The sequence below is a fragment of the Chelatococcus sp. HY11 genome (genome assembly GCF_018398335.1).
Classification (GTDB): Bacteria; Pseudomonadota; Alphaproteobacteria; order Rhizobiales; family Beijerinckiaceae; genus Chelatococcus.
Map to the genome: position 1 here is coordinate 1,594,873 of NZ_JAHBRX010000001.1, position 115,343 is coordinate 1,710,215.

Annotated in this window: 100 protein-coding genes and 1 tRNA gene (2 of these 101 only partly in view); 42 read left to right on the top strand and 59 right to left on the bottom strand. The window is 62.8% G+C overall.

All coding sequences use genetic code 11. The features are described from left to right. Positions 1 to 504: the 3' portion of a sulfite exporter TauE/SafE family protein gene (locus tag KIO74_RS07475; protein ID WP_213331415.1), read on the top strand. The gene continues 348 nt to the left of window position 1, outside the view; only the last 504 of its 852 coding nucleotides appear in the window; its start codon lies off the left edge, out of view; the stop codon is at positions 502 to 504. A gap of 59 nt (positions 505 to 563) precedes the next feature. Here the strand turns inward: KIO74_RS07475 and KIO74_RS07480 are convergent, their stop codons facing one another. The 4 genes from KIO74_RS07480 to KIO74_RS07495 form a co-directional block, all read right to left on the bottom strand. Beyond that, positions 564 to 1,610 (bottom strand): sensor histidine kinase, encoded by a 1,047-nt coding sequence (locus KIO74_RS07480; RefSeq protein ID WP_213331416.1) that lies wholly within the window; start codon positions 1,608 to 1,610, stop codon positions 564 to 566. A gap of 3 nt (positions 1,611 to 1,613) precedes the next feature. Next, entirely contained in the window at positions 1,614 to 2,060 is a 447-nt protein-coding gene (locus KIO74_RS07485; protein WP_213331417.1) for a response regulator, read from the bottom strand. Further along, positions 2,057 to 3,532 carry a sensor histidine kinase gene (locus tag KIO74_RS07490; protein ID WP_249730891.1) on the bottom strand — a complete coding sequence of 492 codons (1,476 nt, stop codon included), beginning with the start codon at positions 3,530 to 3,532 and terminating at the stop codon, positions 2,057 to 2,059. The genes KIO74_RS07485 and KIO74_RS07490 overlap by 4 nt, the downstream gene beginning before the upstream one ends. A gap of 297 nt (positions 3,533 to 3,829) precedes the next feature. Beyond that, a complete protein-coding gene (locus KIO74_RS07495; RefSeq protein ID WP_213331419.1) occupies positions 3,830 to 6,097 on the bottom strand; it encodes an FdhF/YdeP family oxidoreductase in 2,268 nt (755 codons plus the stop codon). A 378-nt stretch (positions 6,098 to 6,475) separates the two neighbouring features. Here KIO74_RS07495 and KIO74_RS07500 point away from each other — a divergent pair, with 378 nt between their 5' ends. Continuing rightward, entirely contained in the window at positions 6,476 to 7,495 is a 1,020-nt protein-coding gene (locus tag KIO74_RS07500; RefSeq protein ID WP_213331420.1) for an LLM class flavin-dependent oxidoreductase, read from the top strand. Between the two features lie 56 nt (positions 7,496 to 7,551). Here KIO74_RS07500 and KIO74_RS07505 read toward each other — a convergent pair whose 3' ends face one another. Next, positions 7,552 to 9,561 (bottom strand): transcriptional regulator, encoded by a 2,010-nt coding sequence (locus tag KIO74_RS07505; RefSeq protein ID WP_213331421.1) that lies wholly within the window; start codon positions 9,559 to 9,561, stop codon positions 7,552 to 7,554. Between the two features lie 123 nt (positions 9,562 to 9,684). Here KIO74_RS07505 and KIO74_RS07510 point away from each other — a divergent pair, with 123 nt between their 5' ends. Beyond that, positions 9,685 to 10,773, top strand: a complete 1,089-nt coding sequence (locus KIO74_RS07510) for a PLP-dependent cysteine synthase family protein (RefSeq protein ID WP_213331422.1) — start codon at positions 9,685 to 9,687, stop codon at positions 10,771 to 10,773. Positions 10,774 to 10,786: 13 nt separating this feature from the next. Beyond that, a complete protein-coding gene (locus KIO74_RS07515; RefSeq protein WP_213331423.1) occupies positions 10,787 to 12,274 on the top strand; it encodes a pyridoxal phosphate-dependent decarboxylase family protein in 1,488 nt (495 codons plus the stop codon). Positions 12,275 to 12,836: 562 nt separating this feature from the next. Here the strand turns inward: KIO74_RS07515 and KIO74_RS07520 are convergent. The 4 genes from KIO74_RS07520 to KIO74_RS07535 form a co-directional block, all read right to left on the bottom strand. After that, positions 12,837 to 13,487 carry a LysE family translocator gene (locus KIO74_RS07520; RefSeq protein WP_213331424.1) on the bottom strand — a complete coding sequence of 217 codons (651 nt, stop codon included), beginning with the start codon at positions 13,485 to 13,487 and terminating at the stop codon, positions 12,837 to 12,839. Between the two features lie 158 nt (positions 13,488 to 13,645). Then, a complete protein-coding gene (locus KIO74_RS07525) occupies positions 13,646 to 14,560 on the bottom strand; it encodes an FUSC family protein (RefSeq protein WP_213331425.1) in 915 nt (304 codons plus the stop codon). Between the two features lie 960 nt (positions 14,561 to 15,520). After that, positions 15,521 to 16,015 carry a hypothetical protein gene (locus KIO74_RS07530; protein WP_213331426.1) on the bottom strand — a complete coding sequence of 165 codons (495 nt, stop codon included), beginning with the start codon at positions 16,013 to 16,015 and terminating at the stop codon, positions 15,521 to 15,523. 408 nt (positions 16,016 to 16,423) lie between these two features. Then, the gene (locus KIO74_RS07535) at positions 16,424 to 18,217 is read right to left on the bottom strand and encodes a DUF1254 domain-containing protein (protein ID WP_213331427.1); all 1,794 of its coding nucleotides are present in this window, start codon (positions 18,215 to 18,217) and stop codon (positions 16,424 to 16,426) included. Positions 18,218 to 18,568: 351 nt separating this feature from the next. Between KIO74_RS07535 and KIO74_RS07540 the strand changes: the two genes are divergently transcribed. The 7 genes from KIO74_RS07540 to KIO74_RS07570 all read left to right on the top strand — a co-directional run bounded on the left by KIO74_RS07540 (position 18,569) and on the right by KIO74_RS07570 (position 27,316). Next, complete coding sequence (locus KIO74_RS07540) at positions 18,569 to 19,609, top strand: AraC family transcriptional regulator (protein ID WP_249730892.1); 1,041 nt, start codon at positions 18,569 to 18,571, stop codon at positions 19,607 to 19,609. A gap of 967 nt (positions 19,610 to 20,576) precedes the next feature. Further along, positions 20,577 to 22,940, top strand: coding sequence for a DUF3604 domain-containing protein (locus tag KIO74_RS07545; RefSeq protein ID WP_213331428.1), 2,364 nt, complete (start codon positions 20,577 to 20,579; stop codon positions 22,938 to 22,940). Next, on the top strand, positions 22,937 to 24,076 hold the full coding sequence (locus KIO74_RS07550) for a hypothetical protein (RefSeq protein ID WP_213331429.1): 1,140 nt from the start codon (positions 22,937 to 22,939) through the stop codon (positions 24,074 to 24,076). Before KIO74_RS07545 ends, KIO74_RS07550 begins: the two co-directional genes overlap by 4 nt. Positions 24,077 to 24,088: 12 nt before the next feature. Next, the gene (locus KIO74_RS07555) at positions 24,089 to 25,087 is read left to right on the top strand and encodes a peptidylprolyl isomerase (protein ID WP_249730893.1); all 999 of its coding nucleotides are present in this window, start codon (positions 24,089 to 24,091) and stop codon (positions 25,085 to 25,087) included. A 2-nt stretch (positions 25,088 to 25,089) separates the two neighbouring features. Then, positions 25,090 to 26,103: a HupE/UreJ family protein gene (locus tag KIO74_RS07560; RefSeq protein ID WP_249730894.1), complete on the top strand. Its 1,014-nt coding sequence runs from the start codon at positions 25,090 to 25,092 to the stop codon at positions 26,101 to 26,103. Between the two features lie 14 nt (positions 26,104 to 26,117). Beyond that, a complete protein-coding gene (locus KIO74_RS07565) occupies positions 26,118 to 26,717 on the top strand; it encodes a HupE/UreJ family protein (protein ID WP_249730895.1) in 600 nt (199 codons plus the stop codon). After that, a complete protein-coding gene (locus tag KIO74_RS07570; RefSeq protein ID WP_213331431.1) occupies positions 26,714 to 27,316 on the top strand; it encodes a HupE/UreJ family protein in 603 nt (200 codons plus the stop codon). The genes KIO74_RS07565 and KIO74_RS07570 overlap by 4 nt, the downstream gene beginning before the upstream one ends. 908 nt (positions 27,317 to 28,224) lie before the next feature. Here KIO74_RS07570 and KIO74_RS07575 read toward each other — a convergent pair. Continuing rightward, complete coding sequence (locus KIO74_RS07575; RefSeq protein WP_213331432.1) at positions 28,225 to 30,012, bottom strand: GMC family oxidoreductase; 1,788 nt, start codon at positions 30,010 to 30,012, stop codon at positions 28,225 to 28,227. A 330-nt stretch (positions 30,013 to 30,342) separates the two neighbouring features. On the opposite strand from KIO74_RS07575, the gene KIO74_RS07580 reads away from it, so the two are divergent. The 8 genes from KIO74_RS07580 (at position 30,343) to dapA (ending at position 39,449) form a co-directional block, all read left to right on the top strand. After that, a complete protein-coding gene (locus tag KIO74_RS07580) occupies positions 30,343 to 31,392 on the top strand; it encodes an ABC transporter substrate-binding protein (protein WP_213331433.1) in 1,050 nt (349 codons plus the stop codon). Between the two features lie 64 nt (positions 31,393 to 31,456). Further along, positions 31,457 to 32,308: an ABC transporter permease gene (locus KIO74_RS07585; protein WP_213331434.1), complete on the top strand. Its 852-nt coding sequence runs from the start codon at positions 31,457 to 31,459 to the stop codon at positions 32,306 to 32,308. 1 nt (position 32,309) lies between these two features. Beyond that, on the top strand, positions 32,310 to 33,104 hold the full coding sequence (locus tag KIO74_RS07590) for an ABC transporter permease (RefSeq protein WP_213331435.1): 795 nt from the start codon (positions 32,310 to 32,312) through the stop codon (positions 33,102 to 33,104). Further along, entirely contained in the window at positions 33,097 to 34,200 is a 1,104-nt protein-coding gene (locus KIO74_RS07595) for an ABC transporter ATP-binding protein (protein WP_213331436.1), read from the top strand. Before KIO74_RS07590 ends, KIO74_RS07595 begins: the two co-directional genes overlap by 8 nt. A gap of 68 nt (positions 34,201 to 34,268) precedes the next feature. Beyond that, positions 34,269 to 34,928, top strand: coding sequence for an RraA family protein (locus KIO74_RS07600; protein ID WP_213331437.1), 660 nt, complete (start codon positions 34,269 to 34,271; stop codon positions 34,926 to 34,928). 9 nt (positions 34,929 to 34,937) lie between these two features. Then, entirely contained in the window at positions 34,938 to 36,158 is a 1,221-nt protein-coding gene (locus tag KIO74_RS07605; protein ID WP_213331438.1) for an alpha-hydroxy acid oxidase, read from the top strand. 54 nt (positions 36,159 to 36,212) lie between these two features. After that, complete coding sequence (locus KIO74_RS07610; protein WP_213331439.1) at positions 36,213 to 38,516, top strand: DUF3604 domain-containing protein; 2,304 nt, start codon at positions 36,213 to 36,215, stop codon at positions 38,514 to 38,516. Positions 38,517 to 38,558: 42 nt separating this feature from the next. Beyond that, positions 38,559 to 39,449 (top strand): 4-hydroxy-tetrahydrodipicolinate synthase, encoded by an 891-nt coding sequence (dapA, locus tag KIO74_RS07615; protein WP_213331440.1) that lies wholly within the window; start codon positions 38,559 to 38,561, stop codon positions 39,447 to 39,449. A gap of 31 nt (positions 39,450 to 39,480) precedes the next feature. Here dapA and KIO74_RS07620 read toward each other — a convergent pair whose 3' ends face one another. Then, positions 39,481 to 40,584, bottom strand: coding sequence for a M14 family metallopeptidase (locus KIO74_RS07620; protein ID WP_213331441.1), 1,104 nt, complete (start codon positions 40,582 to 40,584; stop codon positions 39,481 to 39,483). Positions 40,585 to 40,768: 184 nt separating this feature from the next. Here KIO74_RS07620 and KIO74_RS07625 point away from each other — a divergent pair, with 184 nt between their 5' ends. The 6 genes from KIO74_RS07625 (at position 40,769) to KIO74_RS07650 (ending at position 45,824) form a co-directional block, all read left to right on the top strand. Continuing rightward, the gene (locus KIO74_RS07625; RefSeq protein ID WP_213331442.1) at positions 40,769 to 41,263 is read left to right on the top strand and encodes an Lrp/AsnC family transcriptional regulator; all 495 of its coding nucleotides are present in this window, start codon (positions 40,769 to 40,771) and stop codon (positions 41,261 to 41,263) included. 192 nt (positions 41,264 to 41,455) lie between these two features. Next, positions 41,456 to 42,715: an NAD(P)/FAD-dependent oxidoreductase gene (locus KIO74_RS07630; RefSeq protein ID WP_213331443.1), complete on the top strand. Its 1,260-nt coding sequence runs from the start codon at positions 41,456 to 41,458 to the stop codon at positions 42,713 to 42,715. 237 nt (positions 42,716 to 42,952) lie between these two features. Continuing rightward, the gene (locus KIO74_RS07635) at positions 42,953 to 43,936 is read left to right on the top strand and encodes an ornithine cyclodeaminase family protein (protein WP_213331444.1); all 984 of its coding nucleotides are present in this window, start codon (positions 42,953 to 42,955) and stop codon (positions 43,934 to 43,936) included. A gap of 33 nt (positions 43,937 to 43,969) precedes the next feature. Further along, positions 43,970 to 44,314, top strand: coding sequence for a RidA family protein (locus tag KIO74_RS07640; RefSeq protein WP_213331445.1), 345 nt, complete (start codon positions 43,970 to 43,972; stop codon positions 44,312 to 44,314). A gap of 209 nt (positions 44,315 to 44,523) precedes the next feature. Next, complete coding sequence (locus tag KIO74_RS07645) at positions 44,524 to 45,405, top strand: 2-hydroxy-3-oxopropionate reductase (protein WP_213334544.1); 882 nt, start codon at positions 44,524 to 44,526, stop codon at positions 45,403 to 45,405. Positions 45,406 to 45,536: 131 nt separating this feature from the next. After that, a complete protein-coding gene (locus KIO74_RS07650; RefSeq protein ID WP_213331446.1) occupies positions 45,537 to 45,824 on the top strand; it encodes a putative quinol monooxygenase in 288 nt (95 codons plus the stop codon). A 698-nt stretch (positions 45,825 to 46,522) separates the two neighbouring features. Here KIO74_RS07650 and KIO74_RS07655 read toward each other — a convergent pair. The 11 genes from KIO74_RS07655 to KIO74_RS07695 all read right to left on the bottom strand — a co-directional run bounded on the left by KIO74_RS07655 (position 46,523) and on the right by KIO74_RS07695 (position 56,071). Continuing rightward, entirely contained in the window at positions 46,523 to 47,557 is a 1,035-nt protein-coding gene (locus KIO74_RS07655; protein ID WP_213331447.1) for an ArsR/SmtB family transcription factor, read from the bottom strand. A gap of 19 nt (positions 47,558 to 47,576) precedes the next feature. Then, positions 47,577 to 49,112, bottom strand: coding sequence for an arabinosylfuranosidase ArfA (gene arfA / locus KIO74_RS07660; RefSeq protein WP_213331448.1), 1,536 nt, complete (start codon positions 49,110 to 49,112; stop codon positions 47,577 to 47,579). Continuing rightward, complete coding sequence (locus KIO74_RS07665) at positions 49,109 to 49,954, bottom strand: ABC transporter ATP-binding protein (RefSeq protein ID WP_213331449.1); 846 nt, start codon at positions 49,952 to 49,954, stop codon at positions 49,109 to 49,111. Before KIO74_RS07665 ends, arfA begins: the two co-directional genes overlap by 4 nt. Continuing rightward, positions 49,951 to 50,961 (bottom strand): ABC transporter ATP-binding protein, encoded by a 1,011-nt coding sequence (locus KIO74_RS07670; RefSeq protein ID WP_213331450.1) that lies wholly within the window; start codon positions 50,959 to 50,961, stop codon positions 49,951 to 49,953. The genes KIO74_RS07665 and KIO74_RS07670 overlap by 4 nt, the downstream gene beginning before the upstream one ends. Beyond that, positions 50,958 to 51,821 (bottom strand): ABC transporter permease, encoded by an 864-nt coding sequence (locus KIO74_RS07675; protein WP_213331451.1) that lies wholly within the window; start codon positions 51,819 to 51,821, stop codon positions 50,958 to 50,960. The genes KIO74_RS07670 and KIO74_RS07675 overlap by 4 nt, the downstream gene beginning before the upstream one ends. Then, positions 51,821 to 52,825 (bottom strand): ABC transporter permease, encoded by a 1,005-nt coding sequence (locus KIO74_RS07680; RefSeq protein WP_213331452.1) that lies wholly within the window; start codon positions 52,823 to 52,825, stop codon positions 51,821 to 51,823. Before KIO74_RS07680 ends, KIO74_RS07675 begins: the two co-directional genes overlap by 1 nt. A gap of 100 nt (positions 52,826 to 52,925) precedes the next feature. Next, positions 52,926 to 54,776 carry an ABC transporter substrate-binding protein gene (locus KIO74_RS07685; RefSeq protein ID WP_213334547.1) on the bottom strand — a complete coding sequence of 617 codons (1,851 nt, stop codon included), beginning with the start codon at positions 54,774 to 54,776 and terminating at the stop codon, positions 52,926 to 52,928. A 229-nt stretch (positions 54,777 to 55,005) separates the two neighbouring features. Further along, positions 55,006 to 55,182, bottom strand: coding sequence for a hypothetical protein (locus KIO74_RS31635; protein WP_249730896.1), 177 nt, complete (start codon positions 55,180 to 55,182; stop codon positions 55,006 to 55,008). Between the two features lie 153 nt (positions 55,183 to 55,335). Continuing rightward, positions 55,336 to 55,584, bottom strand: a complete 249-nt coding sequence (locus KIO74_RS31640; RefSeq protein WP_349629158.1) for a tyrosine-type recombinase/integrase — start codon at positions 55,582 to 55,584, stop codon at positions 55,336 to 55,338. Beyond that, positions 55,581 to 55,889: a phage integrase central domain-containing protein gene (locus KIO74_RS31645; RefSeq protein WP_249730897.1), complete on the bottom strand. Its 309-nt coding sequence runs from the start codon at positions 55,887 to 55,889 to the stop codon at positions 55,581 to 55,583. The genes KIO74_RS31640 and KIO74_RS31645 overlap by 4 nt, the downstream gene beginning before the upstream one ends. Positions 55,890 to 55,977: 88 nt before the next feature. After that, a tRNA-Ser gene (locus KIO74_RS07695) sits at positions 55,978 to 56,071 on the bottom strand. Between the two features lie 474 nt (positions 56,072 to 56,545). On the opposite strand from KIO74_RS07695, the gene KIO74_RS07700 reads away from it, so the two are divergent. Further along, the gene (locus KIO74_RS07700; RefSeq protein WP_213331453.1) at positions 56,546 to 57,643 is read left to right on the top strand and encodes a class I SAM-dependent methyltransferase; all 1,098 of its coding nucleotides are present in this window, start codon (positions 56,546 to 56,548) and stop codon (positions 57,641 to 57,643) included. Between the two features lie 130 nt (positions 57,644 to 57,773). On the opposite strand, the gene KIO74_RS07705 is transcribed toward KIO74_RS07700, so the two are convergent. Together KIO74_RS07705 and KIO74_RS07710 are read right to left on the bottom strand one after the other, a co-directional pair. Continuing rightward, positions 57,774 to 58,559 (bottom strand): SDR family oxidoreductase, encoded by a 786-nt coding sequence (locus tag KIO74_RS07705; protein ID WP_213331454.1) that lies wholly within the window; start codon positions 58,557 to 58,559, stop codon positions 57,774 to 57,776. Positions 58,560 to 58,575: 16 nt separating this feature from the next. After that, on the bottom strand, positions 58,576 to 59,508 hold the full coding sequence (locus KIO74_RS07710; RefSeq protein ID WP_213331455.1) for a dihydrodipicolinate synthase family protein: 933 nt from the start codon (positions 59,506 to 59,508) through the stop codon (positions 58,576 to 58,578). 139 nt (positions 59,509 to 59,647) lie between these two features. On the opposite strand from KIO74_RS07710, the gene KIO74_RS07715 reads away from it, so the two are divergent. After that, entirely contained in the window at positions 59,648 to 60,523 is an 876-nt protein-coding gene (locus tag KIO74_RS07715) for a LysR substrate-binding domain-containing protein (protein WP_213331456.1), read from the top strand. A 113-nt stretch (positions 60,524 to 60,636) separates the two neighbouring features. Here KIO74_RS07715 and KIO74_RS07720 read toward each other — a convergent pair whose 3' ends face one another. The 8 genes from KIO74_RS07720 to KIO74_RS07755 all read right to left on the bottom strand — a co-directional run bounded on the left by KIO74_RS07720 (position 60,637) and on the right by KIO74_RS07755 (position 69,262). Next, on the bottom strand, positions 60,637 to 61,824 hold the full coding sequence (locus tag KIO74_RS07720; protein WP_213331457.1) for an ABC transporter ATP-binding protein: 1,188 nt from the start codon (positions 61,822 to 61,824) through the stop codon (positions 60,637 to 60,639). 49 nt (positions 61,825 to 61,873) lie between these two features. Then, a complete protein-coding gene (locus KIO74_RS07725) occupies positions 61,874 to 62,695 on the bottom strand; it encodes a carbohydrate ABC transporter permease (protein WP_213331458.1) in 822 nt (273 codons plus the stop codon). A gap of 8 nt (positions 62,696 to 62,703) precedes the next feature. Further along, on the bottom strand, positions 62,704 to 63,636 hold the full coding sequence (locus KIO74_RS07730) for a carbohydrate ABC transporter permease (RefSeq protein ID WP_213331459.1): 933 nt from the start codon (positions 63,634 to 63,636) through the stop codon (positions 62,704 to 62,706). Positions 63,637 to 63,769: 133 nt separating this feature from the next. After that, positions 63,770 to 65,014, bottom strand: coding sequence for an ABC transporter substrate-binding protein (locus KIO74_RS07735; protein WP_249730898.1), 1,245 nt, complete (start codon positions 65,012 to 65,014; stop codon positions 63,770 to 63,772). A 97-nt stretch (positions 65,015 to 65,111) separates the two neighbouring features. Beyond that, complete coding sequence (locus KIO74_RS07740; RefSeq protein ID WP_213331461.1) at positions 65,112 to 65,882, bottom strand: enoyl-CoA hydratase/isomerase family protein; 771 nt, start codon at positions 65,880 to 65,882, stop codon at positions 65,112 to 65,114. Between the two features lie 18 nt (positions 65,883 to 65,900). Continuing rightward, positions 65,901 to 67,049: an extracellular solute-binding protein gene (locus tag KIO74_RS07745; protein WP_249730899.1), complete on the bottom strand. Its 1,149-nt coding sequence runs from the start codon at positions 67,047 to 67,049 to the stop codon at positions 65,901 to 65,903. Continuing rightward, positions 67,049 to 68,257 (bottom strand): CaiB/BaiF CoA transferase family protein, encoded by a 1,209-nt coding sequence (locus KIO74_RS07750; protein ID WP_213331463.1) that lies wholly within the window; start codon positions 68,255 to 68,257, stop codon positions 67,049 to 67,051. The genes KIO74_RS07745 and KIO74_RS07750 overlap by 1 nt, the downstream gene beginning before the upstream one ends. A 255-nt stretch (positions 68,258 to 68,512) precedes the next feature. Further along, positions 68,513 to 69,262: an SDR family oxidoreductase gene (locus KIO74_RS07755; RefSeq protein ID WP_213331464.1), complete on the bottom strand. Its 750-nt coding sequence runs from the start codon at positions 69,260 to 69,262 to the stop codon at positions 68,513 to 68,515. Between the two features lie 358 nt (positions 69,263 to 69,620). Here KIO74_RS07755 and KIO74_RS07760 point away from each other — a divergent pair, with 358 nt between their 5' ends. After that, positions 69,621 to 70,610, top strand: coding sequence for a LacI family DNA-binding transcriptional regulator (locus tag KIO74_RS07760; protein ID WP_249730900.1), 990 nt, complete (start codon positions 69,621 to 69,623; stop codon positions 70,608 to 70,610). Between the two features lie 37 nt (positions 70,611 to 70,647). On the opposite strand, the gene KIO74_RS07765 is transcribed toward KIO74_RS07760, so the two are convergent. From KIO74_RS07765 to KIO74_RS07805, 9 genes are all read right to left on the bottom strand, one after another. Beyond that, entirely contained in the window at positions 70,648 to 73,098 is a 2,451-nt protein-coding gene (locus KIO74_RS07765; protein WP_213331466.1) for a DUF4214 domain-containing protein, read from the bottom strand. Positions 73,099 to 73,410: 312 nt separating this feature from the next. After that, positions 73,411 to 74,067 carry a hypothetical protein gene (locus KIO74_RS07770; protein ID WP_502762105.1) on the bottom strand — a complete coding sequence of 219 codons (657 nt, stop codon included), beginning with the start codon at positions 74,065 to 74,067 and terminating at the stop codon, positions 73,411 to 73,413. Between the two features lie 227 nt (positions 74,068 to 74,294). Beyond that, complete coding sequence (locus KIO74_RS07775) at positions 74,295 to 75,176, bottom strand: ABC transporter permease (protein ID WP_213331468.1); 882 nt, start codon at positions 75,174 to 75,176, stop codon at positions 74,295 to 74,297. Positions 75,177 to 75,191: 15 nt separating this feature from the next. Then, positions 75,192 to 76,127 carry an ABC transporter permease gene (locus tag KIO74_RS07780; protein WP_349629159.1) on the bottom strand — a complete coding sequence of 312 codons (936 nt, stop codon included), beginning with the start codon at positions 76,125 to 76,127 and terminating at the stop codon, positions 75,192 to 75,194. After that, positions 76,124 to 76,846 carry a glycerophosphodiester phosphodiesterase gene (locus KIO74_RS07785; protein WP_213331469.1) on the bottom strand — a complete coding sequence of 241 codons (723 nt, stop codon included), beginning with the start codon at positions 76,844 to 76,846 and terminating at the stop codon, positions 76,124 to 76,126. The genes KIO74_RS07780 and KIO74_RS07785 overlap by 4 nt, the downstream gene beginning before the upstream one ends. Further along, complete coding sequence (locus tag KIO74_RS07790; RefSeq protein WP_213331470.1) at positions 76,843 to 77,847, bottom strand: ABC transporter ATP-binding protein; 1,005 nt, start codon at positions 77,845 to 77,847, stop codon at positions 76,843 to 76,845. Before KIO74_RS07790 ends, KIO74_RS07785 begins: the two co-directional genes overlap by 4 nt. Next, on the bottom strand, positions 77,844 to 78,695 hold the full coding sequence (locus tag KIO74_RS07795; protein ID WP_249730901.1) for an ATP-binding cassette domain-containing protein: 852 nt from the start codon (positions 78,693 to 78,695) through the stop codon (positions 77,844 to 77,846). The genes KIO74_RS07790 and KIO74_RS07795 overlap by 4 nt, the downstream gene beginning before the upstream one ends. 5 nt (positions 78,696 to 78,700) lie before the next feature. Continuing rightward, positions 78,701 to 80,305, bottom strand: a complete 1,605-nt coding sequence (locus tag KIO74_RS07800) for an ABC transporter substrate-binding protein (RefSeq protein ID WP_213331471.1) — start codon at positions 80,303 to 80,305, stop codon at positions 78,701 to 78,703. A gap of 75 nt (positions 80,306 to 80,380) precedes the next feature. Beyond that, the gene (locus KIO74_RS07805) at positions 80,381 to 81,220 is read right to left on the bottom strand and encodes a MurR/RpiR family transcriptional regulator (RefSeq protein WP_213331472.1); all 840 of its coding nucleotides are present in this window, start codon (positions 81,218 to 81,220) and stop codon (positions 80,381 to 80,383) included. Between the two features lie 153 nt (positions 81,221 to 81,373). Here KIO74_RS07805 and KIO74_RS07810 point away from each other — a divergent pair, with 153 nt between their 5' ends. Then, positions 81,374 to 82,108, top strand: a complete 735-nt coding sequence (locus tag KIO74_RS07810; RefSeq protein ID WP_213331473.1) for a glycerophosphodiester phosphodiesterase family protein — start codon at positions 81,374 to 81,376, stop codon at positions 82,106 to 82,108. Between the two features lie 9 nt (positions 82,109 to 82,117). On the opposite strand, the gene KIO74_RS07815 is transcribed toward KIO74_RS07810, so the two are convergent. Beyond that, the gene (locus KIO74_RS07815) at positions 82,118 to 83,032 is read right to left on the bottom strand and encodes a cation diffusion facilitator family transporter (RefSeq protein WP_213331474.1); all 915 of its coding nucleotides are present in this window, start codon (positions 83,030 to 83,032) and stop codon (positions 82,118 to 82,120) included. A 153-nt stretch (positions 83,033 to 83,185) separates the two neighbouring features. Between KIO74_RS07815 and KIO74_RS07820 the strand changes: the two genes are divergently transcribed. Then, positions 83,186 to 83,413, top strand: a complete 228-nt coding sequence (locus tag KIO74_RS07820) for a sulfurtransferase TusA family protein (RefSeq protein ID WP_213331475.1) — start codon at positions 83,186 to 83,188, stop codon at positions 83,411 to 83,413. A gap of 56 nt (positions 83,414 to 83,469) precedes the next feature. Here KIO74_RS07820 and mobA read toward each other — a convergent pair whose 3' ends face one another. From mobA to KIO74_RS07840, 4 genes are all read right to left on the bottom strand, one after another. After that, positions 83,470 to 84,099, bottom strand: a complete 630-nt coding sequence (gene mobA, locus KIO74_RS07825; protein WP_213331476.1) for a molybdenum cofactor guanylyltransferase MobA — start codon at positions 84,097 to 84,099, stop codon at positions 83,470 to 83,472. After that, the gene (locus KIO74_RS07830; RefSeq protein ID WP_213331477.1) at positions 84,100 to 84,699 is read right to left on the bottom strand and encodes a DUF2478 domain-containing protein; all 600 of its coding nucleotides are present in this window, start codon (positions 84,697 to 84,699) and stop codon (positions 84,100 to 84,102) included. A 72-nt stretch (positions 84,700 to 84,771) separates the two neighbouring features. Beyond that, positions 84,772 to 85,101, bottom strand: coding sequence for a heme-degrading protein HmuQ (gene hmuQ, locus KIO74_RS07835; protein ID WP_213331478.1), 330 nt, complete (start codon positions 85,099 to 85,101; stop codon positions 84,772 to 84,774). A gap of 122 nt (positions 85,102 to 85,223) precedes the next feature. Continuing rightward, positions 85,224 to 87,344 (bottom strand): TonB-dependent hemoglobin/transferrin/lactoferrin family receptor, encoded by a 2,121-nt coding sequence (locus KIO74_RS07840; protein ID WP_213331479.1) that lies wholly within the window; start codon positions 87,342 to 87,344, stop codon positions 85,224 to 85,226. 301 nt (positions 87,345 to 87,645) lie between these two features. On the opposite strand from KIO74_RS07840, the gene hemP reads away from it, so the two are divergent. The 4 genes from hemP (at position 87,646) to KIO74_RS07860 (ending at position 90,900) form a co-directional block, all read left to right on the top strand. Continuing rightward, positions 87,646 to 87,756, top strand: a complete 111-nt coding sequence (gene hemP / locus KIO74_RS32430) for a hemin uptake protein HemP (protein ID WP_245449853.1) — start codon at positions 87,646 to 87,648, stop codon at positions 87,754 to 87,756. Continuing rightward, positions 87,753 to 88,697 carry a heme/hemin ABC transporter substrate-binding protein gene (locus KIO74_RS07850; RefSeq protein ID WP_213331481.1) on the top strand — a complete coding sequence of 315 codons (945 nt, stop codon included), beginning with the start codon at positions 87,753 to 87,755 and terminating at the stop codon, positions 88,695 to 88,697. The genes hemP and KIO74_RS07850 overlap by 4 nt, the downstream gene beginning before the upstream one ends. A 278-nt stretch (positions 88,698 to 88,975) precedes the next feature. Further along, positions 88,976 to 90,091 (top strand): FecCD family ABC transporter permease, encoded by a 1,116-nt coding sequence (locus tag KIO74_RS07855; RefSeq protein WP_213331482.1) that lies wholly within the window; start codon positions 88,976 to 88,978, stop codon positions 90,089 to 90,091. After that, positions 90,088 to 90,900 carry a heme ABC transporter ATP-binding protein gene (locus KIO74_RS07860; protein ID WP_213331483.1) on the top strand — a complete coding sequence of 271 codons (813 nt, stop codon included), beginning with the start codon at positions 90,088 to 90,090 and terminating at the stop codon, positions 90,898 to 90,900. The genes KIO74_RS07855 and KIO74_RS07860 overlap by 4 nt, the downstream gene beginning before the upstream one ends. A 682-nt stretch (positions 90,901 to 91,582) precedes the next feature. On the opposite strand, the gene KIO74_RS07865 is transcribed toward KIO74_RS07860, so the two are convergent. The 7 genes from KIO74_RS07865 to KIO74_RS07895 form a co-directional block, all read right to left on the bottom strand. Further along, the gene (locus KIO74_RS07865) at positions 91,583 to 91,828 is read right to left on the bottom strand and encodes a hypothetical protein (RefSeq protein WP_213331484.1); all 246 of its coding nucleotides are present in this window, start codon (positions 91,826 to 91,828) and stop codon (positions 91,583 to 91,585) included. Between the two features lie 510 nt (positions 91,829 to 92,338). After that, positions 92,339 to 93,070 carry an amino acid ABC transporter ATP-binding protein gene (locus KIO74_RS07870; protein WP_213331485.1) on the bottom strand — a complete coding sequence of 244 codons (732 nt, stop codon included), beginning with the start codon at positions 93,068 to 93,070 and terminating at the stop codon, positions 92,339 to 92,341. Then, positions 93,051 to 93,707 carry an amino acid ABC transporter permease gene (locus tag KIO74_RS07875; RefSeq protein WP_213331486.1) on the bottom strand — a complete coding sequence of 219 codons (657 nt, stop codon included), beginning with the start codon at positions 93,705 to 93,707 and terminating at the stop codon, positions 93,051 to 93,053. Before KIO74_RS07875 ends, KIO74_RS07870 begins: the two co-directional genes overlap by 20 nt. After that, entirely contained in the window at positions 93,704 to 94,405 is a 702-nt protein-coding gene (locus KIO74_RS07880; RefSeq protein WP_213331487.1) for an amino acid ABC transporter permease, read from the bottom strand. Before KIO74_RS07880 ends, KIO74_RS07875 begins: the two co-directional genes overlap by 4 nt. A 136-nt stretch (positions 94,406 to 94,541) precedes the next feature. Then, on the bottom strand, positions 94,542 to 95,348 hold the full coding sequence (locus KIO74_RS07885) for a transporter substrate-binding domain-containing protein (RefSeq protein ID WP_213331488.1): 807 nt from the start codon (positions 95,346 to 95,348) through the stop codon (positions 94,542 to 94,544). An 89-nt stretch (positions 95,349 to 95,437) separates the two neighbouring features. Next, complete coding sequence (locus KIO74_RS07890) at positions 95,438 to 96,418, bottom strand: 2-hydroxyacid dehydrogenase (protein ID WP_249730902.1); 981 nt, start codon at positions 96,416 to 96,418, stop codon at positions 95,438 to 95,440. A 60-nt stretch (positions 96,419 to 96,478) separates the two neighbouring features. After that, on the bottom strand, positions 96,479 to 97,258 hold the full coding sequence (locus KIO74_RS07895; RefSeq protein ID WP_213331489.1) for a GntR family transcriptional regulator: 780 nt from the start codon (positions 97,256 to 97,258) through the stop codon (positions 96,479 to 96,481). A gap of 602 nt (positions 97,259 to 97,860) precedes the next feature. Between KIO74_RS07895 and KIO74_RS07900 the strand changes: the two genes are divergently transcribed. The 5 genes from KIO74_RS07900 (at position 97,861) to KIO74_RS07920 (ending at position 103,557) form a co-directional block, all read left to right on the top strand. After that, the gene (locus KIO74_RS07900; RefSeq protein ID WP_213331490.1) at positions 97,861 to 99,066 is read left to right on the top strand and encodes a mandelate racemase/muconate lactonizing enzyme family protein; all 1,206 of its coding nucleotides are present in this window, start codon (positions 97,861 to 97,863) and stop codon (positions 99,064 to 99,066) included. A gap of 11 nt (positions 99,067 to 99,077) precedes the next feature. After that, a complete protein-coding gene (locus tag KIO74_RS07905) occupies positions 99,078 to 99,845 on the top strand; it encodes an SDR family oxidoreductase (protein ID WP_213331491.1) in 768 nt (255 codons plus the stop codon). Positions 99,846 to 100,101: 256 nt separating this feature from the next. Then, complete coding sequence (locus KIO74_RS07910; RefSeq protein WP_213331492.1) at positions 100,102 to 100,581, top strand: ureidoglycolate lyase; 480 nt, start codon at positions 100,102 to 100,104, stop codon at positions 100,579 to 100,581. A gap of 90 nt (positions 100,582 to 100,671) precedes the next feature. Continuing rightward, positions 100,672 to 102,243, top strand: coding sequence for a glycerol-3-phosphate dehydrogenase (gene glpD / locus KIO74_RS07915; RefSeq protein WP_213331493.1), 1,572 nt, complete (start codon positions 100,672 to 100,674; stop codon positions 102,241 to 102,243). 213 nt (positions 102,244 to 102,456) lie between these two features. Further along, a complete protein-coding gene (locus tag KIO74_RS07920) occupies positions 102,457 to 103,557 on the top strand; it encodes a choloylglycine hydrolase family protein (protein ID WP_213331494.1) in 1,101 nt (366 codons plus the stop codon). Between the two features lie 78 nt (positions 103,558 to 103,635). Here the strand turns inward: KIO74_RS07920 and ahpD are convergent, their stop codons facing one another. Then, entirely contained in the window at positions 103,636 to 104,163 is a 528-nt protein-coding gene (ahpD, locus tag KIO74_RS07925; protein WP_213331495.1) for an alkylhydroperoxidase, AhpD family, read from the bottom strand. 99 nt (positions 104,164 to 104,262) lie between these two features. Continuing rightward, on the bottom strand, positions 104,263 to 104,817 hold the full coding sequence (locus tag KIO74_RS07930) for a peroxiredoxin (RefSeq protein WP_213331496.1): 555 nt from the start codon (positions 104,815 to 104,817) through the stop codon (positions 104,263 to 104,265). A 215-nt stretch (positions 104,818 to 105,032) separates the two neighbouring features. On the opposite strand from KIO74_RS07930, the gene KIO74_RS07935 reads away from it, so the two are divergent. Together KIO74_RS07935 and KIO74_RS07940 are read left to right on the top strand one after the other, a co-directional pair. Then, entirely contained in the window at positions 105,033 to 105,956 is a 924-nt protein-coding gene (locus KIO74_RS07935; protein WP_213331497.1) for a hydrogen peroxide-inducible genes activator, read from the top strand. A 126-nt stretch (positions 105,957 to 106,082) separates the two neighbouring features. Then, entirely contained in the window at positions 106,083 to 106,853 is a 771-nt protein-coding gene (locus tag KIO74_RS07940; protein WP_213331498.1) for an HpcH/HpaI aldolase family protein, read from the top strand. 218 nt (positions 106,854 to 107,071) lie between these two features. On the opposite strand, the gene KIO74_RS07945 is transcribed toward KIO74_RS07940, so the two are convergent. Together KIO74_RS07945 and KIO74_RS07950 are read right to left on the bottom strand one after the other, a co-directional pair. Then, complete coding sequence (locus KIO74_RS07945) at positions 107,072 to 108,778, bottom strand: IlvD/Edd family dehydratase (protein WP_213331499.1); 1,707 nt, start codon at positions 108,776 to 108,778, stop codon at positions 107,072 to 107,074. Between the two features lie 158 nt (positions 108,779 to 108,936). After that, positions 108,937 to 109,710 carry a LamB/YcsF family protein gene (locus KIO74_RS07950; protein WP_213331500.1) on the bottom strand — a complete coding sequence of 258 codons (774 nt, stop codon included), beginning with the start codon at positions 109,708 to 109,710 and terminating at the stop codon, positions 108,937 to 108,939. 197 nt (positions 109,711 to 109,907) lie between these two features. Between KIO74_RS07950 and KIO74_RS31650 the strand changes: the two genes are divergently transcribed. Beyond that, the gene (locus KIO74_RS31650; RefSeq protein ID WP_249730903.1) at positions 109,908 to 112,784 is read left to right on the top strand and encodes a DNA translocase FtsK; all 2,877 of its coding nucleotides are present in this window, start codon (positions 109,908 to 109,910) and stop codon (positions 112,782 to 112,784) included. A gap of 108 nt (positions 112,785 to 112,892) precedes the next feature. Here the strand turns inward: KIO74_RS31650 and scpC are convergent, their stop codons facing one another. Beyond that, a complete protein-coding gene (gene scpC / locus KIO74_RS07960; RefSeq protein WP_213331501.1) occupies positions 112,893 to 114,410 on the bottom strand; it encodes a succinyl-CoA:acetate CoA-transferase ScpC in 1,518 nt (505 codons plus the stop codon). Between the two features lie 279 nt (positions 114,411 to 114,689). Next, positions 114,690 to 115,343 carry the end of an amylo-alpha-1,6-glucosidase gene (locus tag KIO74_RS07965; protein ID WP_213331502.1) on the bottom strand. The gene runs 1,599 nt beyond the window's last position, so only the last 654 of its 2,253 coding nucleotides appear in the window; the start codon falls outside the window, past its right edge — the gene reads right to left on this strand; the stop codon is at positions 114,690 to 114,692.

The window sequence follows — 115,343 nt, forward strand, 5'->3', positions numbered from 1 at the left end:
AAGTCTGTTTTCGTCGTGGTGGCCGGCGTCTCGGCGATCCGACTGCTGTTCGGCAAGGATAGCTGGAACCTCGGCCTCGACATGCCGCGCAAGGCCATCATGACGCTCTATGGCTGGCTCATCGGCGTGCTCTCCAGTCTGATGGGCATCGGCGGAGGGCAGCTGTCCAACCTCTTCATGACGTTCTACGGCCGGCCGATCCACCAGGCCGTGGCGACGTCCTCGGGCCTGGGGGTTCTCATCTCGATACCGGGCACGCTCGGCTATATCTACGCAGGATGGCCGCGCGCGGCGGAGTTCCCCCTGGTTGCCGCGCTCCAGCCGCCCCTGGCCCTCGGCTATGTTTCGCTGGTCGGCCTCATCCTGTTCATTCCGACGAGCGTACTCACCGCGCCGCTCGGCGTCAGGCTCGCCCACGCCATGCCCAAACGCAAGCTGGAGATCGCATTCGGCGTTTTCCTGCTCCTGGTCAGCGGCCGCTTTCTCCTCAGCCTTCTTCCTTAATAGCTTCACCGGCAAATAGCTTCGCGCGCGCGGGTTCGCGCTTGAAGGGACGGCGTTGTTCAAGCAGGACGAAGCAGGGGGAAGCTTACACCCACCGCTGTGCCCTTCGCCCGGGGCAACCAGAACAATTCGCCGCCGAGGCTGCGTGCCATCGACTGAACGATACGGCTGCCGAGGCCGGTGCCCTTCGGCGCGCCTTCACCGTGCCAGCCTATTCCTTCGTCCTCGACGGTAATCCTCGCCGTATCGTCCTCACAGGACAGCCGAACCAGAATATCGCCTTCACCACCCTCGGGGTAAGCGTATTTGAAGGCGTTGGTCACAAGCTCTGTCACCAGGACGCCTATTGATACGGCGCGGTCGGTAGGCACTTCGCCCGGAGAGGTCTCCACCCTGAGCTGGGAACGGTGACCGGCTTGACGCATCGAACTGGCGAGGTCGCTCACCAAGCCCTGCAGATATTCGTCAATCGCGACCGAGCGGACATTGGCCGAAGTGTATAACCGGCGATGGACACCTGCGACCGCGAGAATTCGCGCATCGGTTTCGGCAAGCGCCGCCCGGCATACTGGATCCTCGATCGCCTTCAACTGGTATCGCACCATTGACGAGACAATCGCCAGACTGTTCGCCACGCGATGGTTGACCTCGGCGAGAAGCGCCTCGGCGCGATCGCGCGCTTCGCGAACCTCCTGCTCGGCAATCTCCTTCGCACGCTTAAGACGCGCGTTCTGGATGGCCTGATCGATCGCGCTCGTCAGGAGTTCGAGGAACTCCGCCGCGATCGTCTTCGGCACATAGTCCACGGCGCCCGCCTTGAGGGCCTGAACCGCGACGGTCGTCTCGGCGGAGGCGGTCACGTACACGACCGGGGGAGCCCCCTGTCGCCCACGAAGCACCTCCAGCACGTCAAGGCCAGTTCCGGTGGGCAGGAAATGATCGAGAGCGACGACGTGAAAATCGCCTTGGTCTATGAGATCAAGACCACTGTCGGCATCGGTCGCGAGTTCCACCTCAAAGCCGCGGCGGGCCAACGCCTTCTGCACCAGCCGGCCCATGCCGGGATCGTCGTCGATATAGAGAACGCGGCGGATGCTCAACGGCATGTGCTAGGTCGTTTCCGGGATTTGCATGACTGAGAAGAACAGTCCGAGCTGGCGAATCGCGTTTGCAAAGCCTTCGTAGTTTACTGGTTTAGTAATGTACACATTCGCGCCGAGATCATAGCAGCGCTGAATTTCCCGGGCGTCGTCGGTCGTTGTCAGAACCACGACCGGGGTCCGCTTGGTATGGGGGTTCGACTTCACCTTCTCCAGGATCTCGATCCCAGTCATGTCAGGCAAATTGAGATCCAGCAGGATGAGAAGGGAGCGCGCCATTCCATCCGTGCCGGAACCATCCGGTGACAAGAGATAAGCCAACGCCTCCGTCCCGTTGGTGAACGGCACGATCTCGTTGCTCACTCCCGCGCGGCGAATGTTCTTCTCGATGAGACGCGCATGACCCTCGTCATCTTCGATCATGACGATCGTTACGGATTTGGCGTTTCCAGTCATGCCTTGCCACTCCCCAGTACGGCCCGCAGATCAGCTGGCAGGCTCAGAGTGAATAAACTGCCCTTTCCGAATTCCGAGTTAAGGGTGATATCCCCTCCAAGGTTTCTTGCCATCGCGCGAACATGAGCGAGACCGATGCCTTCACCCGGTTGATCCTGCTGGCCCGAGCGCCGGAACAACTCGAAGACGCGCGCGAGATCCTGGGCTTGAATGCCGCGGCCGTTGTCCTCCACCGAGATACTCACCGTGTTCGCGCGCTCCATCCGAACCCGGATCGATACCTTCAACGGAACATCTGTCCTGCGGTATTTCACTGCGTTGTCAAGTAAATTTCCGATTATCTGCTCGAGCGAGAGCCTGTCGCTTATGATCGCGCCGGCTTGGATGTCGGTGACAACCTCCCCATCGGCGTCGGCGACTTGGTGAGCAATGACGGCCGTGGCCGCATTTAACAAGCCGCCAAGATCAATCCGCTCGGGTTTGAGCGTGCGCCTTCCCTCTCGAGAGAGCTTGAGAATGGCGTTGATAAGACCGTCCATTTTTCGCGTGGACGACCTGATAAAGCCCAGAGCTTCGGGCAAGTCGCTTTGTGCGGCGACGGCGGCTTCCTGGTACGCGGTGTCGGATGTGTCACCGTGATAATTGCCGACGAAATGCTGGACCGCGGCGACGCCCTGCTCCAACTCGGCCGTGAAGCCCATGATATTGACCAGAGGCGCCCGGAGGTCATGGGTCACGATATAGGCGAACCGTTGGATCTCCTCGTTGGCCCTTCCGAGTTCAGCGGTTCGCTCCCGCACACGCTCCTCAAGGCTGGCATTCAACCCTTGAATTTCGAGGCGGATTTCGGCCAGTTGCCGGAGATAAACGAGGATGGTTCCGATACCGGCGAGTGTGGCGGCGATGACGATAAAGCCACCAATGACCGAGACCCACCAGAGCGCCGTAGCGCTTCTTGCTTGAACGGCCGCGATCTCGCTCAGTTCCTCTTCCGCCCTGCCAATCAGTTCCTGGAATGTCGTCCGCGCCCGGTCCATCAGATCCTTACCGCGATCGGTCCGGACCATTTCGAGGGCCTGCTCTCTCTCGCCACGCCGGCCTAACGCGATGGTTTCACTCAGCTCTGACATCTTGTCCTGCAGAGTGGAGATCAATCCGGGCGCCTCAACGCCGGCCTGCTGGAGGGGGTCATTGGCGGCCGCGTTGAGGAATCGCTGCTTTGACGCATCGAGATTGGCGATCGCGGCCTCGAAGGGGGTGAGATATCTCTCGTCCCCCGTCAGGAGATAGCCTCGCTGGCCGATCTCGGCATCCTGCACGAGGGAACGCAGCTCAATCGCGGCATTACGCAAGCGCCGCAGGTCCGTCGCGTCCCTGGCGAAGGTCTGCGTCCGCTGGACGAGCCAGATATTGGCCGTGACGACACTGGCGAGAGCGATGAAGCCGAGCACGAGCAGTGCCACGGTCGCCATGAAGAACGAATTTCGTGAGAGAGGCATGCAGGAGCGACCAGGACACCGAGACGAATGGGGACGACCGCCTGCCGCAGCCATGGCATTTCAGGCGACGTTCCCGACTACCATGCGAATAGATATGGCGGCCGACACACCAGAGGGAGCAAGACGGCTCTATGGAGCCTATCATCTTCCCTTCTCTCTCGACAGCCCCGATCCACAGCTCTCCCTGGGCTCTTTCGCGGCGGTTTTCCGTCTTTTTGGGCTCGCTGGCAGGACATTGTAATGGCACCGCGCCTTCCCCGCCACCGTCGGCTAACTCGCGACCACACGAACCGGGATCGACTTCGCGGCGGGCGTGCCGCTGATCTTGTCATGGTATTCCAGTGGCAACAGCGGATTGAGCTCGGGATAGTAGCCGGCGACCGCACCGCGCGGCATGGGATAGTCGAGTACCGTCAAGCCATCGACCCGCCGCCGGACACCGTCATCGGTGATGGTTTCCAGGACGACTGTCGAGCGCGCTTCCAATCCCCTCTCAACGCGATCCTCGACGTTCATGAACAGCACCATGCGGTCGTTGTAAACGCCGCGATAGCGGTCATTATAGCTGTAGATCGTCGTGTTGAACTGATCATGCGAGCGCACGGTGGCCAACCTCAGCATCGCGGGATCGGCGACCGGCGCGGCGGCATGAAGCCCCGGGAATATGAGGAAATTCGCCTTGCCATTCGGTGTCGGCCAGACGAGACGCCGTGGCGGTATGTCGAGGTGGAAGCCCCCTGGTTCTTTGATCCGCTCCGAGAAGTCATGGTAGATGCCGGGATAGACTTCAGCGATCTTGTCTCGGATCAAACCGTAGTCATCAATATAGCGCTCCCACGCGACCTTGCTGTCCGGCAGCGTTGCCATCGCCATTCGGCAGACGATCTCCACCTCCGGCATTAGATGGGGGCTCGCCGGCGTCAGCACACCGCGCGAAGCCGTGACGTTCGACATCGAGTCCTCGATTGTCACGAACTGCTCACCGGCGGCCGTGGTAATGGTCTCCGATCTGGCGATCACCGGCAGCATGAGGGCGTCGCGGCCGTGAACCAGGTGGCCACGGTTTAATTTCGTGGTGACGGCGACCGTCAGGCGGAGCTTCCGCATCGCCTCATAGGAACGCTCGGTGTCGGGAACGGCCCGGATGAAATTGCCGCCCATGCCGATGAAGACCTTGGCCGTCCCGTCCTGCATCGCAGCGAGCGACTCGACGGTGTGATGGCCATGCTCCCGGGGCGGCTCGAAGCCGAAGACATCCCTGACCCGGTCGAGATAGGCGGCCGTCGGCTTTTCGTCGATGCCGACAGTCCGGTCTCCCTGGACGTTCGAGTGCCCGCGGATCGGAGAGATTCCGGCACCGGGCCTGCCGAAATTACCCCTGAGCAGGAGCAAATTCGCGAGCTGCTGGAGGAGCCGCGATCCATCCTGATGCTGGGTCAGGCCCATGCCATAGCAGATCATTGTCGCCTTGGAACGGACATAGACCTCGGTGACGCGACGGATCTGCTCCTCGCTGATCCCCGAGATCTCCACGATATCCTGCCAGCTCTGGGCCAGCACCTCTTCGCGAACCGCTTCAAAGCCCGTCGTGTGCTCGGCGATGAAATCATGATCGATGACTGTCTCGCCGTCCGCCTCGCGCTCGAACATCACCTTCATCATGCCCTTGAACAGGGCTAGGTCGCCACCGATGCGGATATGGACGAATTCGCTCGCTATCCGCGTCGATCCGAACGTCGCCATCTGGATCACGTCCTGAGGCTCGGTAAAACGGATCAACGCCCGCTCAGGCATTGGATTGACGACAACGATCGGCACGCCTCGTTTCCGCGCCTCGACCAGGCTAGTCATCATGCGCGGCGAGTTGGTGCCGGTGTTCTGGCCGATGACGAAAATCGCCTCGGCGTGCTCGAAGTCCTCCATGATGACCGTGCCCTTGCCGACGCCGATCGAGAACGGCAGGCCACGGCTGGTCGGCTCATGGCACATGTTTGAGCAGTCGGGGAAATTATTCGTGCCGAACTCGCGCACGAAGATCGAATACAGGAATGCGGCCTCGTTGGGGGTGCGGCCAGACGTGTAGAACTCCGCGTGATCGGGGCTTTCAAGAGCGCGCAGATGACGGCCGATGAGATCGAATGCTTCGTCCCAGGAGCAAGGGATATAGCGATCCGTACTCGCGTCGTAGCGCATCGGCTCGGTGAGACGACCCTGCATTTCGAGCCAGTAATCCGACTGTTCCATCAGCTCGGTGACGGTGTACTTTTCAAAGAAATCGGGTGTTATCCTTGATCTCGTCGCTTCGAAGGCGAGAGCTTTGGCACCGTTTTCGCAGAATTCGAGTGTTTTTTTGTGCTTGGGATCAGGGAAGGCGCAACTCGGACATTTGAAACCACCGGGCTGGTTCATCGCGAGCAACGCGCGCGATCCCTTTGCCACCACGCTCTGCTCCATCAGCACCTTGGCGGTCGCGGCCGCGGCTCCCCAACCGCCGGCAGGATGGTCATAAGTCTTGAACCTGGGTTTCTTATCCGCCATGGTCAAACACTCCGTCCGACACCAAAATTACCTAGCAAAACGAGGCATTATATTGTCTCGCGGACATCATCTCCCAGCCCCTTTCGTTCAGATTTCGACGTGATTTGCGGGGGAGCGGGCGATCTGGATATCCCGCGCGCGGCGATCCCCACGCCAAGGCGATTATGAAGACGACAAGAAGGCCGCTCGGCCGTGCATTTTGGAAAGAGTGTCTCGTCAATTTCCGGCCGATACCATCCTCCGGATGTCCAGCGGCCCCGACATCCAGGCTCGGACAGCATCTCTCCCGCCACCGGCTGGCAACCACGCGGATGAATGCCTAGATAACCGGAACCACGTTGACTTAAGCGAAGCTTTCTCATTGGGCGCGGCTATCTCATGAAGAAGATCGGATTTCTGTCGTTCGGGCATTGGTCGCCCTCCCCCCAATCTGGAACGCGGTCGGCTTCCGATGCGCTCCTGCAGTCCATTGACCTGGCGGTCGCCGCCGAGGAACTGGGCGCTGACGGGGCCTACTTTCGCGTTCATCACTTTGCCCGCCAACTTGGCTCCCCGTTCCCACTGCTGGCGGCGGTCGGCGCGAAGACCAGCCGCATCGAGATCGGCACGGCTGTCATCGACATGCGCTATGAGAACCCGCTGTATATGGCCGAGGATGCAGGCGCGGCCGATCTCATCGCGAAAGGGCGCCTTCAACTCGGCATCAGCCGCGGCTCGCCTGAGCAAGTTATCGATGGATGGCGCTATTTCGGCTATCAACCCGCTGAAGGCGAAAGTGACACCGACATGGCGCGGCGCCATGCCGAAGTCTTTCTCGATGTACTACGGGGCAAAGGCTTTGCCCAGCCCAACCCCCGGCCGATGTTTCCCAATCCCCCCGGACTTTTGCGCCTTGAGCCGCATGCGGAAGGTCTGCGGGACCGGATCTGGTGGGGGGCGGCCACCAACGCCACGGCGGAATGGGCGGCCAAGCTTGGCCTGAACCTCCAAAGCTCGACGCTCAAGTTCGACGAGAGCGGACAGCCCTTCCATGTTCAGCAAGCCGAGCAGATCCGGATTTATCGCGAAGCGTGGAAAGCCACGGGGCATGCACGCGAGCCGCGCGTTTCGGTGAGCCGCAGCATCTTCGCGCTCGTGAACGATCAAGATCGGGCCTATTTCGGCGGCAACGAAAACGAGGATCATTTCGGCTATATCGAGCCGGAGAAGCTCGCGGTCTTCGGCCGTAGCTACGCCGCCGAACCGGACGTCCTCATCGAACAGCTGAAGGAGGACACGGCAATCGCGGAGGCTGACACGCTGCTCCTGACGGTGCCGAACCAGCTCGGCGTCGACTACAACGCCCATGTCATCAATGCGATCCTCAAGCACGTCGCTCCGGCGATGGGGTGGCGCTGAAGGCGGGCAAACCGACGCAACATAGGCCGGCGGGAACACATCGCGCGCAATCGCGGTCAAGGAGCGAGACCGATCGCCCGGGCCGCTGTCCGATAGAGGGATTGGGTGTCACTGTCGAAGCGAAACGTATCGAGGAACTGCGCAACGCCGTAGCCGGGGCTCTGCTGCCTGACCCGTGCGGCGTGCGTGCGCGCTTCGTCGATGCGTCCGGTCAGCGAAAGGCAGTGAGCGGCTATGGCCAGAATGTGGACATGAGCGTTGGGGCGCGACGCGGCCTTCATACCCCAATCCGCCGCTTCCTCGAACCTGCCGAGCCGCACCAGCGCCATGGCGCGCGTGCCCAACATGCCGAAGAGCAACGGATCGCAGGGGCTGAGCAAACGCGAATGGTCAGACGAAGCGATCGCGGCGTCGGGATCACCCGCCTGGGAATGGACAAAGGCGACCGAATAATGCCCGAGCGCAAAGTTCGGGCTGAGGTGAACGGACTCCTCCAACGCGCGCGTCGCCTCGGCGGTCTCGCCAGTCAACCAGAGCGCACGTCCCATCGCCCAATGGGCGGCAGGGTTCCGGTTATCAGCCTGCAGGCTTCGGCCTGCGGTTTCCAGTGCCTGTCTTGTCTGCTCGCCGCGATCCTCCCAGCGCTGGAACGCGCTTTGCCAGTGCGTGAACGACAGACCGGCCCAGGCGCGGGAGAATGTGGGATCGAGCCGTGTTGATTGAAGGAAGAAATCGGCGGCACGGCCATTCTCCTCGCGCGTGAAATTGTACATGTGCCAAAGACCGCGATGGTAGCATTCCCAGGCATCGAGGGCCTCTGGCGGCTTCAAGATCGCCCTATTGCGCTCCGCGTTTTCGATCTCAGCCGCGATCGACGAAACGATGCCGCCGCACACCTGGTCCAGAACAGTGATATGTGCCGAGGTAGCCGTCTCGAACCGGTCGGCCCACAAGATCCGAGCGGTCGCCGCCTCCGCGACCTCCACCGCCACGATGGTGATATCGCCATGGCGTTCCAGGTAGCCGGTGGCGACGTAGTCCACGGCGAGCCGCTCCCCGATTTCGCGTGGGCCAAGCGTTTCCGCGGCGATGGCGAAGACCGAGCCCCGCGCGATGACGAACAGGCTGCGCAACCGCGCCAGCCTGCTGATGATATCGTGGGTGATGGCATTTCCGAGTTCGCTGCGACTCCCGAGACCTCCAGCGACGTCGATAAAGGGCATGACGGCGATGGAAGCGCGCCGTGTCGTGGGCGGGGTGACAGCCAGCGTAAGCCGCTCGACTGAGCCCGCGGCGACTTGCACGGAGGGCGCCCCACCACGCATCGCGGCCCATTGGGCCCGAACAGGGGCGAAATCCATGCCCTCCCCGGCAAAGCGGCGAGCCGCGGCCTCGATGTGCCGGTCCCCTTCCTCGATCATCCGCCTTTGCAAGAGTTCAGCCAGAAACCGTTGGTGCGCCTCAGCATCGAGTGGCGCGTCCTCCAACCACTCCCTGGCCGCCGCGAGACCTTTCGCCGTGCCCGGCACGGACCTGCGGGCAATCTCGGCCGTGACCGCTGCCTTGAACGAGCGAAACTCACCGCGCCTGGCCATCAGCCAATAGCGCAGGTCGAGACTGGCCTCTGCATCCAGTCCATCGAGCAGGTCACCCGCGAAAGCTGCGGGCAGCGACATGAGTACGTCGTCGGTCAGCGGCCTGGTCCCGCCGCCGACAACCGCGAGAATCCTGAGGGCGTCAACGTCGCAACCCTCAAGGTCGAGAGCCACGCGCCCCTCGTCGGTCTTCACACGCGGCCTGCCCGGCTCGTCAAGAAGCGGTCGCAGTTTGCTCAGGCACCATCGGAGTTCGCCGCGCGGGTCGTTAGGCACCTGCCACAGGAGTTCGCAGAGACGCTCGCGCGACACGGGATGCGGCGCAAGAACGAGGTAAGCGACCAGCAAACGCAGCTTGCGTGATGGCGGCAATTGAACGGCCACACCGGCGCGCAGCAGCTTGAACGGCCCGAGCAGCCGCAATTCGATCCCGGTCAGTTGCGATGCTGCAGCGGAACCATGCGATTCCATGCTCGCTCCAACGCTGGCTCCCACGCCACGTCGTCTACCGCCACTCTAGCATCTGCCGCGCAATCGCAAAGCCTTATCCGAGGCAGAGCGCGACGGCGCGCGTGACCTCGACGGAGGAACGAGATGACCAATAAGACAGCGTCCAGAATCACCAACGGCCGTGGGCGGCTATTTGAAAGCATCGTGGAGACAATCGGCGACACGCCAGCAATCCGCGTCAACAATCTCGGCGTCGAGGGCCGGACAATCTACGTCAAGGCAGAATTCTTCAATCCCGCCGCCTCGGTGAAGGACCGGCTTGCGGTCGCCATCATTGAGGAGGGTGAGCGGAGTGGAGCGCTTCGGCCGGGGCAGACCGTTGTGGAGGCCACCAGTGGAAACACCGGAATTGGACTGGCCATGGTCTGCGCGCAGAAGGGTTATCCGTTGGTCGTCACAATGGCCGACAGCTTCTCCATCGAACGCCGCCGACTGATGCGCATGTTCGGCGCGAAGGTCGTGCTGACCCCGCGCGCGCAGAAGGGGTTCGGCATGTATCTGAAAGCGGTCGAGCTCGCCGAAAAGAACGGCTGGTTTCTGGCCCATCAGTTTGAGACGGCAGCAAATGCAAACATTCACGAGATGACGACGGGGCGTGAGATTATCAACGACTTCGCCGGGTCGCGCCTGGACTGCTTCGTCACCGGATATGGCACCGGCGGGACCGTCGTCGGTGTGTCACGCGTGCTACGCCGCGAACGCCCCGAGACGAAAATCGTGCTCAGCGAACCAGCCAATGCCCAGTTGATCGGTAGCGGTTACGTCCAGCAACGCGGTCCGAATGAAGAGCCGGCGGCAAGCCACCCGGCGTTCGAGCCGCATCCGATCCAGGGCTGGACACCCGACTTCATCCCTTATGTCCTGCAAGAGGCCATCGACCGGCAATACTACGACGAGGTCTTGCCGATCGCGGGCGCGGAAGCTGTCGCGGCTGCCCAGGCGCTGGCCCGGAAGGAGGGAATATTCACCGGAATTTCAGGCGGCGCGAGCTTCGCCGTCGCGCGGCAAGTCGCTGAGAAGGCACCGGCCGGCTCGGTCATTCTGTGCATGCTACCCGACACGGGCGAACGCTATCTGTCGACACCCATGTTCGAGAGCATTCCGGCCGACATGAACGAGGAAGAATTGGCGATCGCTCGCTCGACGCCAGGCTTCCAACTGGCCACGGCCTGAGCGGGAGGAGGCAATGACACGGCATGCCGCGCGAACGATCGCGCTGCCGGTCGCGAGGCCGACCGAAACGCTAGACCCACCGGACTGGTCGCGGATCAAGGAACTCGCGCACCAGATCGTCGAAGACGCGGTCGAGCATGTTAGCGGCGTACGCGACCGGCCGGTGTGGCGGGCGATGCCGGAAGAGGTCATGGCGACCTTCCGCGGCCCGCCGCCTGAAATGCCAACGCCCGTGGACGAGGTCTACAAGCTCGTCAAGCGTGACGTATTCGCCTATCCGATGGGCAACATCCATCCGCGCTTCTGGTCCTGGTATATGGGAACCGGCAATTTCGGCGGCGCGCTCGGCGACTTTCTCGCCGCTGTGCAGGGCTCCAATCTCGGAGGCGGCAGCCATGCAGCCGCACTTCTCGACCAGCAGGTTGTCGGCTGGCTGCGCGATATGGTGGGCCTGCCGCAGACCGCGAGCGGCACGCTGGTCAGCGGCGGATCCATGGCCAATCTCGTCGGCCTCACGGTGGCCCGCAACGCCATGGCGGGTATCGACTTGCGCGAGGAAGGCGTCAGCGCGCTCGAAAAGCCGCTTCGCTTCTATGCCTCAGACCAAGTTCATTCCTGCCATCGCAAGGCAATCGAGACGTTGGGCCTCGGCAACAAGGCCCTGCGCCGCATCGCCACCGACGCGGCCTTCCGCATCGACATCGCGACTCTGCGCGCCGCGATCAAGGAGGATCGGGAAGCCGGCTTCCACCCGGCCTGTATCATCGGCACCGCCGGTACCGTCAATACTGGCTCGATTGACGACCTCATGGCTCTAGCGGACCTGGCAGCCGAGGAGAGACTGTGGTTCCACATCGATGGCTGCATCGGCGCGCTGGTCGCGATCTCCCACGACAACGCATGGCGCGTCGAAGGCATCAATCGTGCCGACTCGATCGCTCTCGATCCGCATAAGTGGCTGCATGCCCCGTTCGAGGTCGGATGCGCTCTCCTGCGCGACCGTACCTTGCACCGCCAGGCCTTCGCCGTCTCGCCCGAATATCTCAAGGGCACGGCGCGGGGATTGGCCTCAGGCGAATGGCTGCACGAATACGGCCTCCAGACCAGCCGAGGCTTCAGCGCGCTGAAAGTATGGATGGCGCTGATGGAGCACGGGACCGCAAAGTTTGGACGGCTGATCGACCAGAACATCGCCCAGGCTTATCACCTCGCTGAGCTGGTGCGCGCCAATCCGCCACTCCAACTTCTGGTCGAACCAGAACTGAACATTGCCTGCTTTCGCTATGCTCCAGCCGGACTCGCGGAGGAGGCGCTCAAGAGCGTGAATACCGAGATCATGGTCAGGCTCCAGGAGACGGGTGTCGCTGCCGTCTCCGATACGGTCATCCACGAGCGCTACTGCCTTCGCGCGGCGATTTGCAATCATCGGACGCGCTACGAAGACCTGGAGTTATTCGTGGCCGAAATCATGCGCGAGGGCGCGCGGCTGTCGGGCGGCTAGGACATGCCATGGCTCCGGCGCAGTTGGAGGCGGCCGATCCATGGGGCACCGCAAGCCCCAGGTTGAACGCATAGCTGACGCCCCAAGCAGGGTTGCTCGCAATGCATGCCTAACTTGTCAAGGCGCACCCGCTGTCGTGGCAAAAGAAGGGCCGGCGCTCCAAAGGAGGCCGGCCCAGTATAAATGTTTGACCGAAGTCGAAACATTCCAGAGGGGAACGGCCGAAAACAAGCTCTACGCCGGGAGGGGTGCGGAGCCCAACGTCTTCAGCCACGGGTGATATGACGTCTGCATCCGCATTGTGCAACGCGCCATGCTTCATGACAGCCATGCGCTATATGCAACACGATTGGCACACCAACCACCCATCCGTCATATTCGCCCGTCCCCCTCAGGCGACGCCTGACTTCCATTTTCAGGAAACTGCATCTCCAGGCACCCGCGTCTCCAGGAACGAGCCACGGGCGTCAACCAGCTCTCACGGAGACCTTCAGCCGGGCTGGGCTGGCCATGGCGTTGATAAGCGCAGCCCGGTGCGGGCAGTCACGCTCAGCCGAGACAATCAAGGGACAGGGCGTTTCGCCAGGGCGAGGCCAATGCCAAGAGCGATCATCGCGCCCCCCGAGAACTCACGCAGGCGCTGGATCGCACCCGGGCGCGCTGCCGCGCTTTCCCTGATGCCACTGGCCGCCAAGGCGACGATGGCGTCGGCGAGGGTGTTAAGCGCAACCGACACGAAACCGAGCACCACAAACTGCATCGCCACGTGCCCAGCGGCAGGATCCACGAATTGAGGGATGAAGGCGAGGAAAAAGGCCGCTGTCTTTGGATTTAGAGCCTCAACCAGCACCCCTTCGCGGAAGGCCCGCCGTGCTCCCATCGGAGGCGACACCGCGCCATTTGCCAAGGCTGACGCGGCCTCGCGGCGAGCCGTTCGAAATGTGCGAAAGCCAAGCCATACAAGATAGGCTGCGCCAATCAGCTTCAGCAGCGTGAACAGCTCCGCGCTCGCAAGCACGATGGCGGATACACCAAGGCTTCCAGCGACCACGTGAGCCATGCCTCCGAGCCCCGTGCCCAGGCTGGAGGCTATCCCTTCCGCGCGGCCGCCGGCGAGCGTACGCGAGGCGACGTAGAAGATGCTGGGACCGGGTGTGATGGCCAGCAGCAGCGCGGCGGCCATATAGACGATGAGCTGAGTGAAGTCTGACATGAAGGCGGTACCGAAGGCGGTTCAAATCGCTGAATTGCACGTCGCATTAAACGTCTTGCCCAGTCGCGTCCAGTGTCAGGGGGGACACGGCAGTCGCCGTGGGCTTCTGATCCTCGGCGCGAAGCGCGTCCCGAATATCCGCCCTGCGCCACTTTCTTTCAGGGGTTTTTGTTTCGGCTGCGAAGATATTGCAGGGGCATATATCCAATAACGATCACAATGAAACCTCCAATGGCAGTGTCGAGAAGCCGCTGCATTCCATAATTGATGTCGCCAGTGCCGGGCACGATCACGTCAAGAAGTATCAGGACCAGCGGCGTCAGAAAAACGGCCTGCAGAACATAGGAACGCTGCATCGCCCAAGGTAGTATCCCAGCCAGAATGGACAGGACTGCGATCAGCGGTAAGCCCTTCGGCACAAATGCCAGCGTTAATGCACCAATCAATACACCCGCAAGCGTTCCGATGATCCGTTGCAGAGCACGATCGCGAATGGAGCCAAAATCCGGTTTCATAACAAGACCGACGGTCAATGGCACCCAAAACCAATGTGCGGCGTCATAAATCCAGTGCGTGCCGTAGGCCGCGCCTAGACACAGCGCAAAGGCCACAGCCGGTGCGATCATTGAGGCAACCGGCCCAGCTGTCTTTTCAGAGAGTAACTCTAAAGACGGCTTTTCATCTGGAGTATCCTGAGCATGCCAGCCACGAATGAGAATTTCGACACCGAGGACGAGGGCGTAGAATACTGCGCCGATCAAATAGAGAACCGCAGGTTGCGAAAAAGGAGCGATGGCTGGAACGCCCAATGCAATTGAAGCAACAAGCAATGTCTGCAACGTACCGATCGACAGCGCTCTATTCTTGCTGCTCAGCAACGCGGATACGAACCCAATAACCATCATGCTGACCACAACAGCACCCCATGGCATTGAGGCAAGGTAGCCCAGCAGGTATCCAGCCGCGCCGATAGGAGCGGAAATCAGCATTTTCGTGTAGATGGCGCGATAACTGCCGGAACTTTCACCCGTGATCATCATCAGGCAACCCATGGCGATCCACATACCAGACATGATATCGTCAATAATCAAGCCATACGTGAATGGGAGCCCGAGGCATAAGGCGGATCGTATTGCGCGGCTCCAATGCCACGTTGCAGGATTCAATCGGAAAAGCCCCAACAGCGTATCGTCATTTACAGCTGACTTAGACATCGCCCCCCGCTTGAGCCGTTCAAAGACAATGGAAAATTGCCGCCGCCCGCTACGGCGATGCCAACGACGTCATTGTGGGTTAATAGCTCATTGCAATCAATGTAGTGGTAATGAACTTCCACCGGGAATTGCCTCCCTCGCGAACTAGAGTTACGGCCCGCGAAGGATGGACAAACGTCAGCCCCACACAGTTTGCTCGTCAAAGCAGCAACGCTGCCGTTCGGACTATTGCAAACGAAGCAAGAAGAGAGAAAGACGGGCGGCACTCGATAGGATGGGTCTTGGTATGACGGTCAAAGCGAGTGTTTGGCGGGGCGCGACGGCCGAACGCAATCCTGATGGCGACAAGCAGCATTTCGCCGGCGAAGGGAAAAGCCAGTCGCATCCCACCGCGATGTTGGACGCGATTGCGCTGTTGAACTCTCCCGCGCCGGCATCAAGGCCGAAGATGGCGCCCATGAGCGACGCACCTGAGATTCGGCCGATATTGCTGGACAGGCGGAGGGCTCCCGCAACCATGCCGCTTCGGTTATCTCGATGAAGGGTCTGGTCTGATAGACATCGGACGGCGCCATTCGGCGGTGGGGGAACCGCTTTCTCGACGGTTAGGGCGTCGCTGGCGACGTCAATCCAGAAAAGCCGTCGGAATCGGCACCGGAGCCGCAGGGCCAGGGTATCTAGGTCATGTAATTTATCGTGACCGCCCTACTCGCCGTGGCGGAATTCGTCGTAACCAGAGGCTGAATAAACGCGATGTATTGGCGTCGTCCTGCCGTCCCGGGTCGCGTTAAGCCCGATCGGTTTACAGGCTGCCCCGACTCATTTCTCAGCCATCTGAATAAAGATTTCGTCACGGCCAAGGCTGAGCGTCAACCCGGCGCTTGCGCCTGTCAGGTGCATGATCACGCCAGCTTTGTTCTCAAGCCAAAGATCGCTTCCCCCCGACGCCTCCAGACCCACCTTCCCAGTGCCTTGCGCGTATGTTCCCCCGAACATTGCGACGTCATTAAGTTTGTAGACATCGCCCGCGACGACCAGTTTAGACGCACCGCCCGGGCCTATCACGCTGCCGACTAGTCTGAACGGATATTTCTTTCCCTGAAACGTCAAGACACCCTCGCCTCCGACGAAGCCTCCGACGAAGGCCTCAGTGAGCGTCACGGTGCCGGATGGCGACAGCCCAGCAACGCTCGCCGCGGTCGGGACATTTACTGGAATTGGCGAAGATACGCAGCTTGTGAGCGACAACAGCGCCGCTATTCCAAAGACCATTGACCATGAGGGCATGCTCCTGCGCCGAGCTTTAGCGATCATTCGTGCATCCTCGTGGGTAGCTCACTGCGCGGAAGCGAAGGTAGCAAGATAGGAAGGGTATGATTACACCGGAGCGGACGCCGAGTCTATCAGACTTGCCGTCGATTACGATGGTGCCTGGAGCCGCCTCGGGCGCATGCCTGCTGAAGCGGAATTCCAGTTTGGCGGTCGTGCCTGGATTATTCCAGCCGGGTGACAATCCTGACAGCGCGGGGTTACGGATACGGGGGCGGACCAAGATCCGCGCCCACGAGGAAACCGGCAAAGAGCAGCGGGGACACCGCCCTTTATGGACGGCTTACCGGCGAGTGCCTGGCCAGGCGTGGAGGCGAGCTGAGCAAAGCCCGTTGCGCGCACTGTTACTACTACGGCATATTGCGGCTGCGCGTTATTCGCTCCGAGCGACTGCTACAGGATGCAAGCCTCGACGAAAGCCACTCGTTCAACCGGACCAAGCCCTTTTCCCGCTGCTTGCCTTCGGCATTCCTCACGCTTGTCCAGTCGCTGCTCAACCCGCTGCAACAAGGTTTCGTTCTTCGTCCCGTCAGGGCGAGCTTCACTCTTCTTTCCGTCGGCGCCGCCGGAAACAAGTTCGATCTCGCTTGGCTGCCAAGTCTTGTCGAAGAATGACGGAAGCGGGCTATAGAGGCGTAAGATCGTGAACCAGCCCTTCTTGGGATCGGTTTGGATCCAGTTGCCGCGCGTGACGCCTGCTGGCTGCGTCGGAGCGAAATAGACTGTCGTCGTCCCATCGGCGGCCGCCTCCGCCGCGGGCGAGGGATAGCTCTGGCTGCCGGCGCGCGGGTATCTCTGCGGCGTCTGGAGCATCGAGCGTGTCTGGTTATCGTAGAGCGTGAAGGACCAGAACGCCTCTGCCGGAATATCCTTGGGTAGCTTCACCTTGTAGGTCTTGGCGCCGTCAAAGGCAGCCCCCTCCGCATCAAGGAAACCCATCAGGTACTGCGAGCCCACGCCCGGAATGCGCATGATCATGCCAGGCGAGTCGAGCGTATAGCCATAGTAGAAGGCGGTTCGTGAATCGAGCGTGCGTGCGCCAGTAGGCGGGAGCGGCTTGAACATGCCCTTCTCGAAGCGCGGCGGCGGCGTCTCGAAGAACGCGCCGCCTTCCCAAAGCATGCTGCCCCAGTGCGAACCCTCGTAATAGGCCCAGTCAGGGTGTTTCAGCGCGTAGCGCCAGTTGAGCGCACGTCCGGCTGCCTGGCCGACGGCGGCTGCCTCCGTCAAGATCTTCTTCATCCGTTCGTCGGGCGCGAACGCCTTGCCGTGAACGATACCGATCGCTGCCAGTTGTCCGGCGAGCTCGATGTCGTAGCTCGTGGCAGGCTCGTTCTGGACGTTCTCGTTGATCAGCTCGAAGAATCCGTAGTCACTCGGCGGGATCGTGTTGAACGACCGCCCGCTGACCTCGATGAACTTCGTCTCCGGGATCTGTGGCTCACCTTCGATTCTCACCGTGCCCCCGAGAGCCTGCGCGATGCTCGTTCCGAAGGAGCCTGGACGATAGGAATAGATCTTGAGGCTGCGCTTGATGTTCTCGACGGCCGGCTTGGGGTCGTTATCGACGAGATAGGCCCGCGCAGCATAAAGGGCGAGGTTCGTCTTCGAACGCGCGACAAAGTAGCCGCCCTCAGGCAGGGGGCCGTTATAGTCGGGGCCGACGATCAGGTATTTGCCGCCGAGGCCGCGATCCGGGCCAGGGGCGCCGATATCGATGATCCAGGAGAACCACATATCATTGATCGTGCCGACAGCCCCCGATGGCTGTTCGACGACGACCGGGCCTTTGCTCAGATCGAGTGCGGTCAAGTAGTAGACCGTGTCGGCATTGGCCGTCAGGAACAACGAACTTGCATCCATCAGATCGGAGAAGATCGCGACGTCGCCGGGCTTGACACCGATGCTTGCAAATCCCTTCACAATCGCCAGAGCGGAAGCGCCGCGGAAGCTGTTGTTGTAGACGTCTAATGCGCGGGTGAAATCGAGCGCATCATACACCTTGCTGGCGGTCTCAGCGGTAGGCGCACCGTCCTTGAACTCCAGCGTGCCGATGCGCGTCTGCACCGAGGCGGGTGCACCAAGAGACCGGATGGTCTCCGGCGCCACTTGAGCGACAGCCGGGGCCGAAGACAGGGAGAGGACAGCGATCAGTGTAGTGCCAGTCGATTTCAAGCAGCGTTTCATCGTCTCACCTTCGTCGCAATCGGGCTGCGCGACGCTTCGAGCCACCCTAAATCAACGTCAGGGTCGAAAACCATCCATTTCATGCCAACCGAGGTCGTGCGGATCGGCTTTGGGCGAGTAGGCGATCAAACTTTGCGAAGCCAGAGTCCACACATCTTCTCGGGGTATCGTAAGGACGCCCGAATTCCCCGAGTTGTCTATTCAAGGTGTGGATGATCGATGGCGACAGCGGATTCTTTTCTGCAAGCGCCATCGTCCTGAATTACCGCCGGCGACGGAACGACATACCTAAGGCTGCGCTCTCAATCCGCTTGCCATGATTGCGCCTGACCGATATCAAAAAAACCCATTTTGCGCCAAAATGGTGCTTCGGAGCGTTTTCCCATAGCCGCCATTCCTGTCATTGCCAGCTATGTCCTGCAAGGCGTGCCCGCTTTCGTTAGAAACGAAATTGGCGCAAGGACATTGATCCGCGCGAATCGCGCAGCTGGCTTCGACGCCGAGCTGGTCGAGCAATCCCATTGCTTCATTACACAACGGTCGGTGGTCGATTTCATCAACGAAATCGCGCGAGCAATGGGAGAGCCCGGCCTGGGTCTTCTCTTGGTTCCTGCGATGAATGTTGGCACCTACGGCAACTTTGGACGCTACATTTTGGGTGCCGAGACGCTCGGACAAGCCATCCAGCGTAGCATCTCCGCACTTCCTTATCACAGCTCCTACGATCGCCTGACCGCTTCCCAATGCGGCGACGAACTCAAGTTCAGCTATACATTTGCGTTGGCCAGAGCTGAGGGCTACGATATCATCGCGAGCACCGCAGCTGGGGAGCTCTTGAGCCTTTTCAAGGCGTATTTGCCAGATGGCTGGAGACCCCTTCGAATCGAGCTCGACATAGCTGCACCACATAGAACCTCGCATTTCGAGGACGTGTTTCAATGCCCGGTCATTTTCAATGCACCTGCGGTCGCGATTGTTGTTGAGCGACACCGAATGACGGCTCAAGCGAGGCGCCTCTCACGACTTGACCTGACGATCGAGGATGTCGCCCGGGAGCGGGGTGGCGCGCCAGGAGTTTTGCTCGACGTTGCTTCCGAACAGATCCGTACCCGCCTAATCGGCGGCAACGTCTCGATCGATGAGATTGCGCGATCAATGGATACGAGTGTTCGCACCCTGCAGCGCGAACTCAACCGTGCCGGCACGGACTTCCGCAGCCTCACGAGCCTAGTGAGAGCCCAGCGTGCAACGGAGCTGTTGCGGGAAAGAAGCGTGTCGATAACTCACATCTCAGAAGATCTTGGATACTCCTCACCCGCAGGGTTCTCCCGTGCGTTCAGGAAGGCGACAGGCTTCGGGCCTCGAGAGTTTCGCAAGATGGAGCGAACCTAGGCGCGATCTCGATGAACAGCACGGGTCGCTCTGTTCTAACGATGTGCCGCATATTCAAAGCTTAAAGAAAAATGCTTCCCCGCAAGTATTGCCTCGGCTCGATCGAAGTGGCCGCCTTCCCGCAGAGAGTTTGGTAGACGCCGGTCCTGTGCGGAGATGATGCACTCACGCCGCGAACTATAAACGCGTGCGAGCTCACGCCCCATCGCCAGGAACAGCGGGACGAAGGACCCGCGATCAACACAACCGCGGCGACCGGTTAAATATCGGGCTGTCCGGAAGCTGTTGCGCATTGTGCCAGGGATCGCGGACATCGCCCGATGAAACCGGCAATAAGGCGTCCCGACGGCGAACTGACGTAGCCCCATGCCCGGAGCTGGCATCGGGCAGCGCACGTTACTCGCGATTTCTCGTGTCGCCGCGCCGGTGGCGTGAAATGGATTGTTTGCGTACCAGGAGCAGGATAGCATTGCATCACCTGATCGCTCTTATCTCAAGAGCTGTGCGCGATGTTTGGGCTATGACGAGGTCTACGCGTGAGGACCTCAACAAATGGAGTTCTCAAACTGACGCCGCAGTTGGAACGGATACGAGCGATCGCGGATCCAAGTACGTCCCATATGTCACGTGTACTGTCCTTATCGCTGATTCAGAAACACATAGACCCGCGGTCAAGAGTGCGACGAATACTTTTGAGTTGACCACAAAGAAGAACAACCTCAAATGAACTGATCCGGTGAAAGGATGCTGCTCGCGCCGACACGGATCGACACTAAAGTGGACTGGTCGCCATCCTTGTGTCTGCGGCCGCCCCGATTGGGCCCTCCCAGACATGGCTTCGGCACGATGGAAAGCGTCCAGTCAGTCGAATAAGTCCCGCATGAGGCTACCGATGATGTGTCGTCACCGAGCAGCTGCCCGATGCGGCAACGCCGATGCCAAACGAGAAACGACAGGAATGACGGCCATGCCCAAAGCCAACCTTAAAGCAAGGCGCCGTTTGGCACCGCTTGCCTGCACAGTCATCCCCCTCCTGACATTCGTGGCCGCGCCCGCTGAGGCGCAGAGCACTCCGGAGCGCAACGCCTATTTTGGTGAAACGCACGTCCATACCAGTTGGTCGTTCGATGCCTATATCTTCGGCAACCACATCACCGGCCCCGCGGATGCTTACAAATACGCAAAAGGGGAGCCCATCAAGCATCCCCTGGGCTACGATGTGAAGATCACAACGCCGCTCGACTGGATGGGCGTAACAGATCACTCCGAATATGCGGGCGTCGTGCGGCTTTCGAATGACCCGAGCTCTCCCATCAGCAGGTTGCCTATTGCTGACAGGCTGAAAGTGCGCGACGCGGCCGACATTCAGCGCATCTATCTCTGGCTCGGCACCAGCATGATCAAGGAACAGCCGATCGAGACCCTGGTGAAGCCCGAAATATCGGATACGGTCTGGAAGGCGAATAACGCAGCCGCGGACGCGGCCAATGAGCCGGGGAAGTTCACTGCGTTCTGTTCCTATGAATGGACGTCGAACCCCGACTTCCGCAACATGCATCGCAATCTCTTCTTTAAAGATTGCGCGAAGGTCCCGAGCCGCCCTTTCAGTTCGCTCGAGTCCCAAGCGCCGGAAGACCTGTGGAATTGGATGGACGGCCAGCGCAAGGCCGGTAACGAGCTTCTCGCCATTTCGCATAATGCGAACCTGTCTGGCGGATTGATGTATCCGACCGAGGTCGACTTCAAAGGCCGGCCTATCGATCAGGCATGGGCTGAATCGCGCGATCGCAATGAACGTTTGACCGAGATCAAGCAGATCAAGGGGGCGTCCGAGACGCACCCGTTGCTCTCGCCGAACGATGAATTCGCCAATTACGAGATCCTCAATTATTTGCTCGGTGATCCCCAGGGACAGTTCATCACCCTCGGCGGCAGCTATATTCGCCAGGCTCTGAAGGACGGCATCGCGATGCAGCAGGCACGCGGGTACAACCCCTTCAAGACCGGCGTCGTTGGAGGGTCCGATTCGCACAATACGGCCGTTCCCTATCGTCAGGAGAATTTTTTCGGCGGCCATGCCCGGCTCGATGGGACGGTTAAGGAGCGCATGGCTGGCCACAATTTCGCGGGACTCGATGTCCGTTTCGAGAATCCGGCCGGCCTGACCGGTCTCTGGGCCGAGGAGAATACGCGCGAGTCACTCTTCGAGGCGATGAAGCGCAAAGAAACCTTTGCCACCAGTGGTCCGCGCATCACGCTGCGCTTCTTCGGCGGCTGGGACTATGCCAAGGATCGGAAGGCCGAGGAGCGCCATGCGCTGGCGTGGGATCTGCTCCCGGAATGGATGAAAGATCAGTACTGGGTGAAAACCGCCTATGCACAGGGTGTTCCGATGGGTGGGGATCTTGCGCCCTTCGCCGCGGGGAAGACGGCGCCCTCTTTTGCGGTATGGGCGGTCAAGGACCCGACGTCCGGTAATCTCGATCGGATTCAAATCGTCAAGGGATGGAGCAAAAACGGCCAAAGCTTTGAGAAAGTGTTCGATATCGTTTCGGCAGGCGAACGCCAACCCGATCCCATAACCGGGAAAGTTCCGGCAATAGGGTCGACGGTTGATATCAAACAAGCCACGTATAAGAACTCGATAGGCGCCACCGAGCTCAAGGGGGTTTGGTCCGATCCCGAGTTCAACCCGGCCGACGACGCCTTCTACTATGCCCGCGCCCTCGAGATCCAGACACCCCGCTGGACGACCATCCAAGCCAAGGAACTCGGGATTTCCCCGCCTGAAATGGTCGCCTCAACCATACAGGAGCGCGCCTGGTCTTCCCCGATCTGGTATGCGCCAACCCCTGAACAGCGCCTTGCCGCGCACGAAGGAACGACCGAGGCGGACCTGAAGGGCCAGGGTGCCGTGCTGCTCGACGAGGCCGCGCTCAAGGCACTGCTCGTCGGCAAATATACCTGGATACGCAACAACGTTACCGGTGGCATCTTCAAGGTACAGTGGGCTGAGAACGGCCAGATGCTGGTGATGAACGTGGATCCGCGCATTCCGCAACCGTCAGAAGTTGGCGATGTGGTGAGCGGCTCCTATCTCGGTACCCCTAGCGACTACGCGATCCGCGACGGCAAGCTCGCGACCTGGTTCGGCAATCGCGAGTATGAGTTCACGGTGTACAAACTCGCTGGCGGCTCCAAAGACCTGCTGACGAAGGACGACACGTATCTCGCCGCGCGCAGCAACGAGTTCGGCTACGCGAACTATGAGATCGTCCCGACCCCAGTGTTCCTCGGAACGGAGGTCAAGGACCCGACGGTGCCACAATGAGGTCGGTATCGAGGCTTGCTGCGGCGCTGCTTGGCGCCGCATTCCTTCTGGCCGGCGGCCTCGGCAGCGCCCTTGCCTGCGCCATCTGCCTGTCGGCCATTGCCGTAACAACCGGGCAGAAGCTCGATGCCGCCGATCAGGTGGTCCTCGCCTCGCCGCTTCCCGGTGGCGGGCTGTTCCGGATCGTCGAGAGCGTGAAGGGCGATGCCCCTATCGGCTCAACGGTCGAGGCGAGTGCTGACCGCGTGAAAGAAACCACCTCTCAGGACGGGCAACTCTCTCTCCTCGCCCGTAATGGCATGTCCCTCCGCTGGTCGAACTTCGGGGTTGTCCAGGCCGAAAACGCCGGCTGGCTGCGTGAATTCTTGAAGACCAACGACGGTCGCGCCAAAGCACCGCCGCGTGCCTGGCCGCTCGTCAGCCCGGTGCAGGCCGTCCCCGACAGCATCGACTGGTCCAAGCGCATCAGCGTCATCGCACCGTCTCTCGAAAGCGGCGACCCGCTCGTCGCCGATATCGCGTTCGCCGAGCTCGCGCGGGCGCCGTATGACGTCATGCGCACGCTCAAGCCAGCCCTGGATGCCGCCGACCTGCGCCGCTGGCTTCAGGATCCCGCTCTCGTCAAGCGACGGGACGCCTATCTCCTGCTCCTTGGCATCGCTGGCGACAGCGACGACGCGGCGATGCTGGAAGAGCGTCTCATCAGGGCTCACACGTCCAAGGACGCGACAAATGTTGCGGCTTTACTGGCGGCGGATCTCGAGTTGCGTGGGCCAAATCGCGTTGCCTGGATCGAGGAGAACTATCTCCTCGACCACAGCCGCTCCCTGCCCGAGATCGAGGCGGCCTTGCTCGCCCTCAGTGTTCACGGCGGCCCGGGTGGTGTCATTCCGCAGCGGCGCGTCGTCGACGCCTATCGACATTTCATACGCGAGCGGAAGGCGATGGCCGGCTTCGTCGCGACATACCTCGGTGACTGGCAGGCTTGGGAGGTTGTACCCGACTATGTCGACGTGTTGCGGTCGAATGCGGTGAGGGACCCGGCGAGCGAGTTCGCAATCCTCGTGTATCTCCGCGCTAGCCCCGGCCCGGAAGGGCGGTCGGCCGCAGAGGCCTTTGTCCAACGGGCAAACTGAGCGGGGTCCAATATGAGTCATTTCACGGAAGACGGAAGCCCTGCCAGGCCATCTTTGTCCGAAACCTCTCCCGCTCGGTCGGAGGCCCGCAAACGTGCCTGGGCCGGACGTGTCCTGCGCGAACCGCTCGTCCATTTCGTCGTGCTCGGCGTGGTGATATTCGGCGGCTACAGGCTGCTCGATCATCAAACGCCAGTCGCCGACGCCACAACTTCGCAGATCGTGATCACCAACGACGACTTGCGCCAGCTCGCCGTCGTATGGCTCGCCCAGGGCCGGGAGAAACCGACGCTAGCGCAATTGCAGGCTTTGATCGAGCAGAAGGCCATGTCGGAAATGCTCGTGCGGGAGGCGATCGCACTGGGTCTCGACAGGGATGACGAGATGATCAAGCGCCGCCTTGCGCAGAAGATGGACTTCCTGCTTGCCGATATCGCGGCCCTCGCTCCGCCCACCAACGTGGAGCTGGCGGCCTGGTTCGCCGCGCACAAGGCCGAGTTCACGAAGCCGCCGCGGATCCGCTTCCGACATCTCTACTTCAATTCCGACAAGCGCGCGGGAGGCGCGCGTGCGGCGGCCGAGGCGAGCCTTCCGCTCGTCGCCGGTCGATCGCCAGGCTCGCTCGGAGCGGCCGGCATCGGCGATCCTTTCATGTTCCGTGATTACTATGCGGATATAACCCCCGAGCAGATGGCGAAGGAGTTCGGGGGGGCCTTTGCCAATGCCCTCTTCGGTCTCCGGCCCGGAGATTGGCGCGGGCCCATCGAATCCGGATATGGCTGGCACCTGATCTGGGTCGAATCCTACGAGGAGCCTCGCGTTCCCGCATTGGAGGAAGTGAGGCCGATCGTCGTTCAAGCCTGGCAAGCCGAGAAGTATCGTGAAGTCAAGCAGCGCGCGATGGTCGAGATCCGCTCGCGCTACAGGATCGTCGCCCCATCGCTTGATGATTTAAACGTCGACGACCTCACCATCGTGTCGTCCGGCCCAAGCCGACCGGTGGCCGAATGACGATGGGGTCGACCCGCCTTCCGGACCCGAAGAGGCTGCTGGCCCTGGTCGTGGTCGCCTTTCTCAACCTGATCGCTCCGGCACTGGCGCACGAGGTCAGGCCCGCTTATCTGCAGATCGATCAGACGGACACCAATCGCTACACAGTCCTTTGGAAGACACCGCTTCTGTCCGGCATGCCGCTGCCTGTCATCCTGAAGCTTCCCGACAGTGTGACGCATGTGATGGAGCCTCAGGAGAGACCCTTGCCGGGTTTCATTCTGCAGAAGCGCCTTATTTCCGCACCGGATAGCCTGGCGGGCCTGCGACTCGAGTTTATCGGCCTCCAGGCTACGATCACCGATGTCCTCATCCGCATAACATGGCTGGATGGCAGGCAGGTCAGCACCATCATACGCCCCTCACAACCGTGGTATATCGTTCCGGCCGAACAGACCAGCTGGTCTGTCGCCTGGGAATATCTCAAGCTTGGCATCCGCCATATTCTCTACGGTCTCGATCATCTGCTGTTTGTTGCTTCACTTATGCTGATCGTTCGCGACTGGCGCGTCCTCGTGAAGACGATCACGGCCTTCACCGTTGCCCATTCCATCACGCTTGCCCTCGCGACCTTTGGTCTCGTCACTCTGCCCGGGCCGCCAGTCGAGGCTATGGTTGCGCTCAGCATCCTCCTCGTTGCCGCGGAGGCGGTGCGCATGGAGCGCGGCGAAAAGAGCCTGACGATCACATGGCCATGGGTGGTCGCCTTCGGCTTCGGGCTGCTCCACGGTTTCGGCTTCGCTGGCGCCATGATCGAGCTCGGACTTCCGCAGCGGGACATTCCGCTTGCTTTGCTCTTCTTCAACGTCGGCGTTGAGATCGGACAGCTTGCGTTTATCGCAGCGATTCTTGCGGTCGTTTATGCGGCCAGGCTCATCTTCACCTTCGGGAGACCCATGCGGGTGGCCGCCGCCTATGGCGTCGGTGCCGTGGCGGCGTTCTGGACGGTCGACCGCCTGAGCGCGATTTTTCTTTGATGGAAAACCCTGACATGCCCTCTCTGAAATACAGCGCTATGGGCGTGACGCTCGGCCTCCTGGTCGTTTTTTCCGCAAGCTCCGCCCTGGCTCATACAGGCGCCGATCATGGCGGCGGCTTTGCGAGCGGCTTTACGCATCCGCTTCTAGGCCCTGACCACATCATCGCTATGGTTGCTGTCGGGCTCTGGGGCGTATTTCTCGGCGCACCGGCAATTTGGGTGCTGCCAATCGTCTTCCCGTTGGTGATGGCCCTTGGCGGCGTCTTCGGGATCATCGAGGTGCCGCTCGCGGGCGTCGAAGCCGGCATCGCCTTGTCCGCCGTGGTTCTTGGCCTCTGTGTCGCCTTGGCGCTGAAGCCACCGTTATGGGCGGCCGCGCTCATCGTTGGCGCCTTTGCGATCTTTCATGGCTACGCGCATGGGACGGAGATGCCTGCCGCCTCCAATGCGGTGTCATACGCGCTCGGCTTCGTCATGGCGACGGGCCTCCTGCACCTCTTCGGCATCGCCTTTGGCAATCTGGCACGCTGGCCCGTCGGACGGTTTGCCGTAAGGGCGGCCGGCGCCTTCATCGCCCTTGCCGGGGGCGTCTTTCTGTCTGGCATTGCATGAAATCCTGTCGCCTTATCCTGCCGGCGGCCGCGCTCCTGGGGGTGATCCCCCAGGCCGCCCACGCGCACGGAGCCCTCGAGGGCGTCGGCGATTTCTATGCGGGGTTGCTGCATCCTCTCGTGGCCCCCGCAGAGATGCTTGTCATCGTGGCCACCGGGTTACTGATCGGCAGGTCAGGTCTCGCGGCTTGCCGCTATGGGATCCTCGCATTTGCGAGCGCCGTCGCGGCGGGCCTTGTATTCGGCTCCATAGGCGCCGCAAGCACCGATAGGACGACATCGCTCGCTCTGCTTGCACTTGTCGCGGCGGCAATGGTGGCCTCCGGATTGCGGGCGCCCGCCTGGATCGCCGCCGGGCTCGCTGTGCCGGCGGGCCTTGTCCTGGGCCTCGATGCAACGCCGGAGGGAAGCATGCGCTTGGGGGGCGTCCTGAGCGGCTTGGCCACACTTCTAGGGGCCGTCGCCCTGATCACCATCCTCGCTGCCCTGGCACTCCGGATAGAGAGACATTGGCAGCGTATCGCCGCGCAGGTCGCCGGTTCGTGGATAACGGCAAGCGCGATGCTTTATCTTGCGTATCAAATAGTCGGGCTCCGCTAATGCGTAAGCGATCAAGCGCGTCATTTTGAGCTGTCAGCGCCGGGACAGTCTCCGACTTTGTTGAATCACGGAAATTCCGTTGTCGTGGCCGGATAAGAGACGACTTGCCAGGCTCGCAGGAAACAACGTACTTCGAACATTGAAAATCCCCCGTTAGATCAATCCCCCGTGGGCGCGCCGAGCACATAGTATCTCTGGAGTGACTTGTCCGACGACGGATCTAGCGCCTGACATTCCGCGAAGTAAAAGGACTCGGGCTGCCGATTGGCTGGGTCCGCACATATTTTAGCGAGCTGCGCTGATCGTGCTTGTGACGTCTGGCATGCCGTAAGGATGGAACTTGCGAAAAGCATACAGCAAGCATAGAGAACCGTTTTCATCGACATCTCCTCATTGCGTCGGCAAGCATACGGCACTCCCGAGCACCCGCTCCGAAACGATATCCTTACAATCGCGACGGCGATTGCACTTGTCATTTTACGACACACCGAGATTCGCCCCCGTTCGGAACAGTTCCCATCCATTTTGACCGACAAGTCACTGTCAGCCCCAAGCTGCACAGGATAGCGGATGGGGATAGCGTGTGGGGACGAAAGCTGGCCCGTGAGGGGGATAAGCCCCGACCGTTCAAGACCTTCCGGGATCGGCAGTCGCTTCAACATCTTATGGTTCTGCTGCGGCTGCTGGAGGAGTTGCGCAAGTACGACCTGATGACCGCCTCGGGGCCCGGGAAAGCGATTCTGAGCCGGGCCAGGGTGGTTGCGAGGAAACGGGCTGGCTTGCGGGCAGGGTGAGGATCTACGTAGCTCTATGTCGTTGATATCGAGGTAAAGCGCTGGTGCCTGCCTTCCAACGGACCCAAAGCACTCCGATGCCCGAGGATGTTATGCAGCGGGAGTATTCCACCGCTAGGATCTACGGACAAGTTCAGCCGCCTTTTCTCCGATGGCGATCGCCACCGCGTGAGTATTGCCCGAAGTAACAGATGGCATGACGGAGCAATCAGCGATGCGCAGACCATCAAGTCCGTGCACCTTCAAGTCAGGTCCGACGACAGCCCCGTGGTCGTCAAAAACCCCCATTCTGCAAGACCCCGCGAGGTGGTGGCTTCTTCCCAGATTGGCCCGCACCCAGTTGGCCAGAGCATCCCCATCAAGCTTCTCGAGTCCCGGACTCAATTCACTATCAACCAAGTCACTAAGGGCTGGTTGTTTTATGATGCTTCGAGCTATGCCTATGGCCGACACAAGCGCCTCGACGTCAGCCTTATCCTGGAGCGAGTTGAAGAAAAAATTCGGATGATGGGAAATGCTGCTGCTGACGATATGTGTTTCCCCCCTGCTTTTTACGCCATACAAATCTATGAACACCTGAAAGCCGTGACGGCTAACTTTGCCCTGGGCGTCGTCAGCAAGAAGTGGAAGAAATATCAGAAAACAATCCGGACGGTCAGCACCCGGCCGGGCTCGGACAAAGCCACCCGCCTCGAAATGGCTGGTGGAGGCCGGGCCGGTCCTCGCAATCAGCCATTGAACACCTGCCGCGAACGCCCCGAACCCATACGTCGCGGACTTGATCGAAAGTGGTCGCGAGCACGCATATTTCAAGGTCACAGCGGGATGGGTGTGAAGGTTCGAGCCGACACCCGGTAGGGAATGTACGAGCTCTATACCAGCACGGGCAAGAACTTCACCGGCTCCCACGCCAGACAGCTCGAGCAACTGAGGGCTGCCGATCGCGCCGGCACACAGAATGACTTCCCGCTCAGCGAAGATCTGACGCGGACCATTATCGGTCGCGAGTTCTACACCGATCGCGCGCTTATCGCTGAATAGAACGCGGCGGACCGTTGCTTCCGGGAGGATCTGAAGGTTCGGTCTTTTTCTTGCCGTCTTCAGATAGCCCTCGTAAACATCGCCACGAATGCCCCGGTGAATGTTCCGCTGAAGCGCGCAAAATCCGTCCTGGACCGGTCCGTTATAGTCAGGGTTTATTGTCTCGCCGGCTTGCTTGGCCGCAACGAGGAACGCTTTCGACAACGGCTGACGCTCAGGCCTCCCCACCGTGATCGGGATCGGGCCATCCCGGCCCATGCCCGGGAAAAGCGGTTCTTTGCAAGCCTCGATGCGACGAAAAATGCTCTGCATGGCCTCGGCGCCCCAGCCCGTGCACCCTGCGGCTTCCCAATCGTCGAAGTCTTTTGCGTTTCCCCTGACCCAGATCATTCCATTAATGGCAGACGATCCACCGACGATGCGCCCCATCTTGTAAGGCAGCGTCTTATTGTCGGCGTGTGTCTCGGGGGAGGAAACATAGTTCCAGTGAAACTTGCCCTTTCGATAAAGGCCCCGGATCCCAGCCGGGATACGTACGCCAAGCCCGCTGTAGTCTGGGCCCGCCTCCAGCACCAGAACTGTCCGGGTGGGGTCCTCACTCAACCGCGCCGCCAGAACACTGCCCGCGGTCCCGGCTCCGACAATGATATAGTCTGCTCGCACTGTTGAAAAATCCAGCTTGCTTCGCGGTACGAACGTATCGATCCTCGCGAGTCGTGTGTGGACGCCGCCGGGTTCGCGCCTGCTCGTGTCGGGGCTGCCCAGTGCGTTGCAGGTGAGGATGTCTTCTATTACGCGGCTCGACCAGCACCGATTCCGTTCATAACAGCCACTCATTCGTCGTTTTGCCGGAATATTCAACCTAATCGCCGGATTTTCATCCCGGCGGACACGCGTTTAACGCGCGCTGCACGCTCCAATGGATGCCGGCATCGCAGTGACCAGCGCAGCAATTTCCGAGCGTCACGCCGCCCCGAGCGGAGGCTTTCCGAACCACACCCACGATTTGCCTGCATGCCGCCCTGTTTCGATCGGACACATCGCGCGACGCTTTTCGTCGTTTTGTTTTCATTATCCGTCATAACGACGTTAAACTATCAAAAGGCACCAGAATCGTCAGTAGTACGCCGAGCAAATTGGCCACATGCTGTCCGGCATCATCAAATAAGCAATTAAGAGGGGACTTACGACATGCAGCATTCAGGCTTGCCGTCCCGGCGGTCCGTCCTTGGTGGCCTGCTCGCCGGAACGATCGCCTCTCCGGCCTATATCCGTCCGGCCTGGGCCCAGCAGAAGAAGCTGGTTATCGCCAACTTCGGCGGCGCGGTCCGCGACGCGAAGCGCAAGGTCCTTTACGATCCCTTCACCGCGGCGACAGGGATCGAGATCATCAATGGCGAAGGCCCCGACGTCGCCAAGATGAAGATTCAGGTCGAAAGCAAGGATGTCGAATGGGACATCATCGACATGAACGACGCCTGGGTCGTTGACGCCGCGCGCATGGGCCTCCTGGAGGAGGTCGACGAGACGATCGTGCACAGGGAAGGCTGCATTCCGGCAGCGCGGAACCAATACGCCTGCGGTGGCAACGTCTATGCGGGCGGGATCGCGTTCCCCACCAACAGGCTCAACGGCAAAGTTGCCAGGAACTGGGTGGAGTTCTGGGACGTCAAGGGCATTCCCGGCCGGCGCGGCCTGCGCAACCGCATCACCGACACGCTCGAGATCGCGCTGATGGGCGACGGCGTTCCCCCTTCCCAGCTCTACCCCTGCGATGTCGAACGGGCCTTCAAAGCGCTCGACCGCCTGAAGCCCCACGTCACTCACTGGATCACTCCGGCCTCCCAGACCGTCACGCTGATTCAGCAGAACGAGGTGGACTTCACCTTCACCTACACGACCCGCGTGAAGGATCTCCAGGCGGCGAACGTCCCGATCGACTACTCCTTCCAGCAGAATATCCTCGGTCTGGGCTATTCCGGCGCTCTGAAGGGCACGAAGAACCGCGACAGCGCCATGCGCTTTCTCGACTTCATGATGAAAAGGGACCGCCAGGTCGCGCTCGCCGATCTGACCGGCGACGCCCCGACCTACCCCGACGCGGTGGCCCAGGTAGACCCGGCGGTTCGCAAGTGGCTTCCCAACATCGATGATCCGAACAACCTCTTTACCAATCCGGCCTGGTGGAACGGTAAGGCGGAGGAGCTGACGCTCCGGTTCAAAGAATGGCTGCTGACCTGACAGCCCGTTCGCAGAGAACCGGGAGATAGTCCTGATGACGTCGCCAACTGCGGAGACTTGATACATGGTCTCGGTTCGGAAATTCTTCAGAGAGGCCAGTTTCGCCGCACCCGCCACACTGTTCCTTGGCCTGATCTTCGCGGTCCCGCTTGTCGGCATCGTGCTGATGAGCCTACAGAAAAGCAACAACGGAGGCGATTTCACGATCGCCGCCTACAACAAGATCGTCACCACACCCCTGTTCCTTCGCGTCGTCTATACGACGCTGGAGATAAGCGTTGGCGCGACGTTCTGTGCGCTGCTTCTGGCCTATCCCGTCGCCTATTTCCTGGCGACGCAGCCGCCAAGACGCAGGGCGCTCTTCATGATCTTCGTGCTGATCCCGTTCTGGACCAGTTCGCTGGTAAAGGCGTTTTCCTTCATGGTGCTGCTGGGACAGACCGGCATCGTCAACCAGATGCTGGAGCTCGTCGGTATTCCGCCCGTCAAACTCCTGTTCAACCGGATCGGAGTCTTCGCGGGCATGAGCCACTATCTCGTACCGTTCTTCGTCTTCCCGATCTTGGCGAGCCTTCAGAGCCAACCGCCCGAACTCGCGCGGGCTGCGGCGATTATGGGGGCGGGGAAACTGCGGATCTTCCTGCGCGTGACCCTGCCGCTGAGCATGCCCGGCGTGATCGCAGGGGCGCTTCTGGTCTTCACGATCAGCCTGAGCTTCTACGTGATCCCCGCGCTGCTCGGAGGTCGCAAGGACATGATGATCGCAAACCTGGTCGATTTCTACGCCCGCGAGGTGCTCGACTGGCCCATGGCCTCGGCGGTAGCGGTGGTGCTGATCGGGGTGGCTGTCGCTGCGTCGGTCGCCCTGTCGAAGGTACGTGGTGGCGGCTCGATGCTCGAAGGGAGGAGTCACTGAGATGGAACGACGCCTCTCTTCCTGGCGCGTGGTGCTGAACGTCGGGGTCGGCTTGGTCTTCCTGTTCCTGCTGATGCCGAGCGTGATCACCGCGATCATCGCCTTCGGTGACAGCAATCAAATCATGTTCCCGCCGCAGGGTTACTCTCTTCACCTGTTCCGGCAGTTTTTCACCGAGGCTGGCTGGGTCTCGTCGACCATCCTGAGCTTCCGAATTGCGCTCATCTCGGCCCTGATCTCTCTCATCCTCGGCGTGCCCGCCGCCTACGCACTGGTGCGTGGCAACTTCCCGGGGCGCCGGCTCCTGTCGCTGTTCCTGTTGAGTCCGATTATGGTGCCGCACATCGCCATCGCCCTCGGTCTCTACATCTATTTCATCCGCCTCGGTGTGAATAACGGAGAGCTTCGGCTCATTCTGGCGCATGTCGTCGCGGCATTGCCCTTCGTCGTCGTGACGACGGGCGCGGGGGTCGGTCATATCGACCCGGCGCTTGAACGAGCCGCCACAGTCATGGGCGCATCGCCGCTGACCGTTCTCCGCAGGGTGACCCTGCCCCTGCTGGCACCGTCGATCGCCGCCAGCGGCCTGTTCGCCTTTCTCATCTCCTTCGACGAGGTGGTGATCTCCTGGTTCGTCTCCCGGGCAGGAGAGACCACGCTGCCGGTCAAGATGTTCGCCTCGATCCAGTTTGAGGTCTCACCGATCCTCGCCGCCATCTCGACGATGCTCACGGTGATGTCCGTGCTTGTCTGCCTTGTCGTCGCTGTCATGCAACGGAAATCGCCCAATGCCTAACGAAGCAAACACCTCGTCAAAGCCGATGGTGCAGATTACCGGGCTTCAGAAAAGCTACGGCCAAGTCGTCGCGCTGCAGGCGCTGGACTTGACGGTCCCGACCGGAGAATTCCTGACGCTGCTCGGTCCGTCGGGCTCGGGCAAGACCACCCTGCTGAACCTGATCGCGGGCATGACCTCGGCAACGGGCGGCCGGATCTGGATCAACGGGCGGGACGTCACCGATGTCGCTCCGGAAAAGCGTGGCCTGGGGATGGTATTCCAAAACTACGCCCTCATGCCCCACATGACTGTTTTCGACAACATCGCCTTCCCCCTTCAAATCCGAAAGGTGCCGAAGGCGCAGATTCGGCAGCGCGTCAACGAGGCGCTTGAGGTGATCCGACTGCCGCATGTCGCCAATCGGAAGCCCAAGGAATTGTCGGGTGGCCAGCAACAGCGGGTCTCCATCGCGCGTTGTCTGGTCTACAAGCCCGACCTCATCCTTATGGACGAGCCTCTGGGGGCGCTCGACAAGAAGCTGCGCGAGCAGATGCAGTTGGAAATCCGGCGCATCCACACCGAATTCGGGATCACAATGCTCTATGTGACCCATGATCAGGAGGAAGCGCTCAACATGTCCGACCGCATCATCCTGATGAATGGCGGCGCAGTCGAGCAGCTCGGAACGCCGAACAATCTTTACTTCGAACCGAGAACGCAGTTCACGGCCGAATTCATCGGGGCCTCGACACTGCTTGATGCGACGGTGGCGTCGACGGGCACGCCGGCCTCTTTCGTTCTCGAAGGCGGATTGACCTCGCGTGCGATCCTGCACGAGCCAGTCGCCGCGGGCGCCAGGGGCAAGCTGCTGCTGCGGCCCGAAGTGTTGCGCATCGTTTCCCCTGACGAGGTTCCGCCGGGCGCCAACAGGGCGACGGGTATCCTGGAAAGCAGCTTGGTGACCGGTGGCACCTCCAGCCACTACGTCAAGCTGCCAAGCGGCACGACGATGCTGGTCCGGGAACTGACGAGCCAGAGTGCGACGAGCATCCAGGCTGGAACGCCCGTCACGGTCACCTGGCCTAATAGCGCCGGACGCTTCCTGCAGAACTGAGAGAAGGTGCCGGCATTAGACGGCGTGCTCGATCCGGGTCGCCCGGATCGGATGAGGAGAGTGTACCGATGAGCGATTTTCAGAGCAACGACCTGACGACAAGCTACAGCACCGCTGTGCTCTACGATGCGGCCCGGCGCCTCGGGCTTGAGATCGGGATGCGCGGCGTGGCCCCTGTTGCCAGCAACTTGCGCCTCGCAGCGCCCGCCTACACGGTGGGTTTCCTTCCGGCGGGCCAGCGGCCGAAATCCGGTCTGAATTTCTATGACATCATCGACGGGGCACCAAAGGGCAGCGTTCTGGTCTTCGGCGCGAATGTCGATCGCTGGCTATTCGGCGGGAACCTGTCGCTCTTCGCGCAGCTTTCCGGCGTGGCCGGTATGGTCCTCGACGGCTGCCTGCGCGACATTGCCGAGCTGCGGGAGCGCCGGTACCCGGTCTTTTCGAGCGGCGTGTCCGTCTCCGGCTATTCCCGCGACCGGATTCTGGGAGAACTGGGCGGCACCATCGTCTGCGGCGAAGTGACCGTCTCGACCGGCGATCTTGTCGTCGGGGACGATGACGGCGTCGTCTGCCTGCCCGCCGCGCGGATCGACGACATCCTCTTCCAGGCCGAAGAGATCCAGGCACTCGACGAAAAGCTCGCGCGCGACATCGCAAGTCGGAGCCCCCTGCCCGCACTGCACGAGACTAGGCTCCGCTGGTCAGTCCTCCGTTCCCTTTCGTGAAGATCCCAAATGCAGCCGTTCAACATCTACGACTACCGCCGACTGGCGCAGCGGCGACTGCCGCGGGCGATGTTCGAGTACATTGACCGGGGCACCGAGGACGAGGTCCTGCTGTCCGATGTCAGGCGGTCGCTCGATGCGGTGAAGCTCAACCAGCATGTGCTGAACGACGTGTCGAACCCCGATACCTCGGTCACTCTATTCGGGGAGAGGCTGCCACTACCCATGATCGTCTCGCCGACGGCCGTCGCAGGGTTGGTCTGGCACGATGGCGAGGTGCAGGTTGCAAGAGCGGCCAAAGGTCTAGGCATCCCCATGTGCGTCGCCACCCAGTCTATGACGACCATGGAGGACATCGCTGAACGCGCCCCAGGCGCGAACCTCTGGTTCCAGCTCTATGTCTTCGAGGACCGGGAGCTCACGCGGGAGCTGCTGCGCCGCGCCCGGGCTCTCGGGATCAAGAATCTGTTGCTGACTGCCGATACCGCCCGCGCGCCGAAGAAGGAATGGAACATCCGCAATGGCTTCGGCATCCCGATCAAGCCCTCTGTCAAGGGCGCGGTCGATGTGGTGACGCACCCGCGCTGGCTGACTTCGGTGCTGCTGCGCTACATCCTGACGACCGGCGTGCCGACCTACGCGCATTACCCTCCCGAATATCGCACCCGGATCACCCGGGCTGTTGTCTGGGACAACGTCAAGCTGGCGCGGCGCCTGACCTGGGAGGACGCCGCCGAGGTGCGCAGATTCTGGGAGGGCAACCTCATCATAAAGGGCGTCCTCGCTCGGTCGGATGCCGAGAGGGCACTGAAGCTTGGCGCGGACGGCATCGTCGTCTCCTGTCACGGCGGTCGAAACCTCGATTCTGCGCCGCCCACCATCACGGTGCTGCCTGAGATTGCCGACGCGGTCGGCAGTCGCCTGACGGTCCTCGCCGACAGCGGCATCCGGCGCGGCAGCGACATCGTCAAGTACAAGGCCGCGGGAGCCGCGGCTGTGCTCGTCGGGCGCGCGCCGCTTTATGGCGCAGCGGCACGGGGCGAACGCGGCGCCGCGGAGGTGTTGAACATCCTGCGCGAAGAGCTTGACCATTGCCTGGCCTTCACCGGCCAGCCGAGCTTCGAGCGGATCGCCCGGTCCTTGCTTCGGCAGCCCGTCACCACGACCAACGATGAGCCGCCCCTGGGCGCGCCCCTCCCATTCGCGGAACTGAGGCCCACCCTCACCTAGCCGGGCAGGCGGCCGGGCCGCCGGCGTGCCAGATGTAAGCAGAAGGACGCTATCATGACGACGAGGTTCGGCCCGGTCGACCGGGACCTGATCGGCGAGGCCGTCTGGGAGACCATCCCCGGCTCGGACCCGGAGCTTTACGGCAGCGCCACCCTGACAGGACCATCAACGGTCGAGGTGCGCAGTTACCAGACGTTCCGTGTCACCTACAGCGTCGGCAAGATGGGTCTCGACGACACCGCTGCGATGCGCGTCGCCTTCCGCAACATCTCTGACGGGGGCTATCTGCAGACGACCGACCCCACCGCACCAAACTACGTCACCGCGCGCAGCTCTGGTGACGGGCGGCTGCATCTGAAATACGACCGGCGGGGCGGTCAGCGCCCCTGGGGCGAGACGCTGACCGTGTCGCAACAGGGCGGTTATTTGAAGCCGGGCGAAACCATCGAGATTACCATCGGCGAGACCGGCGGCGGCTCGCCTGGGGTGCTCATGCCGACCTTCGCCGACATGGGGCGGGTCTTCCGCATCTTCGTCGACGCTCAGGCCACCGGGGTCTTCGTGCCGATCCCCGGCCCGCTGCTCTCGGTCAGGGTGATCGGCGGGCCCGCGCATCGCCATCTCGCGGTGCTGCCCACGCTGCGCCGACCGGGCGAGAGCTTCACGCTCGGGATCAAGGCCGAGGACATCTGGGGCAACCCGACCGGACAGGGACCGCGGCGCTTCCGCCTGTCGGCCAGCTTGCCGGTCGAGGGCTTGCCCGAAGTCGTCGATTTCGCTCCAGCCGAGGGCGCGATAACGCTCGAAGGCCTGAGCTGTCGAGACGAGGGCACATTGGTCGTGACCCTCACCGACGAGGCGGGCGGAACAGTGATCTCCGGCCCGCTGATCATCCGCCGCTCGGAGATCGCCCACTACTGGGGGGACTTGCATGCGCAGACTGGCGAGACCCAGGGCAACAACTCGATGGAATATTACCTCGACTTCGCCCGCAACAAGGCGTTCCTGGATGTGACCAGCCACCAGGCGAACGACTTCCAGGTCAACGCCGCCTTTTGGGCGCATCTGAACACACTGACTGCAGCGGCGGACGAACCCGGCCGCTTCACCGTGCTACCCGGCTACGAATGGTCTGGGAACACCGCTGTCGGCGGAGATCACAACGTATTCTATCGTCACGAGGGGGCGTCGATCTATCGTTGCTCGCACGCGCTTGTCGGCGATCGCAGCGACGAGGCGAACGATGCCCACGACCTCCACGCGCTCTACGCCAAACTCGAGGCGGAACCGATCGAGGCCGTGATGTACGCCCATGTCGGCGGCCGCTACGCGGATATCCACTACGCCCACAACGCCGCACTCGAGGCCGCGGTCGAGGTGCATTCCGCCTGGGGAACCTTCGAATGGATCTTGACCGACGGCTTCCCCCTGCGGCACCGGGTCGGAGTGGTCTGCAACAGTGACGACCACAAGAGCCGCCCCGGCGCCAGCTTCCCCGGTGCCTCGGTCTTCGGGGCCTATGGCGGACTGACCTGTTTCGTCATGGAACGGAACGACCGCGACAGCGTCTTCGACGCGATCCGGAGCCGCCACACGTATGGCACCAGCGGCCCGCGCGTGTTTATCGACGTCGATTGCACGTTGCCCGAAGGCGGGATGCGGTTTGATCGCGATCCGCTCACCCTCGCAGGCGCCACAGCCACCGCTGTGACCAGCTGCACGATGGGCGACATCGTTCGCGCCAATGGCAGCCACGCGCGGGTCAGTGTCGACATCCGTTCCCCCGTTGGGATCGAAAGCGTCGAAATCCGTGACGGCAGCAACGTTCTGGTCAGGCGACGGACCTATTCCGCGGCTGATCTCGGCCGGCGTGTGAGGGTGCTGTGGTCCGGGGCCGAATACCGCGGGCGTGGACGCGACACCCGGTGGCGCGGACGCGCGGAATTCGAGGGGGCTGTGATCCGCCGTTTCGAAGCCATCAACCGGCTCAATCCCGAGATGCGGCTCGATCAGGTGGGGTCCCGCTCGGTCATCTGGAACTGCGTCACGACCGGAAACATGATGGGTTTCGACGCTTGGCTGTCCGAAGCCGCCGGTTCGCTGGAGATCACCACGAGCCTTGGCGGGATCTCGATCGACCTCTCCGAAGCCGGTGTCGAGCCGCAGGTGATGGCAGCCGGCGGACTGAAGCGGCAACTGACGGTCCAGCGCCTTCCCGACGCCCCGCTGCCGAAAGAGCTACGGCTCGAAGCCGACGTCGCCATCGCCGAAGCAGGCGACACGCCGGTCTGGCTGTGCGTGACCTTCGAGGACGGCAATCAAGCCTGGACCAGCCCCATTTATCTCCACCGAGACTGAGACGCCCACGGGCTGTCCTCCTTCAGACAACTGGAGCCACACATGCTCACTGCTGACCGTCTGTCGGGCATTCTGCCCGCCCTTACCACGCCCGTCGATCAAGATGACCGGGTGGACGCGGGTGCCGTCCGAGCGCATTTCGCCTGGTTATTCGAGCATGGCATCGACGGGGTCCTGCCGCTCGGGGGGACCGGCGAATATGGGGCTTTGTCGCAGGGCGAGAGGCGCCGCATGGTTTCGCTCTGCGCCGAAGAGATGTCCGGCAAGGGCCCGGTCATCGCCGGGGTGCTGGATCCCGGCTATCATGATGCCCTCCAGTCCGCCAAGGACTTCGCGGCAGAGGGCGCCGACGCCGTGCTGCTGGTGACGCCCTATTATACCAACCCGACCCAGGCCGGCATCCGCGACTATTACCTGCGTTTCGCGGACGAGTCCCCTGTTCCGGTTCTTATCTACGAGATCCCCTACCGGACACGGATCGCCATCGAGCCGAAGGTGCTGCATGAGCTGTCGCGGCATCATCGGATCATCGGCATGAAGGCCTGCAATACCGACATGTACCATTTCCTTCAGGTGATAGCAGGGGTCGCGCCCGATTTCGCCGTGCTGAGCGGAGAGGACATCCTTTTCCCGCTGCAAGTCGCGGCGGGCGCGCGCGGTGGGATCATCGTGACGGCCAATCTGGTGCCGGGGTTGTGGCGCGAGATCTACGACGCGGCCCGGTCCGGTGACCTGAGCGACGCGCTTCCGCGGCACCGGAGGCTGATGCCGCTCATCAACATGGCCTTCGCCGAAACGAACCCGGGGCCTATGAAGGCGGTGATGGACCTGATCGGCGTGAATGCGCCGCGCCCGCTCGCGCCGCTCGTCACCCCCGATCCAGAACTCGTCTCCAGCCTCCGCACCGAGCTGGCGGCACTGCTCAAGGCTTGAGCCGGCCGTTGGGATTTCGATCGGCGGGCGGTTACTTTCCGCCGCCATATTTGCGGCTGGTCACCTTTCGCCGGGGCTTTGCCGTCCGGCGGTTGGGCGCGGTGAGCCAGCGAAGATCGGCCGCCTCGTCGAGCTCCTCCCGCGCAGCGAGATCGCCGTCCTCTGCCAGCAGCAGGACGCAGTCGCCGCGACGCACCCAGCCGGCCTCGCGCGTGCCGATCACGACGCCATCCGCAGCCAGCCTGAGGGCGACGGGCTCGGCCATCGGCCGGGTCAGATCATGGATGTACCCAGCCAGATCACCGGCCTTGGCTTCATCCCCCAGCCGGGCGATCGGCTCGAAGATGCCGTCCGACATCGCATGGACGAAATCGTGATCGCGATGCGCCAACAGAAGTCGCGGCGCGACCGCGGCCTGAGATGTCTCGACGATCCCCGCCCACGCAAGAACGCTGTCGAAACCACGCAGGATCTCATCCATCGCATCATCGAGCGGCGCTTGCACGCCGATCCGCGTGGCGCCGCTACGCCGCGCCGCCCCGGAGGTGCTGCGGTAGTCGAAGCTGCGGAAGCGGACGATGTTGGTTGCGTTGAAGGCGCGTGCCAGGGCGAGGCGCCGCCGCTGCACATCCGGATCAGCGTCGTCGATAAGGGTGGCGCAGGACAGGTAACGCATCGTTCGGCCGGTGCTGTGCAGATCGATGACCAGGTCGCACTCAGGCATGAGATGCCGTTCGATATACTCTGCAATCGCGCTGGTCGGTGACCCGAAGAGATCTCCGGGGAAGGACTTGTTCAGGCTCTGGCCGTCCACGGGGGAATTGCGCGTCCCCGCATGCCCGGCGAGAACGTTTGCCATCGTCATCGCGATCACCCGGCCTTTCATGGCTTCAGGATCGAGTGACCGAACGATACGGGCAGCGGCAATCTGCGCCTCCATTTCGTCACCCGCGACCCCCGCCAGCAGCAGGACTGTCGGGCCGACGCTGCCCCCCACGATCGCGAGCGGAACCGGCAGGAACCCGTAGGAGGACTGGTTGGACGCGTAGGGAATCTTCACGAAGCCCGCGTGCGTGCCGCTGGTCGGGAGAGGATCGGAGAGGCCGAAAAGTACATCTGCTGTTGCTGCGGTCACTGCGTCATCACTCCATGCCGGCAGGCCCATGAACGTCTCCGGATTGCGAGCGAAAGATAGAGGCATTTTGACGGATATGACAACAAACTGGTCAAAATGACGGTTCTCATGCACTCACACTGACGGTATAAAGCGCCGGAACACACAAAGCCGCCCTATAACCAACCTTTCCTGCGGGATTTTGATGGCGAGAGACACCAGCGCGACCGACCGCCGCCTGCTTGCGCTTTTGCAGATGAATGCCCGGGAATCCGTGGCCGCGCTCGCGCGCAAGCTGGGTATAGCCCGCACCACGGTTCAGGAGCGGATCTCGCGAATGGAGCGCGACGGCATCATCGCCGGATACTCTGTACAGATGCGGCGTGATCCGTTCGATTTGTTCGCCGAGGCGTTGGCTCTTGTGACCGTTACCAACCGCAAGACCAAGTCCGTGACCGATCAGTTGCGCCAATTACCTGAAATCGTGCAATGCCAGGTCGTGAGCGGCGACTTCGAACTCGTCTGCCGGATTCGGGTCGCGCATCTTGAAGATGTGCACCCGGTCCTCGAGGAGATCGAGGAGATCCCGGGCGTTGAACGCGTCCGCTCGATCATGGTTCTGCGGACCGCCTTCGACCATACCCAGAGCCTCAGCGGACCGACCTCCGCTGCCGCGCTGGATCGCGGCGAACTGGGCTGACTCCACGCTCCACCGTCTCTACATACGTCGACAACGTGCAATCGCGCGGTCTCACCTTGCGCCATTCGAATTGATCGTCACTTAGACAAAAAAATACGTCAATATGACGGATTGCGCGGCAAGACCCGCGCTATCCCCGCTATTTCCCGTCAATCCTCTGCTGCATAAGCGGTGGTGTGATTGACGGAGAACATGATGCAGGACCGGGGCGGAGCAGGACGTGAAGTCACGGTGATCGGCGCGGGCATAATCGGGGTTTGCTGTGCGCTCTGGCTGCAGCGCGCGGGCTTTGACGTGACGATCGTCGACAAGAACGAGCCCGGCAACGGAACGTCCTTCGGCAACACAGCGATGATCACCCCAAGTCAGGTCGTTCCGCAGTCCATGCCCGGGCTGTGGAAAGACCTCCCGCGCTGGCTGATGAGCAGCCGGAGTCCTCTGAAAATTCGGCCGGGTTACCTGCCGATGATCGCGCCATGGCTTTGGGAGTTTCACAGGGCAGCGACGGTCGAGAATGCCATCCGAGTCCATCGCTCTCTCCGCGCCCTCCATGGCGGAACGTTTAACCTTTACGCGGAGCTTTCGCGCAGTACCCCGGCGGAGAACTTCTTCGAGATGTGCGGGCACATGCACCTGACCGTACAGGGAGCCAAGTCGCGAAGCTCGGAACTCGCTGGCCTCATGCGCGAGGCCGCCGGCGTCGTGATCGAGCCGCTGTCCCAGGACGACATCCGCGCATTGGAACCCAGGCTCGCACCGATCTTCAAGAGCGGTGTCCTGATGCCGGGCAGCGGCCGGTGCCGGAACCCGCACCGGCTTGTGCAGATCTTTGCCCAGGAAGCCGTCCGCAATGGAGCGCGTTTCATCAAAGCGGATGTCAACGGGATCTCGGTGGAGAACGGGCGCTGCGTATCGATCGACATCGATGGCACCAGGACCCCGGTTCAGCGCATTGTCGTGGCCGCCGGAATGGGATCCCGTGCCCTGACGGGCAAATTGGGGATCAAGGTTCCGCTCGATACCGAGCGCGGATATCACGTGACTGTCCCCGATCCCGGTTTCCGGCCGGAACGACAGGTGATCGTGCGGGAATGGGGGATCGGCGTCGGGCCGATCGATGATGCGCTGCGCGGCGCCGGAACCGTCGAGTTCTGCAGCGTCAACGCCAAGCCAAACTGGAAACGTGCCAACAACCTCTTGAAGCGCATGAAGGAAATCTACCCTTCGGTGAACACCGAAGGCGCGACTTTGTGGAAGGGGGATCGGCCGAGTATCTCGGATGGTCTACCAGTTCTCGGACGGCCCGCGCGTTACCAGAACGTATATTGCGCGTTCGGAAACGCGCAGCACGGAATGACTGCGGGGCCGATGATGGGCAAGCTCGTTGCCGAGATCGTCTCTGGACAGGCCACCTCCATCGACGTCGCACCGCTCAGCCCCGATCGGTTCTAGAGCATTTTCGAGCGAAGTGGGCACCGGTTCGCGTGAAGGAAGTGCGTAGAATCAAAAGCCTAGATCATTTCCGGTGAATCGGAGTTCACCGGAAATGCTCCAGTCGCTGCTTTCAGCGCGGCGCGAGCGGTTCATCGCCCCGTTCCGCGATACATCCTGTATCTCCACCGTCAATCGGCGGTCTCGATCAACGGATGTCGCCACTTTCGGCGACCTTTCCAAACGGGGAACGGCGCGGTGTCATTTGAAATTCGCTACCTGTCGGCGCCCGTCCTCGAGGACTTGACGCCCACTGCGGACGAGGCCATCGCCGCGATCGAGCTGTTTTATGCCCTGAAGGCCCGCGGCCAGGTCTGCCTTCAGCCGAAACTCACCCTGACACTGGGACCGGACCATTTGTTCCAGTCGCTCTGCTGCGCCGCGACCGAGCCGGCCTTCGCCATTTGCAAGTGGATCGGGGTACAAGGCAAGAATGCTGCCTCCGGGCTGCCCAATGTCAACGGTCTCGCCATTCTGAGCGACGCGGAGACCGGGCTACCCTGCGCGCTCATCGACGCGGCCGAGTTGACCGCGGTCCGAACCGCGGCGACATCGCTCTATGCCGCGCGCCACCTCGCCCCGGCGGATGCCCGCAGCATTGCCTTTGTCGGCACGGGTGTTCAGGCGCAATCCCACCTCACCCTCTTTGCCCAGGCCTTCCCGGAACTTCGCGAGGTGCGTATCCTCTCCGGTCATCGCGGAGGCGAAGCGCTTGCCGGCCAAGCCGAGGTAATGGGCCTGCAGCCGGTTCTGCTGGATCAGGGTCGGCTCGTGCTCGACGGAGCCGACATCGTGATCTCGAGTGTCCCTGCGCGCGGGGGGCCACCGTTTCTCGACGTAGACTGGCTGAAACCGGACTGCTTCGTCAGCGCCGTCGATCTTGCGCGAAGCTGGTATCCGGCGTCGCTATCGCACTTTGCGCTGCTGGCGACGGACGATCATGGCAACAGCGCCGAGCAGCAGGCACAGGGGATCATGCCCCGGATCGGACAATTCCACGTGGATCTCTCGGAGCTTGCCAGCGGAGAGTTTGGCGGCACCGCGCGAGGCGGCAAGCGCTCGGCGTTCATCTTCTCGGGCTTTGCCCTGTCGGACCTGGCGCTCTCGGTCTTCTTTTTCGATCTCGATCGGAAGCGGAACGTCGGCAGGCCGCTTTCATCCACCCTGTCCCCGGATCGCTGAAGAGCGGCCGGCGCCACGACCCAAGGAGGCAACATGCTCAAACGATTTCACACAGGCGATCTGGTCAGCCGAATGGTTTCCCACAATGGCGTTGTCCATCTCAGTGGCCTGACCTCACGGGATACGAAGAAGGGGCTGGCGGACCAGACGCGTGAGGTGCTGGAGCGGATCGAGGAGGCCCTTGCAGAGGCCGGCTCGGACAAAAGCCGCATCCTGACCGCGACGATCTGGTTGGCCGATTTCAAGGACAAGGAAGAGATGAACGCGATCTGGCGCAACTGGCTGCCTGCTGGCGCGGCACCTGCGCGGGCTGCGATGGAGGTGGAGCTGGGCGAGGGCATCTTGGTCGAGATCATGGTCCAGGCGGCCTGCGACTAGGTCCGATCGGCGTCATCGGCCTCTAACCGCAGCACGGGATCTCGGGGGCCGCCACCATCGTCCGTTCGGCCAGCCATTCATTGTGCTTTTTGCCGGGCCTTGAGGGTGTGCCCGCCGGCGCGCGCGACGAAGCGGCGGGATACGGATTTCCCGATCCGAAAGCGCATCCGCGGCGGGTAACTGCATTTATCGAATTTTTGGAGGGACCTTTGGAAAGGCTGGGATTTATCGGCCTCGGCATCATGGGCCGGCCCATGGCAGAGCGCCTGATCGAGGCTGGCCACACAGTGGCCTTGTATTCGCGCAGTGGTGTTCCTGAGGCCCTGGTGGCGGCAGGAGGCCATGCCTGCTCGACCCCGTGGGAGGTGGCGGCCGCTTCTGACGTCGTCTTCGTGATGGTGCCGGACACGCCCGATGTCGAAGAGGTCCTCTTCGGCCCCGATGGGGTGGCTAAAGGATTGGTCCCCGGATCGATCGTGATCGACATGAGTTCGATTTCCCCGCTCGCGACAAAAGACTTCGCGCACAGGATCAACGATCTCGGATGCGACTATATCGACGCCCCCGTGTCCGGCGGGGAGGTCGGCGCAAAGGCGGGCACACTTTCGATTATGTGTGGCGGCCCGACGGCGGCATTCAAGCGGGTGAAACCCCTGCTCGACCTGCTCGGACGCAACATCACCCTCGTCGGCGGCAATGGCGACGGGCAGACCTGCAAGGTTGCGAACCAGATCATCGTCGCGCTCTGCATCGAGGCGGTGGCGGAAGGACTCCTTTACGCGAAGAAGGCTGGCGCGGATCCGGCGATGGTCCGAAGCGCGCTGTTGGGAGGCTTCGCCTCGTCGAAAGTTCTTGAAGTCCACGGGGAACGGATGATCTCCCGGAACTTCGCGCCCGGCTTCCGGATCAAGCTTCACCAGAAGGACCTTCGGAATGCGCTCGACAACGCGGAGGCCCTCGCCCTGGACCTGCCCCATCTCGCCAGCGTGATGGCACTCTTCAACACCTGCGCCGAGCAGCACGGCGGCGACCTCGACCATTCCGCGCTGTTTCTCGAACTCGAGGGCCGGGTCAGGCCATCCATCGCATGACCCCCGGCCTCGACAGCCGGGCCGCGTCGGCAAGCGAGGCCCCGGGTCGGCCCCAAAACTCGGGTCTGCTCCAAACTCTGAAGGCGGCCCGCCCAACGACTTATTCGCCATGACATGAAGGAACTGTCCCGGTGACCGTAAAGATCGTCGCCCTGCTCACCGCCCGCCCGGGCCAGGCCCCGGCGCTTGAGGCGCTTCTCATTGGTATGGCGCCCGCTTGCCGCGCCGAGCCCGGCAATCTCGCCTGGGAGATCTGGCGCGACAGGGCTCAGCCAGGGCGCTTCGTGCTGAACGAGCTTTACCGTGATGACTCGGGCGTGGCGGCCCATCGCCAAACCCCGCATTTCCAGGCCTATCTCGCCCGCATCGGCGAACTGGCAGAACGCGAGTCGCTGATTCTAGACCCTGTTGGGTTGTAAATGCCGGGCGACAATACGCGGGTTGATGGAGACTTCGGTCGGAGGACGGCCCCGACCGATCACGAGATCCTGACGTAGCTCCTCCACGCCGTCGTCCCTCTGCCTATCTCGAGACGGCACTTTCCCACCCCCACCTCTTCGCCATCGGTGCGTGTTTGGGGCGGAACGCGCAGCATTGTCGCCCAATGGATATCGGAAGCGCGCGAACTGTGAAGCCGTGGACCGGAGGGCTGCGCTTACTACGCCTCAGCATCGGACTCGAAAGCATAGATGACCAAAGAATGGGCATGAGCGCTTTCTAAGTTGATCATCCGCCAATATTTAGGAAGCCGACTAGCTTGTGAATAATAAGGAAATAGACCTAGCGGGGGAGATTTACGCTAAACGTGCGGTCGTGCATGAGGAGCTCGCCCTGGGGCAACCCGATCTACCCAAAATTATGTTCTAACAGAGGCCCCGGAAGCCGATCTCAGTGCGTCATTCACTACACATGCGATAATTCGGTGAAACGCCGCTACGTCGCTGCCAGCCTCTCCATGAAAGTGCAGTCCGCCTTGCGTCATCGCAGTAGCCCTTCGAGCACATGAGCCCCTCTATCTGATATTGCGCATGGCACGTGGCGAGCGACACGACGTCTTTTTGCCTGGGCGGACTTTGGCTAATTCCCTAAAAGCAGACATGTCAGCGAGAGTCGAAGCTCAGCTCGTAACGTGCGGCAAGGCCTTCACGCCCTTCAGATGCAGCCGCATCTTGATGTCCTGATTGTAGTTCCCAAAGCCGCGCCCGAAAATATTGACGCCTCCCGGCCGCCCTTCCCGTTCATCGATACCGATGCGCAAGCGGATCGAATGGTGGCGATCCAGGTCCAGATCGCCCAGCGCGACGTCGCCCAGTCGGCGCTCGCCGAGGAACGTGCCCTCGGAGGTAATGCGCCATGTCGTCAGGATGCCATACTGGGACCCTTCGAGCTTCCACCAGGGCGGCGTGTAAGTCCCGCGCCGATCGCCATAGTCGCCAGGGCAGGTCCAGGTGCCGACTTTATGCCCGTTTACCCAGAGGCTGATGTCGGACGGCCAGTCGGCATTGGTTCCCGGCACCTCCGACGACATCTCCATCTCGAGTTCGAGGGCAGCGATCGTCCGGTTCAGCACCTTCGCGTTGTTCGGAAACTTGTACTCGACATAGCCGCGGCCGAACCAGATCAGCGCCGCCTGGACCCGGCGCGGATCGAGGAAGAGCTCGGGCACGTCGAGCACACCGAGAATCCGCTGGGTCGAGCAGAGGCCACAAGGCGCCGAGACATTCGAGCTCGTATAGAGCCCGAGCGGCATCTCGACCTCGACGATGTTGTTCTCGCGGCTCGGATCCTCCGGGTCGAGATTGACGATGATCTCGGAATAACGCGCGGCACAGATCTTCTGCTGGCCCTTGGCGGCCTTGCCGAGCGATGTCGAGATTAGCTCGGCCTCTTCCAGAACCTGAACATTGGTCGCGATCGTCGACTGCGGCAGGTCCAGCGCCTCGGCGATCTGGTTGATATTCTTCGGACCGTGCCGGTTGAGCAGCTTCAGGATGCGAAGCCTGACCGGGGAGGCCAGACCGCGCAGCACCTGATATTGCCGCCCGGCATCGACGACGAGGAAACCCTGGCCCTGTTGACCCTGCGCCCGTGACGCAGCGCCGTCGCCGTTGCGGCGGCGCCCACGAGTTGAAGCTGTCAGGCTCTGGTCCATCGTTGCGGCTGCCGTTCTATCAGCTTTCGAGCCGGATTACATTCCACGAAGCCGGCTGCAATTCCAGAGCGATCCTATCCGATTTCGTGGATACACCCTTCAGCGTCACCGGTTCGACCTTGAGCGGTTCCTGCTTGCTGTTGACGGCCTTGAGATCGGCATGGCGCAGCTCCGTCGCCTCCGCGACCTTGAGCTCGCCGAAGCCGCGTGCATCGAGCGCCACGGTGACGGGCTGTTCCAGGTCGCGGTTGAGCAGGAAGAGCGAGACGCCCTTGTCGTCGGCGACCACCGAGGCCTTCAGATAGGGCGCCTCGATCGGATAGTAGAGGTCCTGCTTGCCGCGCGGATCGTAATAGTCGGCCCGGTAGCTCTCGGACTTGACCAGCGCCCTCAGCACGCTGCCGCGTCCGAGCCGGCTCATCTGGGCGAAGGGCCAGAAGATCGTCTGCCGCCAGGCCGGGCCGCCGGTCTCGGTCATGATCGGCGCGATGACGTTGACCAATTGCGCGAGACAGGCGGCCTTGACGCGGTCAGCATGGTTGAGAAGCGAGATGCAGGCACCACCGAAGACGAGCGCATCCTCCATCGAGTAGATTTCCTCCAGGATTGGCGGCGCGACCGGCCAGCCTTCCTTGACGCGGTCCGCCCTGACCCGTCGCGTCCGGTACCAGACGTTCCATTCGTCGAAGCTCAGCATGATCCGCTTGTCGGAGCGCCGGCGCGCCGCGACGGCGTCGGAGATCGCGACCACCTCCTCGATGAACTGGTCCATCAGGTCCGGGCTGGCCAGGAAGGCCCTGGTGTCGGCGGCGTAGTTGTTGAAGTAGGTGTGAAGCGAGATGAACTCGACCTGGTCGAAGGTGTGCTCCAGCACCTCGTCTTCCCAGCGGCCATAGGTCGGCATGTTGCGGCCTGAGGAACCGCAGGCCGCGAGCTCGATCGACGGATCGATCCAGCGCATCATCTTAGCCGCTTCATGCGCGACGCGGCCATATTCGGTCGCGGTCTTGTGTTCCATCTGCCAAGGCCCGTCCACCTCGTTGCCGAGGCACCAGAACTTGATGTCGTGCGGTTTCTCCCAGCCGTGCCTGATGCGAAGATCCGACCAGGCGGTGCCGCCGGGATGGTTGCAGTACTCGACGAGATTGCGGGCTGCGTCACCGTCGCGCGTGCCGAGGTTGACGGCGAACATGGGCTCGATGTTCGCCGCCCGGCACCAGTCGACGAATTCGTTGGTGCCGAAGGTATTCGGCTCGGTGGTGAACCAGGCAAGGTCGAGCCTGGCGGGGCGATCCTTGACCGGGCCGACGCCGTCCTCCCAGTTGTAGCCCGAGACGAAATTGCCTCCGGGATAGCGCATGATCGTCGGACCGAGCTCCTTGACGAGATCGAGCACGTCCTTGCGGAAGCCGCGCTTGTCGGCAGTGGGGTGGTCCGGCTCGTAGATGCCGCCATAGACGCAGCGGCCGAGATGCTCGACGAAGGCGCCGAAGAGCCGGGGATCGGTGTCGCCGATGGCGAAGGCGCGGTCGAAGGTGATGCTGGCTTGTCTCATCGCGTGGCTCCGGAGGCTGAAACGGCTTTCGGTGCATGCCCACCGCGGAAAGCGCCTGCGCTGTCGGGCGTGAGCACGGCGTCGCGGAGCTGGCGGGAATAGGGATGCGTCGGATTGGAGAGCACGGCGCGCGCCGGCCCCTCTTCGACCACGACGCCCTTCTGCATGATGATCAGCCGGTCGCTGATGTAGTAGGCGGTGGCGAGGTCGTGGGTGATGTAGATGATCGACAGGCCAAGCTCGTCGCGCAGCTGCCCGAACAGGTTGACGATCGACATGCGCAGGGAGGCGTCGACCATCGAGACCGGCTCGTCAGCGACGATTAGCCGGGGTCTGGCGACGAGCGCGCGAGCGATCGCGACACGCTGGAGCTGCCCGCCGGAGAGCTCGTGAGGAAACCGCCCGGCGATCTCCCCTAGCGACAATCCGACCTGCTTCAGCGCCTTGTCGGCCTGGTGCTTGGCGTCTCGGCGGCCCGCTGCCTTGCCGAAGCGCTCCGCCGTCATGAACAAGTAGCGGTCGAGCTGCTTCAGCGGGTTGAACGCCTCGAACGGGTTCTGGAATATCGGCTGCACCCTGGCCATGAAGGCGCCCCGCTCATAGCCGGCGACATCCCGCCCAGCCAGCGCGATCCGGCCGGAGCTCGGCGCATGGATGCCGAGGATCATGCGCGCCAGGGTCGACTTCCCCGAACCGGACTCGCCGATCACCGTGAAGATCTCCGGCGTCTCGTCCTTGAGCGCGAAGCTGACCTCCCTCACCGCGTCGACGCGCCGCGTCGAGAACAGCCCGCCCCGTGAGAAGCTCTTGCTGACCTTGTCGAGTTCGAGGAGCGCGCTCATGCCGCTGCTCCCGGATTGACCGCGTGGCAGGCGACGCGATGGCCGACTAGCGTCTCGACCATCGCCGGCACGGCTACGGCGCAGACCGGCATGGCGAGCGGGCAGCGCGGGTGGAAACGGCAGCCCGATGGCGGGGCCGCGAGATTGGGCGGGGTCCCCTCCAGCCCCTCGCGCTGCTTGACGTCGCCGATGCGCGGCAGGCTCGCGATCAGGTGCCGCGTATAGGGATGAAGCGGCCGCTCGAATATCTCCGGCGTCGCACCGTCCTCGACCAGGCGGCCCGCATACATGATGCCGAGCCGGTCAGTCAGCGCTGCGTGGACGCCCATGTCATGCGTGATGAACAGGACGCTCGATCCCATCTCCTGCTGGATCGAGCGGATCATGCCCAGCACGTCCTTCTGCACGATCACGTCGAGCGCGGTCGTCGGCTCGTCGGCGATGACGAATTCCGGCTTGCAGATCGTCGCCAGCGCGATGGTGACGCGCTGGCGCATGCCGCCGGAGAGCTCGTGCGGATAGGCCGCCAGCACGGAAGGGTCGAGCTTGACCCGCTCCAGATGCGCGGCCGCCCTGGCGTCGAACTCGCTCTTGCTGCCGCCGAGATGTCGCCAGGCGAAATCACGGAAGCTGTGCCTGATCCGCCGAAGCGGGTTCAGCACGTTCATCGAGCCCTGCATGATGTAGGACAGGTGCCGCCAGCGGATGCGGCGGACCACGTCGGGCGGCGCGCGCCCGACCGCGTCCCAGTCCGGCAGGAAGGAGAAACGGGCCGAGCCGCCGACCATCTCCAACGGCGGCTTCAGCAGACCTGCGATGGTTTTGACCAGCGTGGTCTTGCCGGAGCTGGATTCGCCGGCAAGGCCGTAGATCTCGTTGCGACGGACGTCGAAATCGACGCCGTCCACCGCCCTGACCTCGCGATGCACTCCGAAGTAGCGGGTGCGGAAATGGGCTTGCAGATCGCGCACCTGCAGCACCGGTACCTGCTCGGCCGCCTCGCTCATCCGCCGCCTCCCATCCGCGCCAGCCGGCTGCGCGGGTCGATGTACTCGTTCATCGACACGGCGAGCAGGAAGAGCCCGACGAAGGTCATCACCACCAGCGCGACCGGGAAGGCGATCCACCACCAGATGCCGGCGACCAGCGCCGTATGCTGGTTCGCCCAGTAGATCATCCCGCCGATCGTCGGCGCGTTGATGTCGGTGAAGCCGAGGACGGCGAGGGTGACCTCGATGCCGATCGACCAGTTCATGTTGTTCATCGTGGTCGAGAACACGATCGGCAGCACATAGGGCAGGTGCTCGCGGGCCAGGATCTCGCGCGTCTTCATGCCCGAGAAGATGCTGGTCTGGGTGAATTCGCGGGTCTTCAGCGACAGCGCGACCGAGCGGATCAGGCGGGCGTCATAGGCCCAGCCGAGGCAGGCCATGATCGTCGCGAGCAGCGGCGTCGACATCGAGTCGCGCAGGACGAAGTAAAACAGGATCAGGATCGGAAAGAGCGGGATGATGATGAAGGTGTCGTTGATCGACATCAGTACCCGATCGACCCAGCCGCCGCTGTAACCCGCGAGCAGACCGACCACGAGCGCGATGATCCGCGACAGCACCGCCACCATGATGCCGAAGCTCAGCGTGTTGCGGATGGCGAAGGTGAGCTGCCAGAACACGTCCTGCCCGCGGGAGGTCGTCCCCAGCCAATAGGCGGCGGAGGGCGGCACGTCGGGCGGCACGACATAGACATCGCCCGGTGGATAGGGCGAGACGAAGGATAGCCCTGCCATCACGACGACGATGGAGACGAGGACGAGCCCGATCCTGAATTCGAGGTTGTAGCGGAGGAGGTCGCGCAGGATCGCCAGCATCAGCGCAGCTCCACGCGCGGATCGATCAGCGGATAGAGCAGGTCGATGACGAGAACGCCGACCGAGACCGCGATGATCGAGACGGTGGTGACGCCGAGAACGAGCCCATAATCGCCGGCATAGACCGCATCGACCAGGAGCGTGCCGACGCCGGGATAGCCGAACACCTTCTCGGTGATCACCGCGCCGTTGAAGATGCCGCCGAGCGACATGGCGAGCCCGGTGACCTGCGGCGCCAGCGCGTTGCGCATGACGTAGGAGCCGAGCACCCGGCGGCTGTCGAGCCCGGCGATCTCGGCATAGACGACATAGTCCTCGGTCACGACGTTCGAGACCAACGAGCGCATGCCGAGGAACCAGCTGCCGAGGCCGATCAGGATAAGCGACAGTGCCGGCAGGATCGAGTGCAGCAAGACGCTTGATACGAACGGCCAGTTCCAGCCCTGCTGCAGGTTCATCGCCGAGCCGCCGGTAATTGGCAGTACCGGCCATAGGAAGCCAAAGACGATCAACAGCAGCAGCGCGACGATGTAGTAAGGGATCGGGTGGACGCCCATCGCGACCACGCCCATCAGCTTCAGCATACGATTGCGCTGGTAGTAGCCGGCGAGCCCGCCGAGCAGGTTGCCCAGCACCCAGGTGATCATCGTCGAGACGATCAGCAGCCCGGCGGTCCAGGGCAGAGCCCGGCCGATCAGCGCCGAGACGGGTGTCGGGAAGGCGGAGAGCGACGGCCCGAAATCGCCGCGCAGCACCCGGCTCCAGAAGGTGAGGTACTGCTCGCCGAGGGTTCCCGTGAGCCCGTAGAGCTCCTGCAGCGAGGTGCGCATCGCCGCGATCGCCTCCGGGGCCGTGCTGCCGAAGGAGGTCACCGCCGAGATCGATTGCTCAACCGGATCGATCGGCGAGGCATGCGTGATCACGAAGGCCAGATTAACGCCGATGAAGACCACCAGGGCGAACTGGACCAGGCGTTTCGCGAGATAGGCTGGGTACGCGCTCATGCGATCCTGAAAGCTGCGCCTTGCCGAGGGCGGTGCGGCGCCGCCGGCTGGCGTTTGTCCTGGGAGGGAGGAGAGCTGCCGCGCGGAGCGGCAGCTCCGTTCAGTTCGCTGGCTTCAGGCGCACGAACATGTAGCGGGAATTGCCCCAGTTCGTGACCGGATTGGCGTAGGGGTCGTCGGCGGTCGGGTAGCCCTTCCAATAGGTCTGATCCATCGCCGTGAAGACGTTGTAGGCCATCAGCGGGATGATCGGCATCTCGCTGGTCATCAGCTTGACGTAGTCGCGGCCGAGCTCGACGCCCTTGGGATCGTCGAAGCCGATCTTGCGGATGTCCTCGATGATCTTGTCGAGTTGGGGATGCGACCAGCGCTGCCAGTTGCGCAAGGGCTGCGGCTGCCCGGGCTGGGCGACGAACTGCGAGTGCCAGCTGTCCATAAAGTAGGACAGGTCCTGGTGCCCGCCCCAGGTCTCGACGCTCCAGCCGATGAAGGCGTCGAAGTCGCCGGCGGCGCGACGGGTCAGCAGCGTGCCCTGCGCTACGTCGATACGCGCATCGATGCCGGCCTGCTTCCATTGCTGCACGATCATCGTGCCGGCCCGCGTCATCACGGGCCTGAGATCGCCCTCGACCATCAGCCTGACCACGAAAGGCTTGCCGTCCGGCGTTAGCCACTGGTTACCCTGCTTGCGGAAGCCTGCGCGGGTCAGCAATTCACCCGCCGCCGCGACATTGGGCTTCCACCAGCCGAGGCCGAAGGAATTGGCGATCACCGCCGGGTCGGACGGGATCTGGTCGCCCATCGACGGGCGCAGCATGTCGGCGATCTGTTTGCCGACGGTCGGATCGTAGGGCTTGATTTTGCTCTTGCCGGTGTCGATCTCGAAATCCTTGAGCCAGGCCTCCATCGGCTTGTGGTAGGCCTCGGGATGGATGCCGGTCGGCGGCACCGCTATCGCCGAGATGGTCGCGGCGCCGCGATAGGCCGCCATCGTCACCGCCTTGACGTCGATCATCAGCGCCAGCGCCCAGCGCACGTCGCGGTTCTTCAGATACTCGTTTTGGGTGTTGAAGATCACCGCCGGCAGGGTCGGATCGGGATGGCCGTAGGGGAAGCCCTTGAACCAGGCGCGCGTGCCCTTGTCCTGCTTCGCCAGCGTGAACATGCCCTCCGGCGCGATGTCGTGGATGACGTCGAGCTCATGGTTGAGCTGGGCGATGACACGCTTGTCGGGCGGGCCGGGGTCGATATAGGCGAGATACTTCGGTCCCGGCTTGCCATGGCGGCCGAGCGAGGTGCGCTGCCAGTCGTCGCGCAGCTGCCAGATGTACCATTTCCCGTCGGGATCGAAGGAGTGCAGCGTATAGGCGCCGAGCGAGATCGGCTTGTTGAAGTCGAACTTGGCGGGGTCCTCGACCTTCTCGAAGACATGCTTCGGCAGGATCCAGATCGCGCCCCAGCGCACGGTGAAATTGGTGTGGAAGCGCGAGTTCGGCTTCTTCAGCTTGAAGATCACCGTCTCGGCATCGGGCGTCTCGACGGAGGCGACATTGTTGGCCAGCACCGCCGAGAATCGCATGCCGGGGTTCTTGATCTGGGTATCGACCGTCGCCTTGACGTCGGCGGAGGTGAACTCGACGCCGTCACTCCAGAATAGGCCGCGCCGGAGCTTGACCTGCATCTCGGTGAAGTCGGCATTGTAGACCGGCTTGTCGGCGGCGAGCGAATTGTCCCAGGCGCCATCGAGCCCCTTCTCGGGATCGATGTACCAGAGCGTGTCGAGCGCAGCTTGCTGCAGCCCGTTCGACTGGCTGCCGGCGTTGATCGCCCAGATGTTGAACCAGCCGGCGTTTTTGATCGTCCCTTCCGGATTCTCGAGGATCAGGAGCTCTTTGCGGGGAATGTTCTGTGGAATGCCCTGCGCTGTGGCCGGCACGGGCGAGAGCAACATCGTCGCAGCCGGAATTGCGGCGGCAAGCAGCCAGGCGCGTAAACGCGTCATCGTCACCTCCCTTGTACGGGGCGTTTTTCGCCCTTCATGGAGGGAGCTTAGGCGTCGCCCAAGACCGTCGCAACGACGGATATGATCCATATCAGAAGGTTAGGTATGAATAGCTTAATATGCTGTTATATATATCTTATTTTCTAGTACTTTGGCCAGCACCTAGAGCGGGGCGCGATCACTTTAGGTTACTCTCGCGCAGCTCATTCAGACGGTCGGCCCACCAAGCCATCATCCGAACCCACCGTCCCCGATGCTCGCCGCGCACATAGGCACGCCGGACGCCGTTTTCCTGCACATGCGCAAGCTGCCGTTCGATGGCGTCCGGGTGCCAATAGCCACGCTCATTGAGCATGCAACTGGCGCTCGGTCGGAATCCGTGCGAGTTGGCGCCAATGAGCTCGAACGCTTCGCCACGGCCGGCGGTCAGCGCGATATCCTCGACCGCCCTGACCTTGCCATAGGGTCATCTCTTCCTTGGTGAAGCCCAAACGCCGCAGCGCTGCATTCAGCGTATTTTCCGACATGGGACGCGGACCGAGCGGAGCGAGGGAAAGACAAAGGTGCCATGGCCGGTGAGCTGCTGCACGTCCTTGAGAATAGCAACCGCCTGCTTAGGCAACGGCACCTGATGGGGACGGCGCATCTTCATTCGCGCTTCCAGAACCGTCCACGCGCCCTCAGCCAGATTGAACTCGGACCAGTGAGCCGCTCTCAACTCACCGAGCCGAGGGAACAGTAGTGCCAAGAGCTTCAAGCAGCTGTCGCCGTGGCCTGCCCCTCGAAGCCATCGATTGCCCGCAAGAGCGCCCGGAAGGCCTTTGGCTCGGTCAAGGCGGCCCGGGATTTTGTCCGCGGCGCGGTCAGGGCACCGCGCAACGCGAAGGTTGGGCCAGTATCGGCACGCGCGGTGGCAACAGCATAGCGGAACACGCTGCCGAGCGTGGAGCGCAGCCTGCGCGCGCTTTCATACCATCCGCGCACTTCGACGCGCCGTAAGGTCTCAAAAATTTCGGGAGCCGTGATCTCGCGGGTTGGACGCTGGCAGATTGCAGTGTCCAAGAATACCCAAATACGAACGTGGCGTGGAATGACCGACGGCCACCTTATCGATCTAAATTACTCAAAATCAGATACTTACATAGATATCTGGCGGAGACGGAGGGATTCGAACCCTCGATAGGGCTTTACAACCCTATAACGGTTTAGCAAACCGCCGCCTTCAGCCTCTCGGCCACGTCTCCGGCGGCTGTTTCTTTGCAGATTCAGCGGTTGAGGTCAATTCCCCCACCCCTCTTTAGGTGACATACGCACAGCTCGCCGACATAAAAAGTGGCACATCCGTTCTCCATGCGTTCGCGAAGTCCGCGCCGGGGTGCCTTGGCTGCTTGCATGTCCATAAACCCGTGGCCCATAGCAGCGCGGCCTCCGGGGGCCCTAACTTAATGATCCGGGCGGCGTCTGGCAGGGTCTGGAAGGGCCTCTCGCCGCACTGGATGCAACACCAATCCTTGGGCGTCAGACTTCAGAGACGGGGGGTGCTGCGATCGTTGCCGACAGGGTCGAAAGTTCTGCGCCCTGGCTGCGCCAGCCGCCAATGCTTGGCGTGCTCCTCACAAGCCCCTCCTCCCGTGATGATTGTCTCGTCCACGCTTGACGCAACCTTCAGTCAGGCGCCTCCTGACAACAGGTCTCCAGACCAGACAAGGGAGGTTCTGATGGAGGCAAGGCAGGACAGTTCAACTCAACAGGTATCGCGTGAGATCGACGGCACTAAGCTGCAGGCATTCGTCGACAAGATGCTGGGTGACGTCGGCGCCGCCATGACCGGTTCGCTGGTCATGCTCGGGGACGAACTCGGACTCTATCGTGCGATGGCGGAGGCCGGGCCGGTCAACGCCTATGAGCTGGCGAAGCTTACCGCAACCAACACACGGATGGTACAGGAGTGGCTCGCGGCGCAGGCCGCCGCCGGCTATGTGAATTTCGATCCGGCCGCCGGGACCTATGTGCTCGACCCCGAACAGGCAATGGTGTTTGCCGACGAGGACGGGCCGGCCTTTCTGGCGAGCGCCTACGACATCGTCGCGGCCGGGTATCGCGACGAGCCCCGCGTGCGGGAGGCCTTCAAGACCGGGCGTGGACTTGGCTGGCATGAACATCACATGTGCCTGTTCCGCGGCACGGAGCGCTTCTTCAAGACGGGATACAAGGCCCATCTCGTCTCGGAATGGCTGCCAAGCCTCGACGGCGTCCGGGCGCGGCTTGAAGCCGGAGCGCGCGTCGCCGACGTCGGCTGCGGCCATGGCGCCTCGACCTTGATCATGGCCGAGGCCTTCCCGAAATCGCATTTCTTCGGTTTCGACTATCATATGCCGTCCATTCTGGCCGCGCGGGAGGCCGCGGCCGAGGCCGGGATGGCGGACCGTGTGCACTTCGAACGCGCCACGGCGAAGGATTTTACGGGCGGGCCCTATGATCTTGTCTGCTTCTTCGATTGCCTGCATGACATGGGAGACCCGGCCGGCGCGGCCGCCCATGTCAGGAAAGAGCTCAAGCGCGACGGCGTCTGGATGGTCGTGGAGCCGCAGGCCGGCGACAGCATCGCCGATAATCTGAACCCAGTGGGGCGGATTTTCTATGCGGCCTCGACCATGGTGTGCACGCCAGCATCCATGGCGCAGGAAGTTGGGCTCGCGCTCGGCGCGCAAGCCGGCCGGAAGCGCTTGGGCGAGGTGATGAAGGAGGGTGGCTTCAACCATGTGAAAGTGGCCGTGGAAACGCCATTCAACATGATCTTCGACGCGCGCCAGTAGCGTCCTTCGAGACCGGGGTAAACAAGGCTCAGATAAGCAAGTCGGGGAGGAGGTTCGCCCCCCTCCCCGGTTAGAACATCGCCGGGCGCTGCACGCGTCGCGGCACATATGATGAAGCGATCGTGCCTGCTCAGACGCTGCCGATCAGGCCGCCGTCCACTCGCATCACGGTGCCGGTGATGTAGGACGCGCGGTCGCTTGCGAGGAAGGCGACGGCATCTGCATATTCCTCCGGGTTGCCGTAGCGCCCCGCCGGTATGGTGCCGACGCTTTCGGCCGCGACCGCGTCAACCGAACGGTTCTCGCGCTTTGCCTTGGCCTCGTCGAGGAAGCGGATGCGGTCTGTCGCGATGCGGCCAGGGACTATGATGTTCGTCGTGATACCGTCCTTCGCCACTTCCCGGGCCAGCGTCTTCGACCAGCCGACGAGCGAGAGCCTGAGCGCATTGGACAGGCCGAGGTTGGGAATCGGCGCGACGACACCCGAAGACGTGCTGGTGACGATGCGTCCCCATTTGACGGCGCGCATGCCTGGGACAACCCGGTCCGCCACACCGATCACAGACACCACCATCATGTCGAAGAACTTGCGCCAGGCATCGGCGCTCTGTCCTGACACCAGCGTCGGCGGCGGGCCACCGGTGTAGCTCACCAGGATCTGCACCGGGCCGAACGCCTTCTCCACCTCCGTGACATGGGCGTCGATGGCGGCGATATCCGCGAGATCCCACACGATGCCATGCGCCCTGCCGCCAACGGCTTCCACAGCCTCGCAGGAAGCCTTCACGGCGGCGGGATCGATATCCGCGATCGCCACCAGGGCTCCCTCACGCGCCAGCGCTATCGCGCTCGCGCGGCCGAGGCCACCGCCCCCGCCCAAAACGAGCGCCGGGCGCCCCTTAATACCGAGATCCATGCAATGCTCCTCTGGCTCAGGCGACAGCCGCGCGCTTGTCCTTGGCGGCGAGACGCGCCAGCAGATATTCGACCTCGGACTTGGCCGTGGCGGACATGCCGCCGGCGGGAGCGCGTTGCGCATCTGACGCGATGAGGCCACGGCGTGCCATCAGATATTTGCGGATCGCCAGGCCGACGCCTGGCTGCTGCTCATAGCGCAGAAGCGGCAGATGCGCGTCGAAGAGATCGTGCGCCGCATCACGTTCCCCGGCCGCTGTCAGGCGCACGAGATCGGCCAGCATATCCGGGAAAGCATAGCCGGTCATGGCGCCGTCGGCCCCGCGCTCGGTCTCGAAATCGAGGAACAGGCCGCCGTTGCCGCAGAGGATGGAGACGTGACGCAGGGAGCCCTCCGCCTCCCACTTCCGCAGCGTCGAGATTTTCTCCAGGCCCGGCCAATCCTCGTGCTTCAGCATCACGCAGGAGGGATTGTCCGTGATGATCCGGCGGATGACGCCCGGCGTCATGACCACCGTGAAGGTCAGCGGAAAGTCCTGGATGCAGAACGGGATGTCCGAGCCGATCGCCTCGACGGCCTGGCTGTAGTAAGTGACGATCTGATCGTCCGTACGCAGCGTGTTGGGAGGGGCGATCATGACACCGGCCGCGCCCGCGTCCATCGCCGCGAGGCTCAGCCTGCGCATGGCCGCGAAGCCCGGCGCGGAAACGCCGACGATTACCGGCAACTGGGGCGCGCGCTTGATAAAGCGCTTGGCGACGTCGATCGCCTCCGCGCCATCGAGCTTGGGTGCCTCGCCCATCACGCCCAGCACGGTCATGCCCGTGCTGCCGCATTCCAGGTAGAAATCCGTCAGCTTGTCGATCGAGTTGAAATCGATCGCCCCCTCGGGGCTGAACGGGGTCGGGGCGATGGGGAAGAGCCCCTTTGCGGATGCCTCGAGTTTCATGGCCGATGTCTCCTTCTCTATCTTGCTCGATACACAACCCCAGCGATCGGAGGAACCGCAGGACTTCCGTATTCAAATGACGGATTTTCCGTCATATCTGTGATCTCCTGACGCGTGGCGGCCTGAACACGGGACGACAATGAACATTCGCTTTCTCCGCACCTTCTGCGTTGTCGCGGACAAAGGGTCGCTGGCGGCGGCGGCGCGCCATCTGGGGCTGGCCAATGCCTCCGTGGCCGAGCAGATCCGCGCCCTTGAGAAAACCCTGGACGCGACTTTGACGGTGCGCCGTGGCCAGGGCATCGCTTTGACAGAAGCCGGCCAAGCCGTGCTCGGCAGCGCGCGTCAGATCGTTGCCCAGGCCGACGACCTCCATCAGGTCGCACAAGCGGGGTCGCTGCGTGGCCGGTTGCGCGTCGGGGCGATCTCCACTGCCCTGATATCGCTCATGCCGCGTGCCCTGCAGCGTCTGGCCGACGAGCATCCTGACATCGAAATGAAGGTGGTGCCAGGCACATCAGCGGGACTTCTCACGATGCTCGACTATGGCGAGATCGACTGCGCCCTGGCGGTGCGCCCGCCCTTCAAGCTGCCGAAGACGCTCTCATGGCAGAGTGTGCGCAACGAACCGCTCGTGTTCGTCGGACCGCCGAGCGACCCCGGTCTGAGCATTGCCGCCCGCCTGCGTGGCGCGCCTTTCATCCGCATGGATCGCAACGCCTGGACCGGCCAGATCGTCAGCCGGTTCCTGGCGGATCGGAAACTCGAATTGCGGGAACTCTTCGAGCTCGACGCGCCGGAGACCATCGTCATCCTGGCGGCGGAGGGTCTCGGCGTCTCCTTGCTGCCCGACTGGGGCATCGTACCGCCGGTCGGCCGTGCGCTTGATATCGGCCCCGTCGACGATGGCCGCTACGGACGGGAGGTCGGCATCATCGGGCACCGCGGTCCGGCCGAAGCGCTCATCGATGCGTTTGGCGCGTTGCTGCGTGAGCCCGAGCCCACAATGCCGTGAGGGCCCCGCCCCGTGAAGCCCCTGGATGCTGCCCCTGCCGTCTTCTCCCCGCGACAAAAAAAATGGCGACCGCGCTGTGCAGGGCCGCCGGAAGTCAGGGAGAAACGGAAGGATCAGAGCTTCGCAACCCCCGAGCCGCCGACGCGGCGGCCACTGTCATGGGCGAAGAGCGAGAAGTCGCTGAGGTCGCATGTAACTGTCACGGCGTCTCCGAGGCCAAGATCGGTGTAGCCTGGAAGCGCAGCCATGACCTTGTCACCGTGGCGGCCTTCGTCGTCGTGGGCTGTCTGCACGCCATCAAGCGCAACTGACACGAGTGACTCGGCACCGATATGCTCGATGAGGGCGACCCGCCCGGTCAGGGACGCGCCGTTGGCCGGCCCGGCGCCGGCCTGCAGCTTCAACGTTCCAGGGCGCACGCCCAACCAGACCTTGATCCCGTTCCCGGCGGGCAGCTCCGCGCTATCCGGCACGGGCAGAAGCGCCGAACCGATCCGGATCGCGCGACCCTCGCTCGTGCCGTCTATCAGGTTCATCGGCGGGGTGCCGATGAAGCGGGCGACGTACGTATTCGCCGGGCGCTCATAGATCTCACGCGGTGTGCCGAATTGCTGCAACTTACCATCGCGCAGGAGGGCAATGCGTGTGCCCATGGTCATCGCCTCGATCTGATCGTGCGTGACATAGACAAAATTGCCGCCGACATCGCGATGCAGCTGCGTGATCTCGGCGCGCATGGCGGTGCGCAACTTGGCATCGAGGTTAGACAACGGCTCATCCATGAGGAAGGCCGACGGCTGGCGCACCATCGCGCGCCCCAACGCCACGCGCTGTCTCTGCCCACCGGAGAGCGTGCGTGGATAGCGATCGAGCATCTTCGTCAAGGCCAGCATGTCGGCCGTACGCTCGACCTTCTCGCGCACCTCCGGTGAGTTCTCAATGCGGCGCTTGAAGTATCCGCCGACGACCGGCAGGTGATACCACCAGCGGAATTGCCGCATGATCAGCGGAAAGGCGATGTTCCGGCGCACCGTCATATGCGGATAGAGCGCGTAGGACTGGAAGACGAAGGCCATGTCGCGTTCGCTCGGCGGCAATTCATCGACGCGACGCCCGCCAAGATGGATACTGCCGCCGCTGACTGTCTCGAGCCCCGCGATCATGCGAAGGATCGTTGATTTTCCGCAGCCGGAAGGCCCCAGCAAGACAAGGAATTCGTTGTCGCCGACATCGATATCGACACCATCGATCACCTTTACATCCTGGAAGGATTTGGTGATGTTGTTCAACTTAAGCGACATGCGCGTCCCCTTGGAGAATACTGTCCGTTCGTGATTTTCACGGCGTCTATCAACCCTTGACACCGCCCGACGTCATGCCGGCGACCACGTAGCGCTGGACGAAGAGATAGAAGACAACGGCGGGAACCGTGTAAATGAAGCCGACCGCCATCACCGTGTGAACCGGCGTGCTGAGCTCGCCTATGAAGCTCGCCAGGCCGACGGATGCGGTACGCCACTGGTCGTCGCTGATGAAAGTCTGCGCGAAGACATATTCGTTCCAGCCATGGAAGAAGGCGATGACGGCAGCTGCGGCCAGAGTTGGCGCGATCAGGGGTACGACGACGGCAAGCACGATCCCGATGCGCGAACAGCCGTCGATACGGGCCGCCTCCTCGATCTCGTAGGGAACCGCGTCGATCGCGCCCTTCAGGATCCAGGTGACGACCGGAACCGTGAAGGCGGCATTGGCCAGGATCAACCCGAGCAAGGTGTTGAGCAGCGAGAGCTTCGTGAAGATGTCGTAGAGCGGCACCACCAGCATCGCTTCCGGCAGCATCTGCGTCAGAAACAGCGCGAAGCCGAACAGGAGCTTGCCCTTGAAATCCATGCGCGAGAGCGCATAGGCCGGCAGGATGGCGAGCACGATGCTGAGCGCCGTTGTGCCCACAGCCACGATGATGCTGTTGAACAGCCAGTGCCTCAGTGATGTGCCGCTCCAGGCTTCGATATAGGTCGGCAGTTGCGCCAGAGAGGGCAGCAGCTGGGGCCGATCGGCGAAGAGCTGATCGGACGGCGTCAGCGAGGTGACGAACATCCAATACAGCGGGAAGACAGCGACACCCAGAACAGCAAGGACAGCCGCGGCATGAAAGGGATGGAAACGCGCCATGCTGGAGCTCACCGCTTGCCGGTCGCAGCTTCAGTGCGCTGCGAAACCCAGAAATAGACGACGGTCACGAGAACCGCGATGACGAGGCCGATCACGCCGACCGCCGCAGCCTTGCCGAGATCGAGATAGACGAAGGCGCGCCGGTAGAGATCGATGACGAGCGTATTGGTCTCACCGAGGGGGCCGCCTTGCGTCATCAGCCAGATCACGTCGAAACGCCGGAGCGACCAGACCGTGATAAGGAGCGTCAGCAGGGTCACCGTGGGACGGATCGTCGGCCAGACGACCGCCTTGAAAACGCTGAAGCGATCCGCGCCATCGATGACGGCCGCTTCGCGCAATTCCGATGGAACACCCTGAAGCGCGGCGAGGATAACGACCGCCGAGAAGGGAAAGATCTGCCAGAGCGTGGTGATCAGGATCGCCGGCAGGGCCATCGACGGCTCGTCCAGCCAGTTCACGCCCCCCGAGGCGAAACCGAAGAACTGCGCCAGCCGGCTGAAGAGGCCGTATTGCGCATTGTACATCCAGGTGAAGATCAGCGCGGCCGCCACGGGCGGTGCGGCCCATGGGACCGTGACCAGCGCGCGAGCCAGGCCGCGCCCGCGGAATGGGCGATCAAGCAGAAGCGCCGCCATAAGACCGAGGAAAATGGATCCCACAACGCAGATGACGGTGTAGACGACCGTTACCCGCAAGGACTGGCCGAATTCCGGATCCGTCAGCAATTCCCGGTAGTTGTCAGCCCCGACGAAGGTGCTGCTGCCGGGATTGAGCAACGAGGTCGAGGTCACGCTCAGGAAGAATTGCTGCAGGAGCGGGTAGAACTGGAACGCCAGCAAATACAGCGTGACCGGCGCGATGAAGACCATCGGCAGCCATCGGCTCGGGTCCGTTTTGCGGGCGGCAATCGCCGCGTCGTGCGAGGGCGGTCTGGTCATGGCGCAAATCCGGGTACGGGATGGTGAGAGGCGGCAGCGCTCAACGCGCCGCCGCCATCCAGAACAATTGCAATCGGTGATGAACCGTGGCGGTCCTCTTTGTTCAAGAGGGCCGACGTCGAGGCACCGGGGGTTACTGGCCGAGCACGCGGGTTTGCACGAGGCGCTGCGCCTCATCCATCGCCACCTGCGGAGCAACACCGCCCTGCAGAACCTTGAGAAGCTGCTGCACGACGATCTGCTGGATCTCGGGCGACTTGACCTCGAGGCCCTGCGGCAGAGCCGGAACGCTATAAGGCGTCTGCTCGTCATAGGCCTTCAGCCAAGGCATCTCCTTGAGCTCCTCGGGCGTGCGCTCGACGATCGTGGCGACGTTGACCGCTCCGAGCAGGGTCTGCAGCTCCTGCTGGTTCTTGGGCTCCAGCATCCACCGCAGGAACTTCGCCGCTGCGTCTTTCACCTTTGTGTTGGCATTGATGGTGATGGGCGCGAGGATCATGCCCTGCTGCCGATGCGGGAAGGGAGAGTGGGCCGCGCTGATGGGATGCGCCTTGCCCTGGGATGTCAGGATCGTCGCGACGCCGCCGTTGTCGACAACGGTTGCGATCTTGCCTTCCCAGAACATGCGGCGATAGGTGGCGGCATCCGTGCCCTTGGGCGTGATACCGGCATCGTAGACCTGCTTGTAGGCGGCGATGCCCGCGACGACCTCGGGGCTGTTGAAGGTCGGCGTGCCATCGGGCTTCGACCAGCGGCCACCGAAACCGTAGACGAAGTTGGTGACGTCATACCAGACACCGCCGCGCTCGGCCATGGTGGCGCGATAGGCAAAACCGTAATTGCCATCCTTGGTCGCGGCCTTGGCGGCGGCGAGGAACTCGTCAAAAGTCTTGGGCGGCTTGCCGTCCGGAAGCAGCGCCGCATTATAGATCATCGCGTAATTCGCGGTATCGAAGGCGACGCCATAGCGCTTTCCGTTGATCTTCAGATAGCTGTCGGCGCTGGTGAACTTATAGTCGGCGTCGTTGATGACGCCATCCCATGGGAGCACGGAATTGGAGGCGGCCGCCGCATAGAACTCAGGCAGGTCGAAACGGATGAGATCCGGGCCGCCCTTGCCGCCGAGCTGGGTGAAGATCGTGGAGGCAAAGGACGAGAAAGGAATGGTGACCGGTTTGACTTCGATGTCCGGGTTCGCCGCGTTGAACTTTTCGACCCAAGCTTTCAGCCTGTCGCCCCGCCCCACTTCAGCGAAATGCGAAGCGGCAAAAGTGACCACGGTCTTTCCCGACTGAGCATAGGCTCCCGTCGCAGCAAAAAGCATCGTCCCTGCGACTGCTGTCGCGAAGGACCCAGACAATATTTTGCGCATTTTCATCGACGTCATCTCCCGAGATGTTCTTCTAGTGGCGATATCTTATGGTCAAGGTGAAATGTTATTGTTCTGATTGTCCCCCATACGGCGGAAATACATCCTACCTGCGCCGGAAGACCGGCTGGCGCTTCTCCTTGAAGGCAGCCCGCCCCTCGGCGGCATCCTCAGTGGCGAAGCAGATGGTCTGGAGATCGCGTTCATAGGCGATGGCCTGCGTGATCGGCAACGCATGAGCGGCCGCCAGATTCATCTTCGCGGTCTCTGCCGCAACCGGCGCCCGGCTGGCGATGATCCCAGCGAGCTCCTGGGCGCGTGCCAGCAATGCGTCCTGCGGCACGACTTCGCTGACGAGCCCCCAGGCGAGCGCCCTCGCCGCGTCGATCGGATCCCCCGTCAGGATCATCATGGCCGCGTTGGAAGAGCCGATGCTATGCGAAAGAAAGGCAGCGACCCCGCCGCCGCCGATCCACCCGAGCTTGATCTCCGGCGCGCCGAATTGCGCGTTGTCGGAAGCGATGCGAATATCGCAACTCATGGCAGTCTCGAGTCCGCCGCCGAAGGCATAGCCGTTCACCGCGGCGATCGACGGCTTACGCAAATTGCGGATGGCGTCGCAATAGTCCTCGCGATTACGGAAGTTCCAGGCGGTGTCGTAACGGTCGAGTTCGCGGATGTCCGAGCCGCAGGAGAACGACTTCGGACCAGCGCCCGTCAGCACGACGCAGCGAATGGCGTCGTCGTCATTGCAGCGCTTGACGGCGGCAACCAGGGCCGAAGCCATTTCGGGCGTCACCGCATTGAGCTTCGCCGGGCGGTTCAGGGTGATCGTGGCAACGAAGCCGTCGATCGTGAAGCCGATTTCTTCTGTCATCGTTCAATCCTGCAAAGTCTATCGCTCGCCGCCCGTCCGGCGGCTGTGAGCATATCGATCCTGGAGACGGGCAAGGACGTCTCGATGCGAACTGCGCATGGCAAGGGCCTGGCGCAGCATCTCCGAAGCGTCCGTCTGGAAGGCGATATAGCCGTCATGGCGCGGGCGGACATAGGCCGCCTCCAGCGTCTCGGCCGTATTGGCGTAGAACTCGCCCCAACGGCCATTCACGCCGTCATCATGCCAGGCATCGCGCCGGCTAGGCTGGCCATCGTGATGGGGAATGAAGCCGCGCTGAGCCTCGGCACCCAACAGCCAGCGCAAATGATCGAGCAACTGCGGAGTGATTTCGCAGCGCCGCGACAAGCCGATCCCGGTGCCGCCCAGGGTCGAGCCCGGACGACCGCCCACCTCCGCACGCGGGGCATTGGCAAAGGTGATCGGCCTGCCCTGCCCTTCCGCAGGCGCGGCATAGTTGACGTAGCCATAGACGAGCGGGCACAGCACGACATCCTCGTGACGTGCCATATGCTCAAGAATGCCGATCGGGTTCTTCGCGCGTGTCCCCTCCGGCATCCGGCCATCGAGTTCGGCCATGATGGCGAGCACGTCGAGGCCGACCGCCTCGGATATCAGGACGTCCGCGTTCGTGACGGCGGGTGGCTCCCCGAGCGCCGCCCCAATCGAGAGGAAACTGAGGCAGGCGTGCGGACCGGCGAGCGAGAGTGCGACCGGCTTGCGCAGGGAGAGATCGAGCACGTTCTGCCAGGTTTGGGGAACGTCTTGGTCGAGGAGATCAGCGCGCAACGCCATCACCTGGGTGGCGGCATCGAGCGGCAGCGCCCAATGCACACCGCCGAAACGGTAGCTGGCCAGGCTCGGGCCGATGCTGTCGCGCCCCCAGGCGGCAACCTCATCAGCCGTGAACACCTCCTCCAGCGGGCGCAGGCATCCCCGCGTCACCGCCTCACCGACATGCGGATGATCCATCACCACGAGGTCATAACGTGCGCAGAGATCCTCGATGGGATGCTCCTCGAAGCCCTCCAGCGGCTGCTTGTCCCAGTCGATGGCGAGGCCGTCTCTGGCCTCGTCGAGCCCGGCTGCCGCCGCAGCAAGTGCGTTGTAGCCGCGGGGGTGATCCCATGTGAGGGCGCGGTAGCGCATCACGCGGTCTCCGCCTCGCCGACGACGCCGGAGGCCACGAGTTCATTGATCTTCTCAGGCGCATAGCCCGCTTCCGCGAGAACCTCGCGGGTATGTTCACCAGCAAGCGGCGCGCCACGTTCGACGCTGGACGGGGTCTTGGAGAACTTGATGGGGAAGCCCGGCGTGGTGACCCGGCCCTCGGTCGGGTGATCATAGGTGACGAAGGTCCCGTTATGGGCGATCTGGGGGTCCTTCAGCAAATCCTCGTAGCCATAGACCGGCCCGCACCAGATGTCGTTGGCGCGGAAGAGCTCCAGCCACTCGGCGCTGGTTCGCTCCGTCAGCTTCGCGCGGGTCTTGGCAAAGATCTCATCGCGCCGCGCCCAACTGTCGACCTCATCATTCATATCCAGGAACGCTGGCTCGCCGATCAACTCGCCAAGCCGCTTCAGGGGCGGGAAGGCAAGGATGATGAAGCCGTCGCTCGTCGCGAAGGCGCCATAGGGCGAACGGATATAGACATGGGCATGCGGCTCGCTGGAACGCTTCTGGGGCTTGCCGGCGACCGTATAGACGGACAGCTCCTGCATCTGCAGGGTCGTGATGGCGTCCAGCATATTGACCTGGACGAGCTGTCCCTCCCCCGTGCGTTCGCGATGGAGAAGCGCCGCGAGCACACCCTCGAAGGCCGTGTAGGCCGTGACGGCGTCAACGAGATACTGGCCGGCAGGCGTCGGCGCCTCGCCGTCCCGCCCGGCCGACAGCATAGCCCCGGAAAGCCCCTGGAGGATGAGGTCCTGGCCAGGATGGTTGATATAAGGCCCGCTCTCGCCATAGCCGGACATCGAGACATAGACGAGGCCCGGATTGATCGCCGAGAGGGTTTCGTAATCGACACCCAGACGCTTGGCGACACCGGGACGGTAATTCTGCAGAAAAACATCCGCCGTCTTGACGAGATCGAGCAGCAGCGCCTTGCCCGCCGGATCCTTCAGGTTCACCGACAATGAGCGCTTGTTGCGGTTCAGCGACAGAAACGAAACATTGATGCGATTGCCGCCGGCGCCACCGGCGGAGACATGGCGCTGCCACTCGCCAGCAACCGGCTCCACCTTGACCACATCCGCCCCGAGATCGCCAAGACGTTGCGCCGCGAGAGGCCCTGCCATGGCGATCGAACAATCAAGAACGCGGTAGCCGCTGAGTACGTTACGCTTGCTTGTCATAACCTGATCTATCCTGTGGTGCAGTCGAGGGCAGCGGTTGCCGCACAGGCACCCGCCGCGATCATGGATGCGCCCGCGCTCCACGGCCGCGAGGGCGCCGCGAAGACCCGCACGAGCAGCCGAAAGCACGCGGCATCCATACTGAGCCGGTCGCCGTCGTGGGCCGCGGGCATTTCAAGTCGTTGACCGGAGCGATCTCTTTTGAACCGGATCACTCCTCCGGGCCCGGCGGCGATACAGCCCCGGGTCCCGCCGTCAGTTCGCCGCGATGAAGTTGCGGTTCCAGGTCGGACTAATGAGCACTTCGTTGACGCAAACCCGCGGAGGCATCTCGGCCACCACGCGGATCATCTGCCCCACGTCGTCCGGCCGCAGAAGCCGTTCCAGTTCCTCCGGCAGGGGCGGCACAGGGCGCTTCATGATGAGGTCCGTCGCGACCTCGCCAGGCATGATGACGCTGGAGCGAATGCCGTTGCCGCACTCTTCCATGTTGAGGGAATGGCTGAGCGTCACCACCGCCTGCTTGGCCGAATTGTATCCGGGACCGCCGAGAAGGACCGGATGCCGGCCGACCCACGACGAGACGATGATCACGAGCCCGTCGCGCCGCGCCCGCATTCCCGGGAGCACGGATTGGATGGCATGCATCGTTCCGTTCAGATTGACATCGATCAGCGTTTTCCAGGTCGCCGGATCGAGCGACGCGAAGCTGCGATTAGGCACATTGACGCCGGCACTGGCAACAAGGATGTCGATACCGCCGCGCTCGGCGATAATTCTGTCGGCAACGCCGCGAACACTGGCCTCATCGGCGACATCGACGACGGCGGCGGCAGCCGCACCACCAGCGGCGACGATGCCATCGACCACGGTCGCGAGGGCTTCCTCACGCCGACCGGAAATGACGACATACGCGCCAGCGGCGGCAAGCGCCCGGGCACCGGCCGCACCGATGCCACTTCCGCCTCCTGTGATCCAGGCAATCTTGCCCGTCAGCCCACCCATAGCCAGCGCTTCCGTTCCCATTGCGATGCGACTAGCCCTTATCGGGCGCCAAATGCGCAATCGCTTGTTACCGCTAACGTTAGCGTTAACACAATCAGCAAAAAGAATGCAAGCCGACTCGCGAAAAATATATTAGCGCTAACGTCGTCGGTCCCGCCGATGCTACGAGAGGTAACGTGGGATAGGAAAAAGCTGGCTTGCGGAAGAGATGGGCTGCGAGAAGCAGGACTGACATCGGCATGGGCGATTGCCATTCGTGCCAGGATCATTGAGGAGAAACTGTCGCCCCATGCCGAGGGACACCGTGCCAAAGAAAACAAGATCTCCGCGCCGCCGCTCCGCCACCTCGGCTGTGACGATGGCGGACGTCGCGGCGGCCGCGGGGGTGTCGACCCAGACGGTGTCCCGTGCGCTCCGCGATTCGTCGAGCGTCAGTGACGAGACGCTGCAGCGGATCCAGGAAGCGGTCCGCAACACGCATTACGTGCAGAACTTCGCGGCGAGTCATCTGGCATCCAACCGCAGCATGACGGTCGCGGCGATCATTCCGGCCATATCCACGTCGATCTTTGCCGAAACGATCCAGGGCCTGTCGGATGTGCTCTTGCCTGAAGGCTACCAAGTCTTCCTTGGCCACACCGACTATGTCGCCCAGCGGGAGGAAGACCTCATCCGCAGCCTGAGCGGCCGGCGCCCGGACGGGTTCTTCATTATTGGCACGCACCACACGCGCGACGCGACCCATATTCTCAAGCGCGCTGGCGTGCCGGTCGTTGAGAGTTGGGGCCTGACATCTCGCCCGGTCGACCTCGTGGTGGGTTTCTCCAACCATGCGGCGATGAAAACGGTGGTGAACCACCTTGCGGATCGAGGCTACCAGCGTCTCACTTTCGCGGGTGTCATGAAGCCCGGCGACCATCGCGCCAAGGACCGCCTCAAGGGCTTTCTCGACGCCCATGGGGAGCGCTTTCCAGGCGTGGAACCACAGGTGACGACTGCCACCAGCAATTCGATGATCATGGCGACGGGCGCGGAGCTACTTGACCTCGTCCGGTCCAATTATCCAAAAACGGATGCCATCGTCTTCACCAGCGACGTCCTCGCCTCAGGCGCGGTGCTGCGTTGCAACGATCTCGGCGTCCAGGTGCCCCAAGACCTCGCGATCACGGGCTTCGGCAATTATGATATCGCCGGGCATCTCCGGCCGAGCTTGACCACGGTGGCTATCGCGAGCCGCAGGATCGGCATGCTTTCGGCCGAACTGCTGCTCGCAAGGATGCAAGACAAGCCGATCACGGAGCGTGTGGTCGATATCGGCTTTCAATTGCTTGTCCGCGATAGTTCGTGACAGTAGCTCGGTGGAGACGTATTGGCGATCGCCCGTCCTAGGCCAGATGAAGATCGTGGTACTCGGCGCTCTGCGTGAAGCCGACCAGCAGGGTCGCGCGATCGATGGCGCCGTCTTCAAGGGCCTCCAGCCAGAAGGCATAGCCATCGACATCCGGAGCACGATCGAAATAGGTGTTGTAGAGCAACTCGACGAAACCGCCGTCGCTGACCTCGCCGTGCTCTGACTGGAATTCGGCGCTCGCCAGGAAGGTGGCTGCGACGTCATCGAGCTGCAGGCCGGACTCGATGCCGACCCTCCAGAAATCAAGGCCCGGCGCATCGGGCAGGCGATCAAGGATAGCGTAGAGCGGTGCGACAGCGGCCGCCACGACATCCGTTCCGGAAACGGCCCCGATGATGGAACCGCCCTTGCCATCGCCCGTGACCGTGAAGATCGGCGCGTCGAGCGGCTCGCCGATCTTGATCGCCGCGACAGCCTCGCCATTGCTGGAGACGAAGATTTCTCCAGAGTTCTGCCCATAGGAGACCTCGATCCCCGCCGTCGCGAGATCGTTGAAACCGAGCGTATCGCCAAAGGTGAAATCGGTGAAGGTGATGCCGTTCATCTGGGCCGTGAGCCCCTGGACGAGATCGTCACCCGGACCGCCGGTGATGCTGTCAAGGCCGCCATTCGGGCGGATGTCGTCGTCATGGATCGTGCCTTGCAGCGTCTCTGTCAGATCCGTCGCGGCGATGAGATAGCGCGCATCCTCGGCAAGCCTAAAAATGGTGATACCGGTGGCGAGGGTGCCTGGCGCGTAATCCGCATAATGCTCGCCGATGGCCTCAAAACCCGGAGCATGGGAATCATTGTCATAGACGAGAATCTGGCCATCAGACCCGACGCCCTTGATCACGGTGGTCGTGTGGCCGCCGCCGGCGGGCCACGCCATGCGGACGATGTCCCCCGGCTTCACAAGCGTCGACCAGTCGAGGACCGGCTCTCCCTCATCACCGCGATAGACCACGCGCCAGAAGCCGCCGTCGGCGTTGTCGCTCGGATCCAGGTTATAGGCGTTATCCGGCAGGGCCGCGCCGACCGAGGCAGCGATTGCCTTGCCGATATTGAAGCAATCATTAGTGTTCGGGATGTTGAAATAGACTTTGGCATAGGCCTTCGCCATCGCGACGATATCATCGGGTGTCGGTGCGCGCCCCGAGATCGGCGGAGGTATCAGGTCCGGATTGACGACGATCGGCTTATAACTGGCGTATTCAATCGCGTTGCCGTTGTCGTCGTAGGCGATCGGCACGAGAATGGTGGCATTCGCACCGATGACGTTGCCGGCTTTCAGCTCCACCGACGACAGCTGATCCGCCGTGACCCTGGTGAGGTTGGCGTCGCCCGACCCGATCGAGGTGCCGTTCACCAGCCACTCGTTCATGCTCGGATTTTTTGGATCCCAGAACGAAAAGCGGTCTTCGACCCATGCTTCCTGACCGGTGTAGTAGATATAGAATTCCTTGTAGCCGCTGAAGTCACTGCCGAAGGCCTGGGTCAGCGCGTCTTCCAGGGTGATCGTCTCGCCGGGCGTGAGGCGCAGCGCGATCGGCAACGTGGGGAAAAGGTCAGGCGCGGCGATTTCCGGCGGCACGACTGTCGACGGGACATAGCCCTCGATCAGCGTGCCGCCGCCTGTGAGCGGGGCGAGTTCGAACTTGCCCGGCCCCGACACGCCCGAGAACGTCATCTCGCCGACGACGACGCCATTCTCCTCGACCTGCAGGATGCCCGTCGTGGAATCGAAATGGAATTCGTTGGCCGTCAATTCGGGAAGATCGATCTTGTTGCCGCTGGAGAAAGCCGCGATCACGGCTTTGAAGCTCGCGAGATCCTGGACAACAAGGGTTCCGTTGTCCTTGAACACGATCTCCTGGGTGGCTGGAACCGCACCGTTGATCGTAACGACCGCGCCATTACCGATGGCAATGCGGCCGGTCCCTTCGATCACCAGGTCCTCGCCAAGAACAAGACGGCCCGCGCCGACCGCCGAAAGCAACTTGTTGTTGACGAAAGTCCCTTCACCAATGATCGAGATCCCCGCGACCTCACCGCTGGTGACGATGCCCGTGCTCGTGAAGCTCGCGCCACCGGCGATATTGACCGTCAATATGCCGCCCTTCGCGTAAGGCGAAAGAGCACCCGCCAATGATACGTCGCCATTGACCTCGAGCCGGGCGAAAGCCGTCTCGCCATAGTTCATGATGACGGTGCCGGCGGCGAAAATGGTCGAATCCGCGGTCAATATCGCGGGAGAACTCCCGTCGGTGGAGCCGAGGACGATGGTCATGTCCTCAAGCGTGATGGCACCGACCTCAGGATTTCCACTCGCAATGACGACCGTGTCACCGGGTTGCGGCAGACCGTTCTCACCGGTCCCCTCAGCCTTCCAGTTCGACTGATCGGACCAGTTACCCGCACCGCCGTTCCAGACCCAGGTCGCCATTGCACTCCCCCTCGGATGCCGCGATCGCCGACCGCTCGGCACAGCCCGCTGCAGGCTTGTCAACTATGAATTTCACCAGTCAATAATACAAGAGATTCGCGATTGAAACCGAACTACTTGAGTAAAAAAGGCCCGGCGTCATGGTTCACGATTAGGCTGATCTCTGCCGTGAGGGGCTTCTACTCGCGCTGACGTCGCGGGGATGATGACTTCGGACCGCAGGCTCATAAGCGTCGGGCTGGCGGAGCATGTTCTTGCTGACAAGCTGGACGCTCGCAAGAACATGCTCCGTATAGACCAGCAAAAAGGAGCTCAGTTGGCCGCGAAGCAGTAGAACAACCCGGCCCCGCCTGTCGTCTTCAAGGCATCCTGGCTGCAGCCACGCGAGGGATGAGAAGAATTCCACGACTTGGCCGGAGGTTCCTCGTTGAGCCCCATGCGATCGTGATGCCCGACCATCGCCGCGCCATCGGCACCGCTCTTTGTCCAGTTGCCGCAGGTCATGTCGTTGCCGGCCGAGAACGCCGTTCCATCCGGCTGGGAGCCCGTGAGCACATCGTGGATGTTGGGCGTGTCGCCGCGTCCGTTGACGACCGTGCCCTTTTCCGTCAGCGCGGTCTGCTTCGTGAGATTGTTGGCGCTGCCGTGAAGGTCCGCGACATCCTTGGCAATGACGACACCCTTGACGTTCTGCCACGGCCCCCGGCCAATGCGATCACGGGCATTGACCGCTGTCGCGCCATCCAGAGCCTGCGCTGAGAGATAGGCCCGCCAGGTCTTAGATCCGGCCCCCACGGCCTGAGCGAGGGTCTGGCAGAGGCGGTCCGCGCCTTCGAGACCACCGAGATTAGCGCCTTGGCCGGGCCCCGCGCTCGTCACGAAAAATGTCATGTCCGCCTGCTGCGCTTGCGCGGCGGCGCCGAATGCGCCGATCAACAGCCCGCAAGCCAGCGCCGATGCCTTTAACATACTCATCCCGACCTCCCTAGTAGCGCTCAACGTCTTCGACCAAGATGCGCAGGTCGATTTAAAGGAGAGAACGCTTATCCGAGTCTCATCACATTTTCTTGTAGGGAGATGCAGCCGAAAAACGCGCCGCCGGCCTCAACTTTGCTTTGCGGCGCGAGATGCAAGACCGGCGTATCTCCCGCCGGGAAGCTGACCAGCCTGGCAGAGCCGTTTGCCTTTCGTAGCCCTCAGCCGGATTTCAGCGTCGGATCGAGGCGGTCGCGCACCCAATCTCCGAGGATCGAAATGGACATCGTGGTTAGAAAGATTGCCATGCCGGGCAGGATTGCGATCCACCAGGCGGTCATGAGATAGGCGCGGCCGGCGCCAAGCATCTGGCCAAGGCTCGTCAACGGTGGACGGATCCCAAGCCCAAGGAAGCTGAGCGACGTCTCGAGCAGGATGACCTGCGGAAAGTTCAAGGTGAACTGAACGATCAGCACGCTCAGGATGTTGGGCAGGATGTGCCTCGCATAGACATGCCAGGCGGGCGCGCCGAGCGCCACGACAGCCATGGCATAGCCCTGGGTATTGGCCGCGATGACGACGCCGCGGGTGAGACGCGCGAAGACCTCCCAGCCATAGAACCCCATGATGACGATGAACAGCGTGAAGCTGCCGCCGAACAGAGCGATCAGCGCCAGCGCGATCAGCATGAAAGGCAAAGAGGCTTGCACGTCGGCCATCATCATGATGGCCTCCTCCACCCAACCGCGGAAATGGGCGGCCAGAAAGCCGAGCAGCGTGCCGATGAAGGCGCCGATCATCGTGCCGCCCAGCGCGACCAGCACGCTGAAGCGGATGGCATAAATAAGCCGGCTCAGGACATCGCGTCCAAGCTCGTCGGTCCCAAGCACATGCGCCCAGGTGCCACCAAGAAAGACGGGCGGCTTCAGGCGGTTGATCAGGGATTGGGTCCGATAGTCGTAGGGCGCGAGGATGTCTGCGAACAGGAAGACGATGAAGATCAGCGCCACGAAGACCAGCGAGGCGACGACCAGAGCGGGGTAGCGCGCCTCGGCCTTGACCGGAGCGGTGTCAGTCCGACGGGTTGGCCAGAACAATGCCATCTCGACCCTCCCCGCTCAGTTCTCGGCCCGCGCCGCGCGCATGCGGGGGTCGATCAAGGTGTAGATGACATCGACGGCAAGGTTGGCCAGGATCATGGTGATCGACACCATGATCAGAATGGCCTGGACCAGCGCGAAGTCACGGGACGTCACAGCATTGACGAGGAGGCGCCCGACGCCGGGAACGGCGAATACGGTCTCCACGATGATCGAACCCGCGACGAGATCGCCGAGCTTCAGACCGACGATCGTGATGATGGGGATCGCTGCATTGGGCAGCGCATGCCACAGCACGCGACGCGGGCGCGGCACGCCCTTGGCACGCGCGGCGGTCACATATTGCTTGTTGAGCACCTCCAGCATCGCCGAACGCGTGAAGCGCGCGAAGGTGCCGGCAAAATGGGTGCCGAGCGTGACAGCCGGCAGGATCAGGTGCCAGATCGTGGCATCCCCGGAGCTCGGCAAGAGCCGCCAATGGAGCGAGAACAGGAGAATGAGCAGAATGCCGAGAAAGAAGTTGGGCAGGCTGAAGCCGAGCACGGCGAAGCTCATCACAAAGCGGTCGATCGGCCGGTTGCGGTTGAGCGCCGCGACGATGCCGAGACCGACGCCGAGCACGAGCCCGAGGGAAAAGGCGAGCAGGCCTAGCCGCAACGTATGCGGCAGTGCCGTCGCGATAAGCTCCACCGCCGGCTGCTGGTCAGACAGCGACAGGCCGAAATCCCCCTGTGCGATGCTTGCGAGATAGGACAAATACTGCTGCCAGAGCGGCCGATCGAGGCCGAACTTCTCGCGATAATGGGCGATGACCTCGGGCGAAGCCTGATCGCCGACAAGCGCATCGATCGGATCCCCTGAGAGGTTCAAGGCGATGAATGTGAATGTCACGATGATCCAGACGGTCAGGATGCCACGGACAACTTTCGTGAGAAAATGGCGGCCGAGCATCATGCCGCTCCGGCTGCGGTTTGCCCGCTCAGCAGCGTCGGATCGTTGACGAGCACAGCCGCAGGCGCGCGGGCGACGATGCCCGCGAGGTCGGCCGCGCCGATATCGCCCGCGTCGCGGCCGGTGCGGGCGCCCCCCGCGGTCACCCACACCGGCCGCTGCGCGAGGAGGCACCTGGCCTCGTCGCCCCCCAAATCTGCCTCCCAGACCCGAAAGGCACGCGCCCCTGCCCGCGCGAAGGCTTCGGCATCCGCGCCTTCGGGCAGAAAGGCGAGGATATTGACGTCTGGCAGAAGACGGCTCGCCTCGGCCGCCTGGCGGTGATCACGCACACCAATCCAGATGCGCTCGCGGACGCCAGCCCGTTCCACCGTTGCCGCGATGGCATCGATGATCGCGAGATCCTGGGTCTTCACATCGATCAGCGCCGGCCGGTACGGGCAGATAGTTGCCAGCGCCGCGGCAAGGGTCGTCAGCGCGCCGCGTGGCAAAGGCATAGCGAGCAACGTATCACTGGGGAGGTCGGCCACCGCATCAGCGCGGCCCGCCAGACGCGCCAATGTGGGATCATGGCAGGCGACAACGACGCCGTCGGCGGCAAGACGCGCATCCGTCTCGATGATGTCGGCCCCGGCCGCAATGGCCGCGCGATAGGCCTCAAGCGTGTTTTCGGGGTAACGGGCGGAATAGCCACGATGCGCGATGGCGAGCGGCCGGGTCATGATACGGTCCTGAAATCTTCGGCGAAATGGCAACGCACCCGCCGGTCCTCGACTGCACGCAACTCCGGCTTCTCCGCGGAGCAGCGCGGCCGCGCATAGGGACAGCGGGTATGGAAATGGCAGCCGGACGGCGGATTGGCCGGTGAGGGCGGATCACCCACGAGCCGCGCCCTTGGCTCACCCTTGACCGCTGACAGGTCCGGAATGGCCGCGAGAAGCGCCATCGTGTAGGGATGCAGCGGTTGTCGATAGAGCGGATCGGTTTCGCCTTCCTCGACGATCTGGCCGAGATACATCACCGCGACCCGATGCGAGAGCTTCTTCACCACCCTGAGGTCATGGGAGATGAAGAGATAGGCGATATCGAAACGTTCCTGCAGTTCCTGGAGGAGATCGGTGACGGTTGCCTGCACGGACACATCGAGTGCCGAGACCGGCTCGTCACAGACGATCAGGCTCGGCCGCATGGCCAGCGCGCGGGCGATCACGACGCGCTGTGCCTGCCCGCCGCTGATCTGATGGGGGTAACGATCGGCTAATTCGATCGGCAGCGCCACCGCCGCCATGAGCCGCGCCACCTCTTCGTCGCGCCCCGACCGCTCGCCGATATCATGAAGATCGAGCGGCTCGCGGATCTGCCGGGCGATGGGCAGGCGCGGATCAAGCGCCGATTGCGGGTTCTGGAAGATCATCTGCACGTCACGCCGCTGGCTCTGCCAGTCCTTCGGGGTCAGCCGCGTCAGGTCACGCCCCTTGAACGTGATGGCGCCGCCGCTCGGCTTCTCGAGCCCGACGATCATGCGCCCCGTCGTGGACTTGCCGCAGCCGGATTCCCCGACGAGACCGAGGGTCTCGCCGATGCGCAACGTCAACGATACATCCTCGACGGCGCGGATCGTACGCTCGCGCCGCAGCAGCGACCGCCGCCCACCGAAATGGCGGCGCAGATGTGTGACCGCGAGCAATGTATCCGAGGCGTTAGCCGCTTGCGTATCGCTCATCTTCCGCTCCGCTGGCGATAGACCGGCGCGGCGACATCGAGGCGCGGCATGGCGGCGAGAAGCGTCTGCGTATAGGGCGCTTCCGGCGCCCCGAGCACGCGCGCCGCCGGCCCACTCTCGACCACACAGCCGTGGCGCATGACCACCACGGTATCGGCCATTTCAGCGACGACACCGAGGTCATGCGTGATGAACAGGATCGCCATGCCGAGTTCAGCCTTGAGGCGGTTCAGGAGATCCAGGATCTGCGCCTGGATGGTGACGTCGAGGGCCGTCGTCGGCTCGTCGGCGATGAGCAGTTGCGGCTCACAGGCGAGCGCCATGGCGATCATGATGCGCTGCGCCATGCCACCGGAAAACTGGTGGACATAGGACGCAAGCCTCTGCTCAGGCTCCGGAATCCCGACCATAGCCAGGAGTTCCAGTGCCCGCTTCTGGCGCTGGGGCTCGCTGAGATCGGTGTGCAGCCGCAATGTCTCGCGCAACTGCGCCCCGACAGTATGCAGGGGGTTGAGTGATCCCAGCGGGTCCTGGAAGACCATGCCGATGCCGCGTCCGCGAATGCGCTCAAGGGTCGCCTCGTCAGCGGCCGCGAGATCCCTCCCCCCGAACAGGATGCGTCCGCCGGTCAGGCGGCCATTGCGCGGCAGGAGGCCCAGAATGGCCTGGCAGGTGACGCTCTTGCCGCTGCCGCTTTCGCCAACGACGCAGGTGGTCCGACCTTGCTCCACACGGAAGGACACCGCATGGAGAACGTCGGCATAGCCCCGCGTCGTGCGAAAGCCGACGGTGACATCCTCGACGGCGAGGAGCGGGCCGCCATCCTCACGCGGCCCTTCCATGGTCATGCCAGTCACTTCGCGGCAATCGAGAAGTTCGATGGGCGGAAGTCCATGTAATACTGGCTATAGGGCGTCCAGTTGATCGTCTTCTTCATGGCATAGCCCGTGACCGGATTGTACAGCATGGTCATCGGCATATCGTCCTGGAACGCGGTCAGCAGCTTGGCGAAAATGGCCTTGCGCTTGGCCTCATCGCTCTCCGCCTGCAGTTCCCGCGCGGCGGTGTTGAAAGCCTCGCTTGCCCCATAGAATTTCCAGCTCTTCTGGTTGTCCGTGTCCGGCCCCCAGAGGGCGAGAATTGAACCGGTCGGATCCGGCACACGATAGGTGTTCGACCAGGCGAAGACCTGCGCGCCAGGCTTGCGCACCTCGTTGAAGCTCTCCACGAAATCGATCCGGGCATTGATGCCCACGGCGCGCCACATCTCCTGGATGATCTGCGCCGCCTCGACGTTATAGAGATAGTAATTCGGGATCAGGCGATAGGAAATTTCCTGCCCCTTGTAGGAGCTTTCCCCGACGAGCTTCTTGGCGAGTTCGGGATTATAGTCGTAACCGGGGTTATCCTTGACATAAAGCGGTCCGAAACTTGGCAGCTGATGTCCGTTCGGCGCGTAAGTCTCGCCCTTCCACAAGGCATCGATGAGCGCCTTGCGGTCGATTGCAAGGCTCATCGCATGGCGCAGCTTCTTGTCCGAGAGCACGGGGTCGTTCGTGTTGAACTGAAGCACGTGGCTGTTTTCGAGCGGCTCGGTCTTCAGCACGATGTCATTGTACTTCTTGAGGCTGTCCCACTGATCAGGCGGGATCTCGACAGCAATGTCGAAGTCCCCGGCAACAAGGCCGGCAACGCGCGCCGCGACTTCGGGCACGGAGCGGAAGGTGATCGACTTTGCGGCGGGCGCCCCCTCGTAATACTCATCAAAGGCGACGAGCTTGATGCGATCGTTTCTCTGATACTCCGAGAACTTGTAGGGACCAGTGCCGACCGGCTTCCAGCGCAGTGCCTTCGCCGCCTCGTCCATCCAGACCTTGGCCTCGACACCCTCCTTCTTGAAGGCGTTCCACGGCTCGTCGCAGATGATGAAGGACATGTAGCTCGACAGACGATGCGCGATGATCGGGTCATGCTGGGCGACGGTAAATCGCACGGTGAAATCGTCGAGCTTGTCCACTCCGGTAAAGTTGCCGAAATAGACGCGGCCATCGGGATAGTAGGGCTTCTCGCCCCATAGGCGATCCGGGGAGAAGGTCGCCAGCACGTCGTTGGCGTTGAAGGGGCTGCCGTCGTGGCATTGGACACCGCGCCTGAGCTTCACATCGAAGGTCGTCGGCGAGGTCCAGGACCAGCTCTCCGCCAGGCCCGGCACGAGATTGGCGCCGCCGTCGGCCGTCGGATGCGCGAAATCACGCCGGATGAGCGTGTCGAAGATCGAGTAATAGGCACGCACGTCCACATTGCCTGTGCGCTCACCCGGGTCGAGCGCGCGCGCCAGCTCATTGACAGCGACGGTCACATCCGGGCGTTCGGCCGCCGTCGCGGACAGGCTTGGCAGAACAGCGAGGACAGCGGCAAGAGCGGCCCAGGCTGTCGTGATGGAGAGCCTTGATTTCATCTGTATTCCTCCCATTCAACCGCCCCTATAGCGAGGCTTTTTGCATACTCGGCCTACGCCCATCGCGCGGCACATTCAGTCAGGTCTTTCCCGAAACATGCGCTGCAGCGTATCAACCTTGGCAAGCTTGGCGAGCGAGCGACCGTGGTCTGTCCGCGACAGCTCAAGGATCAGCGTGTTGCAAATCGCCATCGGCACCGAAAGCGAATGAAACTCGCCTTCATTGCCACGGGCCGCGACAAGCTGCGTGTCGCAGACCGGCATGCCGGCGTGACGGTCCGTCACGAGAAGTGTCGTCGCGCCGATGGTCTGGGCATAGCTCACCACGCGGGACGCGCCGGGGCTGGCGTGCCGGAAGACGAAGACCACGACGATGTCCTGCGCTGTCAGGCTCAGGAGCGCGTCCGCGGCCTGCCAGTCGGCATGGCCGACATGGCGCGCCCCATAGCCAGAGCGCACGAGCCTGCGCACAAAGATCTCGGCAAGACTGCTGGCATGACCCTCACCGAAGGCCAGGATGGTGTTGGCATCACGCAGCAAGCGCGCCGCGTGCACGATATCCGCGTCAGAGACCTGGGACGGCAGCGCGGCCAATGCACTGATCTCACCCTCGATCACGGACCCGAGCAGCGAATGCCCCTCCGCGCGCTTCAAGCGTCGCCGCACGCGCACCGACGCGTCGAGATCCGCCAGAATCGTATCCTGCAACGCTCCACGCATGTCCCGATAGGAAGAGAAGCCGAGCTTGCGGGCGAGCCGGCCCGCTGTCGAGGCATGAACGCCGGCTTTCGAGGCGACGAGATGGGCAGGCAAGAAGCTGCCCGCAGCCTTATCCGCGAGCAAGACATCGACCAGCCGTCGGTCCGCGTCCGACAGCTTGTCCTGCTGCGCTGCGATGATCTCCGCCAGGCTCATGGGCCCTCCCCTGACCGTGACGGTAGACGAAGTGCGTCGCGACATGCAAGTTTAATTGCGCGATGCATCTAGCCGCAATAAAAGTTGCATATACTAGCGATAGGTCAGGAGGGGGACAGTGATAGCAGCCCATAGCGTCGGGAACAGACATCCATGACAGAGATCGCCTCGCACCGCGGCGGTGCGCAATGCTGGCCGGAAAACAGCCGCCTCGCCTTTCACCAATCGGCCGTTCTGCCGGTCGAGTTCGTGGAGTTCGACATTCATCGCAGCAGCGATGGCGTGCTTGTGGTGCATCACGATCCAAAGCTCGGCCGGACGGCTGAGGGGACAGGCGCGATCGCGGACATGGGCTGGGACGCGCTGAGGCAGGTGCGGCTCATCGGCACCGATGACGAGACCATTCCAACCTTCGCGGAGGTTCTCGACATTCTCGGCCCAAGCCCGCTCAAGCTGCGGATCGAGTTGAAGAATCGCGCGGACGGCAGCCGCTATCCGGGCCTCGAGGCCGAAGTCGTGGCGGAGCTTGCCGCGCGCGGCCTCATGGCCCGCACGACGTTCACGTCCTTCGACCTCGATACCTTGAAGGAGTTGGCGGTCGCGGCGCCCGGACGGCCGCTGATCTTCCTCGTCAAAGAATCGTATTTCACCACGCACGGCCGCGATGTCCGCGCACTTGCGCGCAAGGCACGCGCCGCCGGCGTCGGCGAGATCGCCCTGCGTGTTTCCCAGATGCAGGACGACGATCTGGCGATCTGCGCGGAGGAAGGCGTTCGCTTCGGTGTTTTCGCCGCGCATGACGAGCCGGCGATCTCCCGGGCCTTCGCGGCCGGCGTGTCGGCTTTCACAACCGACCGCCCGGATCTCGCGATCGCGCTGCGGCCTTGAGCGACACTTTCAGATCAACGTCTCGTCCGTCGTGAAGGCGATGGTGAGCCAGCGCTGTGGCCCACCGCCGCCGAGACTGTCCCCGATCTCTCTGCGAATTTCATCGAGCGTGCCGATGGTGCCGACCGGAAAATCCTTAGGCACGACGATGTGGATTTCCACGAACAGCGCCCGCCCGATCTTCGCGACATAGCTCGAATAGGTGATGAACCCATTGCGCGCGACGACCTCCGCGACGATCTCCCTGACCTTCTCGTCGAGGCCCGCGGGCGCGATCTGAAAAATGCCGCCAAGCGCGTTCCGGATGATCTTGACCGGCACAAAGATGAGGCAAGCCGTCAGCGCCGCCAGGACAGACGGATCGATATAGGGAATGAAGGGCGAGAACCGTGTTCCCTCAATCACCAGCGCCGTCACAAAGGCGACGAGCAGCGCCAAGGTGATCAGGCCGGACATCAGCCAGCTCTGGGTGTCGATGCGGATGAATTCCGACCGCAGCTTCCTGTTCTTGCGATGCTCGACGAAAACCATGGTGAAGCAGGCGATGGCAACGATGACCGCGTAAACCAACGCCAGATCGAAGTTGAGCACCCGTCCGCCCGCCAGGATATCGCCGACAGCGTTCAAGAAGGCGTAGAAGCACAGCAGCATGAGAACGCCGCCGTTGAACGCCAGGACCATCGGCTCGATGTGCCAATAGCCGAACTGGAAACGCCGGCTTGTCTCGCGGCTGATGAGACGCATGGTACCGAGTGAGAGCAACGACATCGCCGCGTCGATAGCGGAAAAGACGCCATCGAACAGGATCGACATCGACCCGGACAGAAGGCCGAACAACACGCCGATCGACGCGACGACAAGCGTCACGACGATCGACATGCGCATGAGCCGCTGTTCGCCGGTCGTGTCGATTGGGCGCGTCATGGTCAGCCTTGTTTCGTCTCCCGTTGGAGATAGCATAGCGGCGGGGCGGTCGCACGCACGACAGCTTGACCTATGGCCGCTCCTCCGGCAGGAAGCAGCGGTCGAGGACGACGGGAGCCGCGCTCGAACCCTTCTGCGCCTGGAATTTGCACGATGGCGATCAAACTCGACCTGCGCGGCCTGAAATGCCCCCTGCCCGTTCTGCACACGCGCAAGGCTCTCCAGCGGCTTGCCATCGGCACCGAACTCATTGTCACCTGCACCGACCCCATGGCCGCGATCGACATTCCCCATCTCCTGCAGCAACAGGGCGATCGCCTGGTCTCGCAGGCACGTAAGGGAGACACGCTGATTTTCACGATCGAACGCCGTTGCCCTTAAGTCGGCTTCGGTTGACCGCTCTTCCTCCGAACTATCTGCCGAAACGCTGAGGCGCTTTACCCGGCAAGCCCCGCGAGCCGCTCGGCCTCGTCGCGATCGGCGGGCGTATTCACGTTGAAGAACGGATCCACCGGCACGGATGGCCATTCCACGACTGCGATGCGGTAGCGATCCGTGAACGCCGCCACGGCGCGAATTCCTTCGAGCGTCAAGGCATCGTGCAGCGCTGGCACGAGCGCGACCGGCCAGAGCGCTGTCGCGTGGTGGCTTCGACCATGCGACGCCGCGCAGGCGATATCGGCGCCGGCGCGCGCGCGCGCCTCATGCAGCCGTGTCACCAGATCATGGGGTAAGAAAGGCGTGTCGACCGTGCTGCTCACCATCCACGCCGCATCCGGATGGTTGGACGCGCACCAGGAGAGGCCGGCGAGAACACCCGCGAGCGGGCCGATCTGGCCCGGAACGGTATCCTTGACGATGTCGTAGCCAAAGCCGGTCGCTTGCGCGACATCGTCGCCGGCATTGACCGCCACCACGGCACATTGCGGGGCGAGGCGTTCCAGGACATGGGCGAGCAATGGCTTGCCGGCCACGACGAGTTGCGCCTTGTCGGTGCCCATCCGCCGACTGCGCCCGCCAGCAAGCACCAGCCCGGCGGTTGGAAGGGTTTCGCTGACGCCTGCCACCTAGACTGCTCCGGCGGACGACGGGGAAAGCGACCATTCCAGCTGCGAAAGGCTCCAGGCGACGAGGGCGTCCAGGAACGCCTTCCGCGCGCCAGCCTCCGTGGGGACATGGCCCGCATGATGCCACGGGCTGCCGAGAAAGGCCTCCCAGTCCGCGAGCCGGCTTGCCGGAACCGAGGTGACAAGGGGGGTGCCGTGGGTCAGGGTGGCGATAAACTCCGCGCGCAGCCCACCGCCATCGACCTCGGCCTTGCCAAATTTTGAGAGAATGACGAGGGCGGCGGAGGGAAGCGACCGGGCGGCGAGCGCCGCCGCTTCCGCGAGCGCCTGGCTGTCGAGGCGACAACCGGCCGAGGCGGCACCGAGGGGTTGCGAGATGCCGATGAGGCGGCCGCTCGCCAAATCCTCCGCGACCATCCGCGCTGGAACCTGCGCGCCATCGCCGGGACGATTGTGCTGGACGAGCCCGGCGAGAGAGACGCCCGCCTCCCTAAGGCGCGTCGCGAGCGCGGCGAGGATATCATCCGCGTCGCCGCGCTTTTCGTAGACGATCGCAGCGACCGGGAAAGCGGACCGCGTTGCTTCGTTCCTGTCCGACAACTCCGCGCTCCCTAACCACTCACCGTGGACCAGCCTATCGGCAACCACGATCAGAGGCCATCGGGCGTTTTGTCAGGCGGCGGCGCCGCTCGGCTTCACCGTCTGGATGACCTCGAAGCCCTCGAACTGGGGATGCCCGACATAAAGCGCGCCGCTCGAGCCTGCGCCCTTGTGAGCGAGCCGGAAGGCCTCCGACTTGGTCCAGGCTTCAAAATCGGCCTTGCTGCGCCAAATGGTGTGTGAGGAATAGAGTATATGATCCTCGCCGCGCGGACCGCGAAGAAGATGGAACTCCACGAATCCCGGGAGATCTTCCAGATGGGTTTCGCGCGACAGCCAGACATTCTCGAAAGCTTCCTCAGAGCCGAAGGCAACCTTGAAGCGGTTCATCGCGATAAACATGGGCTCAGTCCTTTATTGAAGAAAAGCTCTCCGCCGTTATGCGACGAAGAGCATGGCAGATCAGCCGGTGAGGGTCACCGGGACGAAAGGGCACGCCCTTCCATCCCCGGCATAGACCCGCGTTATTTGCTGGCGAAGCGTACCGTCAGCGCGAACTTGGCCGTCAAGCCCGGGCTCGCCTCGGTGTTCAGATATTGCGTGTACTGGCGATCGAAGAGGTTCTGGATCACCACGTCGCCGCGAATATCCTCGTTGTACTGGTAGGAGGCGAACAGATCGACCAGGCCATAGCCACCCTCGGGATTGGTGACGTTCTTCTTCGTCTTGTCGACCAATGTCAGGCGGGTGCCGACGGTCAGCTTGTCGTCGAAGAAACGGAAGCCGAGGGTCGAGGACACGCGATCCGGCGACACGCTGTTGAGCGGACCACCCGTGATCTCGTTCTTGCCATTCAAAATCGTGCCGGCCACGGTCATGAAGCCCCAGTTCCAGTCGTAGGCGGCTTCGACTTCAAGACCTGTGATCTTGGCGCGGGCGACGTTGACATACTGGTAGGAGTACATCGGCATGCAGAGCTGCGGCGCGCGGTTGCAGACGCTCGACGGCATGCCTGGAATGAAGGGCACCAGATAGGGCGAGCCGGTCTCTTCCATATCGATGTAGTCATCGATCTTGTTACGGAAGACATTGACCTTGGCGCGGAAGGTGTCGCCGTCCTTCAGGACGTCGTTGTACTTCACGTTGACGCCGGCCTCGAGGTTACGCGCCACTTCCGGCTTCAGATAAGGGTTGGGCAGAATGTTGAAGGCGGGGAACGGATGGGTGCCCGCGATCAAAGTCTCGGTGATCGACGGCGCGCGGTAGCCCTCCGCATAGGTGCCGTAGAGCTCGATGCCCTTCACCGGTGTCACGCCCAGCGTGAACTTCGGCGAAACGCGGCTGCCGTCAGACTCGTAGCCGCCGCCATTCAGCTTGTACTCGTCATAGCGCAAAGCACCGAGCACACGCAGCCAATCGCTGTACTTCACTTCATCCTGGATGAACGCGCCCGTGAGGCGGCGATTGCCGGAGGGCGTCAACGCCGACACGTAGCCGCCCGCGTTGTCGACGGTCTTCACGCGGTCCCACGAACTATCAAAACCGTAGGTCAACGCATGGTCGAGCGGGCCGGTCGAGAACCGCGACGTGTTATTGATGTCAAAGCCATGGGTCCGGATGCGGTCAGACAGCTTGTCCCCGTTTATCACGCCGAGTGAAGCATAGGTCGAACTCGGCGAGATCGTCGTCTGCTGCAGTTTGGTCTCTGTGTAGTAGCCCTTGATGCTGAGATCGAGCCACGGCACGTCCGGACGACTGAATGTATAACCGAGGGTGTAGGTCCCGGTCTCGACCTCGTTTCGCCAGCGCGTGCCCGCGCCGCTCGTGCCATTGTTGGTATAGTCATAGTCCTGGCGCAGAGCCGTAGCGCTGATCTGGTGCCCGTCAGCTGGCCGAATGTTAAACTTCATCAGGCCCGCGACCAGCTCGCTGCCGGTATCGGAGACCTTGTCGCCGTTGCCGTCCTTGTAGGTGTTGGTGTTGCGGTAGACGAACTGGCCGAACAGGTCGGCATTCGTGCCGAGGCGCACCGCACCCGACGTGCTGTTGAGGAAGCCCGCCCCGTTCGTGCCAACGCCGATCTTCTGCTCCATGCCGAATTTTTCGTCGGGCTTCAGGAGGTCATCGATGGACCGGGTGCGGAACGAGGCGACACCGCCGATGGCACCCGATCCGTAGATCGTCGAAACCGGGCCGCGCACCACGTCGATCTGACCAACGAGTTCTGGATCGAGATAGAACGTGCCGTTGGAATTGTGCCCGGAAATCTGGAAGTTCTGGCGCGCGCCATCCACCAGAACGTTCACGCGGCCAAAGTCCTGCATGCCGCGGATGTTGATCGATTGGCCGGGATCGTTCACCGCCATCGGCGCAACGACGCCGGGCACGCCGATGAGCGCGTCCGAAATCGTCGATGCCTGGAAGCGGTCCATGTCCGTGCGTGTGACGACGCTGGCGCCCGCCAGCGTATCGACCACCGTTTCAACCGTCTTCGTTGCCGTGATGGTGATCGCATCGAGCGTGATCACATCTTCCGGCGCGCTCATCGACGTCACCGGCTGATTCGCTGGCGACTGGGCTTGCGCCGCCGTTATGGCCGAGAGGGATACGAAAGCCAAAGCCTGCAGCCTGGTCGCACGAAACATCGCAACGTCCTTAAAGTACGAGTTTTTTGTGCTGGCTGGCGAGGTCCCGCGTGGCAGACCTGGAGGCTGGCTGGCGTCAGATAATCGAATGCGTGATGCACGCGACGTTTGCGTTTCGTAAATACCTATTTTAGAGGTGTCAATATTGGCGTTAAGTTCAGTTTAATCTTTTTCTAAACTGAGACTTGAGCGCTGCCCGACATTAGTTTCACATTTGAATAGTTCAAATATGATGAGCTCGCACGAAACGTCTCCGCCAGTACCGCCCGCCTCCGCAAAACGTCCCGCGGATCAGCCGATCGTGAACGCCCAACAGCTCTTCGGCGACAAGCGCGAGCTGGTCATCGTGCATAATGGCGAGCGCTATCGCCTGCGCATCACCGCCAACGACAAACTGATCCTGACAAAATGATCGATATCATCGCTCGGCCCCTATCCCGGCGCTCCCTGTTGCAGGTTGCCGGATTATCCGCGGCGATCATCGCCGTAGGATCGACGGGCGTCATCGCGCAGGACGCATCGCCAAAACGTATCGTCGCCGTTGGCGGCGCCGTGACGGAAATTCTCTACGCGCTCGGAGCCGCGGAGCGGATCGTGGGGATCGACACCACGAGCCTCTACCCTCCGTCCGCGCTGAAGGACAAGCCGAACGTCGGCTACATGCGCCAGTTGTCAGCGGAAGGCGTGTTGTCGTTGTCGCCGGATATCGTGCTCGTCTCGGCCGGCTCCGGGCCACCTCCGGCCCTCAAGCTGCTCGAAGAGGCCGGCGTTCGCCTGGTAACGATCCCCGATACGCCGACCGCCGCCGGCGTCGTCGAGAAGATCCGCGCCATCGGCCGCGCGGTCGGCCTGGAGGACAAGGCGGCCGCTTTGGCGGCCGATGTCGAGAAGCGCTTCGCCGCCGTCGCCAAGGCAAGGGAAACGGTGTCCAAGCCCGTCAAGGTCCTCTTCGTCCTCGCCATGCAGAGCGGCCGGCCGCTCGTCGCGGGCACCGGCACGGCGGCCGACGGCATGATCGCCCTGGCCGGTGCGACGAATATCGGTGCGGGCTTCAGCGGCTACAAGGCGATGACCGACGAGGCCATCATCACGGCCGCACCGGACATCGTCGTGATGATGGCACGCGAGGGCCTGCACGCCGATCCCGATACCGTGTTTGCCAACGCAGCGCTTTCCGCAACCCCCGCGGGTGCCGGGCGACGTCTCGTGACGGCCGACGGTCATTGGCTGCTCGGCTTCGGGCCCCGTTCGCCCGAGGCGGTCGCCTATCTGATGCAGGCCTTTTTTCCGGACCTGCCACAGGTTAGGGCGCTCTCAGCGAGCGAACATCTGCCTGCCGAGGCCGGGAAGTAGCCCCCCGGCGGTGAAGCCAGAGCGCCGCGGCCCAGGGGCGAGGCAGGCGGGGTCGCGAGGCCAGGGAACTTTCGAGCGGTGGCGGGGTCATGATTTCGAAATTCGCGAGGGTTTGATAGAGCCCTTGGGCGAACCTCGGAATCGAAAGCGCTTCCCAGAGACCGAGTTGTCCGTGTCCTTTTGCTTCTGAATATCGCTCCATCACTGATAGTGCGAAATCGCGAACTTCCGCAGCGGAAGGATGCTAGGCCAATGGCGAGACGATGGATTTTCGGCCGATGAGCACACCGCCCATGCGTGCTTTCGCCGACAATGGCGGCGGGACGCTCGTGGCCGCCCTTCAGCGGCGGCGCCAACGAACGGCTTTCGTCTTTGCCCTGCTCGTGCTGCTCGTCGCGGCAACCAGCATCGTGTCACTCGGCCTCGGCGCCGTCTCCATCCCGCCCAGCCGAACCTTCGCCGCGCTCTGGACCGGCCTGACCGGTTCACCCGCCGACGCGAACGCCGCGCGCGACAGCCTGGTTATCCTCAACATTCGCCTTCCACGGACCTTGCTCGGCCTGATGGTCGGCGCCTCGCTCGCCGTATGCGGAGCGTTGATGCAGGGATTGTTCCGCAATCCGCTGGCCGATCCCGGCCTCGTCGGGGTCTCGAGCGGCGCGGCGCTCGCCGCGGCCATCGTCATCGTTCTCGGCGAACGGTTCCTGCCCTATCTGCCCTTCGCGACATTGCCCTTCGTGGCGCTCCCGATCGCCGCCTTTCTTGGCGGCCTCCTGTTCACCTATGTGCTCTACGTCCTCTCCTCCGGCTCGGGTCGAACCTCCGTCGCCACGCTGCTGCTCGCGGGCGTTGCCCTTGGCGCCATGGCCGGGGCGGTCACCGGGCTCCTGACCTTCCTGAGCAATGACCAGCAGCTGCGAGACCTGACCTTCTGGTCCCTCGGCAGCCTGGGTGGCGCGACATGGACGAAGGTTACGACGATCCTGCCCGCCTTCATCCCGCTGGCGATCGCGCTCCCGTTCCTCGGACGAAGCCTCAACGCGCTTTCGCTGGGCGAGGCTGAAGCCTTCCACCTGGGGCTGCCGGTGGAGCGCATCAAGCGCATCGTGATCGTCGTCGTGGCTCTGGCCGTCGGCGCGGCGGTCGCCTCGGCCGGGGTCATCGGCTTCGTCGGCATCGTGGTGCCACATTTGCTGCGGCTCGCGATCGGCGCCAACCACAAGGTGCTCCTGCCCGCAAGCGCGCTCCTGGGAGCCGCATTGCTACTCGCTTCGGACATTCTCGCGCGTCTTATCGTCTCCCCGGCCGAACTGCCCATCGGCATCCTGACCGCCGCGATCGGCGCGCCGTTCTTTCTGTGGCTGCTGCTCGCCCGCCGGAAAATGGTCACATGAGCCCGCTCGTCGAAGCCAGGGGCGTCGGATTCACGACGCGCCGCACCACGATCCTGCACGATGTCTCGCTCGCGCTGCAGCCCGGACGCATCACCGTCGTGCTCGGCCCGAACGGCGCTGGCAAGTCCACGCTTCTCCGTCTCCTCGTCGGAGAACTTCGGCCTTCCACCGGCATCATCACCTATGATGGCATCGCCATGGGCGATCTGCCGCACTGGAAGCTGGCCGCCAAGCGCGCCGTTCTGCCGCAATCGGGCAGCCTCGCCTTCCCCTTCACCGCATACGAGGTCGTCGCGCTTGGTCTCGACGGCGCCGGTCGCTCCATCACGGGCCGGGCCGCAGAGGCCAAGGTGGTTGCGGCGCTTCATCAGGCCGATGTGGCGCATCTGGCCGAACGGCAGTTTCCCACGCTGTCGGGGGGAGAACAGCAGCGTGTCCAGTTCGCGCGGGTATTATGCCAGCTGGAGGCTGGGCGAGCGCACGAGCCGCGCCAGATGCTGTTTCTTGACGAACCCGTCTCCAGCCTCGATCTCGAGCATCAGATCGCCGTTCTGGACATCGCACGACACCTCGCCGCCGACGGGACCGGAGTCTTCGCGATCCTCCACGACCTCAATCTCGCCGCCGCCTATGCGGATGAACTGATCGTGCTGCAATCCGGGCGCCAGGTGGCTCGCGGAACACCAGCCGATGTCCTTACGGATCGCCTGCTTGCCGAGACATTTGGGGTCAACCTCGCCATTCGCGCCGTCCCGGCCGCGCCGATGCCCTTCGTCCTTCCCCAGGCGCGCCATCACACCTCCGAATGACATCGCGCGTCGACCAGTGGTTTCCTCGCGGCTCACCGAAAGAGGCTGTCGCCATTGCCTCATCCTCGTCGTATTCTGGGATCAGAGATCCCTTTCAGCTTTTTTATAATAGCTCCAGTGTATGGCACCCGACTTTTCCCGAATGACGAATGGTAATTATATACCGTAATTTTTCCACAGGCGGGTGTTAAGAATGTTCCTCACAGGCAAATTGCGGGGAAACCGGATATTTTTTATCGCAACTGGCCAAAAAACTGCTATTTGCCAAGCATGTTGCGACAACGAGCTCTGTCGCCGCGTTTGCCCTCCGCTCCCCCGGCGGGCGACGGGCCGGAGTCGTAGGCTATGCCTACGAGGCGCCGGAAGCTCCCCCCTTCCGGCGCCAATCCTTTTTCAGGGCGGAAACTGAGCCGATCCGCCGTTTAAGTGTAGAAAAGCTACGCTCTCTTATCGGGTACACGCTCCTCGCGGGCGTGGGCCGTTAAGGCCGCTCCCATCCCGGGAGACCTTGGCACATTTAGACATGCGACGGCTTTATGGCGCGCGGCCATTACCCACGAGCCGTCCAGCCTGCCATGGACATGCGGCACCCAGGCCCTTCCAAAGCTTACCGACCAGTGTAGGCAAGTTCGCGGGCGGACAAAGCCCCCATCCCTATCCCCAGGCGGCGGATTGGCTCGCCCTAGTGGGGAGTATGGATCGGGTCGGCGACGGGCTCACCGCGCATCCTCTCATCACCGTTCCACCGGCGGATGAGCTCGTCCATGTCATCGGCGACGGTGAGAATATCAGGGGCGTGGATGCTGGCGCTGTCGAGATAGACGTTGCAGCCGCCATGGGATATCGGCCGAACCATGAGGATATGGTCCGCGTTGATCAGGACACGATGACCAGAGGCCTTTTCCGTGACGGAAATGATGGTTGCCATGCGCTCCTCCAAAAGTTTGTCGTTTCTATGCAATGCCTCATTTTACCACACTGTTCCCTGAAAAAGATAAGGAATCTCAATTACTGCGCGGATAGCGTGTATCATGCACAGGATGCAAGGCTACGTCGGGCGGAGGAGGCCGAACGCTGGCTTGGCGGCTCGTAGATTGATTCATGTTTCGAGCCCATACCCTTGTAATATAGAGAATTTTTCCGAAAAGGGCGGGCTGGCTGCGGCAACCCCTGCGCGAGATATTGGCGCGGAAACGCGGACTGCCATGTCGAAACGGGCCGTATGTGACGCATGGGACGAGAACGATCCAGGTTGATCGTGTCGGCTACGGGAGCGCGTCGTATCGAGGGCCCCGGCGCGACCCCGGGTGCTTGCCCGATGCGCACAGATCTCCCTCACCGATCGCGCCTTCATGAACCCGACCTACAAAAAAGCCCACTGCGGGCAGACCTCGCAGCGGGCTCTGTCGTGTGTCCCGGCTGGGGCGGGCGCTTCAACTCACTTGAGACTGCTCTTGACGAAAGCAGCGAGTTCTGGGGTCTTGGGCGATGCGAACAACTCCTCCGAGGGGCCCATCTCCCAAACCTTGCCCTGGTGCATGAAGACGGTGATGTCGGCGACGCTCCGCGCGAAATTCATTTCATGCGTCACGAGCAGCATCGTCATGCCGCCGCGCGCCAGTTCCTCCATGACGATCAGCACTTCGCCGGTGAGCTCGGGATCGAGCGCCGAAGTCACCTCGTCGAACAGCATGACCTTCGGCTGCATGGCGAGCGAACGGGCTATCGCGACGCGCTGCTGCTGGCCACCGGACAGATTGTCGGGATAAACGTCGAACTTCTCCGACAGACCGACCTGGGCCAGAACCTTTTCGGCCTGCGCCTTGGCCGCTTCCTTCGCCACGCCCTTCGTGATGCGCGGCGCCAGCATGATGTTCTGGCCCACCGTCAGATGAGGGAAGAGGTTGTAGCTCTGGAAGACGATACCGACGTCCTTACGCAGTTCGCGCAGCTTCTCGTCGGTATAGGTCACCGTGTGGCCGACCACCTCGATGCGCCCGGACTGGATCGTCTCCAGCCCATTGATGCAACGCAGCAGCGTCGATTTGCCGGAACCGCTGCGGCCGATGATGGCGACAACCTGTCCAGCCTCGACCGCCAGCGAAACTCCCTTCAGGACCTCGAGTTTCCCGAAGCTCTTATGGACGTTTTCAATTTGTACGGCCGACATGGAGCACCTTTTCAAGATGTTTGCTGAGACGCGACAGCGGGAAGCAGATCAGGAAGTAGATCACCGCCACCGAGCCAAAGACCTGAAACGGCTGGAACGTCGCGTTGTTGATGAGCTGGCCAGCGCGTGCCAGATCGACGAAGCCGACCACCGACACGATGGACGTGTTCTTGACCAGCTGCACGAGAAACCCGACCGTCGGAGGCACCGAGATCCGAAGCGCCTGAGGCAGGATCACGTAGCGGTACTGCTGGCCCCGCGTCATGGCGAGCGACGAGGACGCTTCCCACTGCTGGAAAGGCACGGCCTCGATCGATCCGCGCCAGATCTCGGCGAGATAGGCGCTGACATAGATGCCGAGCGAGAGCGAGGCCGCAATCAGCGGTGGAATGTCGAAACCCGCCAGCGACAGCCCGTAGTAGGACAGGAACAGCACCATCAGCACGGGGACAGACTGGATCACGAGGATATAGACCGCCGCGATCCGGCGCAGGAGACTGTTCTGCGCCAGGCGCATGATCGCGAATGCACCGCCGACGATGCTGCCGAAGAAGAACGCGATGACCGTGAGCACCAATGTCCAGCCGGTCGCCCGGACGAGGAACATGAATTCGGGCCAGCCAAAGGACTCGATCATGCCGCTTCTCCCTTCACCTGCACACGGGAGAGCCCGGACACGCGCGGGAAGATAAGCCGCCCGAGGCCGAGCAGGCCGACTTTCAGGGTCAGCGCGAGCACGAGATAAAGAAGCGTCGCGACGATGTAGCTTTCGAAGCTGCGGAAGGTGCGCTGCTCGATGATGGCGGTCACGCCAGAGAGTTCCTGCACCGAGATGAAGGAGCAGATCGAGGAGGCGAGCAGCATCAGCACGAACTGGCTGGAAAGCGCCGGCCAGACCTTGGCGATCGCCGGCACGATGATGACGTGCTGGAAAATCTGGCGCTTGGTCATAGCAAGCGAAAGGCCCGCCTCGATCTGCGAGCGGTGAATCGAATCGACGCCGGCGCGGATGATCTCGGTGGAGTAGGCCGCGAGATTGAGCGTCATGGCGAGCAGCGCGGCCTGATCGGCCGTGAGGCGCAGGCCAATGGACGGCAGGCCGAAGAAAATGATGAAGAGCTGCACCAGGAAGGGGGTGTTGCGCAGCAGTTCGACATAGATGTCGACGAGGGTGCCGACCCAGCGAGGGCCATTGGCGCGCAGCGCCGAGAACAAGATCGCGAGGATCGACCCGAGAACTATTGCGCCGACTGACAAATAGATCGTCAGCAGGATGCCCTGCATGATGAAGCCGGATTCGGCCAGAACGCTGTTGAATTGGAATTGATACTGCATCGTTTCGCCACTGGCCTCTCGTCATCAACGCGCGCAGTGCGGGCGACAGGCGGCCATGTCGGACGGACGCCTGTCGGCTGGAGTGCCCCCTAGAACTGAAGCAGCTCCAGGGAAATCTTAGTCGATGGCAGTGGTGTTAGAACACCGGCAGCTCCGGCAGCGGCGTGCCGACCCACTTGCGGGAAACCGCGTCGAGCTCGCCGTTCAGCTTGATGTAATAGATGACATTGTTGAGCCAGTCACGCAGGTCGGTCTGGTCCTTGCGCACGGTCATCGAGTTCGGCTGCCGGGCGAAGATGAACTTCTGCTCGTAGTCTGTGACATTGCGCGCCTTCATGGCCGCATTGGCCTGGGCATCCGGGCCGGCGATGGCATCGACCTGGCCGGTGAACAGCGCCATCATGACGGTCGCGTCGTCCTCGAAGCGCATGATCTGGAGGTTCAGGTCCTTCTCACGGCTCGTCAGCTCATGCTCGACGCTCGAGCCGCGATTGACGCCGACCTTCTTGCCCTTCAGGTCTTCCCACTTGGTGATGTTGGCGTTCTTGTGCGCGTAGATGCCGGGCTGGAACATGCTGTAGGGGATCGTGAACAGCACCGAGCGGGCGCGTTCCGGCGTCGGGGCGAGCGTCGCGACGAGGAAGTCGACCTTGCCCGATTCAAGCGCCGGGATACGCGACGGCGGGGTGAGTTGCACGATCTCGACAGGCACGCCGAGATACTTGCCGATGAGCGCCGTGACGTCGGCATCGTAGCCGACCGCGTTGCCCTGGGCATCGACGGAGCCGTAGGGCGGAGCGCCGATGAGCACGCCGATGCGCGCCTTGCCGCGCTTCACGATGTCCTGAACGGTCTGCGCGGAGGCCTGGCTCGTCGCGCCAACCGCCGCGACACCGAGTGCGAGCGCTGCGATCGCATATTTGAAGGTCTTGAATGACAACATAAATTCTCTCCCTGTGCGCGGATGATCCGCGTCGTTCGTCAACCTGGGTTCTTCGTTGGATCCCGGGGGATGCGTCCCGAACCTGTCGATCAGCTTCCTCCCCCCTCACGCACGACATTTGTGCAGGGCCGCCCGGCTACGCGGCTCAGAACATTGTCGGCAATGGTCTTTTGTCTCCGGCGAATGGTCCCGCTTGTCCAGCCGGACATATGCGGGGTCATCACGACGTTCGGCAATTCATGAAAAGGTAGAATTGACGGCAGCACCGCGGGCTTATCCGATGTGGGATAGACATACCACGTATCGATGACCGCGCCGGCGATCTTGTTGTCCCGCAAAGCCTCGTATAGCGCCTTCTCGTCGATCGTCGGGCCGCGTCCAACATTGAAGACGACAGCAGAAGAACGCATCGCATCGAAGGCATCCTTGCCGACAATTCCTGTGGTTTCGGCGGTCAGCGGTACCGACACCACGATGAAGTCGGCCGATCCCCAGAAATCGTCTAGCCGGTCGAGGGTGAAGGACCTGTCCACCGACGCCGAGGTCGGCACAGGCGAGCGATTGGCGACGTTGACCTTCATTTCGAAGGCCTTCGCACGTGCGGCAATCGCCTTGCCGATATGACCAAAGCCGAGGAGGCCGATGGTCTTCTCCGCCAGTTCGTCATGAACGCGCTCCGGCGCGCCCGCCCAGTAGGACCAGTCCTTGTTGCGGAGCTTAGCATCGGCGTCAGCGAGCGGAACATGACGGGCGAGAATTCCCGCCATCACATATTCGGCAATGGCTTGCTCATGGCCGAAACAGTTGCAGACAGTGGCCGAGGCCGGCAACAGCGCAAGATCGACCGCATCGTAACCCGCTCCGGGCACATGGAAGAGCCGCAAGCCTTCAGGGCGCGGCAGCGAACTGTTGTAACGCGTTCCCACCACGACCTCCGCGGCCGCATAAGCGGCGCGCTCGGCCTCGCTCGCGAGGACATCGGGAAGGACAGTGATGTCAGCCGTCCCGACGAGATCAGCGAAACCGTGGCTGAAGGATGCGGCGTTTTCACCATGAAAGACTATGCGCATGACCAGGATCCGAACTTGGGGCAGATGACGGGGACGCGCCCTGCTGCCCCTTTTGTGGGCTCATCGGGTTGAGTGAGGAGCAATGAAGGGTGCGAGGTTGCAGTCGAGCAGGGAAGGATCAACCTCCCGCTCCATGATGTCGAACATGCTGTCGACGAAATCCATCAGGGCATCGGAGGCGGAGACCGCCCGCTCGACCTGCCGGCTCGCCACCGCATCCAGAATGGCGAGATGGCTGTCGATGGTCGCGTTGAGGTTTTCGTCCGAGGCGATCACATTGTGGAAGATCCAGCCGATCCGCCTGAACAACGTGTGCAGCGGACGCAGGGTATGTTCCAGGAACGGCTCCCCCGCCGCCGTCAGAATCAGTTGATCGATGCGCCGGTCGAAGGTGTTGAACTCGCCAAGCGTCAGGGTGTCGCGATGCTCCCGGAGCGCACGCGCGAGATGCAGCAACTGATTGCGATGGGAAGGTCCCGACTTTTCGGTGGCGAGCCTGATGACGAAGCGCTCGAGATCACGACGCAGCCTCAGCAGCACACGTTCACGGGCGAGATCGATCGGAGCGATCTGCACGCCATGACGCGGCCGCACGATAACCAGCGTATCCGCCGCCAGGCGACTGACCGCCTGATGAACCGGCGTGCGCCCGAAGCCACTGATATCCTGGAGATCCTGGATGGCCAGGAAACGCCCGGGCTTCAGCTCACAATTGACGATGAGATCCTCAAGTCGCTCATAGGCAAGGTCGAACAAGTTGACCCGGTTGCGGCGGCGCGGCGCAGCAGGCTCGGCAGCTTCGGCGACCGTGAGCGTGGACTGGCTGCGTGTCTGCGCCATCAAGCGTTTCCCTATTCTCCCCTGCCGCGAGAAAGCGGCTGGAGCCCTCATTGAGCTTGCACGACCACTTGCCGGAAGCCCCCCCCGGCAGACATGCGGTCGGAACGGGCGTTATTCGTCCCCGTTGCAACCGCATTTTAAAACATGTTGTAATATTTTACAAACGGAAATATAACCATGACCGACGTGGTTCGATCGGGCGCGAGGCTGTGGCGGCTATGGCCTCAGCCCTGAGGGGCCTGGCACCTGCCACGGCATGGCGCGATCATCGGCAATGTGTCAATGCGTTTCCAATACAGCCCTTTCAAATCCGAGCGCGCTGGCCCGAGCGTCCAGAGCGCCCATGAGGCCGCGGCTGATCCCGTTGGCATGGACTACGGCAGCGCCGCGCGCGCCCTGCATCGAATGCCACCGAGCATCACCCTTACGATCCGCGGCCTAACGTCGATGCGATGGCGAACCCTCACGACTGTTGGCCGTGTTCTTGGCCGTGTTCTTGGCCGAACGGCCCGCCCCTAAGCCAGTAGACAAGGTTCGTCTCCGTCAAGAATCGATTGAAACGATTCGGCAGGGACAAAAATGTTTCAGGAGGAAACCAACCGATGAAGATCACCTCGATAGAGACCTTGCGCACCGAGGAATTCGCCAATGTCCTCTGGGTGCGCATCCACACGGATTCCGGATTGATCGGGCTCGGCGAAACCTTCTATGGCGCCGGCGCTGTCGAGGCCCATATCCATGACACGCTCGCGGGCCGCCTGCTCGGCCGCGATCCCCTCCATATCGAGGCCATCCACCGCGACATGGTGAATCTGCCGATGGCGCAATCCTCGACCGGCGTCGAGTATCGCGCGGCCTCCGCGATCGACATCGCGCTGTGGGACCTGTTCGGCAAGGTCTGCAACCTGCCCGTCCACCAGATGCTCGGCGGCCTCTGCCGCGACAAGCTTCGCATCTACAACACCTGCGCCGGCTACGGCTACGTGCGCTCCAACAACATCAAGCCCGTCTCGAACTGGAATTTCGGCCAGAGCGAGGCCGCCGGTCCCTACGAAGACCTCGAAGCCTTCATGACGGACGCCGGTGCGCTCGCCGAGAACCTGCTCGAAAATGGCATCACGGCCATGAAGATCTGGCCGTTCGATCCGCCCGCCATCGAGAACCAGGGTCTCTACATCACCGCGGCGCAGCTCAAGAAGGCGACCCAGCCCTTCGAGAAGATCCGCAAGGCGGTTGGCGACAAGATCGACATCATGGTGGAGTTTCACTCCCTGTGGAACCTGCCGACCGCCAAGCAGATCGCCAAGGCGCTGGAGCCCTACAAACCCATGTGGTTCGAGGACCCGATCCGCATGAATTCGCCACAGGCGCTCGGTGAATATGCGCGCTCGACCGACGTCTGGGTCTGCGCCAGCGAGACGCTCGGCTCGCGCTGGCCCTACAAGGACATGCTCGATCGCGACGCCACCCATGTGGTGATGGTGGACCTGTGCTGGTCAGGCGGCCTGACGGAAGGGCGCAAGATCGCCGCGCTCGCCGAGACTTGGCATCGCCCCTTCGCCCCGCATGACTGCATCGGCCCCGTCGGCTTCGCGGCGGCGGTGCATACCTCCTTCAGCCAGCCCAACACGCTGATCCAGGAATCAGTGCGCGCCTTCTACACCGGCTGGTACAAGGAGCTCGTCACGGTGACGCCGACCATCAAGGACGGCTATGTCTATCCGATGGAGGGCCCCGGCCTCGGCCTCGACCTTCTGCCCGCCGTCTTCGACCGCACCGACCTGACGGTCCGCCGCTCGGCCGTCTGAGGAACCCATCCATGGCCAAGAACCTGTTTGACCTCACCGGGCAGACCGCCCTCGTCACCGGCTCCTCGCGTGGCCTCGGCCGCGCCATGGCACAGGGCCTCGCGGAGGCCGGCGCGGCAATCGTCCTGAACGGCGTCGATGCCGGGCGCCTGAAAACCGCCGCCGACGAAATGCGTGCCGAGGGCTTCACCGTGCATGAGGCGCCCTTCGACGTCACCGACGAGGACGCCATCAAGGCCGCCTTCGCCAAGCTCGACGCGGAGGGGATCGCTGTCGACATCCTCGTCAACAACGCCGGCATCCAGCTGCGCAAGCCGATGGTGGAGCTTGCGAGCGACGAATGGCGGAAGGTCATCGAGACGAACCTCACCAGCGCCTTCATCATCGGGCGCGAGGCGGCCAAGCGCATGATTCCGCGCGGCCGCGGCAAGGTCATCAATATCGGCTCACTCACCAGCGAACTCGCCCGCGCCACCGTGACCCCCTATACGGTCGCCAAGGGCGGCATCAAGATGCTAACGCGCGGCATGGCGGCCGAATGGGGTGAGCACGGCATCCAGGCCAATGCCATCGGCCCGGGCTACATGATCACCGACATGAACCAGGCGCTCATCGACAATCCGACGTTCGACGCCTGGGTCAAGGCGCGTACCCCAGCGCGCCGCTGGGGACGTCCGGAAGAGCTGATCAGCACCGTCGTCTATCTCGCAGCGCCGGCATCGAGCTATGTGAATGGCCAGCTGATTTTCGTGGACGGGGGCATGGCCTCGGTTCTCTAGGGCGCGTGGACGGTTGCCGCGGTAAACCTCCGCCGTCATTCCGGCGAGGCCGCCGGGAGCTTCCCGCGGTCATCCACCCTGAGCCTTGGCCCGATGGACGCCCCGCCCTCCCAGCGCCTCCGCGCGGATCCCTCCCCTCAGGGGAGGGCAGCCTCGCGCCCGCGAGGTCGGGTGGGGCGTCAGTCCGGCCCAATCGCCCCCTGTTCTCCCCTTCTCCTTGGGTCTACAAAAGCGCCTCTCACCTCTTGGAGCTCCCATGCAACGTTTCAAAGCCGTGCCGCTGACCGCAGAGGCCTTTGCACCCTATGGCGAAGTGCTCGTACACAAGGGCGAGGTCAAGCTGCAGCCCGTTCCCGATGCCTTCGATCGCACAGCTGACGCACCTGTGCCCTCGCTGGCCTTGCTGCGCATCGACGCGGCCAATGCGTTGCCGGTCGTGATCGATCGCCTTGAACGGCATCCGTTCTCCGCGCAGAGTTTTCTCCCGACGGAAGGCGGCCGTTGCCTGATCATCGTCTGCGATACGGCCGCCGACGGCTCGCCGGATATCGCGTCAACGAAAGCGTTCATCAGCGAGAAGCGGGAAGGCATCACCTACAAGCGCAACGTCTGGCACAGGAGTGTCACCGCGCTCGAAGCCCCGTCTCAGTTCGCGGTGGTCATGGCCCAGACCAGTGACGGCCGCGACAACCTCTTCTTCGACCTCGCGGCGCCGATCGAGATCGTCGCCGGTTGAAGCTTCTGCCAACCTGTTGCTTTTCCGTTTGATATCCGTTGGCCCGCATCCTAGCGTGCGGGCACGAACTGATGACGAGCTGGAGACACGGTGGTCCCGCAGCAAGCGACAGATGAGCTCGACGTTGTCTTCGACCTGCTGGTGATCGGGGGTGGCGTCAACGGCGTCGGCATCGCCCGCGATGCTGTCGGGCGTGGCCTGAAGGTCATTCTGTGCGAACGTGAGGACTTGGCCTCCGCCACATCCTCGGCCTCCAGCAAACTCATCCACGGCGGCTTGCGCTATCTCGAACAATATGAATTCCGGCTGGTCCGCGAGGCGCTGGCCGAGCGGGAAGTGTTGCTCGGCATCGCGCCCCATATTGTGCGGCCGCTTCGTTTCGTGCTGCCGCACAATGCCACGCTGCGGCCGGCCTGGATGATCCGTGTCGGCCTTTTTCTCTACGATCACCTCGCCAAGCGCTCACGCCTGCCGGGCTCGCACGGGATCGACCTGCGGCAGGGCGCGGAAGGCGCGCCGCTGAGAACAGAGCTGACGAAGGGTTTCGTCTATTCGGATTGCGCCGTCGATGACTCCCGCCTCGTGGTGCTGAACGCCATGGACGCCGCCCAACGCGGCGCCGAAATCCTGACCCGCACCGCCTGCACCGCCGCCCGCCGCGAGGGCACGCTGTGGCATGCGACGCTGACGGACGAAGACGGCCGCACACGCCCCGTAAAGGCCCGCGCGCTCGTGAACGCGGCGGGCCCCTGGGTCACTGATGTGCTCCAGCATGTCCTGCATGCGAACTCCCGGGATCACCTCAGGCTTGTCCAAGGCAGCCATATCGTCGTGCCTCGCCTCTATGAAGGCGACCACGCCTATATCCTGCAGAACCCGGACGAGCGCATCGTCTTCGTCATCCCCTACCACCGCGCCTATACGCTCATCGGCACAACGGACGTGGCCTATGACGGCGATCCCGCCGTCGCGGCGATCTCCCCCGCCGAGACCACCTATCTCTGCGAATCCGTCAGCCGCTACTTCGCGCGCCAGGTACGACCCGACGAAGTGGTGTGGACCTATTCCGGCGTGCGGCCGCTCTATGACGATGCCGACCAGAATGCATCGGCGAACAATCCCTCGACGGTCACGCGCGACTATGTGTTCGACGTCTCCGGCGGCAGCGATGGGACCCCGCCGCTGCTGTCGGTCTTCGGCGGCAAGCTGACGACCTATCGCAGGCTCGCCGAGCACGCGCTCGACAAGCTGGCGCCGTTTCTCAACGCCTCGGCCACCGGCTGGACGAAAACCGCCCCCCTGCCCGGCGGCGACCTCGGAGGCGTCAGCATAGAGGCCTTCGCGCGTGACTTTGCCGCCCGTCATCCCTGGCTGCCCGCCGATCTCGCCTCCCGCTATGTCCACAGTTACGGGACACTCGCGGCGAAGCTTGTCGGCGACGCGCTGTCCCTCGCCGATCTCGGCGAGCATCTTGGCTCAGGGCTCTATGCCCGCGAGGTGGACTATCTCGTGGCCCATGAATGGGCCCGCAGCCCGGACGATATCCTCAACCGCCGCACCAAGCTCGTGATCGAGGCAAACCCGGCCATGCGCGACAGACTCGCCGGCTGGTTCGCCCAGAACGCCCGATCCAACCCTTTAGCCGTCTCACGAGCGCGCTGAGCGGCAAGACGGCTCGATACGTCCTTCGTTGAGCGCGCGCCCTCTCCTCCCTGTCTCAGCTTGAGATAAGGATGCGTTAAATCCTTCCGATCGCACAAGTAAGCTATTCGTCTCCGAAGTTTAACGCGGATGATATTTTTCACTCTACGAGATTTAAACTTAACAATTACGCTGCATAATAGTGGCCAGCCAGATGGCCCAAAGGGATAAAACATGCTCCGTTCAGTCGCCACCACGCTTTCATTGATCGCCGCCATGAATACCGCACTTGCATGCACGGCCGTCGATATCGTCGCCGCCGACAAAAGCGTCATCGCCGGGCGAACCATGGAGTGGGCATTCGATATGCAATGGACCCTGGTGAGCCAGCCGAAGGGCACGGAGCTGACGCTGACGGCGCCGAAGGACACCGGATTGCCCGCAAAGACCGTGACCACCCGCTACAGCGTCGTGGGCGTGAGCGCAGGCATCATCCCGGGCGGGACATTGCTCGATGGCCAGAATTCCGAGGGCCTGTCGATGAGCGGCAATTTTCTTCCGGGCTTCACACAGTATCAAGCGGTGACCGCGCAGGATAAGGACTACCAGTCGATCCTGACATTCGGCAGCTGGGCGCTGGGCAACTTCGCCACCGTCGATGCGCTGCGCGACGCGCTCAAGACCATGCAAGTCTGGGCGGACGACAGCCTGCCGACCGGCCCCACGCCGGCGACCATTCACTTCCTCTTCGTCGATCGCAGCGGAGCGGGAATGGTCGTCGAATACGTCAATGGCGAGGTGCAGATCCATGACAATGTCGCGAAGGTCTTGACCAACGCGCCGACCTACGACTGGCACCTCAACAATGTTCGCAACTACTTGAACCTGTCGACCGTGGGGGTGCCTGAGCGGCAGGTCGGCACGGTGAACGTGACCGAGCTCGGCCAGGGCGGCGGCCTTTTGGGTATGCCCGGCGACTACACGCCGCCATCGCGCTTCGTGCGCGCCGCGATGCTGCGGCATGGGATAACCGAGCCGAAGACCGCCGCGGAAGCGACACAGGCGGTCGCGCATATCCTCAACAACGTGGACATACCGATCGGCATCGCGCAGTCACGCATGCCTGACGGCAAGATGGTCTCTGACTATACGCAGTGGGTCGTCCTGAAAGACGTAACGAACAACCGTCTCATGATTGCCGATTACGACAATCGCCTCAACTATCTCACGATTGATCTTGCCCCGATCTTCGCGGAGACCAAGCCAAGCGCCAAGCTTGTGAGCAAGCTGCCATACCCGAAGCCGGTCTCCGGCGCCGCCGCACTGCAGCCCTGACACCGCAAGCCTCACGCCCGACCGGGCGTGAGGCTCTCCTCACAACTACCCTTGCGGCTTCCTTTGGACGCCGGCACATCAGGCGACGTCAGCGGCTTCCACGGCGATCGCCGCCGACTGGATGATCGCGGCGAAACGCACCGCCGTCTGGATCGCTTCCGTCGTCACGCCTCCCTTGCGCAGCACGTCCTCATGGGCGTCGATGCACATGCCGCAGCCGTTGATGGCCGATACCGCCAGCGACCAGAGCTCGAAGTCGAGCTTCGGCACACCCGGATTGCCGATGACATTCATGCGGAGCTTCGCTGGCAGCGTCTTGTAGTCCTTGTTCGCGGCCAGATGCACGAAGCGATAGTAGACGTTGTTCATGCCCATGATCGCGGCCGCGGCCTTTGCCGCCGTCACGGTCGCCTCGTCGACATGCGCCGCCGCCTCGGCAACGAGGGCCTTGCGCACGACCTCATTCCGCGAGGCGATGCCGCATGCGACGAAGAGCCCGTATTTCTGTGCCGGCGTCAGGCTTTCGTCGCTCCCCATGGACGAAAGATTGAGGCGGACATCCTTGGCGAAATCCGGGATCTGGGACTTGAGCGTATCAATCGACATCGGAACCCTCGACACAAAAATCCCGGCGACGCGGCCGGGACAGATAAGTGGCGGACCCCACAGGGGAGCCCGCCAATACGCGTTACATCGGCAACAGAATCACGCCGCCTTGAGCGTCTCGCCGCCAACCTCGCGGTTGCAGGGGCAGAGCTCGTCCGTCTGCAGCGCGTCAAGCACGCGCAGCGTGTCCTTGGGGGCGCGGCCGACGTTGAGGTTGGTCGCATAGACATGCTGGATGACATTGTCGGGATCGACGATGAAGGTGTAGCGATAAGCGACGCCATCGGGCGAACGCACGCCGAGGCCGTCAACGAGCGAGCCGTTGGTGTCGGCGAACGACCAGATCGGCAGCTTGTTGAGATCCTTGTGGTCGCGGCGCCAGGCCAGCTTGACGAATTCGTTGTCCGTGGAGCCACCGAGAACAACCGCGTCGCGATCGGCGAAGTCATCGGCAAGACGGGCGAATTCGGCGATCTCTGTCGGGCAGACGAAGGTGAAATCCTTCGGGTAGAAGAAGATGATCTTCCACTTGCCCGGGAAGCTTGCTTCGGTGACCGCCTCGAAGGCCGAGACCCCGCCTTCCTCGTGGTTGTTGAAGCCGGGTTTCACGCCGGTAACTTGGAATGTGGGCAGCTTGTCGCCGATACCGAGCATGCTTGAATCCTCGTCCAAAGATGATGCGGGGTTCACGTCGCGGCCTTGAATGCACGATCATGATTCCCTCTGGCCTTTGGCATAGCCCCTTCGGTGCAGTGCAATCAAACCGATTGTGCAAATGCGAACTATCGGCGATATCGATAGGTACAAGTCTCCCCGGACGCCGGCATGCGTGCATGCCGAGAGATCCTTGAACTTCGATTGGGCAAAGCGTGTTGAACGTCAGCTTCCGCCAGTTGCACTACCTCGTGGCGCTGTCCGAAACCATGTCTTTCTCTCGCGCCGCAGAGCGGGTCGGCGTAACCCAGTCGACCCTCAGCGCCGCCATACGGGCGCTGGAAACCGAGCTCGGCACCGACCTCGTGGACCGCTCCGCCAGAAGGATCCAGCTCCTGCCGGCCGGCGAGGCCGTCACGCGGCGCGCCAAGTCGATCATCGGCCTCGTGGAGGAGTTGCCGGAACATGTGGCGGAAGCGGTGCGTCCGCTGACCACACCGCTGCGTCTCGGCGTCATCCCCTCCGTCGCGCCCTTCATCCTGCCGAAGGTGGTTCCCAGTCTGCGTGACGCCTATCCGGAGCTGCATCTCTTCGTCCGCGAGGGGCTGACCCGCGCGCTGCTCGAAGCCCTGCGCACCGGCAGCCTCGACGCAGCGCTCATTGCCACGCCCTACAGCCTCGAAGGGCTGGAATGCGAGATTCTGGGCGATGATCCGTTCCATCTCGCGGTGCCGCTCGACCACCCCTTTGCCAATTGCGAAACCGTCGCGTTTGGTGAGCTTAAAGGCGAAAGGCTGCTGCTCCTCGAGGCCGGCCATTGCCTGCGCGAGCACGTCATCGCGGCGATAGGCCTCGACGACCTGCCAGAGGCAGACGATGTGCGGGCGGCCAGCATCATGACACTCGTGCAGATGGTCGAATTCGGCATGGGCGTGACGCTGCTGCCGGACATCGCCGTGGAGGCGGGCGCGACCCGCGGCGCACGCCTGCGACTTCTGCCCTATGCAGACGCCCGCGCCAAGCGCAGCCTAGCGCTCGTATGGCGCACCGGCGCCGCCCGGCGACGCGATTATCTGCTGCTGGCCGATCACCTGCGCGATCACTGCCTGCCCCACAGCGCGGCAAGGGCGGACGTTTAGCAGGCCCGTTGGCCGTGATCGCGCAATGGCGGACTTCGGCGGCGGCCGGCAGCCGCCCCTTGCCCCTGCCGGCCTTTCGGTTGATCCTGCGCGCCGACGTGACGAGGAAACGAACAGGACAGCGTGATGCGAACCGATCTCCCCGCGAATTCCTTCAAGTCCAGACTACAGGCGGGCAACCCGCTGATCGGCTTCTGGCTCACGACAGCAAGCCCGACTTCGACGGAAATCGCCGCCGGTGCGGGCTTCGACTGGCTGCTCATCGACATGGAGCATTCGCCAAACGAGCTGCCGGATATCGGCCACCATCTGCGTGCGGCGGAGGGCGGCGTGGCGGAGCCGATCGTCCGCGTGCCTTGGAATGAACCGGTCCTGGTCAAACGCCTGCTCGACATGGGTGCCCGCACCCTGCTCTTTCCTTATGTGCAATCGGCGGAGGAAGCGCGACAGGCGGTCGCCGCGACCCGCTATCCGCCGCACGGGATCCGCGGATTGAGCGGTCTCAGCCGCGCCAACCGCTATGGCCGCGTGCCAGACTATTTCGGACGGGCTGTCGATGAGATCTGCGTTCTGGTGCAGGTCGAAACCCGCCGGGGGCTCGACGCCATCGAGGACATCGCCGCGATCGACGGCGTCGATGGCCTGTTCATCGGCCCGGCCGACCTCTCCGCTGATTTCGGGAAGGCCGGCAAATGGCGTGAACCGGAGATCTGGAGCGCGATCATCGAGGGCGGCCGGCGCATCAAGGCCGCCGGAAAAGCGGCTGGCTTCCTGTCCGCCTCCGAGGCCGACTGCCGCGATGTCATCGCCGCCGGCTTCACCTTCGTTGCCGTGGGCATCGATGCCGGGATACTGGCGCGGCAGACGGACGCGCTCGTCAAAGCCTACAAAGGTTGAGCGTTCGGCGATTAGAGCGTCGTCGCGCTACCCCTCCCCGCAAGGAAGAGGGGCGAGGCAGGCGTTGCGTAGTTCGTCAACGGTTGGGTATCGCGACGCGTTGGGGAACGCCAGCGTGCTTTCCAGAAATCTCCACGTGAAACGCGCCCCTGCCCCTTGCGGGCAGGGGTAAGGGGTGGGGGCGCCACAGCAAGCATCCCGACGCTTGTGGAGGCCGCTTATTCGCCGGGCCGCCGTGCCATGAAGCCGAAATCACAACCTTCGTCGGCCTGTGTCACGCTGTCGTGGTAGAGCCTGGCATAGCCCCGCTCCGGGACAGGGTGCGGCGGCTCGGCCGCGTGGGCCGCCTGCCGCGCCGCCATCTCGGCCTCGTCGATGAGGAGATCGATGCGACGCGACGCGACGTCGAGGCGGATGCGATCGCCCGTCCGCACCAGCGCCAGCGGACCGCCGACAGCAGATTCCGGCGTGATATGCAGGACGATGGTGCCGAAGGCCGTACCGCTCATACGGGCATCCGAGATGCGCACCATGTCCTTCACGCCCTGTCGGCCGAGTTTTTTCGGGATAGGCAGATAGCCGGCCTCAGGCATTCCGGGCGCGCCCTTCGGGCCCGTGTTGCGGAGGACCAGCACATCGTCGGCATTGACGTCGAGGTCGGGATCGTCGATGCGCGCGCCCATGTCGGCGACGTTCTCGAACACCACCGCCCGCCCCTCATGCTGCAGCAGCGCCGGGCTCGCCGCCGCCTGTTTGATGATGGCGCCGCGCGGCGCGAGATTGCCGTAGAGCACCGCCATGGAACCGACATCCTTGATCGGCGCACCGCGCGTACGGATGACATCCTGCCCCGGCACGTCCTCAGCCGCGGCGACGACATCGCGCAACGTACCGCCCGCGACGGTCGGCGCATCGAGATCGATGAGGTCGCCAAGATTGGCCAGAAGCTTGGGGACGCCACCGGCGTGGTGGAAATGCTCCATATAATGCTGGCCGGACGGCTTGAGATCCACGAGGACTGGCGCCAGGCGGCCGATCTCGTCGAGTTCGTCCAGCGAGAAGGCATGTGGCGTCCGGTTGGCGATGGCCGCCAGATGAACGACGCCATTGGTGGACCCGCCGATGGCCTGCAGCACGACAGCCGCATTGCGGAACGCGGCCGGCGTCAGGAGTTCGCTCGGCCTCAGGCCTCCGGCGACCGCCATCTCCGCCGCGCGTCGTCCGCTCGCCTCGGCAAGGCGCACGCGCTCCGCGTGAGGTGCCGGGATGGTGCCGCTCATCGGCAGCGAGAGGCCCATGGCCTCCGTTACGCAGGCCATGGTACTGGCGGTGCCCATCACCATGCAGGTGCCGACCGACGGGGCGAGGCGGCCGTTGACCACTTCGATTTCCGCCGCATCTATCTCGCCGGCGCGATGCGCGCCCCACAGGCGGCGACAATCGGTGCAGGCGCCGAGCACCTCCCCCTTGTGATGGCCGACGACCATCGGGCCGACCGGCACGACGACCGTCGGCAGGTCGACGCTGGCTGCCGCCATGATCTGCGCGGGTAATGTCTTGTCGCAGCCGCCGATGACGACTACCGCGTCCATCGGCTGGGCGCGGATCATCTCCTCGGTGTCCATCGCCATCAGGTTGCGCAGGAACATCGATGTCGGATGCGCGAAGCTCTCGTGGATGGAGATGGTCGGGAACACCATGGGCATGGCGCCGGCCAGCATGACGCCGCGCTTCACGGCCTCGACCAGTTGCGGCACGTTGCCGTGGCAGGGGTTATAGTCGCTGTAGGTATTGGTGATGCCGACGATCGGACGATCGAGGGCATCGTCGGAATAGCCCATGGCCTTGATGAAGGCCTTGCGCAGAAACAGCGAAAATCCATCGTCGCCGTAGCTGGTCAAACCCTTGCGCAGCCCACGGGCCATATCCGTATCCTCACCGACAATCCGTCTTGATTATCCCTAACCTCCTGAAAAGCATGGCTTCGCAGCGGTCCGGTCGAACCACTCTAAAGTGATCCCGGCCCGGCGGCCATGACCAAGATGGGAGGCAGCGGCGATTTTTTGGCATGTTGGCTGACGTTTCAGCGAGGTTCGCCTGACGCGAAGGGCCTCATCGCAATGCCGGCCTCCGTCAACGCGGCACGCACCGCAGCTGCGGCGGCCACCGCCTGTGGATTGTCGCCATGCACGCAGATGGAATCGATCACCACCTTCAGGCGCTTGCCCGAGGTGGTGATGATGGCTCCCTCCTCCACCATGCGCATGACATGGGCGACGATAGCGTCAGGCTGGTGCAGGACTGCCCCGGCGATCTTGCGGCTCGTGAGGTTGAAACTGTCGTCATAGGTACGGTCGGCGAAAATTTCCCGTGCCAGCGGCAGCCCCGCGGCCTCGCCCGCCCGCTCAAGCGCAGTGCCCGGCATGACCAGGAAGACGAGATCACGATCGACGGCGCGGATCGCGCCTGCGAGGGCGCGTGCGAGATCGTCGTCCTCGGCCGCGATATTGGAGAGCGCGCCGTGCAACTTCACATGGGTCACCCGATGGCCCGCGAGCGCCGCGACGCTCTGGAAAGCACCGATCTGATAGGCGACCATCGTCGCGGTATCGGACGGACTGTCGCCGCGGATCACCCGCCGTCCGAAGCCCCAGAGATCGTTGAAGCCGGGATGCGCCCCGATGGAGACGCCCTTGGCCTGTGCCTCACGGGCAACATTGGCCATAATAAGGGGGTCACCAGCGTGGAATCCGCAAGCCACATTGGCAGAGGTGATGATGTCGAGCATCGCCGAGTCGTCACCGATGCTCCACGGGCCAAACCCCTCGCCCATATCGGCATTCAGATCCACGGGCATGTGAGTTTTCCCCATTCTACAGACTTGCGACACCAGCATAGAGGCAGGCATCGAAGGCTTTCCAGAGCGCAATGCCGTGCCACAACACACAGAATAGCGCGACAAACCCATCCTTCGTTAAGGATGTAATTCATATTCCCTGCCAAGGTCACCGCTCAGAGCGTTGAGCGTAGGCGTAACAGGGTAGTCGACGGCACATGCAATCTCCGGCACAGCCTCCGAAACTGAACAACCCGCGTGGTGATTCGTACCTCGCCAAGGGCGGGGAGCGTGGACATAGACCGGCTACGGCTTCGGATTCCCACGAGCGATCAAGCTATGCACCAGCCGGGCTCAAGCCTGATCCGCTGGATGGCCCACCCGCGCCAAGCTGGTTGCAGTTCTTCGCCATGGGCTCGAACGCCCGTTTCACCCGCACACCGGACTACCTGTTGCGGACGGACTATGATTCGGCGACGGATGCCGGCGACAGCACGCGGCTGATGCCGGCAGCAAGCGACATCGCCGACGCGCTTTATCGGGAAGACCGCGCCGCCATGGAAACGCGGCTGCCGCCAACGACGCTTCCTCCACCGTCGCTGATGCCGCTCCATACCGCGCAGAACCGCGCCTCGCCGGCCGCCGATAAGCAATATGTCTGGCGTGACGCGCCGCGCCAGCTATCCGCAAGCGCGCCGCCCGCATCCGAGGAGCCCCTGCATCAGCCCCCCCCTGTCGCGGAGCTGGCATCACCTCACTCCAATTTCACCGCCACCCATGAGGCCTATGAGGCCCATAACATGGAAGACGCGCGTGCCCCCGCTGATATTCGGCGCGCCGGTCTCGTCGAAGACGAAGCCGAGCATTGGCCCGATGGCGTCTGGGACATGTCCGAACATGAATGGCCTGACGCAGATCCGTTCCAGGTCATCGAGGACGACGGCGATGAGACCGCTGCCCAGGCTGCGCCGGGCCGTCTCTCGCACCTTCAGAGCCTCGTCGAGATCATTCAGGTCGGCCTCACGTCTCTGCCTCGCAGGGATGCGACGCAGGACAATGATCCCACTGCCAAGCAGCCCATCGATACGCCGGCCTCTCTCGCCGACGAGCGCGCGCCTGCCAGTGACGCCCCCGTGGCAGCGCATGGCGAGGCATCAAAACGCCGTCCGCCACCGCTGATCGCCCGTCAGAAGGCATCGCGGCAGCAAGCTGCGGCGGACATTCCGGCGGCAGCAGCTGCTCCGGCTCCGCTCGCACCCTCGGTTTCTGTCAATGTCTCATTCGGATGGCTGCCGCCCGCCATGGGTCCTGATGTGGCCTTAGGACCTGTGGTGGACCTGAGACCCATCGTGGACTTGGAGTCTGTCTTGGACTTAGGTCCCGATCCGGATATGGACGTTGTGTCGGAGGCTACGGTTGATGAAAAGGCCGCAGTCGAAAAGGACGCCGTGGACACCGCCGAGGACGCTGCCGCCGCCATATCCATGGAAAGCGCGGCGCCAATTGAGGTTGAGTCCGAATCCTCTCCTTCAGCCCTGCCCGTAACGGAGCAGACTCCGGAACGGCACCCGATGCCACGCCTGCTTGGCGCCGGCTTCGAGCTGCCAGCGCTCGAACTGCTCACGGAACCCTCGGCAGCTGAGCCCAATCTGGAGCACTCCGAGGAGTTGCTCGAGAAAAATTCGGTCGGCCTGCAGCAGATCCTGCATGACTTCGGCATCCGTGGCGAGATCATCGATGCCAATCCGGGCCCTGTCGTGACGCTCTACGAGCTGGAGCCCGCGCCCGGCACCAAGTCCTCCCGCGTCATCGGGCTGGCCGACGACATCGCCCGTTCCATGAGCGCCATCTCGGCCCGCGTCGCCGTGGTGCCCGGTCGTAACGTCATCGGCATCGAACTGCCGAACAAGACACGTGAGACCGTCTGGCTGAGGGAGCTTCTGTCGAGCCGCGATTTCGAGACGGCGCAGATGAAGCTCGGCCTGTGCCTCGGCAAGACCATCGGCGGCGAGCCGATCATCGTCGATCTCGCGCGCATGCCGCATCTGCTCGTCGCCGGCACCACCGGCTCGGGCAAGTCGGTCGCCATCAACACCATGATCCTGAGCCTGCTCTACCGGCATTCGCCGGAAGCCTGCCGGCTTATCATGATCGATCCGAAGATGCTGGAGCTTTCCATCTACGAGGGTATCCCGCATCTCCTGACGCCGGTCGTGACCGATCCGCGCAAGGCGGTCGTCGCCCTGAAATGGGCGGTGCGCGAGATGGAGGATCGCTACAAGAAGATGTCGAAGCTCGGTGTGCGCAACATCGACGGCTTCAACGCCCGCGCCGTCGAGGCGCGCGCCCAGGGCACCCAGGACGACTTCCTCGACAGCGATGGCGAGCCCATCGACATGACCCCCCTGCCCTATATCGTGGTGGTGGTCGACGAGATGGCCGACCTGATGATGGTCGCGGGCAAGGACATCGAAGGCGCCATCCAGCGCCTCGCCCAGATGGCCCGCGCCGCCGGCATCCATCTGATCATGGCGACGCAACGTCCGTCGGTTGATGTCATCACCGGCACCATCAAGGCGAATTTCCCGACCCGCATCTCCTTCCAGGTGACGTCGAAGATCGACAGCCGCACCATTCTCGGCGAACAGGGCGCCGAACAGCTGCTCGGCCAGGGTGACATGCTCTATATGGCCGGTGGCGGCCGCCTCACCCGCGTGCATGGTCCCTTCGTCTCAGACCGAGAGGTCGAGAAGGTGGTCGATCATCTCAAGCTGCAGGGTCGGCCCGATTATCTCGACGCCGTCACGACGAGCGACGACGACGAGCAACCCGCGCCGGAGGCGACCGGTGAAGGCGAGGATGGCGCGGTCTTCGACAAGACCGGCATGGGCTCCTTCGGCGAGGAAGGCGGCGACCTCTATGATCAAGCCGTCATGATCGTGCTGAGGGACAAGAAGGCCTCGACCTCCTATATCCAGCGCCGCCTCCAGATCGGCTACAACCGCGCGGCCTCGATCATGGAGCGCATGGAGAACGAGGGCATCGTCGGCCCGGCCAACCACGCGGGCAAGCGCGAGATTCTGAAGGAGATGTGAGCCGCTCTGCCACGCGGATGCGAAGGCCCGGCACAGCCGGGCCTTTTTTATTGTCCGTTCTGCGGAGTGGGGGCAGCCACGGCGAACTCCGGGCCCGCCGAGACCTCCTCAAAACCGCATCGAGCCCGTCTCGATAAACCGCTGGTGCCAGGAGAGCGCTTCACCGGGCAGGCATGGCGACTGCTGGCCGTAGGAGTGCTCACGAGCACGTTGGAAATAGTCCGCGAGCGCCGGGCGGAAGTCCGGATGGGCGCAGTTCTCGATGATCACCTTGGCGCGCTGTTTGGGCGAGAGACCGCGCAGGTCCGCGAGCCCCTGTTCGGTCACGATGACCTGCACATCCTGGTTGATATGGTCGACGTGGCTCGCCATCGGCACGATCGCCGAGATCTGCCCCTTCTTGGCCGTCGACGGCGTGACGAAGATCGAGACATAGGCGTTGCGGGCGAAATCGCCCGAGCCGCCGATGCCGTTCTGGATGCGGGAGCCCATCACGTGGGTCGAATTGACATTGCCGTAGATGTCGGCCTCGATCAGGCCGTTCATGGCGATGCAACCGAGGCGACGGATGATCTCCGGGTGATTGCTGATCTCCTGCGGGCGCAGGATGATGGCATGCCGGAAGCGATCCATATCCGCATTGAGGGCCGCAGCCGCCTCCGGGCTGAGCGAGAAGCTGGTGGCCGAGGCCATCCTCAGCTTGCCAGCGGCAAGGAGATCGAGCATGCCGTCCTGGATGACTTCCGTATAGGCGGTCATGTTCTCGAAGGGGCTGTCGAGCAGGCCCGCGAGCACCGCATTGGCGATGTTGCCGACGCCCGATTGCAGGGGCAGCAGCGAGGGCGGCAGACGGCCCCGGGCGACTTCATGCTCGAAGAACTCGAGGAGATGGCCGGCGATGGCGCGCGCGTCCGCGTCGGGAGGCGAGAACGGCAGGTTGCGGTCGGGCGCATCGGTCTCGACGATGGCGACGATCTTCTCCGGGTCGCAGCGCAGAACCGTCTCCCCGATGCGATCATCCGGACGCGTAAGCGGAATGGGCACCCGGTTCGGCGGAAGCGCCGTGCCGTAGTAGATGTCGTGCATGCCCTCGAGCGCAGCATTCTGCCAGCTGTTGACCTCGAGGATCACCTGGCTCGCCTGCTCGATCCAGGTCTTGTTGTTGCCGACCGACGACGACGGAATGAGGCTGCCGTCGGCGCGAATGCCGGCTACCTCGATGACAGCCGTGTCGAGCGGGCCGAGAAAGCCCTGCCACGCCATCGGCGCGACCTGGCTCAGATGCATGTCGAAATAATCCATCTCGCCGCGGTTGATCTTCTCCCGGGCGATCGGATCGGAATTGTAGGGCAAGCGAAACTCGATACCGTCGGCCTTGGCCAAGGCGCCGTCGAGCTCCGGGCCGGTCGAGGCGCCGGTCCAGATGCGGACGCGGAACGGATCCCCGGCGGCATGGGCCGCCTCGATGCGTGCCGCGAGCGCGAGCGGCACGGCCTTCGGATAACCAGAGCCGGTGAAACCGCTCATGCCGATCGTCGTACCGGAAGCGATGAGCGATGCCGCCTCCTCAGCGGTCGCAATTTTGGTCCGCAGCCGCTCACTGGCGATACGCCGACGATCGATCACGCCGTTTCCTCCTGTGCGTTTCAAGCCATCGCGCCGGCTATCGAGCCGGCATCTAATGATGCTCTACACAGGACACCCATGGCTCCGTGTCAATTCGCAAAGACTCTCAAGAGCAATTATGCGGCAATTACACGCAAAACTGAACGTAATCCTCACGATATAGTTTCATTTGCGACGAAACCCAATGGTTTCAGTCGAAATCATCCAAGACGAGGCGATGGCAACTTTATACCATAGTCGTAGATCAATCGTCGCGGCCACGCGAAGACATGCCGGGGTTCAACTGCGCGTCAGGACACGGACGTCTCCCCGGCGAGAGAGCACATTGACGACGACCTGATGCCCTGCCCGGCGCAAGGCGACGTCCACCGATCCCTCGCCCACCGCGAGACGGCGCAAGGTGACCTCGTCGAGGAAATCGGGAAGCGCCGGCTCATCGAAGACCGTCTCGCGTTCGTCCATGTTGAAACCAAGCCCAAGGCACGACTGGATCAGCGACAGGGGCGCCGCCGCCGCCCAGGCCTGAGGAATACAGGCAACCGGATAGAATGTGGGGCCCCGGCTGCGCTGGCGCGGAAAACCGCAGAACAGCTCGGGCAGCCGGCGATGATCAATGTACAGGGACGTGGAAAACAGCCCTTCGAAGATCCGGGCCGCCTGAGCACGGAAGCCGTAGCGGGCGAAGCCGGCCGCGACAATCGCATTGTCATGGGGCCAGACAGAACCATTGTGGTAACTCATGGGATTGTAGCGCGCCTCGGTGGATGCGACCGTGCGTACGCCCCAACCCGAAAACGACGAGCGCGCCATCAGCGTTTCGACGACGAGAGGCGCCCGCTCGGGCAACGCAATGCCCGTGAAGAGCGCATGACCGGCGTTGGAGGCCCGCACGCGGCAGGGACTTTTATGCCCGTCGAGCGCGAGCACGTAGGT

Coding starts and splice junctions, on each gene's coding strand:
- KIO74_RS07930 (WP_213331496.1), bottom strand. CDS start 104,817: ATGCTCGGTATCGGCGACAAGCTGCCCACATTCCAAGTTACCGGCGTG.
- KIO74_RS07485 (WP_213331417.1), bottom strand. CDS start 2,060: ATGACTGGAAACGCCAAATCCGTAACGATCGTCATGATCGAAGATGAC.
- KIO74_RS07565 (WP_249730895.1), top strand. CDS start 26,118: ATGCCCTCTCTGAAATACAGCGCTATGGGCGTGACGCTCGGCCTCCTG.
- KIO74_RS07550 (WP_213331429.1), top strand. CDS start 22,937: ATGAGGTCGGTATCGAGGCTTGCTGCGGCGCTGCTTGGCGCCGCATTC.
- KIO74_RS07705 (WP_213331454.1), bottom strand. CDS start 58,559: ATGGATCTCGGTATTAAGGGGCGCCCGGCGCTCGTTTTGGGCGGGGGC.
- KIO74_RS07480 (WP_213331416.1), bottom strand. CDS start 1,610: ATGCCGTTGAGCATCCGCCGCGTTCTCTATATCGACGACGATCCCGGC.
- KIO74_RS07910 (WP_213331492.1), top strand. CDS start 100,102: ATGCAACGTTTCAAAGCCGTGCCGCTGACCGCAGAGGCCTTTGCACCC.
- KIO74_RS07600 (WP_213331437.1), top strand. CDS start 34,269: ATGAGCGATTTTCAGAGCAACGACCTGACGACAAGCTACAGCACCGCT.
- KIO74_RS07920 (WP_213331494.1), top strand. CDS start 102,457: ATGCTCCGTTCAGTCGCCACCACGCTTTCATTGATCGCCGCCATGAAT.
- KIO74_RS07700 (WP_213331453.1), top strand. CDS start 56,546: ATGGAGGCAAGGCAGGACAGTTCAACTCAACAGGTATCGCGTGAGATC.
- KIO74_RS07720 (WP_213331457.1), bottom strand. CDS start 61,824: ATGTCGCTTAAGTTGAACAACATCACCAAATCCTTCCAGGATGTAAAG.
- KIO74_RS07840 (WP_213331479.1), bottom strand. CDS start 87,344: ATGTTTCGTGCGACCAGGCTGCAGGCTTTGGCTTTCGTATCCCTCTCG.
- KIO74_RS07500 (WP_213331420.1), top strand. CDS start 6,476: ATGAAGAAGATCGGATTTCTGTCGTTCGGGCATTGGTCGCCCTCCCCC.
- ahpD (WP_213331495.1), bottom strand. CDS start 104,163: ATGTCGATTGATACGCTCAAGTCCCAGATCCCGGATTTCGCCAAGGAT.
- KIO74_RS07535 (WP_213331427.1), bottom strand. CDS start 18,217: ATGAAACGCTGCTTGAAATCGACTGGCACTACACTGATCGCTGTCCTC.
- KIO74_RS07610 (WP_213331439.1), top strand. CDS start 36,213: ATGACGACGAGGTTCGGCCCGGTCGACCGGGACCTGATCGGCGAGGCC.
- KIO74_RS07570 (WP_213331431.1), top strand. CDS start 26,714: ATGAAATCCTGTCGCCTTATCCTGCCGGCGGCCGCGCTCCTGGGGGTG.
- KIO74_RS07590 (WP_213331435.1), top strand. CDS start 32,310: ATGGAACGACGCCTCTCTTCCTGGCGCGTGGTGCTGAACGTCGGGGTC.
- KIO74_RS07555 (WP_249730893.1), top strand. CDS start 24,089: ATGAGTCATTTCACGGAAGACGGAAGCCCTGCCAGGCCATCTTTGTCC.
- KIO74_RS07810 (WP_213331473.1), top strand. CDS start 81,374: ATGACAGAGATCGCCTCGCACCGCGGCGGTGCGCAATGCTGGCCGGAA.
- KIO74_RS07525 (WP_213331425.1), bottom strand. CDS start 14,560: ATGTCTGGTATGTGGATCGCCATGGGTTGCCTGATGATGATCACGGGT.
- KIO74_RS07785 (WP_213331469.1), bottom strand. CDS start 76,846: ATGACCCGGCCGCTCGCCATCGCGCATCGTGGCTATTCCGCCCGTTAC.
- KIO74_RS07515 (WP_213331423.1), top strand. CDS start 10,787: ATGACACGGCATGCCGCGCGAACGATCGCGCTGCCGGTCGCGAGGCCG.
- KIO74_RS07740 (WP_213331461.1), bottom strand. CDS start 65,882: ATGACAGAAGAAATCGGCTTCACGATCGACGGCTTCGTTGCCACGATC.
- KIO74_RS07745 (WP_249730899.1), bottom strand. CDS start 67,049: ATGCGCTACCGCGCCCTCACATGGGATCACCCCCGCGGCTACAACGCA.
- KIO74_RS07750 (WP_213331463.1), bottom strand. CDS start 68,257: ATGACAAGCAAGCGTAACGTACTCAGCGGCTACCGCGTTCTTGATTGT.
- KIO74_RS07490 (WP_249730891.1), bottom strand. CDS start 3,532: ATGGCGACCGTGGCACTGCTCGTGCTCGGCTTCATCGCTCTCGCCAGT.
- KIO74_RS07520 (WP_213331424.1), bottom strand. CDS start 13,487: ATGTCAGACTTCACTCAGCTCATCGTCTATATGGCCGCCGCGCTGCTG.
- KIO74_RS07680 (WP_213331452.1), bottom strand. CDS start 52,825: ATGAGCGCGTACCCAGCCTATCTCGCGAAACGCCTGGTCCAGTTCGCC.
- KIO74_RS07580 (WP_213331433.1), top strand. CDS start 30,343: ATGCAGCATTCAGGCTTGCCGTCCCGGCGGTCCGTCCTTGGTGGCCTG.
- KIO74_RS07730 (WP_213331459.1), bottom strand. CDS start 63,636: ATGACCAGACCGCCCTCGCACGACGCGGCGATTGCCGCCCGCAAAACG.
- KIO74_RS07905 (WP_213331491.1), top strand. CDS start 99,078: ATGGCCAAGAACCTGTTTGACCTCACCGGGCAGACCGCCCTCGTCACC.
- KIO74_RS07795 (WP_249730901.1), bottom strand. CDS start 78,695: ATGACCATGGAAGGGCCGCGTGAGGATGGCGGCCCGCTCCTCGCCGTC.
- KIO74_RS07850 (WP_213331481.1), top strand. CDS start 87,753: ATGATCGATATCATCGCTCGGCCCCTATCCCGGCGCTCCCTGTTGCAG.
- arfA (WP_213331448.1), bottom strand. CDS start 49,112: ATGAGACAAGCCAGCATCACCTTCGACCGCGCCTTCGCCATCGGCGAC.
- KIO74_RS07605 (WP_213331438.1), top strand. CDS start 34,938: ATGCAGCCGTTCAACATCTACGACTACCGCCGACTGGCGCAGCGGCGA.
- KIO74_RS07755 (WP_213331464.1), bottom strand. CDS start 69,262: ATGGGTGGGCTGACGGGCAAGATTGCCTGGATCACAGGAGGCGGAAGT.
- KIO74_RS07585 (WP_213331434.1), top strand. CDS start 31,457: ATGGTCTCGGTTCGGAAATTCTTCAGAGAGGCCAGTTTCGCCGCACCC.
- KIO74_RS07820 (WP_213331475.1), top strand. CDS start 83,186: ATGGCGATCAAACTCGACCTGCGCGGCCTGAAATGCCCCCTGCCCGTT.
- KIO74_RS07665 (WP_213331449.1), bottom strand. CDS start 49,954: ATGAGCGCGCTCCTCGAACTCGACAAGGTCAGCAAGAGCTTCTCACGG.
- KIO74_RS07765 (WP_213331466.1), bottom strand. CDS start 73,098: ATGGCGACCTGGGTCTGGAACGGCGGTGCGGGTAACTGGTCCGATCAG.
- KIO74_RS07505 (WP_213331421.1), bottom strand. CDS start 9,561: ATGGAATCGCATGGTTCCGCTGCAGCATCGCAACTGACCGGGATCGAA.
- KIO74_RS07775 (WP_213331468.1), bottom strand. CDS start 75,176: ATGGCATTGTTCTGGCCAACCCGTCGGACTGACACCGCTCCGGTCAAG.
- KIO74_RS07870 (WP_213331485.1), bottom strand. CDS start 93,070: ATGTCGGCCGTACAAATTGAAAACGTCCATAAGAGCTTCGGGAAACTC.
- KIO74_RS07890 (WP_249730902.1), bottom strand. CDS start 96,418: ATGCGCATAGTCTTTCATGGTGAAAACGCCGCATCCTTCAGCCACGGT.
- KIO74_RS07625 (WP_213331442.1), top strand. CDS start 40,769: ATGGCGAGAGACACCAGCGCGACCGACCGCCGCCTGCTTGCGCTTTTG.
- KIO74_RS07805 (WP_213331472.1), bottom strand. CDS start 81,220: ATGAGCCTGGCGGAGATCATCGCAGCGCAGCAGGACAAGCTGTCGGAC.
- KIO74_RS07880 (WP_213331487.1), bottom strand. CDS start 94,405: ATGCAGTATCAATTCCAATTCAACAGCGTTCTGGCCGAATCCGGCTTC.
- KIO74_RS07510 (WP_213331422.1), top strand. CDS start 9,685: ATGACCAATAAGACAGCGTCCAGAATCACCAACGGCCGTGGGCGGCTA.
- KIO74_RS07885 (WP_213331488.1), bottom strand. CDS start 95,348: ATGTTGTCATTCAAGACCTTCAAATATGCGATCGCAGCGCTCGCACTC.
- KIO74_RS07655 (WP_213331447.1), bottom strand. CDS start 47,557: ATGGACCAGAGCCTGACAGCTTCAACTCGTGGGCGCCGCCGCAACGGC.
- hmuQ (WP_213331478.1), bottom strand. CDS start 85,101: ATGTTTATCGCGATGAACCGCTTCAAGGTTGCCTTCGGCTCTGAGGAA.
- KIO74_RS07895 (WP_213331489.1), bottom strand. CDS start 97,258: ATGGCGCAGACACGCAGCCAGTCCACGCTCACGGTCGCCGAAGCTGCC.
- KIO74_RS07760 (WP_249730900.1), top strand. CDS start 69,621: ATGGCGGACGTCGCGGCGGCCGCGGGGGTGTCGACCCAGACGGTGTCC.
- KIO74_RS07495 (WP_213331419.1), bottom strand. CDS start 6,097: ATGGCGGATAAGAAACCCAGGTTCAAGACTTATGACCATCCTGCCGGC.
- KIO74_RS07800 (WP_213331471.1), bottom strand. CDS start 80,305: ATGAAATCAAGGCTCTCCATCACGACAGCCTGGGCCGCTCTTGCCGCT.
- KIO74_RS07685 (WP_213334547.1), bottom strand. CDS start 54,776: ATGTTGCTCTCGCCCGTGCCGGCCACAGCGCAGGGCATTCCACAGAAC.
- KIO74_RS07790 (WP_213331470.1), bottom strand. CDS start 77,847: ATGAGCGATACGCAAGCGGCTAACGCCTCGGATACATTGCTCGCGGTC.
- KIO74_RS07560 (WP_249730894.1), top strand. CDS start 25,090: ATGGGGTCGACCCGCCTTCCGGACCCGAAGAGGCTGCTGGCCCTGGTC.
- KIO74_RS07725 (WP_213331458.1), bottom strand. CDS start 62,695: ATGGCGCGTTTCCATCCCTTTCATGCCGCGGCTGTCCTTGCTGTTCTG.
- KIO74_RS07780 (WP_349629159.1), bottom strand. CDS start 76,127: ATGATGCTCGGCCGCCATTTTCTCACGAAAGTTGTCCGTGGCATCCTG.
- KIO74_RS07735 (WP_249730898.1), bottom strand. CDS start 65,014: ATGAAAATGCGCAAAATATTGTCTGGGTCCTTCGCGACAGCAGTCGCA.
- KIO74_RS07945 (WP_213331499.1), bottom strand. CDS start 108,778: ATGGCCCGTGGGCTGCGCAAGGGTTTGACCAGCTACGGCGACGATGGA.
- KIO74_RS07900 (WP_213331490.1), top strand. CDS start 97,861: ATGAAGATCACCTCGATAGAGACCTTGCGCACCGAGGAATTCGCCAAT.
- KIO74_RS07670 (WP_213331450.1), bottom strand. CDS start 50,961: ATGAGCGAGGCGGCCGAGCAGGTACCGGTGCTGCAGGTGCGCGATCTG.
- KIO74_RS07770 (WP_502762105.1), bottom strand. CDS start 74,067: ATGTTAAAGGCATCGGCGCTGGCTTGCGGGCTGTTGATCGGCGCATTC.
- dapA (WP_213331440.1), top strand. CDS start 38,559: ATGCTCACTGCTGACCGTCTGTCGGGCATTCTGCCCGCCCTTACCACG.
- KIO74_RS07940 (WP_213331498.1), top strand. CDS start 106,083: ATGCGAACCGATCTCCCCGCGAATTCCTTCAAGTCCAGACTACAGGCG.
- KIO74_RS07595 (WP_213331436.1), top strand. CDS start 33,097: ATGCCTAACGAAGCAAACACCTCGTCAAAGCCGATGGTGCAGATTACC.
- KIO74_RS07545 (WP_213331428.1), top strand. CDS start 20,577: ATGCCCAAAGCCAACCTTAAAGCAAGGCGCCGTTTGGCACCGCTTGCC.
- KIO74_RS07710 (WP_213331455.1), bottom strand. CDS start 59,508: ATGAAACTCGAGGCATCCGCAAAGGGGCTCTTCCCCATCGCCCCGACC.
- KIO74_RS07530 (WP_213331426.1), bottom strand. CDS start 16,015: ATGATCGCTAAAGCTCGGCGCAGGAGCATGCCCTCATGGTCAATGGTC.
- KIO74_RS07865 (WP_213331484.1), bottom strand. CDS start 91,828: ATGGCAACCATCATTTCCGTCACGGAAAAGGCCTCTGGTCATCGTGTC.
- KIO74_RS07855 (WP_213331482.1), top strand. CDS start 88,976: ATGAGCACACCGCCCATGCGTGCTTTCGCCGACAATGGCGGCGGGACG.
- KIO74_RS31635 (WP_249730896.1), bottom strand. CDS start 55,182: ATGCTCAATGAGCGTGGCTATTGGCACCCGGACGCCATCGAACGGCAG.
- KIO74_RS07860 (WP_213331483.1), top strand. CDS start 90,088: ATGAGCCCGCTCGTCGAAGCCAGGGGCGTCGGATTCACGACGCGCCGC.
- KIO74_RS07630 (WP_213331443.1), top strand. CDS start 41,456: ATGATGCAGGACCGGGGCGGAGCAGGACGTGAAGTCACGGTGATCGGC.
- KIO74_RS07950 (WP_213331500.1), bottom strand. CDS start 109,710: ATGCCCGTGGATCTGAATGCCGATATGGGCGAGGGGTTTGGCCCGTGG.
- KIO74_RS07675 (WP_213331451.1), bottom strand. CDS start 51,821: ATGCTGGCGATCCTGCGCGACCTCCTCCGCTACAACCTCGAATTCAGG.
- KIO74_RS31650 (WP_249730903.1), top strand. CDS start 109,908: ATGCAATCTCCGGCACAGCCTCCGAAACTGAACAACCCGCGTGGTGAT.
- KIO74_RS07815 (WP_213331474.1), bottom strand. CDS start 83,032: ATGACGCGCCCAATCGACACGACCGGCGAACAGCGGCTCATGCGCATG.
- KIO74_RS07715 (WP_213331456.1), top strand. CDS start 59,648: ATGAACATTCGCTTTCTCCGCACCTTCTGCGTTGTCGCGGACAAAGGG.
- KIO74_RS07640 (WP_213331445.1), top strand. CDS start 43,970: ATGCTCAAACGATTTCACACAGGCGATCTGGTCAGCCGAATGGTTTCC.
- KIO74_RS07875 (WP_213331486.1), bottom strand. CDS start 93,707: ATGATCGAGTCCTTTGGCTGGCCCGAATTCATGTTCCTCGTCCGGGCG.